94 protein-coding genes and 1 pseudogene (1 of these 95 only partly in view) are annotated in these 95331 nt (G+C 73.5%); 43 read left to right on the top strand and 52 right to left on the bottom strand.

Features of this window, described 5'->3' with window-relative positions; genetic code table 11:
- Nucleotides 1–155 precede the first annotated feature (155 nt).
- A complete protein-coding gene (locus ABFY07_RS22270) occupies nt 156–692 on the bottom strand; it encodes a GNAT family N-acetyltransferase (protein ID WP_346176195.1) in 537 nt (178 codons plus the stop codon).
- A gap of 58 nt (nt 693–750) precedes the next feature.
- Between ABFY07_RS22270 and ABFY07_RS22265 the strand changes: the two genes are divergently transcribed.
- Nucleotides 751–1542 (top strand): SDR family NAD(P)-dependent oxidoreductase, encoded by a 792-nt coding sequence (locus tag ABFY07_RS22265; protein WP_346176194.1) that lies wholly within the window; start codon nt 751–753, stop codon nt 1540–1542.
- A 74-nt stretch (nt 1543–1616) separates the two neighbouring features.
- Nucleotides 1617–2045, top strand: a complete 429-nt coding sequence (locus tag ABFY07_RS22260) for a MerR family transcriptional regulator (RefSeq protein ID WP_346176193.1) — start codon at nt 1617–1619, stop codon at nt 2043–2045.
- A gap of 35 nt (nt 2046–2080) precedes the next feature.
- Here the strand turns inward: ABFY07_RS22260 and ABFY07_RS22255 are convergent, their stop codons facing one another.
- The 3 genes from ABFY07_RS22255 to sigJ form a co-directional block, all read right to left on the bottom strand.
- On the bottom strand, nt 2081–3604 hold the full coding sequence (locus tag ABFY07_RS22255; RefSeq protein ID WP_346176192.1) for a recombinase family protein: 1524 nt from the start codon (nt 3602–3604) through the stop codon (nt 2081–2083).
- Nucleotides 3601–3738, bottom strand: coding sequence for a hypothetical protein (locus tag ABFY07_RS22250; RefSeq protein WP_346176204.1), 138 nt, complete (start codon nt 3736–3738; stop codon nt 3601–3603). The genes ABFY07_RS22255 and ABFY07_RS22250 overlap by 4 nt, the downstream gene beginning before the upstream one ends.
- Before the next feature lie 113 nt (nt 3739–3851).
- Entirely contained in the window at nt 3852–4814 is a 963-nt protein-coding gene (gene sigJ / locus ABFY07_RS22245) for an RNA polymerase sigma factor SigJ (protein ID WP_346176191.1), read from the bottom strand.
- A 219-nt stretch (nt 4815–5033) separates the two neighbouring features.
- Here sigJ and ABFY07_RS22240 point away from each other — a divergent pair, with 219 nt between their 5' ends.
- From ABFY07_RS22240 to ABFY07_RS22220, 5 genes are all read left to right on the top strand, one after another.
- Nucleotides 5034–5477 carry an SRPBCC family protein gene (locus ABFY07_RS22240; RefSeq protein WP_065965757.1) on the top strand — a complete coding sequence of 148 codons (444 nt, stop codon included), beginning with the start codon at nt 5034–5036 and terminating at the stop codon, nt 5475–5477.
- 234 nt (nt 5478–5711) lie between these two features.
- Nucleotides 5712–8369: an MFS transporter gene (locus ABFY07_RS22235; protein ID WP_346176190.1), complete on the top strand. Its 2658-nt coding sequence runs from the start codon at nt 5712–5714 to the stop codon at nt 8367–8369.
- Nucleotides 8370–8466: 97 nt separating this feature from the next.
- Complete coding sequence (locus ABFY07_RS22230) at nt 8467–9420, top strand: hypothetical protein (protein ID WP_346176189.1); 954 nt, start codon at nt 8467–8469, stop codon at nt 9418–9420.
- Between the two features lie 127 nt (nt 9421–9547).
- Entirely contained in the window at nt 9548–12151 is a 2604-nt protein-coding gene (locus ABFY07_RS22225) for a SpoIIE family protein phosphatase (RefSeq protein ID WP_346176188.1), read from the top strand.
- A complete protein-coding gene (locus tag ABFY07_RS22220; RefSeq protein ID WP_346176187.1) occupies nt 12148–12876 on the top strand; it encodes a class I SAM-dependent methyltransferase in 729 nt (242 codons plus the stop codon). Before ABFY07_RS22225 ends, ABFY07_RS22220 begins: the two co-directional genes overlap by 4 nt.
- Nucleotides 12877–12955: 79 nt before the next feature.
- Here the strand turns inward: ABFY07_RS22220 and ABFY07_RS22215 are convergent, their stop codons facing one another.
- Nucleotides 12956–13822: a helix-turn-helix domain-containing protein gene (locus ABFY07_RS22215; RefSeq protein WP_346176186.1), complete on the bottom strand. Its 867-nt coding sequence runs from the start codon at nt 13820–13822 to the stop codon at nt 12956–12958.
- A 137-nt stretch (nt 13823–13959) separates the two neighbouring features.
- On the opposite strand from ABFY07_RS22215, the gene ABFY07_RS22210 reads away from it, so the two are divergent.
- Nucleotides 13960–14685 carry an alpha/beta fold hydrolase gene (locus tag ABFY07_RS22210; RefSeq protein WP_346176185.1) on the top strand — a complete coding sequence of 242 codons (726 nt, stop codon included), beginning with the start codon at nt 13960–13962 and terminating at the stop codon, nt 14683–14685.
- A gap of 9 nt (nt 14686–14694) precedes the next feature.
- Here the strand turns inward: ABFY07_RS22210 and ABFY07_RS22205 are convergent, their stop codons facing one another.
- Nucleotides 14695–16362 carry a glycosyltransferase family 39 protein gene (locus tag ABFY07_RS22205; RefSeq protein ID WP_346176184.1) on the bottom strand — a complete coding sequence of 556 codons (1668 nt, stop codon included), beginning with the start codon at nt 16360–16362 and terminating at the stop codon, nt 14695–14697.
- A gap of 165 nt (nt 16363–16527) precedes the next feature.
- Between ABFY07_RS22205 and ABFY07_RS22200 the strand changes: the two genes are divergently transcribed.
- Together ABFY07_RS22200 and ABFY07_RS22195 are read left to right on the top strand one after the other, a co-directional pair.
- The gene (locus tag ABFY07_RS22200; RefSeq protein WP_346176183.1) at nt 16528–17208 is read left to right on the top strand and encodes a response regulator transcription factor; all 681 of its coding nucleotides are present in this window, start codon (nt 16528–16530) and stop codon (nt 17206–17208) included.
- Nucleotides 17195–18487, top strand: coding sequence for a sensor histidine kinase (locus ABFY07_RS22195; protein ID WP_346176182.1), 1293 nt, complete (start codon nt 17195–17197; stop codon nt 18485–18487). Before ABFY07_RS22200 ends, ABFY07_RS22195 begins: the two co-directional genes overlap by 14 nt.
- Before the next feature lie 73 nt (nt 18488–18560).
- Here the strand turns inward: ABFY07_RS22195 and ABFY07_RS22190 are convergent, their stop codons facing one another.
- On the bottom strand, nt 18561–18986 hold the full coding sequence (locus ABFY07_RS22190; protein ID WP_346176181.1) for a MarR family winged helix-turn-helix transcriptional regulator: 426 nt from the start codon (nt 18984–18986) through the stop codon (nt 18561–18563).
- 80 nt (nt 18987–19066) lie between these two features.
- Between ABFY07_RS22190 and ABFY07_RS22185 the strand changes: the two genes are divergently transcribed.
- Entirely contained in the window at nt 19067–19948 is an 882-nt protein-coding gene (locus tag ABFY07_RS22185; protein ID WP_346176180.1) for an SDR family NAD(P)-dependent oxidoreductase, read from the top strand.
- Between the two features lie 35 nt (nt 19949–19983).
- Here ABFY07_RS22185 and ABFY07_RS22180 read toward each other — a convergent pair whose 3' ends face one another.
- The 3 genes from ABFY07_RS22180 to ABFY07_RS22170 all read right to left on the bottom strand — a co-directional run bounded on the left by ABFY07_RS22180 (nt 19984) and on the right by ABFY07_RS22170 (nt 22916).
- Nucleotides 19984–20340, bottom strand: a complete 357-nt coding sequence (locus ABFY07_RS22180) for a DUF4333 domain-containing protein (RefSeq protein WP_346176179.1) — start codon at nt 20338–20340, stop codon at nt 19984–19986.
- A 94-nt stretch (nt 20341–20434) separates the two neighbouring features.
- Nucleotides 20435–21919, bottom strand: a complete 1485-nt coding sequence (locus ABFY07_RS22175; protein WP_346176178.1) for an AAA family ATPase — start codon at nt 21917–21919, stop codon at nt 20435–20437.
- Nucleotides 21920–22010: 91 nt separating this feature from the next.
- Nucleotides 22011–22916: a LysR family transcriptional regulator gene (locus ABFY07_RS22170; RefSeq protein ID WP_346176177.1), complete on the bottom strand. Its 906-nt coding sequence runs from the start codon at nt 22914–22916 to the stop codon at nt 22011–22013.
- A gap of 67 nt (nt 22917–22983) precedes the next feature.
- On the opposite strand from ABFY07_RS22170, the gene ABFY07_RS22165 reads away from it, so the two are divergent.
- From ABFY07_RS22165 to ABFY07_RS22135, 7 genes are all read left to right on the top strand, one after another.
- Entirely contained in the window at nt 22984–24207 is a 1224-nt protein-coding gene (locus tag ABFY07_RS22165) for an MFS transporter (RefSeq protein ID WP_346176176.1), read from the top strand.
- An 80-nt stretch (nt 24208–24287) separates the two neighbouring features.
- Nucleotides 24288–25121: a M55 family metallopeptidase gene (locus ABFY07_RS22160; protein ID WP_346176175.1), complete on the top strand. Its 834-nt coding sequence runs from the start codon at nt 24288–24290 to the stop codon at nt 25119–25121.
- On the top strand, nt 25114–26490 hold the full coding sequence (locus tag ABFY07_RS22155; RefSeq protein ID WP_346176174.1) for a M20/M25/M40 family metallo-hydrolase: 1377 nt from the start codon (nt 25114–25116) through the stop codon (nt 26488–26490). The genes ABFY07_RS22160 and ABFY07_RS22155 overlap by 8 nt, the downstream gene beginning before the upstream one ends.
- A 14-nt stretch (nt 26491–26504) precedes the next feature.
- A complete protein-coding gene (locus ABFY07_RS22150) occupies nt 26505–28541 on the top strand; it encodes a S9 family peptidase (protein ID WP_346176173.1) in 2037 nt (678 codons plus the stop codon).
- 83 nt (nt 28542–28624) lie between these two features.
- The gene (locus tag ABFY07_RS22145; RefSeq protein ID WP_346176172.1) at nt 28625–29377 is read left to right on the top strand and encodes a 4'-phosphopantetheinyl transferase family protein; all 753 of its coding nucleotides are present in this window, start codon (nt 28625–28627) and stop codon (nt 29375–29377) included.
- Between the two features lie 146 nt (nt 29378–29523).
- Nucleotides 29524–31848: a DUF5107 domain-containing protein gene (locus tag ABFY07_RS22140; protein ID WP_346176171.1), complete on the top strand. Its 2325-nt coding sequence runs from the start codon at nt 29524–29526 to the stop codon at nt 31846–31848.
- Nucleotides 31849–31958: 110 nt separating this feature from the next.
- Nucleotides 31959–32363, top strand: coding sequence for a DUF5709 domain-containing protein (locus ABFY07_RS22135; RefSeq protein ID WP_065965772.1), 405 nt, complete (start codon nt 31959–31961; stop codon nt 32361–32363).
- A 96-nt stretch (nt 32364–32459) separates the two neighbouring features.
- On the opposite strand, the gene ABFY07_RS22130 is transcribed toward ABFY07_RS22135, so the two are convergent.
- From ABFY07_RS22130 to ABFY07_RS22110, 5 genes are all read right to left on the bottom strand, one after another.
- On the bottom strand, nt 32460–32819 hold the full coding sequence (locus tag ABFY07_RS22130; protein ID WP_346176170.1) for a VOC family protein: 360 nt from the start codon (nt 32817–32819) through the stop codon (nt 32460–32462).
- A 90-nt stretch (nt 32820–32909) separates the two neighbouring features.
- Nucleotides 32910–33731, bottom strand: coding sequence for a methyltransferase domain-containing protein (locus tag ABFY07_RS22125; RefSeq protein ID WP_346176169.1), 822 nt, complete (start codon nt 33729–33731; stop codon nt 32910–32912).
- An 89-nt stretch (nt 33732–33820) separates the two neighbouring features.
- Nucleotides 33821–33967: a hypothetical protein gene (locus tag ABFY07_RS22120; RefSeq protein WP_346176168.1), complete on the bottom strand. Its 147-nt coding sequence runs from the start codon at nt 33965–33967 to the stop codon at nt 33821–33823.
- Nucleotides 33968–34079: 112 nt separating this feature from the next.
- Nucleotides 34080–34463, bottom strand: coding sequence for a DUF2795 domain-containing protein (locus ABFY07_RS22115; RefSeq protein WP_346176203.1), 384 nt, complete (start codon nt 34461–34463; stop codon nt 34080–34082).
- A 26-nt stretch (nt 34464–34489) separates the two neighbouring features.
- Nucleotides 34490–35656, bottom strand: a complete 1167-nt coding sequence (locus tag ABFY07_RS22110) for a baeRF2 domain-containing protein (RefSeq protein WP_346176167.1) — start codon at nt 35654–35656, stop codon at nt 34490–34492.
- A 366-nt stretch (nt 35657–36022) separates the two neighbouring features.
- Here ABFY07_RS22110 and ABFY07_RS22105 point away from each other — a divergent pair, with 366 nt between their 5' ends.
- Nucleotides 36023–37054, top strand: a complete 1032-nt coding sequence (locus ABFY07_RS22105) for an SDR family oxidoreductase (protein WP_346176166.1) — start codon at nt 36023–36025, stop codon at nt 37052–37054.
- Nucleotides 37047–37661, top strand: coding sequence for a TIGR03086 family metal-binding protein (locus ABFY07_RS22100; RefSeq protein ID WP_346176165.1), 615 nt, complete (start codon nt 37047–37049; stop codon nt 37659–37661). Before ABFY07_RS22105 ends, ABFY07_RS22100 begins: the two co-directional genes overlap by 8 nt.
- Before the next feature lie 97 nt (nt 37662–37758).
- On the opposite strand, the gene ABFY07_RS22095 is transcribed toward ABFY07_RS22100, so the two are convergent.
- The 10 genes from ABFY07_RS22095 to ABFY07_RS22050 form a co-directional block, all read right to left on the bottom strand.
- Nucleotides 37759–39858, bottom strand: coding sequence for a catalase (locus ABFY07_RS22095; RefSeq protein WP_346176164.1), 2100 nt, complete (start codon nt 39856–39858; stop codon nt 37759–37761).
- Nucleotides 39858–40412: a type 1 glutamine amidotransferase domain-containing protein gene (locus tag ABFY07_RS22090; RefSeq protein WP_346176163.1), complete on the bottom strand. Its 555-nt coding sequence runs from the start codon at nt 40410–40412 to the stop codon at nt 39858–39860. The genes ABFY07_RS22095 and ABFY07_RS22090 overlap by 1 nt, the downstream gene beginning before the upstream one ends.
- A gap of 116 nt (nt 40413–40528) precedes the next feature.
- Nucleotides 40529–41992, bottom strand: a complete 1464-nt coding sequence (locus tag ABFY07_RS22085; RefSeq protein WP_346176162.1) for an aminotransferase class I/II-fold pyridoxal phosphate-dependent enzyme — start codon at nt 41990–41992, stop codon at nt 40529–40531.
- An 81-nt stretch (nt 41993–42073) separates the two neighbouring features.
- Nucleotides 42074–43201, bottom strand: coding sequence for an enolase C-terminal domain-like protein (locus ABFY07_RS22080; RefSeq protein ID WP_346176161.1), 1128 nt, complete (start codon nt 43199–43201; stop codon nt 42074–42076).
- Entirely contained in the window at nt 43198–44241 is a 1044-nt protein-coding gene (locus ABFY07_RS22075) for a GMC oxidoreductase (RefSeq protein ID WP_346176160.1), read from the bottom strand. The genes ABFY07_RS22080 and ABFY07_RS22075 overlap by 4 nt, the downstream gene beginning before the upstream one ends.
- 725 nt (nt 44242–44966) lie before the next feature.
- Complete coding sequence (locus tag ABFY07_RS22070; protein WP_346176159.1) at nt 44967–45596, bottom strand: gluconate 2-dehydrogenase subunit 3 family protein; 630 nt, start codon at nt 45594–45596, stop codon at nt 44967–44969.
- Complete coding sequence (locus ABFY07_RS22065) at nt 45593–46087, bottom strand: hypothetical protein (protein ID WP_346176158.1); 495 nt, start codon at nt 46085–46087, stop codon at nt 45593–45595. Before ABFY07_RS22065 ends, ABFY07_RS22070 begins: the two co-directional genes overlap by 4 nt.
- A 9-nt stretch (nt 46088–46096) precedes the next feature.
- Nucleotides 46097–47905, bottom strand: coding sequence for a thiamine pyrophosphate-requiring protein (locus tag ABFY07_RS22060; protein ID WP_346176157.1), 1809 nt, complete (start codon nt 47903–47905; stop codon nt 46097–46099).
- Nucleotides 47906–47928: 23 nt separating this feature from the next.
- Complete coding sequence (locus ABFY07_RS22055; RefSeq protein WP_346176156.1) at nt 47929–48897, bottom strand: TIGR03557 family F420-dependent LLM class oxidoreductase; 969 nt, start codon at nt 48895–48897, stop codon at nt 47929–47931.
- A gap of 223 nt (nt 48898–49120) precedes the next feature.
- Nucleotides 49121–49486 carry a DoxX family protein gene (locus tag ABFY07_RS22050; RefSeq protein ID WP_346176155.1) on the bottom strand — a complete coding sequence of 122 codons (366 nt, stop codon included), beginning with the start codon at nt 49484–49486 and terminating at the stop codon, nt 49121–49123.
- A 60-nt stretch (nt 49487–49546) separates the two neighbouring features.
- Here ABFY07_RS22050 and ABFY07_RS22045 point away from each other — a divergent pair, with 60 nt between their 5' ends.
- Together ABFY07_RS22045 and ABFY07_RS22040 are read left to right on the top strand one after the other, a co-directional pair.
- On the top strand, nt 49547–50428 hold the full coding sequence (locus ABFY07_RS22045) for a LysR family transcriptional regulator (protein ID WP_346176154.1): 882 nt from the start codon (nt 49547–49549) through the stop codon (nt 50426–50428).
- Between the two features lie 194 nt (nt 50429–50622).
- Nucleotides 50623–51291 (top strand): DUF4232 domain-containing protein, encoded by a 669-nt coding sequence (locus ABFY07_RS22040; RefSeq protein ID WP_346176153.1) that lies wholly within the window; start codon nt 50623–50625, stop codon nt 51289–51291.
- Between the two features lie 99 nt (nt 51292–51390).
- On the opposite strand, the gene ABFY07_RS22035 is transcribed toward ABFY07_RS22040, so the two are convergent.
- From ABFY07_RS22035 to ABFY07_RS22020, 4 genes and pseudogenes are all read right to left on the bottom strand, one after another.
- Nucleotides 51391–52140, bottom strand: coding sequence for a sulfite exporter TauE/SafE family protein (locus tag ABFY07_RS22035; RefSeq protein ID WP_346176152.1), 750 nt, complete (start codon nt 52138–52140; stop codon nt 51391–51393).
- Nucleotides 52141–52285: 145 nt separating this feature from the next.
- Nucleotides 52286–52855 (bottom strand): annotated as a pseudogene (locus ABFY07_RS22030) (rhodanese-like domain-containing protein); the annotation flags it as partial.
- 167 nt (nt 52856–53022) lie between these two features.
- A complete protein-coding gene (locus ABFY07_RS22025) occupies nt 53023–53682 on the bottom strand; it encodes a rhodanese-like domain-containing protein (RefSeq protein WP_346176151.1) in 660 nt (219 codons plus the stop codon).
- 216 nt (nt 53683–53898) lie between these two features.
- Nucleotides 53899–55158, bottom strand: a complete 1260-nt coding sequence (locus tag ABFY07_RS22020) for a PAS domain-containing protein (protein ID WP_346176150.1) — start codon at nt 55156–55158, stop codon at nt 53899–53901.
- A 150-nt stretch (nt 55159–55308) separates the two neighbouring features.
- Between ABFY07_RS22020 and ABFY07_RS22015 the strand changes: the two genes are divergently transcribed.
- Nucleotides 55309–56085: an ANTAR domain-containing response regulator gene (locus ABFY07_RS22015; RefSeq protein WP_346176149.1), complete on the top strand. Its 777-nt coding sequence runs from the start codon at nt 55309–55311 to the stop codon at nt 56083–56085.
- On the opposite strand, the gene ABFY07_RS22010 is transcribed toward ABFY07_RS22015, so the two are convergent.
- Entirely contained in the window at nt 56027–56659 is a 633-nt protein-coding gene (locus ABFY07_RS22010; RefSeq protein ID WP_346176148.1) for a hemerythrin domain-containing protein, read from the bottom strand. The two genes, ABFY07_RS22015 and ABFY07_RS22010, sit on opposite strands and share 59 nt — an antisense overlap.
- Nucleotides 56660–56817: 158 nt before the next feature.
- Between ABFY07_RS22010 and ABFY07_RS22005 the strand changes: the two genes are divergently transcribed.
- The 4 genes from ABFY07_RS22005 (at nt 56818) to ABFY07_RS21990 (ending at nt 61463) form a co-directional block, all read left to right on the top strand.
- A complete protein-coding gene (locus ABFY07_RS22005; protein ID WP_346176147.1) occupies nt 56818–58065 on the top strand; it encodes an aminotransferase class I/II-fold pyridoxal phosphate-dependent enzyme in 1248 nt (415 codons plus the stop codon).
- Nucleotides 58062–59135: an MBL fold metallo-hydrolase gene (locus tag ABFY07_RS22000; RefSeq protein WP_346176146.1), complete on the top strand. Its 1074-nt coding sequence runs from the start codon at nt 58062–58064 to the stop codon at nt 59133–59135. Before ABFY07_RS22005 ends, ABFY07_RS22000 begins: the two co-directional genes overlap by 4 nt.
- Before the next feature lie 64 nt (nt 59136–59199).
- Nucleotides 59200–60393, top strand: coding sequence for a right-handed parallel beta-helix repeat-containing protein (locus ABFY07_RS21995; RefSeq protein WP_346176145.1), 1194 nt, complete (start codon nt 59200–59202; stop codon nt 60391–60393).
- A complete protein-coding gene (locus tag ABFY07_RS21990) occupies nt 60390–61463 on the top strand; it encodes a methyltransferase (RefSeq protein WP_428836984.1) in 1074 nt (357 codons plus the stop codon). The genes ABFY07_RS21995 and ABFY07_RS21990 overlap by 4 nt, the downstream gene beginning before the upstream one ends.
- Nucleotides 61464–61556: 93 nt before the next feature.
- Here ABFY07_RS21990 and ABFY07_RS21985 read toward each other — a convergent pair whose 3' ends face one another.
- The 10 genes from ABFY07_RS21985 to ABFY07_RS21940 form a co-directional block, all read right to left on the bottom strand.
- Complete coding sequence (locus tag ABFY07_RS21985; protein ID WP_346176144.1) at nt 61557–62228, bottom strand: class F sortase; 672 nt, start codon at nt 62226–62228, stop codon at nt 61557–61559.
- 102 nt (nt 62229–62330) lie between these two features.
- On the bottom strand, nt 62331–62876 hold the full coding sequence (locus ABFY07_RS21980) for a hypothetical protein (protein ID WP_076970643.1): 546 nt from the start codon (nt 62874–62876) through the stop codon (nt 62331–62333).
- A 284-nt stretch (nt 62877–63160) separates the two neighbouring features.
- A complete protein-coding gene (locus tag ABFY07_RS21975) occupies nt 63161–64180 on the bottom strand; it encodes a carboxyl transferase domain-containing protein (protein ID WP_346176143.1) in 1020 nt (339 codons plus the stop codon).
- Nucleotides 64181–64201: 21 nt separating this feature from the next.
- Nucleotides 64202–64531 carry a TcmI family type II polyketide cyclase gene (locus ABFY07_RS21970; RefSeq protein WP_065965813.1) on the bottom strand — a complete coding sequence of 110 codons (330 nt, stop codon included), beginning with the start codon at nt 64529–64531 and terminating at the stop codon, nt 64202–64204.
- Between the two features lie 2 nt (nt 64532–64533).
- A complete protein-coding gene (locus tag ABFY07_RS21965; RefSeq protein WP_065965814.1) occupies nt 64534–64998 on the bottom strand; it encodes an SRPBCC family protein in 465 nt (154 codons plus the stop codon).
- Nucleotide 64999: 1 nt separating this feature from the next.
- Nucleotides 65000–65257: an acyl carrier protein gene (locus tag ABFY07_RS21960; protein WP_346176142.1), complete on the bottom strand. Its 258-nt coding sequence runs from the start codon at nt 65255–65257 to the stop codon at nt 65000–65002.
- The gene (locus ABFY07_RS21955; protein WP_346176141.1) at nt 65257–66507 is read right to left on the bottom strand and encodes a beta-ketoacyl synthase N-terminal-like domain-containing protein; all 1251 of its coding nucleotides are present in this window, start codon (nt 66505–66507) and stop codon (nt 65257–65259) included. Before ABFY07_RS21955 ends, ABFY07_RS21960 begins: the two co-directional genes overlap by 1 nt.
- Nucleotides 66504–67769 (bottom strand): beta-ketoacyl-[acyl-carrier-protein] synthase family protein, encoded by a 1266-nt coding sequence (locus ABFY07_RS21950; RefSeq protein ID WP_346176140.1) that lies wholly within the window; start codon nt 67767–67769, stop codon nt 66504–66506. Before ABFY07_RS21950 ends, ABFY07_RS21955 begins: the two co-directional genes overlap by 4 nt.
- On the bottom strand, nt 67766–68173 hold the full coding sequence (locus ABFY07_RS21945; protein ID WP_346176139.1) for a cupin domain-containing protein: 408 nt from the start codon (nt 68171–68173) through the stop codon (nt 67766–67768). Before ABFY07_RS21945 ends, ABFY07_RS21950 begins: the two co-directional genes overlap by 4 nt.
- A 98-nt stretch (nt 68174–68271) precedes the next feature.
- The gene (locus ABFY07_RS21940; RefSeq protein WP_346176138.1) at nt 68272–69474 is read right to left on the bottom strand and encodes a SchA/CurD-like domain-containing protein; all 1203 of its coding nucleotides are present in this window, start codon (nt 69472–69474) and stop codon (nt 68272–68274) included.
- A gap of 159 nt (nt 69475–69633) precedes the next feature.
- On the opposite strand from ABFY07_RS21940, the gene ABFY07_RS21935 reads away from it, so the two are divergent.
- The 5 genes from ABFY07_RS21935 to ABFY07_RS21915 all read left to right on the top strand — a co-directional run bounded on the left by ABFY07_RS21935 (nt 69634) and on the right by ABFY07_RS21915 (nt 74727).
- Entirely contained in the window at nt 69634–71259 is a 1626-nt protein-coding gene (locus ABFY07_RS21935) for an FAD-dependent oxidoreductase (protein WP_346176137.1), read from the top strand.
- 115 nt (nt 71260–71374) lie between these two features.
- Nucleotides 71375–72610 carry a DNA polymerase III subunit beta family protein gene (locus tag ABFY07_RS21930; RefSeq protein WP_346176136.1) on the top strand — a complete coding sequence of 412 codons (1236 nt, stop codon included), beginning with the start codon at nt 71375–71377 and terminating at the stop codon, nt 72608–72610.
- Complete coding sequence (locus tag ABFY07_RS21925; RefSeq protein WP_346176135.1) at nt 72567–73040, top strand: hypothetical protein; 474 nt, start codon at nt 72567–72569, stop codon at nt 73038–73040. The genes ABFY07_RS21930 and ABFY07_RS21925 overlap by 44 nt, the downstream gene beginning before the upstream one ends.
- Before the next feature lie 153 nt (nt 73041–73193).
- Nucleotides 73194–73889, top strand: coding sequence for an alpha/beta fold hydrolase (locus tag ABFY07_RS21920; protein WP_346176134.1), 696 nt, complete (start codon nt 73194–73196; stop codon nt 73887–73889).
- A gap of 100 nt (nt 73890–73989) precedes the next feature.
- Nucleotides 73990–74727: a 2-phosphosulfolactate phosphatase gene (locus tag ABFY07_RS21915; protein WP_346176133.1), complete on the top strand. Its 738-nt coding sequence runs from the start codon at nt 73990–73992 to the stop codon at nt 74725–74727.
- A 38-nt stretch (nt 74728–74765) separates the two neighbouring features.
- On the opposite strand, the gene ABFY07_RS21910 is transcribed toward ABFY07_RS21915, so the two are convergent.
- Genes ABFY07_RS21910 through ABFY07_RS21900 form a run of 3 tightly spaced genes read right to left on the bottom strand, consistent with a single transcriptional unit; the run spans nt 74766 to nt 77059 of the window.
- Complete coding sequence (locus tag ABFY07_RS21910) at nt 74766–75794, bottom strand: S41 family peptidase (RefSeq protein ID WP_346176132.1); 1029 nt, start codon at nt 75792–75794, stop codon at nt 74766–74768.
- 47 nt (nt 75795–75841) lie between these two features.
- Complete coding sequence (locus tag ABFY07_RS21905) at nt 75842–76312, bottom strand: NUDIX domain-containing protein (RefSeq protein ID WP_346176201.1); 471 nt, start codon at nt 76310–76312, stop codon at nt 75842–75844.
- Between the two features lie 3 nt (nt 76313–76315).
- Nucleotides 76316–77059, bottom strand: coding sequence for a helix-turn-helix domain-containing protein (locus ABFY07_RS21900; RefSeq protein ID WP_346176131.1), 744 nt, complete (start codon nt 77057–77059; stop codon nt 76316–76318).
- A gap of 339 nt (nt 77060–77398) precedes the next feature.
- Between ABFY07_RS21900 and ABFY07_RS43195 the strand changes: the two genes are divergently transcribed.
- The 3 genes from ABFY07_RS43195 (at nt 77399) to ABFY07_RS21890 (ending at nt 77957) form a co-directional block, all read left to right on the top strand.
- Nucleotides 77399–77548, top strand: coding sequence for a hypothetical protein (locus tag ABFY07_RS43195; protein WP_428836983.1), 150 nt, complete (start codon nt 77399–77401; stop codon nt 77546–77548).
- A complete protein-coding gene (locus ABFY07_RS43190) occupies nt 77545–77685 on the top strand; it encodes a hypothetical protein (RefSeq protein WP_428836982.1) in 141 nt (46 codons plus the stop codon). The genes ABFY07_RS43195 and ABFY07_RS43190 overlap by 4 nt, the downstream gene beginning before the upstream one ends.
- An 86-nt stretch (nt 77686–77771) precedes the next feature.
- A complete protein-coding gene (locus tag ABFY07_RS21890; protein WP_346176130.1) occupies nt 77772–77957 on the top strand; it encodes a hypothetical protein in 186 nt (61 codons plus the stop codon).
- Nucleotides 77958–77996: 39 nt separating this feature from the next.
- Here the strand turns inward: ABFY07_RS21890 and ABFY07_RS21885 are convergent, their stop codons facing one another.
- Complete coding sequence (locus ABFY07_RS21885; protein WP_428836985.1) at nt 77997–78656, bottom strand: DedA family protein; 660 nt, start codon at nt 78654–78656, stop codon at nt 77997–77999.
- Nucleotides 78656–79438 carry an MBL fold metallo-hydrolase gene (locus ABFY07_RS21880; RefSeq protein WP_065965824.1) on the bottom strand — a complete coding sequence of 261 codons (783 nt, stop codon included), beginning with the start codon at nt 79436–79438 and terminating at the stop codon, nt 78656–78658. Before ABFY07_RS21880 ends, ABFY07_RS21885 begins: the two co-directional genes overlap by 1 nt.
- 112 nt (nt 79439–79550) lie before the next feature.
- On the opposite strand from ABFY07_RS21880, the gene ABFY07_RS21875 reads away from it, so the two are divergent.
- From ABFY07_RS21875 to ABFY07_RS21860, 4 genes are all read left to right on the top strand, one after another.
- The gene (locus ABFY07_RS21875) at nt 79551–80147 is read left to right on the top strand and encodes a MarR family winged helix-turn-helix transcriptional regulator (RefSeq protein WP_346176128.1); all 597 of its coding nucleotides are present in this window, start codon (nt 79551–79553) and stop codon (nt 80145–80147) included.
- Nucleotides 80148–80398: 251 nt separating this feature from the next.
- Nucleotides 80399–81424 (top strand): dipeptidase, encoded by a 1026-nt coding sequence (locus ABFY07_RS21870; RefSeq protein WP_346176127.1) that lies wholly within the window; start codon nt 80399–80401, stop codon nt 81422–81424.
- A gap of 208 nt (nt 81425–81632) precedes the next feature.
- Entirely contained in the window at nt 81633–83828 is a 2196-nt protein-coding gene (locus ABFY07_RS21865) for a phage holin family protein (protein WP_346176200.1), read from the top strand.
- Between the two features lie 36 nt (nt 83829–83864).
- Nucleotides 83865–85319, top strand: a complete 1455-nt coding sequence (locus ABFY07_RS21860) for an amino acid permease (RefSeq protein ID WP_346176126.1) — start codon at nt 83865–83867, stop codon at nt 85317–85319.
- A 28-nt stretch (nt 85320–85347) separates the two neighbouring features.
- Here ABFY07_RS21860 and ABFY07_RS21855 read toward each other — a convergent pair whose 3' ends face one another.
- Both ABFY07_RS21855 and ABFY07_RS21850 read right to left on the bottom strand, forming a co-directional pair.
- Entirely contained in the window at nt 85348–86775 is a 1428-nt protein-coding gene (locus ABFY07_RS21855) for an MFS transporter (protein ID WP_346176125.1), read from the bottom strand.
- A complete protein-coding gene (locus ABFY07_RS21850; RefSeq protein ID WP_346176124.1) occupies nt 86772–87368 on the bottom strand; it encodes a TetR/AcrR family transcriptional regulator in 597 nt (198 codons plus the stop codon). The genes ABFY07_RS21855 and ABFY07_RS21850 overlap by 4 nt, the downstream gene beginning before the upstream one ends.
- A gap of 134 nt (nt 87369–87502) precedes the next feature.
- Here ABFY07_RS21850 and ABFY07_RS21845 point away from each other — a divergent pair, with 134 nt between their 5' ends.
- Both ABFY07_RS21845 and ABFY07_RS21840 read left to right on the top strand, forming a co-directional pair.
- Nucleotides 87503–88252: a hypothetical protein gene (locus ABFY07_RS21845; protein WP_346176123.1), complete on the top strand. Its 750-nt coding sequence runs from the start codon at nt 87503–87505 to the stop codon at nt 88250–88252.
- A gap of 176 nt (nt 88253–88428) precedes the next feature.
- The gene (locus ABFY07_RS21840; RefSeq protein ID WP_346176122.1) at nt 88429–88815 is read left to right on the top strand and encodes a nuclear transport factor 2 family protein; all 387 of its coding nucleotides are present in this window, start codon (nt 88429–88431) and stop codon (nt 88813–88815) included.
- Here the strand turns inward: ABFY07_RS21840 and ABFY07_RS21835 are convergent.
- The gene (locus tag ABFY07_RS21835; RefSeq protein WP_346176121.1) at nt 88805–89608 is read right to left on the bottom strand and encodes a helix-turn-helix domain-containing protein; all 804 of its coding nucleotides are present in this window, start codon (nt 89606–89608) and stop codon (nt 88805–88807) included. The genes ABFY07_RS21840 and ABFY07_RS21835 overlap by 11 nt on opposite strands.
- A 94-nt stretch (nt 89609–89702) precedes the next feature.
- On the opposite strand from ABFY07_RS21835, the gene ABFY07_RS21830 reads away from it, so the two are divergent.
- A complete protein-coding gene (locus tag ABFY07_RS21830; protein ID WP_346176120.1) occupies nt 89703–90008 on the top strand; it encodes a 4a-hydroxytetrahydrobiopterin dehydratase in 306 nt (101 codons plus the stop codon).
- A 129-nt stretch (nt 90009–90137) separates the two neighbouring features.
- A complete protein-coding gene (locus ABFY07_RS21825) occupies nt 90138–91067 on the top strand; it encodes a class I SAM-dependent methyltransferase (RefSeq protein ID WP_346176119.1) in 930 nt (309 codons plus the stop codon).
- An 85-nt stretch (nt 91068–91152) separates the two neighbouring features.
- Here ABFY07_RS21825 and ABFY07_RS21820 read toward each other — a convergent pair whose 3' ends face one another.
- From ABFY07_RS21820 to ABFY07_RS21805, 4 genes are all read right to left on the bottom strand, one after another.
- Nucleotides 91153–92343 (bottom strand): S1 family peptidase, encoded by a 1191-nt coding sequence (locus ABFY07_RS21820; RefSeq protein WP_346176118.1) that lies wholly within the window; start codon nt 92341–92343, stop codon nt 91153–91155.
- A 341-nt stretch (nt 92344–92684) separates the two neighbouring features.
- Complete coding sequence (locus tag ABFY07_RS21815) at nt 92685–93518, bottom strand: aldo/keto reductase (RefSeq protein WP_346176117.1); 834 nt, start codon at nt 93516–93518, stop codon at nt 92685–92687.
- Nucleotides 93519–93673: 155 nt separating this feature from the next.
- Nucleotides 93674–94693 (bottom strand): effector-associated domain EAD1-containing protein, encoded by a 1020-nt coding sequence (locus ABFY07_RS21810; RefSeq protein WP_346176116.1) that lies wholly within the window; start codon nt 94691–94693, stop codon nt 93674–93676.
- Nucleotides 94694–94716: 23 nt separating this feature from the next.
- On the bottom strand, nt 94717–95331 hold the 3' portion of the coding sequence (locus ABFY07_RS21805; protein WP_346176115.1) for a hypothetical protein. The gene runs 99 nt beyond the window's last position; the window shows 615 of its 714 coding nt (coding positions 100–714); the start codon falls outside the window, past its right edge; its stop codon occupies nt 94717–94719.

Raw genomic sequence — 95331 nt, 5'->3', positions numbered from 1 at the left:
GGGCGGGCGGCGCGGGCACGGCCCCGCCCCGGCGGTCGCGACCGGCGCCCGCGCGCACCGGCGGCCCGGGCCGCCGGCGCGATGGGGCGGTTACGGGAGGCGGGGATCCGGTTACGCGGGGGCGGGGGACCGGTTGCGCCGGGGCGGGGATCCGGTTACGCGGGGGCGGGGGCGAGTTCGCGGGCGTACCGGACCTCGGGCACGGACACGCCCTCCACCTCGTACGCCTCCGTCCCGCCGTCCGGGGCGAAGCCCGCGCGCTCGTAGAAGCGGCGGGCGCGGTCGTTGCCCGCCAGGACCCACAGCCGCAGCCGCGGGAAGCCGCGTTCCGACAGGCGGGCGACCGACTCCGTCAGCAGCAGCCGCCCGATGCCGGCGCCGACCAGGTCGGGCCGTACGTAGAGGGCGTACAACTCCGCGTCGCCCGACGGCAGATCGCGGTCGCGGTACGGACCGAAGCACGCCCAGCCGACCACCTCGCCGGCGCCCGTCTCGGCGACCACGTTGACCACGTCGCCCACGCCTCTGGAGAAGAACTCGCGCCGCCGGCACGCGTCCTGCTCGACGCTCATGCCGTCCAGGTGCGCCTGCGGTATCAGCCCCCGGTACGCCACCTGCCACCCGCGCACCCGCACCGCCGCGACCGCGTCGATGTCCGCTTCCGTCATCTCCCTCACGCGCACGCCGTCCATCCGTCCACCGTAGGCGGCTTGACCCTGCCGCAGGCGGCAAGGTCGCAGGATCCCGGCCATGAACCACATCAGCGACACCGACCACGGCTCCAGTCAGGCCGCCCTCCCGTTCGACGGCAGGGTCGCCCTCGTCACCGGCGCGGGCACCGGGATCGGCCGGGCCACCGCCCGGGCCCTCGCCGCGCGGGGGGCGTTCGTGGTGGCGGTGGGGCGGCGCCCCACGCCGCTGGACGAGACGGCGGAGGGCCACCCGCGGATCCGGCCCCTGGCGGCCGACATCACCGCGGAGGGCGCCCCCGAGGACATCGTGCGGCGCGTCATCGAGACCCACGGGCGGCTGGACGTGCTGGTCAACAACGCCGCGATCGTGCGCGGCACGCCACTGGGCGGCCTCACCCCCGAGCTGGCCGCCCCGCTGCTGGCCACCAATCTCCTCGCGCCCGTCCTGCTGACCCAGGCGGCCCTCGCCCCGCTGGAGGAGACCGGCGGGGTGGTGGTGAACGTCAGCACCTCGGTCGGGCAGCGCGCCTGGCCGGGCAACTCCTTCTACGCGGCGACGAAGACGGCCCTCGAAACGCTGACCCGCAGCTGGGCCGTGGAGCTGGCGCCGCGCGGGGTCCGGGTGGCGGCCGTCGCGCCCGGCGCGATCGAGACCCCCATCGGGGAGCACCAGGGGCTGACCCCCGAACAGCGCGCGAAGGTCCGGGCCTGGCAGCTGGCCCACACCCCGCTGGGGCGGATCGGGCGGCCGGAGGAGGTGGCGTGGGCCATCGTCCAACTCGCCTCGCCGGGGGCGTCGTTCGTGACGGGAGTCGTGCTGCCGGTGGACGGCGGGGCGGTGGTCGGATGAGGGGCCCGCCGCCCGGTGGTCGTATCGCCTGGTAACCGCATTGCCTGGTAGAAACGGCACCGGAGGTGGGACCGGTGCGGATCGGGGAGCTGGCGAAGGCGACGGGCGCGACACCGCGCGCGCTGCGCCACTACGAGCAGGCGGGGCTGATCACGTCCGCGCGCGAGCACAACGGCTACCGCGTCTACGACGAGCGCGCCGCCGTCCGGGTCCGCAACATCCGCCACCTGCTCTCCGTGGGCCTCACGCTGGACGATGTCCGCTGCTTCCTGCCCTGCCTGGACGGCGACATGACGAGCGCCAGGCCCGCCGCCGAGGGGCTCAGGATCGCCCGCGAGCGGCTCGCCGTCCTCGACGCGCGCATCGCCGCCCAGGTCGAGGCCCGCGACCGGCTGGCGGCCGCCCTGAGCCGGGCGGGCGTGCCCGTCGCGGCGCCCGCCCCGCCCACAGGAAAGGGCACGGGCGGCGCGGCGGCGGGGGCCGTGCTGCCCGCGACGGCGTGACCCGACCGGATCGCACGCCCGCGACGGGCGCACCCTCACAGCAGCGTCAGCTGATCGGACCCCTCGGCCCCGGCGTCGGCCTCCTGCGCCCATCGCCTCCGCAGCCGCGCGGGGTCGAAACCCTTCGGGCCCTTCTTGCCAGGGAGTACGGTCAGCTCTTCGAATGCCTGTGCGAGTAGTTCCCGGCGGTCATCCACCATGGCGTCCGCCCAGTACTCCGCCATGGTCTGGCCGGTCGGAACCATCTCTGTCCGCCGGTCAGGCTCAGCGGCGGCCAGTTCGTCACGGCGGGCCTGGAGACGCTGGAGGCGCGCGAAGGTGGCCGCGTCCGCGTATGTGGCCAGGTCGGCCAGGGTCTCCCTGATGTCCGCCTCCACGGCGGCCAGCTCCTCCACACTAGACACCACTGTCCGCTCCCGATACATGGGCATGTGGCCAACCGTGGACAGGTAGAGGTCAGTCACGTACTCCTCTATCGGTCCGGCGGTCACGCTGACCGGAGATGGGCAGGTTCCGCCCTGGCTTCGTGTCGTACAGCGATAGCCGATGACCGGATCAGGGTTCGTCGTTCGTGACTTGCGCCGGAAGACCTGGAGAACGGACAGACAACCTGGGCAGGTCAGGAGCGAGGACAGGAGTCTGGCCGGCCGACGACCACCGCTGTACGGAGCGTCTGGGTTCGGGGCCAGGACAGCGCGAAGAGCAGCCACTTGCCCGGGAGTCAGGATCTCTGGCCAGGGGGTAAGGATGTTGCCTTCGTCGTCACGTATCGGACGGCCATTCTCGACAGCTCGGCCCATGATGTGATCGCCGGTCAGAACTTTCGCCAGTGTCTGGCGCGACCACTCCTTCGCGCGCCTGGGCTTGACGCCAGCGTGGTTCAGGCGCCGGACAACCTTGTTGAGCGGGTCTGGTTCCGTTTGCAGGAGGGACTCAGCCGCATCGCGGATGTGCTTCGCCTCCGCTGGCTCTACAGCCAGGACCCATCCCTTCGGCTCCCTGTCTTCGTTCAGTTCTGGGTTCGGTACTGCCTTGTACCCGAAGGGTGGGGTTCCTCCTCCCCAGCGGCCAGCGTGCCGAAGGCGGCGGGCCCTGTCGCGGCTCCGCTGGCGGATGCGTTCCCGCTCCGCGCGTCCGACTTCAGCCTGAATGACGAAGCGGAATCGGAAGGCATCACCGTGGAGAGAGTCCAGACCATTGCAGTCGACAAGGCGGACCGGCATGTGGGTCAGCTTGCCGGTAGCTGGGTCCTTGCCCTCAACGACGTCCAGGATCATCGCGGCGACGTTCAGGCCCTCGCGGGTCAGTCGGTCGGTGACGGGGTTCACCAGGACGTCACACGCACCGGTCCGGGCGTCATTCAACCAAGCCTGGAATTCGTCGCGGTCACGTCGGCCTCCGGACTTACCATCATCGATGTGGAGAGCCACTTCTCCGAGGTTCTCCCGAGCACACAGGGCCCGCATGTCATCGATCATGCCCTCCAGGGAGACATTCTCCGTGTCGGCGGCGACAGACAGCCGGGCGTACAAGCTGGCTCTCTTTCGTGGTCTGGTCACCCGTCAAGAGTACTGCTGTGATGTGTGGTTGGAGCCAGAATCGACATGCCGAAGGTGCGGGTGGTCACCGCGTCGGCCGCGAAGAGGGCGGGCGCGGCGGCCCCGTCCCCGTCGGTCAGGTTGTCCCAGCGCATGGCGTGCACCTCCGGGTCTCGCTCCTCCCAGCATTAGAACACACGTTTGATTGAGGGGAGAGGTGGCGGCGGCCCGCGTCCGCCGCCCCGGGGGAGGGTGACCGTGATCCGTGCTAGCCGCGTTCACCGAGCGCTGTCGGCCCCGCGGTCCACGGCCGGAGCTTGGCGGGGTTGCGCACCGCCCAGATGTGCTTGATCCGGTCGCCCGCGATGTCGAACGCGTACACCGACACCGTGACCCCGTCCTGCTGGAGGATCAGGCCGGGCCGGCCGTTGACCGTGCGTTCCAGGAGCGTCAGGTGGTCCAGCTTGCCGGCGAGGTTGACCAGGAAGCGCACGATCTGCCGGGCGCCCTCGATCGGGCGGAGCAGCGCGCCGGCGGCTCCGCCGCCGTCGGCGATCGCGGTGGCGCCGGGGTCGAGGAGGCCGATGAGGGCGTTGATGTCCTTGGCTTCCCACGCCTGCTTGAAGTTCCTGATGATGTCGGCCTGCCAGGCCACCGGAGTCGCGGGAGCCTGCGCCACGCGGATCCGGCGGCGGGCCGAGGACGCCAGCTGGCGGCAGGCCGCGGGGGTGCGGCCGAGGATCTCGGCCACCTCGGCGAAGGAATACCGGAAGACGTCGTGGAGGATGAACGAGACCCGCTCGGCCGGGGTCATCGATTCCAGCACGACGAGGAAGGCCATGTTGACCGACTCGTCGAGGGTGACCCGGTCGGCCGGGTCGGCGGTGATGCCGTCCGAGGGCCCGGCGTGCCACTCCGTGGGTTCGGGCAGCGGCTCGGGGATCCACTCTCCCACGTAGGTCTCCCGCCGGACCCGTGCCGAGGAGAGCACATTGAGGCAGAGCCGGCTGGTGACCGTGTTCAGCCAGGCCCCGGGGGAGGTGATGTCGTCCCGCTGCCGCGGGGGCAGGGCGTACCAGCGGGCGTAGGTCTCCTGGACGACGTCCTCGGCCTCGGCCAGCGAGCCGAGGAGCCGGTACGCGAGATTGATCAGGTGGCGCCGCTCGTTCATGACCGCGCTCTGGCGCGGGTCCGGCCGGCCGTCTCCTGGCTCGGAGGGGGTGGTCGCCATCGTGTTCACTGACTCCCTTGGTCGTGTCTGCCGTCATCCGTTCGACAGGGCAGCGCGGTGAATTGTCAGGTCGGCGCGCGTCGCCCGACGTTGCGGGGGTCCCTCCGCCGCCCGCGCCGCGGCCCTGCGCCGATTGGGCAAACTCGCAGCCGAGGTGGTTGGCTTGCCGCAGGCGAGGCGCCACGCGCCGGGGCGCCGGGCAATGAGTGGAGGAGAGCAATGGGCCAGGTCGAGGCCACCACCGAGCGGATCGTCACGGGAAGCCCCGAGGACGTGTTCGACGCGCTCGCCGACTACAGCGGGACGCGCGGCAGGCTGCTTCCGGAGCAGTTCAGCGAGTACGAGGTGCGCGAGGGCGGCGACGGCGAGGGCACGCTCGTCCACTGGAAGCTCCAGGCCACCAGCAAGCGGGTGCGGGACTGTCTGCTCGAGGTGTCCGAGCCGACGGACGGGCAGCTCGTCGAGAAGGACCGCAACTCCTCGATGGTCACCACCTGGACCGTCACCCCGGCGGGCGAGGGCAGGGCGCGAGTGCAGGTCACCACGGTCTGGCAGGGCGCGGGCGGCATCGGCGGCTTCTTCGAGCGGACCTTCGCGCCCAAGGGGCTGGCCCGTATCCATGACGCGGTGCTCGCCAAGCTCGCGGCCGAAGTCGAGAAGTAGGCGAGATGGCAGCCGGGACGGCACTCGAGACCTGGTCGAGAAGCAACTCCCGGCATCACCGGATCGGGTGGTTTCCCCCGCGCTGTGATTGCGTGGCCGCACACCGTCCGACCGGGGCGAAAGCCCCTCATGTCCCTCTCCCCACCGGTCAACGGCGATTCGTCGCGCTTGATCCCAGTTGTCGCGTAATGCGAGAAATGGGCGGCGGTGCAGGCGCGACGAGGGGAGAAGGACATGGGCGGGATCACCTGGACCCCCCTGGCCAAGGGGGACGAGCCGGGACGTGCTGCCGCCCCCGCGCCCGCCTGGGCCAGGACGGCGTACGAGGCGGCGCGGGAGACGGCGCACCAGGCAGGGCGCGAGGCGTCGGCGCCCTCGGCGTACCCGGCATCCCCGGCGCCCCCGCCATCCCCGGCGTATCCGGCGGCGAAGGAGCCCGGCTGGGACGTCAGGGAGGCCCAGGACGCCTGGGAGGCCCAGGACGTCAGGGAAGCCCAGGACGTCAGGGAAGCCCGGGGCCCCGGCGCGGCGGACGGCGCTCCGGGCGGGCTCAGCCCGGCCCGGGTGCGGATGGTGTTCTTCGGGCTGGTGCTCACGCTGCTGCTGGCGGCCCTCGACCAGACCATCGTGGCCACCGCCCTGCCCAAGGTGGTCGGTGAACTGCACGGCCTTGACCGGATGCCGTGGACCGTCACCTCTTATCTCCTCGCCTCGACCATCGGGCTGCCGGTCTACGGCAAGCTGGGCGACCTGATGGGGCGCAAGGGCGTCTTCCTCTTCGCCATCGCGGTCTTCGTGCTCGGCTCCGCGCTGGCGGGCTGGTCCCGCACGATGAACGAGCTGATCGCCTTCCGGGCGGTCCAGGGCGTGGGCGCCGGGGGCCTGATGATCGGCGTCCAGGCGATCATGGCGGACATCGTCCCGGCCCGCCAACGCGGCCGCTACATGGGGCTCATCGGCGCCGCCTTCGGCCTCGCGTCGGTCGCCGGGCCCCTGCTCGGCGGGTTCTTCACCGACCACCTGTCCTGGCGCTGGTGCTTCTACGTCAACGTGCCCTTCGGCCTGGTGACGATGGCCGTCGTGACCCTCGCGCTCAAGCTCCCCAGGCCCGTCCGGCGGGGGCGCTTCGACTACCTGGGCGCGCTGCTGCTGGCCGCGTCCTCCACCTGCCTGGTGCTGCTGACGAGTTGGGGCGGCACCGAGTACCCGTGGCGGTCCGGCGTCATCCTCGGGCTCGCGCTCGGGGCGCTGGGCAGCGCGATCCTGTTCGCCGTGGTCGAGGCCGTGGTGCCCGAACCGCTCATCCCGCTGCGGCTGTTCCGCGACTCGGTGTTCTGTGTCACCGGGCTCATCGGCGCGGTCGTCGGCGTGGCGCTGTTCGGGGCCGCCAGCTATCTGCCGACCTTCCTCCAGATGGTCGACGGCGTCAGCGCCACCGAGTCGGGGCTGCTGATGCTGCCCATGATGGGCGGCATGGTCGTGGCGTCCATCGCCTCCGGCCAGCTCATCAGCGGCACCGGCCGGTACCGGATCTTCCCGATCCTCGGCGGGGCGGCGTCCGCGGTCGGCATGTGGCTGCTGTCCCGGCTGTCGGAGGACACCTCCCGCCAGGACTACAGCCTGTGGATGGGGGTCCTCGGGCTCGGCGTCGGGCTGGTCCTGCCGGTGCTGATCCTCGCCGTCCAGAACTCCGTACGCCCCGCCGACCTCGGCACCGCCACCAGCGCCAACAACTACTTCCGGCAGATGGGCGGCAGCGTCGGCGCGGCCGTCTTCGGCACCCTCTTCGCCCACCGCCTCGCCGACCGGCTCGCGGTCGAACTCCCCGCCGGCGGCGCGGACCCGGGGGCGGCCGGCGCCGGAGGGCTGCCCGACCTGCCCGACCCCGAGTCCGTCACGCCGCAGCTGGTGCACTCGCTGCCCGGCCCGCTGCGCGACGGCTACATCGCGGCGTACGCCGACGCCATGCCGCGGATCTTCCTCTATCTCGTGCCGGTGCTCGTCCTGGGCTTCCTGCTCGCCTTCCTGCTGAAGGAGAAACCTCTGGTGTCCCACACCGACTTTGCCGTCCAGCAAGACCCCGTCGTCCCGGCCGCGCGCACCGTGCCCAGGACCGCGCCCGCGCCCACCACCGCCGGTGTGCCGGTCTGCGGCACCGTCCAGCACCACGACGGCACCACGGTCCCGCGCGCCGCGCTCACCCTCATCGATGTGGCGGGGCGCCAGATCGGGCGCGGGGCCACCGGGGAGGACGGGCGGTACGCGCTGAGCACGCCGGGCGCCGGCTCGTACATCCTGATCGCCGCGGCCGGCGGCCACCAGCCGCGGGCGGTCAGCGTCACCGTCGGCGACCGCCCGGTCGACCTGGACGTCGTGCTCGGCGGCGCGGGCCGGCTGGCCGGGACGGTGCGCACCGCCGACGGCGCGCCGGTGCGGGACGCGACCGTCACCCTCACCGATGTGCGCGGCGAGGTCGTCGCCACCACCCGCAGCGGGCGCGACGGCGGCTATGTGATCGCCGAGTTGGTGGCGGGCGAGTACACCCTCGCCTCCAGCGCCCCCGCCTTCCGCCCCGCCGCCCTCCCGGTCACCGTCCAGGCCTCCCGCGAGACCCGGCAGGACATCGAGCTGGCGGGCGGTGCGGTGCTGCGCGGTGTGGTGCGCGCGGGCGGCGGACGGCTCGTCGAGGACGCCCGCGTCACGCTGCTGGACGCGGCCGGCAATGTCGTGGACACCGCGACCACCACGGCGGACGGCGCCTTCCGCTTCGTCGACCTCTCGGCGGGCGAGTACACGGTGATCGCGGCCGGCTACCCGCCGGTCGCCACCGTCCTCCAGGTCGCGGGCGGCGGCCGTACCGAGCGGGACCTCCAACTCGGCCACGAGGACTGAGGGATCCGGGGCACGGGACGGCGGCTTTCCCGTGCCCTAGACTTCCCGGCCACTGGCGAGAACGCGACGCCGAAGGCACGGGCGAGGAGGAGTCGGCATGGCAACGGGGGGATGGGGTCCGCCGAACGGGCCCGGGCAGGGAGGCAACCGCTGGGGACCGCCGCCCCCGGCACCGGATCCGTACGGGCCGCCGCCGCCGGCGCCGCAGCCGTACGGGCCGCCGCCGCCGAACCCGTACGGGCCGCCGCCCCCGCCGCCCGGGCCCTACCGGCCGGCGCCCACGGGCCGCCGCTGGTACCGGCGGGTGCCCTTCCTCGCCTTCCTCTTCCCCCTGCTCCGCCTGGCGCAGCGGCCCGCGCGGAAACTGTTCGACCAGGACGGCGGCGCACGCGTCCACGACCCCGTGGTCGACCGCGTCCAGATCACCCGCACGGTGCTCGGCGTCCTCGCGACGTTCGCGCTCTACTACATGTACGGGTCGGACGGCGACCTGAAGGACCAGGCCAACGACAGCGCCGCCCAGGTCCTCCTGACCCCGGTCCTGCTCCTCGTCGCCGGACCGGTGATCGTCGCCCTCTTCATCCGCTACGCGCCCCAGGAGCGGAGGCGGATGCTGCGCTCCCGGCTCGGCGTCCCGCTCAAGACCGTCGGCTGGTACGTCCTGACCGTGGCCGTCCTCGGGGCCACCCTGTGGGTGGGCTGGGCCAACACCGACGCGATGGAAGGGCTGCACGGGGTGTGGCTGTTCGTGGCCGCCGTCCCGGCGCTCTGGTTCGTACTGTGGCTGCTGCCGTTCTTCTTCATGGCCTCGGCCTACGTCGCCCGCTCCGCCTTCAACACCGCCTATGTGCACGCCGCGCTGCCGGCCGTGATCACCGTGGTGATGGTGTGGATCATCGCCGTCATGAACGCGACCGGGAGCGGTATGCCGGGCGGGCCGCTGTGGGCCCAGTTCTGCTCCCTGTTCGGCGGCCCGCTCTCGGTAACCGCGCTCTCCCTGTGGGAACTGCGCCGACTGCGCACACGCCACGGCGTGACCATACGGGGCTGACCATGCGCGGCTGAGACGGCGGCCGCGGCATCCCCCTATTCGGGTGTTGCGGCGCGCGCCGGGGCACGACGGTCGTACCGTGGGTAGCGGTGGCGCAGATCTTGCCTGGCTAAGGAGTTTTCCGCCGATGGACCGTGGCATGTCGCGCGGCGACGATGAGCTGGGCGGGGCACCCCGGGTGCCGGCGCAGCGCGGTGGTGAGCCCGGGCGGATGCCGCTCGCGGTGGTGATCATCGATGCCGAGGGGCTGGTGACGCACTGGAGTTCGGGGGCGCGCCGGCTCTTCGGCCCGGCCCGTGAGGAGGCCCTGGGCCGCCCGGCGGTGGATCTGTTGCCGGTCTCGGGCGCGCTCGGCGGCGCGGGCTGGCAGGGCGGGGCGCCGCGCCACTCCGCGACCGGGTACGCCACGGCCGGGCGGGCCCGGATGGCGGATCGGGAGCACGGCCAGGTCGAGGTGTTGTGGTGGGCGTATCCGCTGGTCGGACCGGGCCCCGAGCGGCTGCTGGTGCTGGCGGCCGACGCCTCGCGCCTGGCCGCGGCCGAGCGCGGGTCCGGCGGGGAGCGGGAGCGGTTCTCGCCCGGCTTCGCGCTGCACACCGAGTTCCCCGGCGCGGACCGGCTCGCCGGGCGGCTGCCGGACATCCTGCCCAACATGGGCCCGGTCAGGGGCGGCCGGATCGTCTCGCAGATCCTCGAACTCGGCTATCCGGTTCTAGAGATCAGCAAGTACGAGCGGGTGCCGGTGACGCCGGACTGGGGCATGCCCCGGTATCGCGAGCGGCAGGCGCGCCAGGAGGCGGCGCGGCGTGCGGCCTCCGCCGGGGGAGCGCGGGAATTACCGGGCGCCCCCGGCGCCCCGTACGCATCCGACGACGTCGCCCCGCCCCAAAGCCTGGCGCCCCAAAGCCTCCCGTCCGAAGACCTCGCCCCGCCTCAAGACCTCAGGCCCGACGGTGTCGCCCCGCCCGATGAGCGCGACGCGCCCGATGAGCCCGACACGCTCGACGAGGTCGATCTGGAGTACGCCGCCGTCCGCGAGCGCCTGGAGTTCCTCAACGAGGTCAGCGGGCGCATCGGCACCTCCCTCGACCTCGCCCGCACCATCCGCGAGGTCACCAGCGCCGCCGTGCCCCGCTTCGCCGACTTCGCCGGCACCCATCTGCGCGCCCAGGTGCTGGCCGGCGAGGGGTTCCCCGACGGCCCGCCCGACGTCACCACCGTCTGGCACCGGGTGTGGGTCGAGCACAACGACGAACCGGGCCGCTGGGACGACACCGTGCCGGTCGGGGAGTCCATCGCCTTCCCCGAGCACACCCCGTTCTTCCAGTGCATGGTCACCGGCGAGCCCGTGCTGATCCCGTACGTCGACGACGCGTTGGGCGACCGGATCGCCGCGCAGTTCGAGAAGCGGGACCTGAGGCCGCTGATCAACGGGCGGTCGCTGCTGATCGTGCCGCTGAAGGCGCGCGACGTGGTGCTGGGCTTCATGGTGCTGATGCGCCGCCCCGGGCGGGAGCGGTTCCACGACATGGACCGTACGACGGGCGCCGAACTCGCCGCCCGCGCGGGCCTGGTGCTCGACAACTCCCGCATGTACACCTACCAGGAGAACGTCGCCGAGACGCTTCAGGACAGCATGTTGCCGCAGGTCACCCCGCGCATGGCGGGCTGCGACATCGCCACCCGCTATCTGCCGGGCACCCGGCTCGGCCGGATCGGCGGCGACTGGTTCGACTGCGTCAAGCTGCCCGGCTCGCGCACCGCGCTGGTCGTCGGGGATGTGATGGGCCACGGGCTCAACTCGGCCGCGATGATGGGCCAGTTACGTACCGCGGTACAGACCCTGGCGGCCCTCGACCTGCCGCCCGCGCAGCTGCTGCGCCACCTCGACGACCTTGCGCGGCGGCTCGGCGAGCACTACCTCGCCACCTGCCTGTACGCGGTCTACGACCCCATCCGCTCCGAGTTGCTGATCTCCAACGCGGGCCATGTCCCACCGGTGCTGGTGCGCGCCGGGGACGGCCGCAGCGAGCTGCTCGACCTGCCGACCGGGGCGCCCATCGGGGTCGGCGGGGTGCCCTTCGAGACGGCCCTGATACGGGTGGCGCCGGGCGACCGCCTGGTGCTGTGCACGGACGGCCTGGTGGAGGTGCGCGGCCAGGACATAGGCGCCGGGCTCGCCGCGCTGTGCGCGTCCGCCGCACACCCGGCCGCCTCGATGGACGAGGCCTGCGACACCATCATCCGCGCCCTCAACACCCAAGGTGGCCGCAAGGACGACGTGGCGCTGCTGATGGCCCGGCTGAACGGCGTCCCCGCCCACGACGTGGCCCGGTGGCGGCTCGCCCTGGAGCCCGGGGAAGTGGGCCGGGCGCGGCGGCTGGTGCGTGAGCGGCTGCTGCGATGGGGCCTGCCGGAGGCCGTGGAGACTACCCAACTGCTGGTCAGCGAGGTCGTCACCAATGCGATACGGCACTCCCACACCCATCACGTGGTGCTGCGCCTGGTGCGTACGGAGGCGCTGCTGTGCGAGGTGGCCGACGACGACCACGAGCTTCCGGTGCTGCTGAGCGCGGGCCCCGACGACGAGGCAGGGCGCGGACTCCGAGTGGTCAGCGCCCTGGCGCGGGAGTGGGGCAGCACCCGGACGGCCCAGGGCAAGACCGTCTGGTTCGAACAGGCCCTCTCCCACCGCGCCAGGGGGCCTCTCATACCGAGGAGTGGCGGATGACCGTGTCGGAGCGTTACCGGCAAGCGTGGGAAGGCTACTGGCGGAACACCTCGGACGCGCCGGGCGAGGCCATCTGGGACACGGACCCGTCGCTGGCGGCGATTCCGCACCTGCGGCTGCTGACCCCGTACGCCGACACCGGACTGCCGATCGTGGACCTCGGCTGCGGCAACGGCACCCAGACCCGCTGTCTGGCCGCCCACTTCCCGCGCGCCCTCGGCGTGGACCTGTCCCGGGCGGCCATCGACCACGCGCGGCGCGCCGATACCGCGAAGGTGGCCGAGTTCGAGCAGCTCAACCTCACCGACGCCGAGGCCGTACGCGAACTGCACGAGCGCCTCGGCGACGCCAACGTCTACCTGCGCGCGGTCATCCACCAGAGCGACCCGTCGGACCGGCGGCCGGTCGCCGAGGCGGTGGCCACCCTGCTGGGGCGGCGCGGGCGGGCGTTCGTGGCCGAGCTGACCGAGGAGTCCAAGAGCGTGCTGCGGGAGGCCGCCCAGGACCCCGGCGGCCCGCCGCCCAAACTCCGCCGGGTGTTCGACCACGGCCTGCGCCCCGCCGACGCGCAGGACGCGGAGGTGCCGGAGCTGCTGCGCGAGGCGGGGCTGACCGTGCTGGCCCAGGGCCCCACGACCCTGCCGCAGACCGAGTACCGGGCGGACGGGACGCGGATCGACCTGCCGGCGCGGTGGTTCGTGGTGGCTCCGGGCACCGCTCCCTGACGTCCGTGACGTCCCTGACGGCCCTGACGATCCTGACGACCGTGACGACCGCCGCCGTGGGGCAGCGGACGGCATCCGCTCAGGCCCGTTCGGCGGCGCCGGTGGCCTGCGGAGCCGCCGGTGTCCGCGTGGCGGAGGCGAGGAGTGCCAGTTTGTCGGCGCTGTCGCTGCCGGGGTCCGGGTGGTAGATGACGAGCGTCTGGCCCGCCGTGCCGTTGCCGCCTATGCCCAGCCGCTCCCGGTTGAGCCGGAGGAGACCGACCTGGGGGTGGTCGATGTGCTTGAGTTCACCCTCGCACGCCACCACGTCGTGGCGGGCCCAGAGCCGGCTGAAACGGGGGCTGGCCAGGGAGAGTTCGCCGACGAGCTCGATGAAGCGGGGGTCGTCCGTGTCGGTGCCGACGGACGCGCGGAAGCCGGCCACCAGGCACCCGGCGGCCTCCTCCCAGTCGGGGTAGAGGGCCTGTTCGGCCGGGTCGAGGAACGCGTCCCGCAGGCGGTTGGCTCCCGTCGTGAGGCGCGGTGACACGGCGGTCGCCAAGGCGTTGGCGGCGAGGACGTCGAGGTAGCGGCCCTCGATGTAGGCCGGGAAGGGGAGCGCGTCGACGAGCTTGGCCATGCCCGGAGGGACCGTCTCCTTCCGGGCGCGCCGCCGGCGCCGCCGGGGCTTCTCGGCGCCGAGGCTCAGCAGGTACGCCGTCGCGTCGTCGTCGAGTCGGAGCACGCGGGCCAGGGACTCCAGGACCTGTACGGAGGGGTTGCGGTCGCGGCCCTGTTCCAGGCGCAGGTAGTAGTCGGCGCTGATGCCTGCGAGCATCGCGACCTCTTCCCGGCGCAGGCCCGGCACGCGCCGTATCCCCACCACGGGGATACCGACCTGTTCGGGAGTGACGAGCTCACGGCGCGCGCGTATGTAATCGCCCAGCGGGTTTCGTTCGTCGGCCATCCCGCCACCGTAATGCGCGCGACCGGGGGCCTGCCTGGCCCTGTCACCCCCAGGATCGCGGGGGCCCTGGCTGGGGCGGGGCCAGGGCGGCAGCGTGGTCGGCGGTCCACCGAGCCGACTCAGCGAGGAGCGAAACCATGACAACGTATCTGCTGGTACACGGTGCCTGGCACAGTGGCCGGGCCTGGGACCGCGTGGTCCCGTTGCTGACGGCGGCCGGACACCGGCCGATCGCGCCGTCCCTGACCGGCTACGGCGACAAGGCGCATCTCCTCGGCCCCGAGGTGGGGCTCGACACCCACGTCGAGGACGTCGTCCGACTGATCACCGGGGAAGACCTCACCGATGTCGTGCTCGTCGGCCACAGCTACGCCGGGCTGGTCATCTCGTCCGCCGCCAACCAGGTCCCGGACCGGATCTCGCACCTGGTCTACCTCGACGCGATGGTCCCGGAGCACGGCGAGACGGCGGCCGATGTCCTCCCCAAGGCCCAGGAGGTGATCGACCGTGCCCTGGCGTCCGAGAGCGGCTGGCGCGTGCCGCCGATCCCCGAAATGCCGCCCCCCATGGGTCTGTTCGGGGTCACCGACCCGGAGGACGTCGCGTGGCTGCGCACCATGCTGTCGGATCAGCCGGTGCGCTGCCTCCAGCAGCCGGTCCGGCTGGACAACCCGGCCGTGAACGGCATCCCACGGACGCACATCCACTGCACCGCCGGCCAGCCGGAGGGCTTCGCCCGGCGCCCCGTCCCCGCGACCCAGCCGAACGGCTCCCCGTCACAGGTGTGGGAACTGGCGACCGGCCACGACTGCATGATCACCATGCCGGTCGAACTCACCGACCTCCTGCTCAAGCTCGGCTGAAGGCGGGCCTCAGCGCCCTGCGCGCAGCGTGATGACGGTCGCCGTGCCGAGCGAGCCCGCGGTGCGGATCGTACGGGTCGTGGTGGCCCGCCCGCCGATGAGTCGCCGCAGGGAGGCGGGGCCGGGCTGGAGCCGGCCCCGCTCGAAGAGGACGAGGCTCACCTCGACCCCGGAGGGCGGCGGCATGCGCCGGTACTGGCCGTAGGTGACCGCGTCGCAGCCCGAGTACCAGCCGAGGTCGGGCTCGTAGCCGGTGACCAGCAGGCAGGGCCGGTCGTTCGCGAGCTGCCGCGCCACGGCGACGGTGGACAGGTGTTGGGCGTGCGGGCCCGGCGTCGCGGCGTGCGCCACGTACTGGGCGGTCGCCGGCACGGTGACGGCGGCCAGCGCGGCGACGGCGGTGAGCACGGTCGCGGACCAGCGGCCGGCTGCCTCGGCGAGGGTCTGTACGCCCAGCACGGTCAGCAGGGCGACGGACAGGTAGACGAAGCGTGGCTCGCCGTCCGTCGCCACGCCGAGCACCACGAAGGTGAGGACGGCGGTCAGGCCCAGGAACACCCGCCGCCGGTCGTGGGGCCGCTCCTGGTGGCGCCGGCGGCGCCGGAGCGCGGCGCCCAGCCCCCACAGCCCGGCGGCCATGACGACGGCGCCGAGGTCGCCGGCCAGCCGGTACGGGAAGACGGACACGTAGTAGACGAGGCCGTCGCCCACATAGCTCCGCCCGGCCCGCTCGGTCGCGGAGAGGATCAGGCCGAGCGGGCTGCCCGTGACCTCGGTGGCGTACACGAAGTGCGGCACGAGCCCGGCGACGAAGACGCCCGCGCACAGCGCCAGTCGGCGGCCCTGGGCCAGCCACGCCCGGGGGCCGTACGCCAAGACGGCGGCGATGACGACGGCCACGAGGGTGCCCACCACGCCGTACCGCAGATAGAAGGCGGCGAGCGCGGCCAGGGGCAGGACGGCCAGGGCCCGTGAACCGGGCTTCTCCTGGGCGCGGACGAGCAGGTAGACCACGATCAGCAGCAGGCCCGTGGCGCCGATGTCGTTGAGGAACTGCGGCACGCGGCGCAGGAAGCCCAGCCCGCCGAGCAGCAGCAGCGTTGCCACGACGGCCCGCCGTGGTGTGGTCAGCCGGGCGGCGACGAGATACGTCGTGGCGAGGGTGAACAGGACCAGCAGCAGCGCGACCACGCGCAGGGCGCCCACGTCGTCGTGGACGGCCAGGGCGATCCGGCCGAGCGCGGGGAGCCCCACCGGACGGTAGGTGCCCCAGCCCGCGTCCGGGGTGCCGTCGAGCCACGAGCGGGCCTTGTTCGCGTACACCGCCTCCTCATGGCCGATCAGCGGCTCGTGGTCCTGGAGAGCGGCCCACACGGCGGCGGCCATCGCCAGCACCGCGACGAGGCCCGCCCACGCGGGTATGCGCCTCAGCCTGGCCACGGCCCGAGCGACCACGGGCGGCGGACCGGGCGCCCCCCGCAGGCCCGGTCCGGCGAGCAGCCACGCCGGGGCGGCGACGAGCAGCCAGGGCCAGGGCTGCCGGCCCGGAAGCCATCCGCCGCCGCCCACCGCGAGCAACCCCTGCTGCACGACGGCGGCGAGCGTCGTCACGACGGCCACCGTCAGGGCCACCCGGCGGCCCCACGGCGTCCTGGCCTTCCCGGACGCTTCCGGCATGCCACGTAGTGGGGCAGGGCGGATGGGGGCGGTGATGGTCACAGGACACCTCGGGGGCCGGGGGCGGGGAACGGGCCCGATGCTCTCCCGGGGCCGCTGAGACGACGCTGAAGGAACCTGAAGACCTCTTCAGAGAAAAGGAAACCGGCTGTGGATACTTGAGCGGTGCGACTCCTGGTGGTGGAAGACGAGGAAGGGCTCGCGGTCGCCCTGAAAAGGGGCCTGGAAGCGGCCGGATACGCGGTCGACGTGGCCCATGACGGACTGGTCGGTCTGCACATGGCGCGCCAGAACGCGTATCAGGCGATCGTGCTCGACATCATGCTGCCCGGCCTGAATGGATACCGGGTCTGTGCCAGGCTGCGCGCGGAGGACATCGAGACGCCCATCCTGATGCTGACCGCCAAGAACGGCGAGTACGACGAGGCCGAGGCGCTGGACACCGGCGCGGACGACTTCCTGGCCAAGCCCTTTTCGTACGTGGTCCTCGAAGCCCGGCTGCGGGCCCTGCTCCGGCGCGGAGGCTCCCGGATCCGGACCGTGCTGTGCGTCGACGACCTGTGGCTCGACCCGGCGAACCGGGCCACCGGCCGTGGCGATGTCGCCATCCGGCTGACCGCGAAGGAATTCGCGGTGCTCGAATGCCTGATGCGGCGGGCCGGTGAAATCGTGACCAAGACAGACATCGTCGATCAGGTCTGGTCGGCGGATTTCGAGGGCGACCTGAATATCGTCGAGGTGTATGTGAGCGCCTTGCGCCGGAAGATCGACGCGCCTTTCGGCCGCGAATCGATCGAAACCATACGGGGGAGCGGCTACAGAATGAGCGGTCGTGGCGCGGCCTGAAGCGACGGACAGCCGGACAGCACACCCCCCGCGCACGGCGGCGGCCACACCCCACGCACGTGCCGCCGTCCGGGCCGGGCTCACGGCGGGCTGGCTGCTCATCGCGGCCGCCCTGTGCCTCCCGTACGCGGACGCCCTGGCCCTGCTGCGGGAGCCCAAGATCGGTCCCCCGGGCGTCATGCTGATCGTCGGCGCCACGGTGTGGGGGTTCACGCGCTCCGTCCGCCGGACGTGGTCCCTGCGTTTCCGCTTCGCCCTCGTCGTCGGCGGCGGCGCCGCCGTCCTCTTCGCCGGGGAGTTCTGGTGGTCCGTCACCACCGGCAGCTCTGTGCTCGGCTACCTGCCCGGCCTCGGGTGGGGCCTGGCGTTCTGGGCACCCCTCGTCGTCGTGGTCCTCGCCGCCACCGCGTGGATCGCGGCGGACCGGGCGCTGCGTCCCGTCGAGGCAATCCGCCGCGAACTCGAAGACATCACGGCCCGCTCACTGGGCCGCCGAGTGCCGGTCTCGTCCTCGGCCTCGTCCGACGAGATCGCCCGGCTCGCGCGCACCATCAATACGACCCTGGACCGGCTGGAGCGCTCCGCCGAACTCCAGCAGCGGTTCATCGCCGACGCCTCCCACGAGCTGCGCAGCCCCCTCGCCGGGCTGCGGGCCTCCCTCGAAGCGTCACTGACCCACCCGGAGGGCGTCGACTGGGAGAACCGCGTACGCGAGGCCCTCCGGGACATCGTGCGGCTGCAGGACCTCAGCCACGATCTGCTGCTCCTGGCCCGACTGGGCGGCGGCGCGCCCGTCGCCGACACGCGGGTGAACCTCACCGACCTCGCCCACGACCTGGCCGTCGAACACCGGCACCTGCCCCACCCCCGCCCCCTCGACATCCGCTGCGTCGCCGACGACCCACCCGCCTGGGTCCGGGGCAGCGACGTCCAGCTCGAACGGCTGCTGCGCAACCTGCTGGGCAACGCGTGCCGTTACGCCCGTACGACGGTCGAGGTCACGGTCGGTACCGAGCGCGACGAGGGCGGGGCCGCCGTCGTGTTCGAGGTACGCGACGACGGCCCCGGCATCCCCGTGGCCGACCGGGAGCGGGTCTTCAAGCGCTTCAGCCGGCTGGAGGACGCCCGCACCCGGAAGTCCGGCGGGGCCGGGCTCGGCCTGGCCATCGCCCGCGAGATCGCGACCCGCCACGGCGGCACCCTCCACTTCGCGGACGCCCCGCGCGGCGCGCGCGCCGTCGGCCGCCTGCCGTCGGCCACGGCCCCGGGCGGCGGCTAGCGGGTTTCGGCCCGGCGGCGCACGGCCGGGTTCAGGTGGCCGGGTTCAGGTGGCCTGTTTCACGTGGTCTGTTTCACGTGGCCCGGTCGATCAGGCCGAGCAGGCCCGCGAGGGTTTCCCGCTGCTCGGGGCCGAGGGCTCCGAAAATCTCCCTGAGCACCTGTTCACCGGTGCCATGGGCGGCGTCGAGCGCCGCGCTTCCCTCGTCGGTGAGGCTGACGAGTTTGGCCCGGCGGTCGGCCGGGTCCGGAGTGCGTGCGACGAGGCCGTCGCGTTCGAGGCCGTCGACCGTCTCGGTGACCGTGCGGGCGGCGAGGCCGAGTCGCTGGGCCAGCGCGGACTGGCGGAGCCGGCCCTGGTCGGCGAGCACCCGCAGGAGTTTCGTGCGCGCGAGGGACGGCCCTCGCTCGGTCATCCGCTCGTCGACCACCCGCCGCACCCGATGCGACAGGACCAGGAAGCGCATTCCCAGCTCCTCGGGCGTCACCGTGCCGCTCACCCGAACTCCTTCACTAGCCTGATGATGAGGTACCTCACTATATTGCTGAGGTACCTCATTATCTGCCGAGGAGGATTCCCGTGAACCAGCGACCCGTCGCCGTGATCACCGGTGCGACGAGCGGACTGGGCAGGCTCACGGCGCTGGAACTGGCCCGCCGTGGCACCGCGCTGGGCATCGTGGCCCGCAGCCGGGCGCGGGCCGACGAACTGCGCCGCGACATCGAGGCCCTCGCACCGGACGGCGGCCCCGTCGAGGTGTTCCTGGCCGACCTGTCCTCGTTGCACGACGTACGCCGGGCCGGGCAGGAGATCGCCGCCCGCTGCCCGCGCATCGACGTTCTGGTCAACAACGCGGGCGTACACGCCTTCTCCCAGCGGGTCACCGCCGAGGGGCTGAGCGAGATGACGGTGGTGAACTACCTCGCCCCGTGGCTCCTCACCCACACGCTCCGCGACGCGCTGATCGCCTCCGCCCCCGCGCGGATCGTCACCGTCGCCTCCGAGGCCGCCCGGCGCGCGGGCGGCCTCGACCCGGCGCGCGACCTGACCCTCACCGCCCCGTACGGGCGCCGCGCGTCGAGCCGCCTGTACGGGCGCACGAAGCTGATGGACATCATGTTCAGCGCGGAACTCGCCCGACGGCTGACGGGCACCGGAGTCACGGCCAACTCCTGCGACCCGGGGTTCAACACCACCGGTCTCGGGCGCGACCTGCCCGGAGCCGGGGTGCTGGAGAAGGTGCTCACCCGCGCGGGCATCGGCGATCCACGGCGCGGCGCCGGCATCATCGTCCGGCTGGCCACCGACCCCGCGTTCGCCACGGTCACCGGCGGCTACTTCTCGGTGAAGGAGGCCAGGCCGTTGGAGTGTCCATCGCCGGGCCGGAGCGCCGAGACCCGGCGCGAGCTGTGGGAGGAGACGTCCCGCCTGATCGAGAAGATCCTGGGCATCACCTTGTGACGCGCGCTCCGGGTCCGGTTGCGAGGTCCGCGCGGTCAGCTCGGGGCCGGGGTGGGCGTGTCGTCGGCCTTGACGTCGAAGTTGATGGTGCTCCCGTCGACCGAGGTCACCGTGACCGTGACGCCCAAGGTGCTGCCGTCGTCGGCGGTGAGCTTGCACCGGGTGGTGGTGCCGTCCTTGCCGACGAGGTCGTCCGGGCAGGTGATGTCCGGCTTCGCCCGCCCGGTCGAGGCGGCGAGCTTGTCGGCGACGGTGGTGGCCAGTTTGTCCGAGGACAGCTTCGGCGGGGAGGACTTTTCGACCTCGACGGAGGCCGAGCAGCCGACGAGCAGGACGGCGGCGGCCACGGCCGAGAGGACGGGTGTTGCTGCGGGCAACCGGACGGTGAGCATGGGGGGACTCCGGCCTGAGTGATCATGACAAGAAGACCCGGGAAGCCTAGTCGGCGGGGGTGCTCCGGGTGTGTCCGGGGGGCGGCAAGTCGCGTTACGCGCCGTGGTAGAGGCGGTCCAGGTCGATCAGCTCGATCGCGGGGTCGTCGTCGGCGCGGCGGCGCAGTTCGTCGGTGAACCCCCCGCCGCTGTAGCACTGGAGCCGGGTGGCGTCGGTGGCGGTGCCGCGTGCGGTGAGGAGGGCGCGGATGCGCTGGAGGCGTTCCAGGTGCCCCATCCCCATAACGTCGTTCCACTTGGCCTCACCGATCGCGAGCAGCGTTTCTCGGCCGTCACCGTTCTCGCCGTGCGTCGCGACGTCGACTTCGTGGCCGGTCTTCGCCACGGGATCGTTGACGGTGCCGCTGGCGACCCTGGTGACCTGTCCGCCGTGGGTCTCGGGGGCCGCGTGCCAGCGGGCCCATTCCCTGCAGACCTGCTCGAAGCGCGGGCCGACGACCTTGCTGCGGAAAGTGGTCTGGGCGCGCCGCCATACCGCGGTGGCGCGTCCGGGACGCTCGAGGTCGCCCCAGGCGGGGCGCATGACCGCGTGGTAGAAGGTGACGAGGGGTTCGGCGATGCGGTAGGCGGAGCGGTTGCGGCGGAAGGCGTCGGCTTCGTGGGTGATCATGCCGACGTTCTGGAGAACGCTGAGCGGGTGGGCGAGGTCGGTGGATTTCCGTCCGAGGTAGTCGGCGATGCCGCCGCGTGCGGCGTTACCGGCGGCGATGGCGGCCAGGACGGAGTGATAGAGCGCGGTGTCGTGTAGTTCCGGTTCTTCGGCGAGCAGGTAGCGGGGTTCGCGGAAGAGCGGGCGGGCGGGGTTGAGGACGGCTCGGACGACCCAGTCGTCGAAGTCGTCGGGTCCGCCGGGGGTGTCGCCCTGGGTGAACTCGCGGCGGTAGGCGGGGGTGCCGCCGACGATGGCGTTGGTGAGCAGGGCGGTGCGTGGGTCGCTGATCTCCCAGAACTCGGCGGCGAGGCGGAAGTCCAGGGTGGGAACGACGAGTTCGAGGGCGGCACGTCCGCGCAGGGGGGCGTTGCCGGCGAGGAGGCTGCCCATGAAGGACAGAGCGGAGCCGCACAGCAGGAGCCGTACGGGGGTGTTGGCGTGCTGGGCGGTGGGGTCCAGGGCGCGCTGGATGATCGAGGGAAGGGCGGGCGAGGCCTTGGCGAGGAAGGGGAACTCGTCGATGACCGCGGTGGTGGGGCCGCCCCGGTCGGCGATGCGCATGAGTTCGGTGACTGCCTCGTCCCAGTGGGCGAAACGGAACGGGGTGGGCTGGTCGCGGTAGCGTGCGAGGGCTTCGCCGAACTGGCGCAGGGCGTCGGCCTCTGTGGTCTCGGTCGCGGTGAACATGAAGCCGTTGTCGGCTCGGGTGAGGGCGTCGAGGAGGAACGTCTTGCCCTGGCGGCGGCGCCCGGAGACCACGCCGAGCGTGGCGCGCGGCCCGGGCAGGGCGGCGAAGCGGGTCAGTTCGGCCCACTCGAAGTCGCGGTCGAACATCTCGGCGGGTTTGTCCACGGCACACCTCGACATGAATAGGTGCACTTATTATATCTCGAGTTATCCGTTTTCCGGGGCGGTGAGCATGGGGTTACTCCGGGTGTCTCCGGGGGTCGGGCGCAGGTCAGGACTGCCTCACGCAGCCGGCGATGGCCTCACGCAGCCAGCGATGTGCCGGATCGTCCGCCCGGCGAACGTGCCACGCCTGCTGGTAGTCGAACCGGGGGAGGTCCAGCGGCGGAGTGAACTTCCGCAGCGTCCTGTGCCGCCGCATCGGCCCCACCGCCCGGCCGGCCACGGTCAGGACGAGATCGGTGCCCGGGAGCAGATCCACCGCCGCACTCCAGTGGGGCAGGGTCACGGCGAGACGCCGCCGCAGTCCGCGCGCCGCCAGCGCCGTCTCGATCTCGTCCTGCGCATCGGGTCGCATGGCCACCATGATGTGCGGCCGTTCCAGCCATTCCTCCAGCGACAGCCCTCCTTTCGCGGGCAGTGCCGCCTTGTCCGCCAGGCTGACGAACTCTTCCCGGAAGAGCTCCCGGACCTCGATGTCCTCGGGCGGGTGGGGAAAGACTCCCAGCGCGAGGTCGAGTTCGCCGTCCGTGAGCTGCGCCAGCATCGCCTCCCGGCCGGCCTGGCTGATCGCGAGGTCGAGGCCGGGCGCCTCGCGGCGGACGTGCCGCACCAGCGGGGGCAGCACGATGCGCGCCGCGTAGTCCGACAGCGCGAGCCGAAACCGCCCGCGGGTCAGCGACGGGTCGAAGTCGGGCGCGCTCAGCAACTCGTTCAGGCCGCTCAGGGCGTCTTCGAGGGGCCGTACCAAAGCCTGGGCGCGTGCCGTGAGGACCATGCGGCCGCCCTGGCGCACCAGCAGGGGGTCGTCGAACCGCGTCCGCAGTTGCGCGAGTGCGTGGCTGACCGCCGGCTGGCTCTTGTGCAGCCGGAGCGCCGCGCGCGTCACGTGTTTCTCGGCCAGCAGGGCGTGCAGGGTCAGGAGCAGATTGAGATCGGTGCGGCGCAGTTCATCCATGCGGCGAATGCTAGGGATGCGCACAAAGCATTTCCATGAGTGAGCCTGATGGAGCAGGGTCGAGGTCATGTCCACCATCTCCGGGGCGGACGCCACGCGCACCCCCTTCACCACGAGTGAATCCCCGCGCCGCGTCCCCATCCTCTGGCTCGCGTTGCTCGCCACACCGGTCGCCGCCGCCAGCAACGCGGCGGTCCTGATCCTGGGCGCCATGAGCCGGTCGTTCGATGTCACCACGGCCACCGCCTCATGGCTGGTCACCGTCTTCGGGCTGGCACTGGCGGTCGCCACGCCCCTGATGGCGACGCTGCTGCGACGGCGCGGCACACGCGCCGCGCTGTGGCTCAGCGCCGCCTTCGTGGCCGCCGGCACCGTGCTGGTGGCCGTCTCGCCGTGGCTGGCGCTCACCCTCGTCGGGCGGGCCGGCCAGGCGGTGGGCGGCGCGGGCATGATGGCCATCGCCATGAACCTGGCCGACACCGCCCGCCGCATGGGTGTGATCAGCGCCGGGGCCGGGATCCTGGGAGCGGTGGGGCCGCTGCTCGGTGAGCGCCTCACGGACGCGGTCTCCTGGCGGGCGGCGCTGTCCATCCTGGGGGTCACCCTCCTGGCCGTCCCCGCCGTCAGCCGCCACACCGCGCCGGCACCGCCCGCCGAGGGCCGTTTCGACGCCCGGGGCGCGGTGCTGCTGGCGGCCCTGTCCAGCGGACTCGTCCTGCTGCCGTCCAACCCGCTGCCCGCCCTGGGCGTGGTGGCCGTCGCCGCCCTCCTCCTGGCCCCGCACATCCGCCGCCGCCCGGACGGCTACGTTCCCGCCGCCGCGCTGCGCTCCGGCCTCTTCCGCGGCTCGGTCCTGATCGCCCTGGTCCTGTCCGCGTCGTACTTCACCCTGCTGTTCGCGATCCCCCGGCTGATCTCCGATCGGGCCGGCTGGTCGACCGGCGCGGTGGCGGCGGGTCAGATGATCGCCATGATCGCCGGGTCGGCGTCCACCCTCCTCTTCGCGGCCGTCTCCGCCCGCCTGGGCCGGACCTGGGTGCGTGCGGTCCTGCTCACGGCGGGGGCGCTCGCCGTGGCGGGGGCCGTTCTCGGCCACAGCGCCCCCGTGCTGCTGGTGGCGATCGGCCTGGCCGTCTTCGGTGCCACCGGTGCCAACGCCACCCAGTCCATGGCCGCGGCCTCCGCCGTACCGGACCGGCAACGCCCCACCGCCATCGGACTGTTCCAGCTCGGCTACCTCATGGGCGGAGCCCTCGGCCCCGCCCTGGCGACCACGCTGGTGCTTCGTTAGCCCCCGGCCGCAGGCCGCCCCCGGTCAGAACTTCGCGTCCTGTAGCCGGGGTCCGCGCCCGGCGCGTAACGTGACCCGGCATGAAGATCCTCATCAGCGCCGACATGGAAGGCGCCACGGGAGTGACCTGGCCCGCGGACGTGCTGCCCGGCACGCCGCAGTGGGAGCGCTGCCGTCGTCTGTTCACCTCCGACGTGAGCGCGGCGGTCGCCGGGTTCTTCGCGGGGGGCGCGGACGAGGTGCTGATCAACGAGGCGCACTGGACGATGCGCAATCTGCTGCTGGAGGAGCTGGACGAGCGGGCGGTCATGCTGACGGGCAAGCACAAGAGCCTGAGCATGGTCGAGGGGGTGCAGCACGGCGATGTGGACGGGATCGCGTTCGTCGGCTACCACACCGGCGCCGGGACCGAGGGCGTCCTCGCGCACACGTATCTCGCCAACTCCATCACCGGCGTGTGGGTGGACGGCGTGCCCGCCAGCGAGGGGCGGCTCAACTCGCTGGTCGTCGCCGAGTACGGGGTGCCGGTGGTGCTGGTGACGGGGGACGACCGGACCTGCGAGGACGCCAAGGGGTACGCGCCCGAGGCGCGGTCGGTCGCCGTGAAGGACTACGTCTCGCGGTACGCGGCGGTGTGCCGCACCCCGGCCCGTACCGCGGCGGACATCCGGGCGGCGGCTCGGGAAGCGGTCCCACTGGCCGTGCGGCACGAGCCCGCCCAGGCCGGGCCGTTCACCGTCGAGCTGGAATTCGACGCGGAGCACCTGGTGGGGGCGGCGACCGTGGTGCCGGGGGTGGAGCGCAGCGGGGTGCGGCGCGTCGCCTACACCTCGCCGACCATGTACGAGGGCATCCGCTGCTTCAAGGCGGTCACCACGCTCGTGTCGGCCGCGGTGGAGGAGCAGTATGGCTGAGCCGGCGCCGAGCGAGCCGAATGAGCCGGGCGAGCCGGGCGAGCCGGGCGAGGTGATCGACGACCGGGCGCTCGAGGAGGTGGTGCGGTTCACCTCCGAGCTGATCCGCATCGACACCACCAACCGCGGCGGTGGCGACTGCGCGGAGCGCCCCGCCGCCGAATACGTCGCGGAGCGGCTGGGCGAGGCGGACATCGCCGCCACCTTGCTGGAGCGGGACCCGGGGCGTACGAACGTCGTCGCCCGGATCGCGGGCACCGACCCGGACGCCCCCGCGCTGCTGGTCCACGGCCATCTGGACGTGGTGCCCGCCGAGCCCGCCGACTGGAGCGTGCACCCCTTCTCCGGCGAGGTGCGCGACGGCGTGGTGTGGGGCCGGGGCGCGATCGACATGAAGAACATGGACGCGATGGTGCTCGCGGCCGTCCGCGCCTGGGCGCGGGCGGGGGTACGGCCGCGCCGGGACATCGTGCTGGCGTTCACCGCCGACGAGGAGGACAGCGCGGAGCCCGGCTCCGGCTTCCTCGCCGACGAGCACGCCGGGTTCTTCGAGGGCTGCACGGAGGGCATCGGCGAGTCGGGCGCCTTCACCTTCCACGCCGGGTCCGGGATCCGGCTGTATCCCATCGCCGCGGGGGAGCGCGGCACGGCCTGGCTGAAGCTGACCGCGCGGGGCCGGGCCGGACACGGCTCGAAGGTGAACCGCGACAACGCGGTCAGCCGGCTGGCCGCCGCCGTGGCGCGGATCGGCGAACACCGGTGGCCGGTGCGGCTCACGCCGACCGTGAAGGCCGCGCTGACCGGGATCGCCGCGCTGCGGGGGCTCAAGGCCGACGTGGACGCGGCCGACTTCGACGTGGACGCGCTGCTCGCCGAACTCGGGCCCGCCGCGTCCCTCGTGGAGCCCACGGTCCGCAACAGCGCCAACCCGACGGTGCTTGAGGCCGGTTACAAGGTCAACGTCATCCCCGGCAGCGCCACGGCGTATGTGGACGGCCGGATCGTGCCGGGCGGCGAGGAGGAGTTCCGCGCCACCCTGGACCGGCTCACCGGGCCGGACGTCGACTGGGAGTTCCACCACCGCTCGGTGGCCCTGGGCGCCCCGGTCGACAGCCCCACGTACCAGGCCATGCGGGCCGCGGTCGAGCACTTCGACCCGGGCGGCCACGCGGTGCCGTACTGCATGTCCGGCGGCACGGACGCCAAGCAGTTCTCCCGGCTCGGCATCGCCGGGTACGGCTTCTCGCCGCTGCGGCTGCCCGAGGGCCTCGACTACCAGGCGCTCTACCACGGCGTGGACGAGCGCGTGCCCGTGGACGCCCTGCACTTCGGCGTGCGGGTGCTCGACCACTTCCTGCGGAGGGCTTGAGGATGGGTGACGGGATGGGTGACAACACCGCGGTGACCACTCCCTTCGGCGCCTGGCGGTCCCCGATCGACGCCGCGCTCGCCGCGTCCCACGACGGCCACCCGGAGTACGTGGGCACCGTCGGCGACGAGGTGTGGTGGACCGAGCCGCGCCCCGAGGAGGGCGGCCGGCGCACGCTGGTGCGGCGGCGGCCCGACGGCGCGGAGGTCAGCGCGCTGCCCGCCCCGTGGAACGCCCGCAGCAGGGTCATCGAGTACGGCGGCCTGCCGTGGGCCGCCGTGCCCCGCCCCTCCGGGGGCCCGCTCGTCGTCTTCGCCCACTTCGCCGACCAGCGGCTGTACGCGTACGAGCCGGACGACCCGGCGGGCGCCCCGCCGCGCCCGCTCACCCCGGTGTCGGACCTCGGCGGCGGGCTGCGCTGGGCGGACCTGCGGCTGCACGCCGAGCGGGGCGAAGTGTGGGGCGTGCTGGAGGAGTTCACCGGCCCGGGACCGACCGCCGTGCGCCGGGTGATCGCGGTGGTGCCGCTGGACGGGTCGGCCGCCGACGACCGCGCGGCGGTGCGCGAACTGACCGACGACCGCCATCGCTTCGTCACCGGGCCGCGGCTCTCCCCGGACGGGCGGCGGGTGGCCTGGATCGCCTGGGACCACCCGCGGATGCCCTGGGACGGCACGGTCGTGATGGTGGCGGAGGTGGCCGGGGACGGCACGTTCGCGCGGGCCCGCGCGGTGCTGGGCGGGCCGGACGAGTCGGTCGCCCAGGCCGAGTGGGCGCCCGACGGCGCGCTGCTCGCGGCCACCGACCGCACGGGCTGGTGGAATCTGCACCGGATCGACCCGGCGGAGGCGGACACCGACGGCGGAGCCGGGGCGGGGCGGCCGGTCGCGCTGTGCCCCCGCGAGGAGGAGTTCGGCGGGCCGCTGTGGAAGCTCGGCCGGCGCTGGTTCGCCCCGCTGCCCGGCGGGCTGATCGCCGTCGTGCACGGCCGGGGCGCCGCCCGGCTGGGCATCCTCGATCCGCGCACCGGCGAGCTGGCCGACGCGCCGGGACCGTGGACCGAGTGGGACGCGACGCTCGCCGTGGACGGCAGCCGGGTGTTCGGTGTCGCCGCGAGCCCGTACAGCTCGCCCGAGGTGGTGGAGCTGGACACCCGCACCGGCCACGCCCGGGCCATCGGCGCCGCGCACACCGACCCGATCGACCCGGCGTACTACCCGCGGCCGGTGGAGCGCGTCTTCACCGGTCCGGGCGGCCGGGAGGTCCACGCGACGGTGTACCCCCCGCGCAACCCGGACCACACCGCGCCCGACGGCGAGGCGCCGCCGTACGTGGTCTGGGCGCACGGCGGCCCGACCGGCCGCGCCCCGGTCGTCCTCGACCTGGAGATCGCGTACTTCACCTCGCGCGGCATCGGCGTCGCCGAGGTCAACTACGGCGGCTCGACGGGCTACGGCCGCGCCTACCGGAACCGGCTGCGCGAGCGGTGGGGCGTGGTGGACGTCGAGGACTGCGCCGCCGTGGCCGAGGCGCTCGCCGAGGAGGGCAGCGCCGACCGGGCCCGGCTCGCCATCCGCGGCGGCAGCGCGGGCGGCTGGACCGCGGCCGCCTCCCTCACCTCCACCGGGCTGTACGCCTGCGCCACGGTCAAGTACCCGGTCCTGGACCTCACGGACTGGTCCGACGACGGGACCCACGACTTCGAGTCGCGCTACATGGAGACGCTGATCGGGCCGCTCGCCGAGGTCCCCGAGCGCTACCGCGACCGCTCGCCCGCGCACCGCGCCGACCGTGTCACCTCCCCCTTCCTGCTGCTCCAGGGCCTGGACGACCCGGTGTGCCCGCCCGTGCAGTGCGAGCGCTTCCTCGCGGCGGTCGCCGGGCGCGGCGTCCCGCACGCGTACCTCACCTTCGAGGGGGAGAGCCACGGCTTCCGCCGGGCCGAGACGATGATCCGCGCCCTGGAGGCCGAACTGGGCCTGTACGCGCGGGCCTTCGCGATCTCCCCGCCCGGTGTGCCCGCCCTGGAGCTCACCGACGGAAGCGCGTAGCGTCACCCGCGGCACCGTCCCCGCCGCGGACCCCGCACCGACCCTGTCACCGCTCTTGTCGCCGACCCACCTGGAGGGACCAGTTGACACCCCCGAGGGCACCGCGCGTCGTCGGCCGTGATCCGCTGCCCGCCGCCGTGGCCGGCGCGTGGCCGCGCGGGGCCGCGCCCGACACCTGGCTGCTCAGCGTCTCCCGGTACATCTCCGCCATGGACCAGGACCGGCCCGGCAAGGTCCTGGACGCCGACGAGCGGGAGCGGTCCGCGCGGTTCATGCGGACGGAGGACCGGCACCGGTACACGGCGGCGCACCTGGGCCTGCGGGAGCTGCTCGGCGGCTATCTGGACCTGGACCCCGCGACGGTGCCGTTCACCCGGGAGGCCTGCCCCGGCTGCGGCGGCCCCCACGGCCGTCCGGCGGTCGCCGGCACGCCGCTGCACTTCAACCTGTCGCACGCCGGCGACCTGGTGCTGTTCGCCTTCGCGGGCGCGCCGATCGGGGCCGATGTGGAGAGGGTGCAGCCCGCGTCCGTCGTGGCCCAGGTGGCCGGCAGCCTGCACCCGGCCGAGCGCGCCGAGTTGGAGTCGCTCGCGGAAGCCGACCGGCCCGCCGCCTTCGCGCGCTGCTGGACGCGCAAGGAGGCGTATCTCAAGGGCCTCGGCACGGGCCTGTCCCAGGACCCGGCGCTCGACTACGTCGGCACGGGGGAGCGGCCGGTGCCGGTCGGGCCCTGGACGCTGACCGACATCCCCGGCGAGCATCTGGCCGCGGCCGCCGCCGATGCCGCCGACGCCGGTGGGACGGGGTACGCGGCGGCGTACGCGCTGCTGGGCTGAGGCGCTCCGGCCGGCCGGGTCGCCGCGTGGCGCGCGGGTGTTCGGGGCGGGGACGCTCTGGTCAGCCGCGCCGCGCCGTTGTTCCATGGTCATCACACGGTCGCCGAAGCCGGAGGCGACCCAAGGCAGTCGGAGTGAGGCAGCCCGTGGCAACGAGCGTGCGACGTACCACCCTGACCCTTCCCACCGCCCCGCTCGGGCCCGAGAACCCCCTGCCCGCGCTGCGGCTCCCGCGCGAGGTGCACCGCGTCGACGAGACCACGCGGGCCGCGCTGCCCGCCGATATGGCCCGTCAGACCGCGTACGGGCCGCTGCGTTCGGTGCTGCCGGTGCGGCTGCGCGACGGCTACGGGCGCCGGCGGGCCCCGGCCGGTCTGGACGCCCTCGTCATCGAGAACGACCGGCTGCGGGTCACCGTGCTGCCCGGCCTCGGCGGCCGCGTGCACTCCCTCCACCACAAGCCGACCGGCCGCGAACTCCTGTACCGCAACCCCGTGGTGCAGCCCGCCGACTTCGCGCTGAACGGCGCCTGGTTCTCCGGCGGCATCGAGTGGAACATCGGCGCCACCGGCCACACCACCCTGGCCTGCGCCCCGCTGCACGCCGCCCGCGTCCCCGCGCCCGACGGCGGGGAGATGGTGCGGCTGTGGGAGTGGGAGCGGCTGCGCGACCTGCCCTTCCAGGTCGACCTGTGGCTGCCCGGGGACTCCGACTTCCTGTACGTGGGGGTGCGGATCCGCAATCCGCACCACCGGCCCGCGCCCGTCTACTGGTGGTCCAACATCGCCGTCCCCGAGACGGAGGGCACCCGCGTCCTCGCCCCCGCCGACGCCGCCTGGCACTTCGGCTACAGCCGCACCCTGCGCCACGTCCCCGTCCCCGACTGGGACGGCGCCGACCGTACGTACCCGCTGCGCGGCGCCTACCCCGCCGACTACTTCTACGACCTGCCCGAGGGCGCGCGCCCCTGGATCGCCTCGCTCGACGAGGAGGGGCGCGGGCTCGTCCAGACCTCCACCGACCTGCTGCGCGGCCGCAAGCTCTTTCTGTGGGGCGCCGGACCGGGCGGCCGGCGCTGGCAGCGGTGGCTGACCGAGCCCGGCACCGGGGGCTACGCCGAGATCCAGGCCGGGCTCGCCCGCACCCAGCTGGAGCACGTGCCGCTGGAGGCGGGCGAGGAGTTCGCCTGGCTGGAGGCGTACGGACCGCTGGCCGCCGACCCGGCCGCGGTCCACGGCGAGGACTGGGCCGCGGCCCGGCGGGAGGTCGAGTCCCGCCTGGAGTCGGCCGCGCCGCGCGCCGCCGTCGCGGCGGCCTACGCCGCCTGGCGCCCGTACGCCGACGCCGAGCCCGGCGAGCGGCTGGCCACCGGCTCCGGGTGGGGAGCGCTGGAGGTCGAGCGCGGCGGCTACCGGCTGCCCGGCACGCCCTTCGAGCCGGACACCCTCGGCGAGCAGCAGGAGCCGTGGCGCCGGCTGCTGCGCACCGGCGCGTTTCCGGCCTGGGAGGCGGACGAGCCGCTGACCGACCCCGGCTGCTCCCTGGTCTCCCCGCCCTGGCGCGACCTGCTGGAGGCCGCGCCCTCCACGGCCGCCGCCGAGTACCACCTGGGCGTGGCCCAGTGGCACGCGGGCGACCGCGCCCAGGCCGCCCGCAGCTGGGAGCGGTCGCTGCGGTGGGCGGAGACGCCGTGGGCGCTGCGCTGCCTGGCCGTCGCCGACACCGTCGCCGGCCACCCGGCCCGCGCCGCGGACCGCCTGCTGCGCGCGATGGACCTGGTCCTGGCCGCGGCCCCGCCGCCGGCGGAGGTGGGCGTGGGCGCGAGCCCGGGTGCGGGCGTGGACGTGGACGGGGCTCCGGGCCCGCACGGGCGGCCGGCCCGGGTCCCGGCCGCGGCGACCTCCGGGGTGGGCGCCCTGGACGCCGGGGGTGCCGGGGGCGCGCGGGGTGCGGGCACGCCGGCGCACGCCCCCGCGCGGGCGGGCGGCGGCCATGACGCGGGCGCCACGGGCGCCGGGGTGCCCAGTGGAGCCCCGGGGGAGGTGGGCATCGCGCCGGTCGCCCCCGCCCCGCCGGCCGGCTTCGCGTACCCGGCCGCGACGGAGGCCGCCGAGGCCGCGCTCGGCCGTGAGACGGTCACCGCGCTGCTCGCGGCGGGGCGGGCCGGGGAGGCGCTGACCGTGCTCGGGACGCTGCGCCCCGCCGTCCGTGAGCGCGGCCGCTTCCGGCTGCTCACCGCCCAGGCGCTGCTGGCGCGGGGCGACGCCGCGGCCGCGCGGGCGATCTTCGACGAGGGTTTCGAGGTGGCGGATCTGCGCGAGGGCGACGAGGCGCTGAGCGAGACCTGGTACGCGATCGCGGAGCGGCTCGTCGCGGGCGACGGGGGAGCGGTGACCGAGGACGTACGGGAGCGGGCGCGCGCCGAGCACCCGCTCCCGGAGCGCTACGAGTTCCGGATGCGGCCCGCATAACGGCGGCCGTCGCGGGCACCCGCCGGACGTCCGGGACCAGCGGAACCGGACGTCCGGGACCAGCCACGGAACCGGACATCCGGTTCTCACACACGGAAGGAGCCGCGACGGTGAACACGCCGCACGACCCCGGCGCCGACCCCGAGGACGAGGGCATCCCCGACCTCCAGGACGGCACCCCCGAGCAGCAGCGCGCGAGCGATCCGCAGCAGCTGCCGGTGCCCGGTGACGAGCCGACGATCGCCGAGTACCGCGCCACCACCAACGAGGGCGCGCGGGAGCGCGAGTCCCTCGACGAGCGGCTGCGCGACGAGGAGCCGGAGCTGTGGGAGCGGCCCGGCGGGGTGGAGGAGGAGCGGGCGGGGCTGCTCTACGACGAGCCCGACCCCGACCTGCCGCGCGAGCAGGACGTGTACTCCCAGGAGGGCTCGACCAGCGGGCTGTCCGCCGAGGAGGACGCGGTCCGCATCAAGGACGACGAGGACCTCGGCGAGGAGCCCTTCCCGCCCGCCTGACGGCCGAGGCCGGGCCCGGCGGGCGGCGGTTCAGGGGGGAGTTCAGGGGAGGCAGGCGGGGGCCGGGCCCGGCCGGTGGCGGCTCAGGCCGCCAGTTCAGGCCGCCTGCCCCTGCTGCCGGTCGACGTACTCGAAGACCGAGCCGTCGGGGTGACGGGCCACCAGGTTGCGGCCGATGGGCGTGGGCAGCGGACCGGCGATGATGTCCGCGCCCACGGCCTTCAGATCGGCCACGGCGTCGTCCACGTCCTTCACCGCGATCGTCGCGGTGATCTTGCGGAGGATGGACAGCTCCGCCTCCGGGCCGCTCATCAGGAAGAAGCATCCGACGGCCGCCACCGAGACACCGCCGCGCTGGAAGCGGAGCGCCTCGGTGCCGGTCAGTCGTTCGTATACGGCGATCGCGGCGTCCAGATCCTTGACGCACACCCGTAGCGAGGTCCCGAGAATGTCCATGCGGGCGAGCCTAGTTGACACGCGCCGGGCGTCATAAGAGGCCCGGAGGAGGTCACGCGCACGGTCCCGGACACGGTCCCGGGCGCCCGCTCAGACGCGGCAGAGCACCTCGCCGTGCAGCACGGTGAACCAGCCGTCCTCCCGCTCGCCCCACTCCCGCCACGCGTCCGCGATCCGCCGCAGGTCCTCCTGCGTGGCGTGGCCGCCGTCCACGGCCCGCCGGGCGTACGAGGAGGCGACCGTGCGGTCGGCCCACAGGCCGCTCCACCACGCCCGCTCCTCCGGCGTGGCGTAGCACCACGTCCCGGCGGTGGCGGTGATCTCGGTGAAGCCCGCCCGGCGGGCCCAGGACAGCAGCCGGCGCCCGGCGTCCGGCTCGCCGCCGTTGTCCCGGGCCACCCGGTGGTACAGGTCCAGCCAGTCGTCCAGGCCGGGGACGGCCGGGTACCACGTCATGGCGGCGTAGTCGGAGTCGCGCACCGCCACCAGCCCCCCGGGCTTGCACACCCGGCGCATCTCGCGCAGCGCGGCCACCGGGTCGGCGAGGTGCTGGAGCACCTGGTGGGCGTGGACCACGCAGAACGAGTCGTCGGGATGGTCCAGGGCGTGGACGTCGCCGGTCTCGAACCGGACGTTGGACAGCCCGCGCCCGGCGGCCACCGACCGGGCCTGGTCGAGCACGGCGGGCGCGGTGTCCACGCCCACGACCTCGCCCTGGGGGACCAGCTCGGCCAGGTCCGCGGTGATGGTGCCGGGGCCGCAGCCGATGTCCAGGATCCGCATATGGGGCCTCAGATGCCCCGTGAGATACGCGGCGGAGTTGGCCGCGGTGCGCCAGGTGTGCGAGCGCAGCACCGACTCGTGGTGTCCATGCGTGTAGACGGCGGTGGCGGCGGTGGTGTTCCCGGGCATGGCTCGGCTCCCCTTCGAGGCGACATCGAGACGACCTGACGACATCGCCACCGTACGCCGTCATCTCGCATACCGAGAGGGGTGTCTCGCTATATGGTCGATCCCGGGGCCGGCCAGTTGTCGGGGGCCGCACGGCTGATGTCCGCGAGCGCGGAATCGGGGTCGCGGACCACCGAGGCGTCGGGCCGCACCGTCGCGACGGCCGGCGTCATGACGTCCTTCACCTGCTGTGCCATGTCTGCTCGCCTTCTCTTCGCTGGTGTGCTGCCGCAGTACCCCGGGCCGCCCCGGGTATGCACCGCCTACGCACCTCCTGTGCGGCACCTGTGCGTCGGGTGCTGTGCGGCACTAGGCGCGGGGCCGCAGACCGAGGCCGGAGACGACCTCCTGCACATTGCGATAGGTGCGGTCCTCGGGCAGTTGGCCGAGCAGTTCGATCAGCCGGTCCGGCGCGTGCGCCTCGTGCAGGGCGCGCAGCAGCGTTCCGCGCTTGGCCGGGAACGGGGTGCGCCCCAGGTGGCGGGCGAGTTCGAACCGCAGCGCCTCGGCCTCGCCGCCCGCGCCGCGCGGCGGCACCGGCCCGGTGGTGACATCGGGGTCGTCGTCGGCGCCCGGCTCCGGGTCGTGCCATTCCTCGGCCCGGGTGGGGTGGCCCGAGCGGATCAGGCCCTGCAGCTCGTGCTTCATCTCGTCGTCCTTGTGGACGCTCAGCCGATCGCTGCCTCGTTGCATGGCGTGGTCCTCCTCGCTCTCGTGGTTCACGGCCCTGCCGGGCCTCCCTCGTACGGCCAGCGCAGCAGCGCGCCGAGCCCGCCGACCGGCACGGCGTCCGGGTCGTCCGGCGCGGTGCGCACGGCGACCACCTCCGCTCCGGTGGCGGCCGCGGAGCGGATCAGCGCGTCGTCCGCGCGGGCCGCCGCGGGCCGGGTGTCGCCCAGGTACTGGACGTCGGTGCGGCGCAGCGCCAGTTGGTCGGGGTCGGCGCCCACCCACACCTCGCGGTAGACATCGGCGCCGTCGGGCCGCACCAGCAGCGTGTCGATGCGGTGCTCGCGCGCCGCGTCGATGAGCGCGGGCACGCCCTCGGCCGCGTCCAGCCGCCCGTCGACGGGCACCCGCTCCGCCCGGAACCGGTCGACGGCCGCGTCGACGTGGTGGCGCGTGTGCCGGGCGCGCGCCTCCTCCACATCCTGGTCCAGCAGCCGGGCGGCGTGGGTGCCGCGCGGCGCCGAGCCGGGGGCGCGGCCACCGTGTTCGGTCTCGACGGTCGCGGAGCGCAGCTGCTCGGGCAGCCGGTCGTGCACGGCCCGCCGCTCCCGCGCGTCGCCGACCAGGACCAGCAGATCGGCGGCGGTCTGCTCCTGGCGGGCGCGCAGCTCGTCGGCGATCCGGGCGGCGTTGTGCTCCCAGGTGTTCTCGGCCTTGAGCTGGAAGTGGCGCTCGGACCAGTCGGCGGTGGCGGTGCGGTGCACCGGCCACTGACGTCCGCTCAGCCCCCCGGCGGGGGCGGTGCCCCGCGCGCCGCGCAGCTCGAAGTCGGCGCCCGTCCGGTCGATGTACGCCACCAGACAGGACGGGTCCTCACCGCCGAAGTCCAGCAGCGGCCCCACGTGCGGCAGCGCCGACCAGCAGGCCTGCGCTCCGCCCGGGGGGACAGTCAGCGGCGGGTCGAGCACCACCTCGCCGTGGGTGGCGAAGACGGCCCGGCCCACCGGTTCCCTCGCGGGTGGCAGCGCGGACAGCGCGTCGTACACCGCGCGGCAGGTGTCCTGGTCGGCGCCCTGCCGCTCCAGCCGGCGGCAGGCGTCGCGGGCGGCGCGCTCCCGCTCCTCGGCCGAGGACTGGTCGTGGTGCGAGGTGTCGAAATAGACGGTGGCCCAGGGACCTGGGCGTTCGAAGAGCGGATTGAGGAATCCGAGTCGCATGTGTTCCCTCCCGGGAGGTCCCGGTTTCGCGTCCTCCACGCGTACCCGTCGCGCGCCCATCGACACGAGGTTTGACCCGGCGGACGGATGGGGACCCGGAGGTCGGCCGAGCGGCCATTGGGAGTGGGAAGCGGCATCGGGCGCGGGGCTGTCAGGGGACCGCGCCCGATGCCCTGCGCCGGAGCGCCTGTGCCGGAGCCGGAGCTCGGGCGCGGGGCTGTCAGGGGACCGCGCCCGATGCCCTGCGCCGGAGCGCCTGTGCCGGAGCCGGAGCGCCTGTGCCGGAGCGCGGACGCCGTACGGCCGGGTCCGTAGGGCCGGGCCGGCGCCGTGTTAGGCCGTCCAGGTCATGGGTACTTGTCGCATATGACCGATAAGTCGAAGGTCGTGGTGGTGACGGGTGCCAGCGCCGGCGTGGGGCGGGCCACCGCCCGCGCGTTCGCCGATCGCGGTGACCGGGTGGCCCTGCTGGCCCGGGGTGGCACCGGGCTCGCCGCCGCGGCGGAGGATGTGTCGCGGCGCGGTGGAGAGGCGCTGGTGGTGCCCGTGGACGTCGCCGACCACAAGGCGGTGGACGAGGCGGCCGCGCAGGTCGAGGAGGAGCTGGGCCCGATCGACATCTGGGTGAACAACGCCTTCACGACGGTGTTCGCGCCCTTCACCGAGATCGGTCCGGACGAGTTCCGGCGCGTCACCGAGGTCACCTATCTGGGCTTTGTGAACGGCACCCGCGCCGCCCTGCACCATATGCTGCCCCGCGACCGCGGCACCGTCGTCCAGGTCGGCTCCGCGCTCGCCTACCGGGGCATCCCGCTGCAGTCCGCCTACTGCGGCGCCAAACACGCCATCCAGGGCTGGAACGAGTCGGTGCGCTGCGAGCTGCTGCACCGCCACAGCCGGGTGCGGGTGACGATGGTGCAGCTCCCGGCCCTCAACACCCCGCAGTTCGACTGGGTGCTGACCCGGCTGCCGCGCCGCGCCCAGCCCGTGCCGCCCATCTACCAGCCCGAGGTCGCCGCCCGCGCCGTGCGGTACGCGGCCGACCACCCGCGCCGCCGGGAGTACTGGGTCGGCGGCAGCACCGTCGCCACGCTGCTGGCCAACGCCGTCGCCCCGGGCCTGCTGGACCGCTACCTGGGCCGCACCGGCTTCTCCGCCCAGCAGCGCTCCGAGCCCGCCGACACCGACGCCCCGGGCAACCTGTGGCTGCCCGGGGACGGCACCGGCGGCCATGACGTCGGCGCGCACGGCAGCTTCGACGACCAGGTGGCGCGGCGCGTGGTGCAGCCCTGGTTCGGCCGCCACCGCCCCGCGCTCACCGCCGCCGCGCTGGCCGCCGGCGTCGGTGGCGCGGTCGCCGCCGCCTGGCTGCGGAGGGGGTGTGGACGCCATGGCTGACCGGGACCGGGACCGGCGGAACACCCGGCCCAGCCCCCACGATCCGCTGCTCGCCCGCCACCGCGAGGCGCTCGACCTCTTCACCGAGCGGGTGCACGCCATCCGGCCGGACCAGTGGGACGACCCCACGCCGTGCACCGAGTGGACCGTACGCGACCTGGTGAACCACCTGGCGGTCGAGCAGATGTGGGTGCCCCCGCTGGTGCGCGCCGGCCGGACGATCGCCGAGCAGGGCGACGCCCTCGAGGGCGACCTGCTGGGCGAGGACCCCGTCGCCGCCTGGGACGAGGCGGCCGCGGCGGCCCGCGAGGCGTTCACCGCCCCGGGCGCGCTGGAGCGTACGGTCGACCTCTCCTTCGGCGAGACCCCCGCCGAGGAGTACTGCGCGCAGATCACGATCGACGCCACGGTCCACGCCTGGGACCTGTCCCGGGCCATCGGGGTGGACGAGCGGATCCCCAAGCCGCTGGTCGACTTCTCGGTGCGGGCGGTGGCGCCGTACGCGGCGGAGCTGGAGAAGAGCGGGATGTTCGCCGCCGCCGTCGAGCCCCCGTCGGGCGCCGACGCCCAGGCCAAGCTGCTCGCCCTGCTCGGCCGGGAAGTCTGACCGAGCGACGGACGAACACGGCTGAGACGAACGAACACGACCGATGGGCACCGCGCGGGGCGCGGTGCCCATCGGGTTGTTCCATCCCGCGTGGGGCTCAGCAGCGCAGCTGAGGCCGGTCCCAGTGCCGGTGGGCGGCGATGGCTTCGGTGAACGCCCGGGTGAACTCCTCGCTCGCCGTCCCGGTCGTGCAGTCCGTGACCACACCGCGGTCGGCGCACACGTGTCCGTGGCCCGAGGCGATGTGCAGCCCCTCCGGGTCCAGCGCCGTCAGGATGCCCACGCCCGAGCCCAGCGCCCCGATCGCCTTGCCGTGCCGGTAGGCGTCCCGGACGAACCGCATGGCCGCCTCGTCCGACCGCACTCCCGGGGTGCCGACGGGCCCGCCGGGCAGCAGCACCGCGTCGTAGAGCACCGAGGCCACCGTCGGCAGGGCGCGGTCCACCGCGTAGCCGTTGCCGTCGCTGCCGAGCACCTTCCCGTCGTGCGGGGCGAGGGCCTCGACGACGGCGCCCTGCGAGCTGAGCGCCTCCTGGGCCTGGGTGAGCTGGTCGGTGTCCACCCCGTCGGTGACCAGCACCGCGATCTGACGGGTGCGGATGGAGCCGTCGCCCCGCAGGTTCTCCAGGCTGAGCGCGGGGGAGGCCACGGGCTTGTGCTCGTTGTTCGCCGCGGCCGGCGGGGCCACCCCGACGCCCTCGGCGACCGCCGTGGCCAGGCCGTGATCGACATGCGCCAACTGGCCCACCATGCGCTCGCGCACCTGTACCGCGTTGACCTTCCCCAGCTCGAAGCGGAACGCCTCGACGATGTGCCGGCGCTCCCAGTCGCTCATGCTGTTCCAGAACAGCGCGGCCTGGCTGTAGAAGTCCTTGAAGCTCTCGCTGCGCTGACGGATCTTGTGGCCGTCGACCCGCTCGGTGTAGTGCGAGAACGCGTAGCCGTCCGCGCCGGCGATGGCCGGACAGCCGCCGCCCAGCGAGTTCGGGGAGTAGTTGGTCCCCGTGTGGATGGCGGACTGGTGGTAGCCGTCGCGCTGGTTGGTGCGGACGGGGGCCACCGGCCGGTTCACCGGGATCTGCGCGAAGTTCGGCCCGCCCAGCCGGATCAGCTGGGTGTCCAGGTACGAGAAGTTGCGGGCCTGGAGCAGCGGGTCGTTGGTGAAGTCGATACCGGGCACCACATTGGCGGTGTGAAAGGCCACCTGCTCGGTCTCCGCGAAGAAATTGTCCGGGTTGCGGTTGAGCACCATCCGGCCGATGGGCCGCACCGGCACCTGCTCCTCCGGAATGATCTTCGTGGCGTCGAGCAGATCGAAGTCGAAGGTGAACTCGTCCTCCTCGGGGACCAGCTGCACCCCCAGCTCCCACTCGGGGTACTCGCCCGCCTCGATCGCCTCCCACAGGTCGCGCCGGTTGAAGTCAGGGTCGCGGCCCTGGCACTCCTGCGCCTCGTCCCACACCAGCGAGTGCACCCCGAGCTTCGGCTTCCAGTGGAACTTCACGAAGGTCCCCCGGCCCCGCGCGTCCACGAACCGGAAGGTGTGCACCCCGAACCCCTGCATCATGCGGTAGCTGCGCGGGATGGCCCGGTCGGACATCATCCACATCATCATGTGGGTGGTCTCGGGCTGCAGCGACACGAAGTCCCACAGTGTGTCGTGCGCCGACGCGCCGGTGGGGATGTCGTTGTGCGGCTCGGGCTTGACCGCGTGCACGAAGTCGGGGAACTTGATGCCGTCCTGGATGAAGAACACCGGCATGTTGTTGCCGACCAGGTCGTAGTTGCCCTCGGACGTGTAGAACTTGGTGGCGAAGCCGCGCACGTCGCGCACCGTGTCCGAGGAGCCGCGCGGCCCCTGCACGGTCGAGAAGCGCACGAACACCGGAGTGCGCACGGACGGGTCCTGGAGGAAGGCGGCGCGGGTGAACTCCGCGCAGGACTCGTACGGTTCGAAGTAGCCGTACGCGCCCGCGCCCCGCGCGTGCACCACCCGCTCCGGGATCCGCTCGTGGTCGAAGTGCGTCAGCTTCTCGCGGAAGTGGAAGTCCTCCATCAGGGTGGGGCCGCGCTCGCCCACGCTGAGCGAGTCGTCGGTGTGGTCGACCGCCACCCCCTGGTCGGTGGTCAGCGGGCCCTCGGCGGGGTCGGCGGCCCGGTATTCCTCGCGCTGTCGTTGCTTGCGGTCATCGGTCATCAGGGCGCTCCCTTCGAGCCGGACCCGGCGAACACGTCGAGGAACGCCTCGCAGAACGCCTTGAGGTCGTCCGGCTTCCGGCTGGTGATCAGGGTGTTGGGGCCGGCGTCGCAGATCTTCACCTGCTCGTCCACCCAGGTGCCGCCCGCGTTGCGGATGTCGGTGCGCAGACTCGGCCAGGAGGTGAGGGTCCGGCCGCGCACCACGTCGGCCTCCACCAGGGTCCAGGGGGCGTGGCAGATCGCGGCGACCGGCTTGCCCGCCTCGAAGAAGCCCCTGGCGAACGCCACGGCCTTCTCGTCCATGCGCAGGAAGTCGGGGTTGGCGACCCCGCCCGGCAGCACCAGACCGTCGTACTCGTCGACCGTCGCATCCGCGACGACCTGGTCCACGGCGAAGGTGTCCGCCTTGTCGAGGTGGTTGAAGGCCTGGATACGGCCGGACTTGGTGGACACCAGGCGTGGGGTGCCGCCGGCGTCGCGGACCGCCTGCCAGGGGTCGGTGAGCTCTACCTGCTCGACGCCCTCGGGCGCGACGAGGAAGGCGACCTGCATGGTGTTTCACGTCCTTTCGGGTCTGTCTCATCGGTGTTGCTGGTGTTGCTGGTGTTGCTGACTTCTTGTTGTTCTTCCGGCGGTCCTTCTTGCCGCGCTCGCCGCCGAGGGCTTCCTCACCGCGCCACCACCCGCAGGGTGCGCAGCGACGGGTCGGCGGTCTCCGGGACGTACATCCCGGCCTCGACTCCGCTGCGCAGATAGTCCGCCACCTCGCGGCTGATCCGCTCGCCCGGTGCCACCGCGGGCACTCCCGGCGGGTACGGGCTCGCCATCTCCGCCGCGACGCGGCCCACCGCCTCCTCGATGGGGACCTGCTCGGTAGGGCCGAAGAACGCGTCGCGCGGCAGCATCACGGTCTCCAGCTCCAGGCCCGCCGGGCTGGGCAGGCGGACCCCGGCCGGCGGGGGCATCTCGTCGCGCTGCTTGACCAGCTCGGTGAGCGCGTCGATCAGGTCCATGCAGCTCTCCTCGGTGTCGGCGTGGGTGAGCTGGGCGACCACCCGGCGGTGGTCGGACAGGCCGACGTTGATCTGGCGGTTGGAGCGCAGCCAGTCGGCGACGCCGTAGCCGCTGGTGCCCAGCCCCGACACATCGATGGTGACCATCAGGGGGTCGTGGTCGAAGGCCCGCCCGGGCCCGGTCAGCTCCTCCCGGCCCAGGGGCAGCAGACCCGTCAGCGAGGCGATCTCCGCCCGGGTGCGGCGGCTGAGGTCCAGGGCCCGCCCCAGCAGCTCGTGTCCCCGCTCGACCATCTGGCGCCGCCAGCCGTCCAGCGCCGCGTACATCAGCACCGAGGGGCTGGTGGTGCCCAGCAGGTCCTCGCGGGCCTTCAGGGCATCGGGGTCGATCAGGTCGCCGCGCAGATGGAACACCGAGCCCTGCTCCAGGCCCGAGCCCATCTTGTGGACGCTGGTCACGCAGAGGTCCCCCTCCGCGTCCATCGCCCAGCTCGGCAGGTCCTCGTGGAAGGGCAGATGGGCGCCCCACGCCTCGTCCACCACCAGCGGCTTGCCCCGCCGGTGGCACACCTCGGCGACGCCCCGCAGATCGGCGCAGGTGCCGTACGCGGTGGGGGAGATCAGCAGCATCCCCTTGGCGTCCGGCGCGCGGGCGAACGCCTCCTCGACCTCCTCCGGGCCGGGCGGGTAGGCGAAATGGTGGCCGGTGTCCCAGCGGGGGTGGACCCACACCGGCTCGATCCCGGCGATGATCAGGCCCGCCACCACGGATTTGTGGGCGTTGCGCGCCACCAGCAGCTTCTCGTGCGGCCCGGCGACCGCGAGCATCGCGGACTTGACCGACAGCGAGCTGCCGCAGGTGGAGAAGAAGGTGTGGTCGGCGTGGACCGCGTCGGCCATCAGGGCCGCGGCCCGGGCCAGCACCTCGCCGGACAGCCGGCGGTCGTCGAGCCCGTTCATCAGCAGCAGGTCCGAGGCGAAGACCCCGCGGCCCAGTGTCTCGACGACGCGGGGATCGGCCCCGGCACCCTGCTTGTGCCCGGGCGGGCTGAAGGGGCGGCTGTGGCGCCGCCGGTACTCGGCGAGCGCGTCGAGAACGGGGGCGTGCGAATGGTCCATCGCGGGGTCCTCCCGGCTGGTCGTCCGATCCGGTAGTGCGGGTAGCCAGCCGGAACGGGCCGAAACCGGGATGTCACCCGATCAGCGGCGGGCGGCGGGGCCGGACCGGGGGCGATCGGCGGCGGTCGGCGGGCCGGGCGGGGGTGTCACAGCACGGGTCATGCCGTGTCCCGGCTCGCCGCTCGCTCCCGGCCGCACCACGCCGCCCGTGGGGTCCAGCGAGCCCGTGAAGAACTCGGACTCGATGCGCACATGGTCGTGGAACCACTCCAGGTGGCGCAGATTGGGCACGCACGCCGCGGCGTGGGCGTGCGCGTGCGGGGCGCAGTGCCCGGACAGCTCCAGGCCGTGGGCCTCGGCGACGGCCGCCGCGCGCAGCCAGACAGTGAGCCCGCCGCAGCGGGTGATGTCGGCCTGAAGACAGTCGACCGCCGGCGCCATCCGGCCGAAGTACGACAGGTCGTAGCCGTACTCCCCGGCCGCCACGTCGCACACCACCTGGTCGCGGACCACCCGCAGCCCCTCCAGGTCGTCGGAGGACACCGGCTCCTCGAACCACCCCACCCCCTGCTCGGCCAGCGCCCGGCCCACCCGCACCGCCTCCTTGCGGGTGTACGCCCCGTTGGCGTCCACGTACAGCTCGGCGTGCGGGCCGATGGTCTCCCGGGCGTGGCGCACCCGCGCCAGGTCGCGCTCGACGGCCCGCCCCCATGACTCACCGATCTTGATCTTGACGCGCTGGATGCCGTGGCCGTGGACCCAGCCGGTCAGCTGGGTGGCCAGATGGGTGTCGTGGTACGTGGTGAAGCCACCGGAGCCGTACACCGGCACCTCCTCGCGCACCGCGCCGATCAGGTGCACCAGCGGCTGTCCCAGCAGCCGCGCCTTGAGGTCCCACAGCGCCAGGTCCACCGCGGAGATCGCGCAGGCCACCAGGCCCGGGCGGCCCGCGTTGCGCACCGCGCGGCTCATCGCCTCGTTCGCCCCCGCCACGTCCAGCGCGGAGCGCCCCACGACCTGGCCGCTCAGCAGGTCGCGCACCACCGGCCCGGCGGCCGCCGGGGCGTAGGTCCAGCCCAGCCCGCGGGTCCCCGCGCTGTGGGCCTCCACCACCACGACGGTCGTCGCGTCCCAGGCCAGCGTGCCGTCCGCCTCCGGCGAGTCCGTCGGCACCGTGTAGGACGTGACCTCCAGCCGCTCCACCTTCATCGCCGGGCGGCCTTCCGGGCGGGGGCCTCGGGAACCCGGCCGTGGACGAGCCGGTCCGCGGCCCGGTCCGCGAGCGCCATGATGGTGAGGGCCGGGTTGGCGCTGCCCTGCGTCGGCAGCACACTGCCGTCGGTGAGGAACAGATTGGGCACGGCGAAGGTGCGCAGGTCCGAGTCCACCACGCCCTCCTCGGGGTTCCGGCCCATCGGGCAGCCGCCCACCAGGTGCGCGTACCGCCCGATGGTCATCAGCTCGCCCGCCCCGGCCGCGCGCAGGATGTCCTCCATGACCTTCTGGGCCGCCTCCATCAGCATGTCGTCATTGGCGCACTGGCTGTGGTCGAAGCGGGCCACGGGCAGGCCCAGCCGGTCGGTCTCGTCGGCGAGCGTGACCCGGTTGTCGGGCTGGGGCAGGAACTCGCACAGCGCGCCCAGGGTCGCCCAGTGCACGTAGTCCCGCATCCGGGAGCGCAGATCCGCCCCCCAGTGGCCCTGGGCGGCGACGTGCTCGGCCCAGGTGATCGGCAGCGGGGACACCGTCTGGATCGAGAAGCCGCGCCGGTACGGCTTGGCGGGGTCGGTCTCGTAGAAATCCTCGCTGGACACCTCCGGGGGCGGCGCCTTGTACATCCGGATCTCGTCGGGGAAGCGGCCCGCGGTCTGCGGGGCGCCCTGCACCATCACATACCGGCCCACCAGGTCGTGGCCGTTGGCCAGGCCGTGCGGGTGGCCGGGCCCGGCGGAGTTCAGCAGCAGCCGCGGTGTCTCGATGGAGTAGCCCGCCACCGCCACCGCCCTGGCCCGCTGGACGCGCTCCCGGCCCTCGCGCACATACGCCACGCCTGTCGCCCGCCGCCCGGCGGCGTCCATCACCACCCTGGTGGCCATCGCGCCGTCGCGGATCTCGGCGCCGTGTGTGATCGCGTCGGGGACATGGGTGATCAGCGGGGACGCCTTGGCGTCCACCTTGCAGCCCTGCAGACAGAAGCCCCGGTAGATGCAGTGCGGGCGGTTGCCGAAGCGGCCGTTGGCGATGGCCAACCGGCCCCACACGGGCCCGGATGCCCAGCCGTGCGCAGCCCTCCAGCATCACCTCGCCGTTGCCGCCGACCGGGTGCGGGGCGTGCGGGTGGGGGTGCGGGTCGCCCCACGGCCAGTACTGGCCCGCCACCGGCAGCTCCCGCTCCAGCCGCTCGTAGTACGGGCGCAGCTGCTCGTACCGGATCGGCCAGTCGGCGCCCACGCCGTCCTGGCTGCGGGTCCGGAAGTCGGAGGGGTGGAAGCGCGGGGTGTAGCCGGCGAAGTGCACCATCGACCCGCCGACGCCCCGCCCGGAGTTGTTCGCCCCCAGCGGCACGGGGTGGCTGCCGCCGATGACCCGCGGCTCGTTCCAGTACAGGTGGCGGGAGCCCGCCTCGTCGCTCACCCAGTCGTGCTCCGGGTCCCAGAACGGCCCCGACTCCAGGCACACCACCCGCCACCCGGCGTGCGCCAGCCGCTGGGTGAAGGTCGCGCCGCCCGCGCCGCAGCCCACCACCACCATGTCGACCTCGTCGTCGTCCTCGAACCGCCGCATGTCCGAGCGCAGCCGGGTCACATGCGGCAGCCAGGCGGAGGCGTTGCGGGCCCGTACGTCGCCCTGGGGGCGCAGCGTCTCGCGCAGCGTGCCGGTGGCCGGGCGCCACCACCGCTTTCCGCTCATCGGTCCTCCCGACCCATCGCTCCTCCCGGCTCATCTGCCGCCCGCGCTCCTCGACCGCCCGCGCTCAGCGGTCCGTCTCGGTCGCCGGGTCCTCCGCGGGCGGGCTCTCCCACGGCTCGCGCGTGCCGCGCCCCAGCCGCAGATAGCCGCGCGGATAGGCCGGGCCGCCGAAGCCGATCTCCTCCCAGGCGTACGGATGGGCGTAGTACGCGGTGCACGCGTAGCGGGACCACAGCGTCCACACGTGCCCGGCGGGCATGCCGTACCAGTCGTGCGACCCGAGGTCCTGGATGTGGCGCAGCAGCCGGTGCCGGTCGCCGTGGGTCACCTGGCCGAACGTGCGGCCGTCGTGCCGCACCCTCGTCTCCTCGTCCAGCGCGGCCAGCGAGCGGCGCCACGCCTCGTCGTCCTCCGGCATGTCGGCGAACCGCCAGCCCTCGAACTCGCGAGCGGCCAGCCGGGCGTCGATCACCGGCAGCACCGGGACCGGCGGATCGTCGTGCCGGCGCGCCAGCAGCAGGTCCAGCAGCGGCCCGGCGGCCGCCTCCTCGGCCGGGGTGAAGAAGCTCAGTGGCGGCCGCGGCCCGAGCCTGGCCAGCACCACCCCGGCCGTCGCCGCGTCCCACGTCGGTATCTGGCTCAGAGGGCCCTTCTTCGCCGATGAAGGCCCGGCTCTCCCACGCCGCGCCGTCACCGCTCCCTCCGCAGCACGCTCGCGAGCAGGCCCATCCCGCCCACCATGCACATCAGCAGCGGCGCGAACAGCGGCGGGCCCAGCTCGATGTGGTAGCGGGCCATCCGCCAGCCGCCGGGCTTGGCGGCGATCCCGCGCACATGGAGATACGTGCCCTGCAGCCCGTTGGCCACGATGGCGGCCGAGGCCACCGGGAGCGCGGTGTGCGCGGCCCGCCGGTCGGCGAACCCCGCCACGCCCGCGGCGACCCCGACCGGGCCGAGCGCCACCGGCCACCACATCACGCGGTTGCCGAACCCGGCACGGTCGTGTTCCAGGTAGATCTCGGCGGCCGTGATCGCCGAGCCCAGGGCGGTCGCCAGTGAGAGCGACCGCTCCAGCCGCCCGTACCGCACATCACGGGCCAGCCGCGCGGCACGGCGGGCGGCCGGGCGGCGCGCCAGGCGGCCGACCCGGGCGAGGGTCCGCGCGTCCCGCGTGAGCCGTGCCATCACGGCCGCTCACTCCTCGCTCTTCTTGCGGTGCGTCCGGTGCGGCAGGAACTCCTGCACCTTCGCCTTCAGGCCCTGGCGCACCATGCCCGCCCGGTCCGTGTCGCCCTTGACGATCGACCCCAAGGTGGCCTCCATCTGCTCCCAGGTGGCGTGCGGCGGGATCGGCGGCACGGCGGGGTCGGTCAGGAACTCCACCACCGCCGGGCCGTCCGCGTTCAGCGCGTCACGCCACGCCTGCTCCACCTGCTCGGGCTTCTCCACCCGGATGCCGGTCAGCCCCAGCGACTCGGCGAACCGCGCGTACCGCACATCCGGAATCTGCTGCGACGGAAGGAACTGGGGCGCGCCGCTCATCGCCCGCATCTCCCAGGTCACCTGGTTCAGGTCGTGGTTGTTCCACACCGCGACCACCAGCCGCGGATCGTCCCAGGCGTGCCGGTACTTGGCCGCGGTGATCAGCTCGGCCATGCCGTTCATCTGCATCGCCCCGTCCCCGACCAGCGCCACCACCGGCCGGTTGGGCTGGGCGAACTTGGCGCCGATGGCGTACGGCACCCCGCTGCCCATGGTGGCCAGCGTGCCCGACAGCGAGCCGCGCATCTGGCCGCGCATCCGCAGGTGGCGGGCGTACCAGTTGGCCACCGAGCCGGAGTCGCAGGTGAGGATGGCGTCGCCGGGCAGCAGCGGGTCCAGGCAGTGGGCGACGTACTCGGGGTTGATCGGGTCGGCGCTCACCTCGGCGCGCTGCCGCATCACCTCCCGCCACCGCCGGACCCCCGCGATGACCTCCTCCTGCCAGCCGCGGTCCTCCCTGCGCCGCAGCAGCGGCATCAGCCGCAGCAGGGTCTCGCGCGCGTCGCCGACCAGGTTGACCTCGTACGGGTAGCGCATGCCGATCATGTGCGGGTCCAGGTCGATCTGCACGGCCCGGGCCTTGCCGAACTCCGGCAGGAACTGGGTGTACGGGAAGCTGGAGCCGATGGTCAGCAGCGTGTCGCAGTCCCGCATCAGCTCGTACGAGGGCCGGGTGCCCAGCAGCCCGATCGAGCCGGTCACATACGGCAGCTCGTCGCTGAGCACATCGAGGCCCAGCAGCGCCTTGGCCACCCCCGCGCCCAGCAGGTCGGCGATCCGCTCGACCTCCGCGCGCGCCCCCGCGGCGCCCTGCCCGACCAGGATCGCCACCTTCTCGCCGGCGTTCAGCACCTCGGCCGCACGCTCCACCGCGCTCGCCGAGGGCACCGCCGACCAGCCGCTGCGGTCCAGGCTGGAGGGCACCATCTTGAACTCGTGGGTGGGCGGGGAGTAGTCCAGCTCCTGGACATCGGCCGGGATGATCACGGCGGTGGGGGAGCGCCGGGCGTACGCGGTGCGGATCGCCCGGTCCAGCACGTTCGGCAGCTGCTCGGGGACGGTCACCGTCTCCAGGAAGTCGGACGCGACGTCCTTGAAGAGGCTGTGCAGGTCCACCTCCTGCTGGTAGGAGCCGCCCATCGCGCTGCGGTGCGTCTGGCCGACCAGCGCCACCACCGGCACATGGTCCAGCTTCGCGTCGTACAGGCCGTTCAGCAGGTGGATCGCGCCCGGTCCGGAGGTCGCCGCGCAGACCCCGAGCCGCCCGCTGAACTTGGCGTACCCGGTCGCCTCGAACGCGGCCATCTCCTCGTGCCGGGCCTGCACGAACCGCGGTTCGTTGTCGGCCCGCCCCCACGCGGCGAGCAGGCCGTTGATTCCGTCGCCCGGGTATCCGAAGACCTGCTCCACACCCCACTCGCGCAGTCGGGTGAGGACGTAGTCGGCGACTTTCATGCTCATGGTGGTCACTCCTGTCGACCGGCTCAGCCGGTCAGCTGCGGCAGCACCTTGGTGCGGTAGAAGTCGAAGAAGCCGCGCTGGTCGGGGCCGATCTGGTTGACGTATACGGTGTCGAATCCGGCGTCGGCGTACGCGCTGAGCGCGGCCACATGCGCCTCCGGGTCGTCCCCGCAGGCCACGCTGGGGGCCAGATGCTCGGGCCGGACGAGTTCACTGGCCTGCTCGAAGTGGGCCGGGGTGGGCAGGACCTGCGAGAGCTCGCCGGGCAGCGCCATGTTGGGCCACAGCCGGTGGACGGTGCGCAGCGCCTCGTCGGCGTCCGGGCCGTAGCAGACCTTCAGGCCCCCGCTGACCGGCTTGGAGTTGCCGCCCGCGCCACTGCCGCGCCGGAAGCGCGCCACCAGCTCCGCGTCGGGGACCATGGTGATGAAGCCGTCGCCGACCCGCCCGGCCAGCGCGGCGGCGGCCGAGCCGAACGCCGCGATGTCGATGGGCACCGGCTCCTCGGGCACCGTGTAGAGCCGCGCGTTCTCGACCGTGTAGTGCTTGCCGTGGTGGCTGATCTCGTGGCCCTCGAAGAGCTGGCGCATCACCGTCACGGCCTCCTCCAGCATTTCCAGCCGGACGGACGCCTGCGGCCAGCGGCCGCCCAGCACATGCTCGTTGAGCGCCTCTCCGCTGCCCACTCCCAGGCGGAAGCGGTCCTCTCCCAGCAGCACCGCGCTGGTCGCGGCCGCCTGGGCCACGACGGCCGGATGGATACGCATGGTGGGGCAGGTCACCGCGGTCTGCACGGGCAGCGAGGTGGCCTGGGCGAGCGCGCCGATCACCGACCACACGAAGGAGGACTGGCCCTGCGCGTCGTTCCAGGGGTGGTAGTGGTCGGAGATCCACAGGGCGGAGAAGCCCGCCTGCTCCGCCATCCGAGCCTGCTCGACGAGCTCGGTGGGGCCGTGTTCCTCGGCGGCCAGGAAATAGCCGTACTGGGTCATGGAAAGGCCCTCCTCGCAACGCTGGTGCCGGTCAAGGCGCTGGTGCCACGAGGCGACGGGTAACCGGGGTGCGGGGAAGAAAACCTCATCCCGGCAGGCGAGCGGCGCCGGCCCCGGGGCCGAGGGGTCCTGGAAGGGCGGGGCGCGCGGGTCCAGGGTGCCCGGGCGGCGCGGGGACCGCCGGCGCGGGCGCGGCGGAGCTGAATGCTGCGCGGTGCCGCCATCAGGAGGACACGGCCAAGGCCAACGAGGCGACGGCGGTGGCGCAGTAGAAAGCGGGAAACGCGAGGTTGTCGAGCACGCGGGCGCGCAGATGGAAGGCGAGCGCGCCCAGGTAGAGCAGGACGAGACTGCAGGCCGCGGCGGCGCCGAGGGGGCGCAGCGCCGCGTCGAGGAGGCCGAGGAGGAGACCCGCCGCACCAGCCAGCTTGAGGGCGGCCAGCCAGGGCAGCCAGGATCGGGGCACACCCACCCGCGCCGAGTTGGCCAGCACGAAGCGCGCCCCGGCGAGGTCTGCTGCGGCGATTCCGACGTTGGCAGCGGCGGTGAACAAGGTGACGACGGGGAATGCGAGCTGGGTACCGGTCATGCCTTCAGGGTCCGCAGGCGCTTCGGCACCGTCCAATACCTGCTTCTATAACCTGGGGGCATGGATGTGGACACGCGCCTGCTCCGGTACTTCGCCGCAGTGGCGGAGGAGGGCACCCTGACCGGGGCGGCGCAAAAATTGTTCGTCTCGCAGCCCGCGCTGACCAAGCAGATCCGGCGCTTGGAGGACGATCTCGGGGTACCGCTCTTCGTGCGTTCGCGGTCCGGGATGGCGCTGACCGAGGCCGGTCGCGAGCTCGCCGCGCGGGTGCCCGCACTGCTGGACGGCTGGGACGAGGCGGTACAGGCAACCGGCCGGGCGGCGCGGCTGCTGCGCCTGGGCTTCCTGGACGCGGGCGCCGTGGGCGCCGTCCACGAGGTCATCGCCGAGTTCCGTCGGGCGCGGCCGGAGTGGCGTGTGGAGCTGCGTCAGTTCGACTGGTCGGACCCGAGTGCCGGCCTGGCCCGAGGCGAGGTGGATGCGGCGGTGGTGCGTTTGCCGTTTCCGGGGCAGGAGGGGCTGAACGTGCGGGAGTTGTTCGTCGAGGAGCGTGGGGTGCTGCTGCCGGCCCGGCATCCACTGGCGAACAGCGGGACGGTGGAGTTCCGGGAGCTGTGGGACGAGCCCTTCGTCGCGGCCGGAGCCGAGACCGGAGCCTGGAGGGAGCACTGGCTCGCGGCGGAGGAGCGGGAAGGGCGCCCGGTCCGGGTCGGCGCCGTCACCAGCCGGCCCGACGAGTGGCTCGGAGCGGTGGCTGCCGGCTGCGTAGCGCTGGCCCCGGCGTCGACGGCCCGTTTCTACTCCCGCCCGGACGTGGTGTTCCGTCCGGTCCGCGGGGTCTCACCGAGCCGGGTGGGGCTTGCCCGGCCAAAGGGCCGGACACGCGAGGCGACGCTGGACGAGCTGCTGGAGGCCATCGCGCGCCGGTTGAGCCGCAGCTGACGACGGGGCCGACAGTCCGCCGGCACGCTGCCCGGCCGGATGGAGCAGTTCTGGGCTCAGCCGTTCGCGAGCGGTGCGTTTGCGGGACGTGAGTGAGACGTTTCCAGAACGTCAGTTGCCTCGGGAAAAGTGGTGTTCACACCGCGGGAGCCGCCACAGAGGCATCCCGCACGGAACGCAGGGGGATCCTGATCATGCGTACTTCCCGGATTCGCACCGCCGCCCTGGCCACCGTCACCGCCGCGCTGGCGCTGGGCCTGACCGCCTGCGGTGGCGGCGACGGCGACTCGAAGGCATCGGGCGGCGAGAAGACCGCCGCCACCGCGCAGAGCCGGACCGCGTCCGGCGGGGACGGCAAGGGCGGCACGGAGCAGACAAACAGCGCCCCTGACAAGGCCGCGGCCGGTTCGGAGGAGGTCGCGACCAAGGGCGCGAGGGCCGGTGCCCAGCAGTGCGTGGGCGACGAGATGCTGGTCACCGCGGTCCACCGGTTCGCCGGACAGCAGGGCGACCACCTGCTGGTCACCGCGTCCAACCAGGGCTCCAAGCCGTGCTGGGTCACCTCGTACCCGGCCGTGAGGCTCGGCGACGACCGCCTCGAACTGCCGCACTCGAAGAAGGACAACCCGGGCGGCGACAAGCGCATCACCCTCCAGCCCGGCGGCAAGGTCTACAGCGCCGTGAACCTCTTCGACTACGGCTCCCACCACCAGACGGCGCAGTCGCTCGCCATCGCGCTGCGCGGCGCGGACGGCCACGAAAGCCCCTACTACTCCGTCGTCATGAAGGGCCAGAAGCAGCAGTTCAGCTGGAACGAGGCCGACGTGCTGAACTGGAACACCGAGAAGCCCTACGACTTCTAGGACCTTCTAGGACTGCTCCTTCGGGCCGGGCCACTGACGACGCTTCGGCATACCCGGCACTCGGCTTGGACGCGGGCCTGTCGTCGGCCTGAACTGCCATCAGGTCACGGCGTCGGCCAGCATGAAGGCGGCCACGGCCAGCAGGACCACCGCGAAGATGCGCTGCAAGCGGGGCCCGGAGACCTTCGCGGCCATGCGCTTGCCGTCCCAGGCACCCAGCATCGCGGTTCCGGCGAACGGGCCGATCGACGCCCAGTCGAGCGAGGTGGCGGCGCCGGAACGAGTGGCCAGGGAGGCCAGCGAGTTGGCCGTGGTGACCAGCAGGCTGGTGCCGACTGCGGCCTCCATCTCGAAGGCCAGGACGGTGACCAGGGCGGGGACGGCGAGAAAGCCGCCGCCCACACCGAGTAGTCCGGTCAGCGTGCCCAGGCCGGCACCGGCCCCGGCTGCCTTGCCCGGCTGCACGCCGCCGCTCCCGGGGCGGGTGGTGCCGGCAGGCCGGAGCATGCTGATGGCGGAGAGGACGGCTGTAGCGGCGAAGGCGATGGTGAGGACGGCTTGGGGCAGGTGGGTGGCGGCGGCTCCGGCGGCGGCCGCGGGAAGAATCCCGGCGGCCGCGAACGCTGCCCCGGCCTTCCACCGCACCTGCCCGGCCCGGGCGTGCGCGTACAGGGCGGTCAGCGAGGTGAAGACGACGATGATCAGGCCGGCGGTGGTGGCCGCGGCGGGGGTGAAGCCGAGCAGGTAGATCAGGGCGGGCACCGCCAGGACGCTGCCGCCGCCACCGAGGGCGCCGAGCGTCAGGCCGACGACGGCTCCGGCGATCACGGCCAGGATCAGGGCGGTCACGCCGTCCGCCCGCTGTGTCTGCCGTCGTCGGCCGCCGGCAGCCCGGTCCCGGTGAGGCGGGGGCGGGCCCGTTCGGGGACGAGGCGGCCAGGACCCTGGCGGGAGAGGAGCATCGCATGCCTTCTGTGCAGGTGGAGCGGGGGATTCATGGCCGGATAACGCTGAGGCCCGCCTCGGCGGCGGCCTCGAAGCCGTCGTCGATGGCGATCACCTTGCGTCCGGTCGCGTCCAGGAGGGAAGCGGCGATCGCCGCGCGCATCCCGCCGGCGCAGTGCACCCACACCGTGCCGTCCGGCACCTCGCCGACCCGGGCGTGCAGCTGGTGGAGTGGCATGTGCACAGAGCCCTCGATGAAGCCGTTCGCGCGTTCGGAATCCCGGCGCACATCCAGTACCACCACGTCCCCGTCCCGCTCGTGTGCCTCGGCGAGGTCGGCGAAACCGGCGCGGGGGAAGGAGGCGAGCTGTTCCCCTTCACGGACCCAGGTGGCCGGGTCTCCCGTGGCGGCGGCAGCCGGGCGGTCGATACCGACCCGGGTCAGCTCCCGCTGCGCGTCGGCGCTCTGCGCCGGAGTGTCGCCGAGCAGGGTGACCGGCTTGCCCCACGGGATCAGCCAGGCCACATAGGTGGCCGGGTTCCCCGTGCTCTCGAAGTTGAACGATCCGGCCACATGGCCGTCGGCGAAGGCGACCCGGCTGCGCAGGTCCACCACCCAGCCCCTCGAACTCCAGGGTTTCGACAAAAAACACGGTAAGACTCCTTTCCGGGATGGCGTACCCAGGAAATTCCCGTCTCGGAAAACCGCCGCCATGTGCACAGACGATCAGCGCCCGAAATGAAGAATTCCCGAGGGTGCGCGGCGGGTGGCGTGTCCATCCGGCCTCACGCCGGCGGACGTGTCCGGTCGGGGAAGGTGACCGGCAGCCCTGCCGATTCCCATGCCTCAAGGCCCCCTGTCACGCTGTAAACGGAGGACCGGCCTGCGCGGATCGCCTGCGCGCCGCCCCGCACGCTGCGTGTGCCCGTGCGGCATACGAAGGCCAGCGGGCCGTCAGGCAGATCCGGCAGCGAGGCCGGCAACGTACTGAGCGCTGCATGGACCGCGCCGGTCGGGTGACGGGCTGCCCATTCATCGTCTTCGCGGACATCGACCAGAGTGAGTTCCCCGTCCGCGACGCGGCGCCACGCCTCGGCGGGAGGCAGGTCGGCGGGTGTGTGACCGTCGCCGGGGCCCAGGCCCTGCCGCGTGGCGGGCAGGACCGTCCGGATCGCCTCGTAGTTCGAGGCATGGGCGACGGCTATCTGCTGTCCCAGCATCGGGCAGACGTTCATCGCCTCTTCCCAGTGAGCGGTGGACTCCCATTCCGCCACGTTGACGAGACGGAATGTGCTCCCCGGGACGATCGTGCGGAACATGTACGTCCGAATGAAACCGGGTTGCGCTGCCATCACGTCCGCGGCGCCCTGCCAGGCGTCGAGATAAGCACTTTCCTTGTCCTCGTCGATCTCAATCGGGATGATCACGACATGGCGATTTTCCATCTGCTGCCCCTCTGTCCTGTAAGGCAATGACGACTTCTGGAGGGAACACGGCCGAGTCCGAGAAGTACCGGCTTTGGCTTGTGAGCCGGCCCTTTCCGGATACAGCCTGCACACGCATGCCCAGGACTGGCAAAGAGCTTTGCCGCACCGGCAAACCGGTCGGTGCGGGCGAGGCCGCGGGGGCGGGGGCAGAGGAAGGGACTGTCCGAACGCGCCCTAGGAGCCGGGCGCCACCGCCCGTTCGGGCCGCTGCTGCCCGTCTTCCGACGGGGGCGGCTGGTGGGAGATCCGGCCCAGCGCGAGGGCGATGTGGCGGGAGAGCCGGTCCGCCACGCCCGCCTCCGCCATCTCGAACGCCCCGCGCCCACCCGTACGGAAGAGGGTGAGCGCGCCCAGCACCGGCTCCCCGGGCGAGACCCGCAGCGGGACGCACAGCAGCGAGGTGACGTCCTCGCGGATCAGGACGGGCGCGCCCGAGGCGTCCCGGCCGAACGCGTCCGCGTCATGGGGCCGCACCTGCAGCGCGGAGACCCCGTCCCGTATCGCCTCCGCCACCAGCGGGCAGCCGGCCGGGTCCTGCTCGGCCACCGAGGTCACGCGGTCCGCCGTGGCGTCGGGCGGGCCCAGCGCGACCACCCGGCGGGCGGTCTCGGGCCGCGCCGGGTCGGCGGCCACATCGGCGATCACCCAGTCCGCGAAGCGGCCGTGCAGCACGGCGGCCGCCCGGTCCAGCACGGTCTTCGGCCCGCTGCCGGCGAGCGCCACCGTGCCGAGCAGCGTGGTCGCCATGTCGTCGATCAGATCCAGCCGCTCGGCGTGGCGCGTCACCTCGTCCAGGTCCGGCCGCCGGGCGCCCGGCTGCCGGACCCCGCCGGCCTGGCCCGGGACGGTGGGGGCCGCGACGGCCACCGCGCCCTCGCCGGTGGGCTGGAAGGTGGCCAGCACGGCGGAGTGCGGCTCGCCCGGCGGGCGCAGCCCGGCGAGCGTCACCCGCAGCGCCCCGTCGCTCCCCGGCCCCGGCAGGTGCACCACCAGGCTGCGCCCGCCCTCGTCGCGCGCGACCGCGGCGACCTGGGAGCGCAGCACCGCCCGCCCGTCGCGCCGCAGCGACTCGGTCAGTGGGCGCCCGGTGGCGTAGCCGGCGCGGGTCTGGAACAGCTGGGTGGCCGAGAAGTTCATCCGCCGCACCACACAGTCGCGGTCCAGCAGGACGACGGGGATCGGCAGCCGCTGGAACAGGGCGCGCAGCAGCTGCTGCTCGCGCGGGTCGGCGCGCCCCCCGCCGGGGGCCCGGGCGGCCGAGGCCAGTTGCTCGTACCGCGGCCACAGCACGTCGGCCACGTGCTGGAGCTCGATGAGGGCGGCGTCCAGTGCGGAGAGCCGCTGGTGCGCGGGCAGGGCACGCGCGGTCTGCAGTTCGGCGACGCGTCTGCGGAAGTCGGTCAGCTCGGCGCCGTACTCGTTTGCCCCGGACATGCGCACACGGTAACCCGCCCGGAGAGGGGCCCTCGCACCGTGGCCCGTTTTCCCCGGGGCGGAGCGGGCAGCCGAGGAGACGGGACGCTCGGAGACCCCCCCACCACCACCAGCGGAGTGACCAGCGGAGTGAAAGGAGTGGACCCGACCATGCCGGATCGTGCCCTCACGCGCGTCTGGGCCTGGCAGACCGACGCGCCGTCCCTGGACCGCGGCCTCGCCGAGCTGGCCGAACAGGCCGCCTCCTGCACTCCGGACAGCTGCGGGGCCACCGCCACCGCCCTCCTCGACCCGGACCCCGGCGGGAGCGCCCTGGAGGAACAGCAGACCGCCGCCACCCACCCCGACCTGTCCCCGCTGGTCTCGGTGCAGCTCGCCTCGGGCGAGGGCCCGATCCCGGCCGCCCGGGCCACCGGCCGTCCGGCGGGCGCGGACGACCTGCTGCACGACCGCAGGTGGCCGGGGTACCGGGCCAGGGCCCTGGAGGCGGGGGTGCGCTCCAGCGCCACCCTGCCGTTCGTGAGCGAGGGCCTGACCGTGACCATCTCCGTCTACGGACTGCGGCCCGGCCCCCTGGAGGAGGCCGCCCAGGGAGCCACCCGGCTGCTCGGCGACCTCGCCACCGAGAGCCTGGCGCGCGACCGGCGCTACCGCGCCGCCCTCACCGAGATCGACCAGCTGGACACCGCGCTGCGCTCGCGCCCGGTGGTCGACCAGGCGTGCGGGATCGTGATGTACGTGCTGGGCTGCGACGCGGACGCCGCCTTCGACCTGCTGCGGCGCACCTCCCAGCGGACCAACCGCAAGCTGGCCGAACTCGCCGAGACCGTGGTGCGCACCCGGGGCCGCGGCATCGAGCCGGAGCTGATCAGGATGGGCCGGCAAGCCAGTCCCGCACCTGCTCGGCCAGCGGACGACCCGTGCTGACCCCCTCGCCGGACGCGGCCTCGCCCGACGGGGCGCCGGTCTCGCCGCCCCGCTCCTCGCCGCCCGCCCCGGTGCCGCTCTGCCCGCCGCCGCCCTGCCCGCGGCCGGGATACGGGCGGGTCGGCGTGGCGGTCTTGGCCTCGCCGACCCGCAGCCCGAGCGCCAGCCGCTCCTCCGCGGTGAGCCGCTCGCGCAGCTCCGGAAAGATCACGTCCTCCTCCCCCCGGATGTGCATGGACACCACGTCGAACAGATCGCGCACCAGCGAGTCGAACCGCCGGTCCGCCGGGTCCAGGCGGTCCAGATCGCCCAGGATCCGCTCGGCCTCCAGAAGCTCCTCGATCTCCCGCTCGGCGACCTCGTCGCCATTGGGCAGGGCCTTGCGGACCGTCGGGTACAGATACTGCTCCTCGGCGACCGAGTGTCGCACCAGCTCCACCGTGATCCGGTCCACCAGCAGCCGCCGCTGCCCGGGGTCGGCGCTCGCCCGGTACCCCTCGAACAGGTCCTGCACCTCGCGGTGGTCCGCGGTGAGCAGGTCCACGACGTCGTGTTGCTGAGGCATCGCTGTCATGCGCGCCGGGTGCCCGTCGCCGCCCAGGGCAAACGGCCGTCGCCGCCCCGGGCGAACGGCACCGGCCCACGTGTCGGCTCCGCCGCCGCATCCGCCGATCTGCGAAGGTGGACAGGGCGGGGAGACAGTCAGTCTGTCGATCCGGAGGTGTGTTTCGAATGCAGCGGGAGCTGACCGCCCCGGCTCCGGCGGCCCCGGACGACGGCGGCCTGCCGGTCCTCCCCGAGCTGGCCGCCCGCTTCGCCGAAGCGGCCGGCCGCACCGCGCCCGAGCCGGTCGGCGGCGCCCCGGCGCTGCGCGCCGCCGCCCGCGGCTACTGGGAGCGGCGCGGCCTGTGGACCGACCCGGAGCACGTCGTGGCCGCCCCCGGCGGGCAGCCGCTGCTGCTCGCCCTGCTCGCCGCGGTCGGGGGCGACGTCCTGCTGACCCGGCCCAGCGCCGCCTGGTACGCGCCGCTGGCCCGGCTCGTCGGCCGCCCCGCCTACCATGTGCCGGTGCCCGCCGAGTGCGGCGGCGTCCCCGACCCGTTCGCGCTGCTGGAGACCGTCCGCCGGGTCCGCGCCGAGGACGGCGAGCCGCGGGCCCTGCTGCTGTCCGTCGCCGACGATCCCACCGGCACCACCGCCCCGCCCGAGCTGCTGCACGAGGTGTGCGAGGCCGCCGTGGCCGAGGGGCTGCTGATCCTCAGCGACGAGACCTGGCGGGACACCGTGCACCACCCCCACGGCACCGTGCTGCTCAGCCCCGCCGAGATGTGCCCCGAGGACGTGGTGGTGCTCACCGACCTGGCGGGCGCCTTCACCCCGCCCGGCTGGCCCGCCGCGGTGGCCCGGTTCCCCGCCACCGAGCGCGGCGTCGAGCTGCGCGAGCGGGTGCTGTCCACCCTCAACGCGGCGCGGGCCGTGCCGCTGCCGCCGGTCGCCGCGGCCGCCGCCCACGCCCTCGACGAGCCCGAGCCGGTCCGCGAGCGGACCGCGGCCGCGGCCCGCGCCCACGGGGCGGTGGCCGCCGCGGCCTACCGCGCGCTCACCGCGGTCGGCGCGCTCTGCCGCCCCCCGCAGGCCGGCCGCCAGCTGTACGCCGACCTCGACGAGCTGCGCGGCGGCCTCGCCGCCCGCGGCATCACCGACTCGGTGGAGCTGGAGCGCGAACTGACCCGGCGGCTCGGCCGGCCCGTACCGGGCGGCCACCGCTTCGGCGACGCCCCGCACACCCTGCGGGTGCGGCTGTCCACCCTGCCGCTGCTCGGCACCGGGGACCAGGAGCGACTGGCCGCCCTGGCCGCCGCGGACCCGCTGCGCCTGCCGCACGTGGCCGAGACGCTCACCGCCTTCGAGACCGCCTTCCGCGAGCTGACCCGGACCGGACCGAGGCCGACCGGCACCGAAGGGAGCCCACTTCCATGACCGACCAGGCCGACCAGGCCCAACCGACCGAGCGACGCTCCGCCGGGGCGCGCACCCGCCCGGGCCAGGCGGCGCCCCCCTCGCTCGCCGCCCCGCGCCCCCGCGGCGAGCTCCGCACCTGGCCGCGGTCGTTCGCCCACCGCCTCACCTCCCCGCTGCCCGGCGTCCGGGCGCTCGCCAGACTCGCCCGGGAGGGCCGGCTGCGCCCGCCCGTGGACGCGCTGCGGCAGATCCCCGAGCTGCCCTTCGAACCGGGCCCGCCGCCGGTCGTCGGGCCCGGCGAGGCGGCGGTCACCTGGGCGGGGCACGCCAGTTGCGTGCTGCGGGTCGGCGGGCTGACCGTGCTGACCGACCCCGTCTGGTCCCGCCGGATCCTCGGCACCCCGGCCCGGGTCACCCCCGTCGGGGTGCGCTGGGAGGACCTGCCGCCCATCGACGCGGTGGTCATCAGCCACAACCACTACGACCACCTCGACGCCCCCACGCTCAAGCGGCTCCCGCGCCACACCCCCCTGTTCGTACCGGCCGGGCTCGCCGCCTGGTGCCGCGCGCGCCGCTTCACCGACGTCACCGAGCTCGACTGGTGGGAGGCTGCCGAAGTGCCGGGCCCGGACGGCCCGGTGCGCTTCGACTTCGTGCCCGCCCACCACTGGAGCAAGCGCACCCTGACCGACACCTGCCGCTCCCTGTGGGGCGGCTGGGTCATCACCGCCCCGGCCGGCCGGCGGATCTACTTCGCGGGTGACACCGGCTACGGCCACTGGTTCCGCGAGATCGGCCACCGCTACCCGGGCATCGACCTGGCGCTGCTGCCCATCGGCGCGTACGACCCGCGCTGGATGCTCCGGCCGGTGCACACCGATCCGGAGGAGGCGGTCCGGGCGTTCGGGGATCTCGGGGCGCGCGCCATGATGCCCATGCACTGGTCCACCTTCCTGCTCTCCGCCGAGCCCCCGCTGGAGCCGCTGCAGCGGGTCCGCGCCGCGTGGGAGGCGGCGCGGCTGCCGCGCGAGGCGCTGTGGGACCTGCCGGTCGGGGCCTCGCGCGTCCTCATTAGGCCTGACGAGTAGCGGTAGTTAGTGCATCAGTGGACATAAGTGGCAGGTGGTGCGTACCCCACCTAGCTTCCTTTTCATGCGCACTCGACAGCTTCGCTACCTGGCGGCCTTCTCGGTCGCCCTCGTCATCGAACTCGGTCCGCTGCCCGCCGCCCACGCCAAGACCCAGCACGTCGTCCACCCGGGCGAGTCGATCCAGGCCGCCGTGGAGGCCGCCAAGCCCGGCGACACCATCGTGATCCAGCCCGGCACCTACCGGGAGAACGTGCTGATCACCACCTCTCGACTGACCCTGCGCGGGTCGGGCGACAAGACCGTCGTCAAGCCACCCGCGAAGGCCGCCAAGAACCCCGCCAAGGACACGTCCAGGAAAACACCCAACACGACACCCAGGAAAACACCCAACACGACAGACAAGAAGACGGCCCGGAAGACACCCGGGAAGACGGCCAAGAAGGCGGCCGGGAACTCCTGCGCCACCGCCGAGAGCGGCATCTGCGTCACCGGCACGGCCCAGCGGCCGGTCAGCGGTGTCCGGATCCGCTCGCTGAAGGTCACCGGCTTCGCCAAGAACGGCATCTGGGGGAAGTACACCGACCGGATGGACGTACGCGGCGTGACCTCCGTGAAGAACGGTCAGCAGGGCATCGGCCAGGAGAAGTCCACCCGCGGCACCTTCCGCGCCAACACCGCGAAGGACAACGGCCAGGGGGGCGTCTTCCTCGCCAACACCGTCGACGAGGAGGGCGCGGCCCTCGACACCAAGGGCACCGTCGTCCGCGACAACCACCTGACCGGCAACCGGGTCGGGGTCGGCATCCGGCGCCTGAGGGTGCTCACCGTTCAGGGCAACACCCTCACCGGCAACTGCGGTGGGGTGTTCGTCGTGGGCGACGAGGGGACGCCCCGCGCCGGCGACCTGTCCGTCCTCAACAACAAGGTCTACGAGAACAACAAGTACTGCCCGCCCAACCCCCGCCTGGACTTCATCCAGGGCACCGGCATCCTCCTCACCGGTGTGGAGGACGCGCGGGTGACGGGCAACACGGTCCGGGACAACGTGGGCGCGTCGCCGATGTCCGGCGGGATCGTGCTCTTCCCCAGCGTGGTGGGCACCAAGAACGCCCGTAACACCATCAAGGACAACGTGCTGACCCACAACAAGCCCGCCGACCTCGCCGACCGGGACGCCGGGCCCGGCAACACCTTCGAGGGCAACACCTGCACCGTCTCCGAGCCCGTCGGCCGGTGCGCCAAGGAGACGTCATGACCTCGATAAGGACCGCCCCACCCACCATGGCGGACGGCCCCGCGCCCGCCGACGGCACCCCGCCGAAGGCCGCGCCGCAGCTGCGGGAGCTGGTCTTCGGCGCCGCCCGCGCGGCGGCGGTCCGCGCGGCGGCCGCCCTGGGCGTCGCCGACGCCCTGGGCGAACGGCCCGCCACCGTCGCGGAGCTGGCCACCGCGGTGGGCGCCGACCCCGACCGGCTGGGCCGGCTGCTGCGCGCCCTGTCCTCCTGCGGGGTCTTCGCCGAGACCGAGGACGGCCGCATCGCGCACACCGAGATGTCCCGGCTGCTGCGCGAGGACGCCCCCGGCAGCCTGAAGTACATCTGCCTGTGGTGCACCGAGCCGTGGACCTGGGAGACCTGGCCGCGCCTGGACCAGGCCGTGCGCTCGGACACCTGTGCCTTCAACGACATCCACGGCAAGGACTTCTTCACCTATCTGCACGAGGACGCGCCGGACTCGGCCCGCGTGTTCGACAAGGCGATGACCACCTCCAGCCGGCAGTCCGCCGTGGAGCTCGCCGCCTTCCTCGATCTCGGTGGGGCGGCGGACGTGGCGGACATCGGTGGCGGGCAGGGACACGTCCTGGCGTCGCTGCTGGAGAAGCACCCGACGCTGCGCGGCACGCTGCTCGACCTCCCCCAGGTGGTGGCGAACGCGGACCCGCGGCTGCGCGACGGCGGGCCGCTGGCCGCGCGCGCCCGGCTGGTGCCCGGCGACTGCCGGCGCGAGATCCCGGTCCAGGCCGACCTCTACATCATCAAGAACATCCTCGAGTGGGACGACGAGTCCACCCGCCGGACCCTGGCCAACGTGGTGGCCGCGGCCCGGCCGGGGGCCCGGGTCCTGGTGATCGAGAACCTGCTCGACAACAGCCCCTCCATGCGGTTCACCACCGCCATGGACCTGTTCCTGCTCCTCAACGTGGGGGGCCGGAAACATTCCTCCGAGGGCCTGGTGGCGCGCATGACGGAGGCCGGGCTCACCGTCACCGGCATCAGCCCCGTCAACCCCTATCTGCACGCGTTCGACAGCCGCGTCCCGGCGTGAGCGGCACTCCGGCCGGGTGGCCGCGTGACAGTGGTCACGCGGCCACCCGGCCGGCATCTCGTGTGGTCTCTCGTCGGTGGTCTCTCGTCCGGGCTACGCCCACCGGAAGGAGTCGAGGTGGGCGAAGACGACGACATTGGCGGTGTAGTCGCGGACGGTGCGGTCGTACGAACCACCGCAGGTGATCAGGCGGAGCTGCGCGTCGGGAGTCGGCCCGTACACCCGGTCGTCGGGGAAGTCGGCCTTGCTGAAGGTCTCCACCGAGTCCACCACGAACGTCGCGACGATCCCGTCGGCGCGGGTGATGGTGACCCGGCCGCCCTTCTTCAGCGTGCTCAGCAGATAGAACACCGCGGGGCCCGTCTTGGTGTCCACGTGCCCGGCCACGATCGCGTTGCCCCGCTCACCGGGTGACGGCCCGCCGTTGAACCAGCCGACCAGGTTGTTGTTGTCGGAGGGGGGCGGGATCAGCACCCCCGACCGGTCCAGCGTCAGCTCGGTGAACGGCGCGCTCACCCCGATGGCGGGGATGTCCAGGTGCCGGGCGGGCGAGCGCGGCAGCGCCGGCCCGAGCCGGACCTCCTGGGGCGCGGTCGGCTCCGGGCGGGGGGTGAGCGTCGGCCCGGTGACCGCGGACTTCTTCGGCGGCGTCTGGGTGGAGGCCGCGTCGACCGAGTTGTAGATCAGGAAGACGCCGATGAGGGCCGACGCGGCGGCCCAGCGGAGAACGCGGGTGTTGCTGTCGGCACCGCCCTGCTTGCCCATGGGGAAACTGCCTTTCTCGCCGGCGGAGAGCGTGGCGCTGCCGTGGCCAACCGCCACAAGCGGGGTTGGCCACGGCAGCGGGGCTACGAAAAGCGGTCAGCCTCAGATCGCGTTGCCGACGGGCTTGCGGCGGCGCAGGGCGTAGGCGCCGGCGCCGAGGCCACCGAGGAGCAGGACCGAGCCGGCGGCCATGCCGCTACCGGTGGTGGCCATGCCACCGCCACCGGTGTGGACACCACCGTGCGGCTTGCCGTGCTCGCGCTCCTTCCACGAGCTGCCGCTGCCCCAGCTGCCGTACCCCTCCTTGCCCTTGCCGAAGTCTTCCTTGCCCTCTTCCTTGCCCTTGCCGAAGTCTTCCTTGCCGAAGCCCGACTCTTCCTTGCCCTTGCCGAAGTCTTCCTTGCCGAAGTCTTCCTTGCCGAAGCCGGACTCTTCCTTGCCCTTACCGAAGTCCCCCTCCTCCTTGCCCTTGCTCTCCTTCTCCTTCCAGGAGCCGCCGGAGCCGTAGTCCTCGGACTCCTGACCGTTGGAGTAGCCCCCGTGGCCGCCCGGGTCGGAGACGTCAGCGGCGAACGCGGCGGCAGGTGCGCCCAGAGTCAGGGAGGCGGCGAGCGCCGCCCCGGCGATGAGTGCGCGAGTAGATCGCATGAGTCATTCCTTCCGGCACCTGCACGATTACTGACATTTGCCAGATAAAGGGATCGTGTAGGTGTCTCATCAACCGTCAGCGACACGGGGCCCAGCTGCCACTTGACGCGGCCAGCCTTCCGGCCGGTTGTAAGCCCTCCGGGTGGAGATATCGGCGGTCTTCACTCGTTCGCCGCGCGAATGGGCTGACGTCGGATCATCTTTTCGGCCCATCGTTCCGGTCGGTCCCGTGGTGTGCGTCGCCGACCGGAACTCCGGGCGCGCCGGCACCCGCCGCGGGGAAGTCACGGCGCGTCTCTCCCGGTGTGTGGCCGCGCGTCGGCGTACCCGTCGTGGGTCCCCGTATCGAGCCCCGTATCGAGCCCCGTATCGAGCCCGAAGCGGCGGAACCGCTCCGCCCGCGCCCGCAGCAACCGGTCCGGGTCCCACGGCACCAGCTCGCTCAGGGCCTCGGCGAGCGCGTCGCCGACCAGGGCGGCGGCCTCGGCGGGGTCCCGGTGGGCGCCGCCCGGCGGCTCCGGCACCACCCCGTCGACCACCCCGAGCCGCAGCAGGTCCCGCGGAGTCGGCCGCAGCGCCGCCGCGGCCGCCTGGGCCCAGTCCGGATGGCGCGCCCCCCGCACCGCATCCCACGCGTCCCGCTCCGCCACGTCCTCCACCCGCCGCACCACCGCCCCCCGCGCGCCCCCGGCCCCCTGCGCGCCTCCGGTCCCCTCCGCGCCCCGCCCTCGCGGCGGGCTCGCGTCCGGGTGGCCGTCGGGGGAGGGGCGCGGCTCGGCGTACGGCGTGTCGGGGGCCCGCGGGGTGTCGGTGGCGTGCGGCCGTACGGGCGGGGCGCCGAGGGCCGGTGTGCCCTCCTGCATCCGGGCCCCGCCGGAGGCGGTGACCAGCAGCAGCGGGAGGCGCCGCGCGAGGCCGGCGCGTGCCGCCTCGCAGACCAGCGCGCCCACCCCGCAGCCCAGGCTGCCGCCGAGAAACCGGAAGTCCATCGCCGCCACGACCACCGGCCGGTCCTCGACGCGGCCCTGGACACAGATCACCGCCTCCGTGAGGCCCGTCCTGGCCCGCGCGTCCGCCAGCCGCTCGGGGTAGGGCCGGGTGTCGGTGAACTCCAGCGGATCGTGCAGCGGCCGGACCTCGCCGAGCGGCGCCGCGGAGCCGGCGTCGAGCAGTTGGTCCAGCCGCTGCCGTGCCGTCAAGGGGCTGTGCCAGCCGCAGTCCGGGCATACGCGCAGCGTGCGCGCGAACCTCTTGCCGTAGATCAGGTCGGCGCAGCGCTCGCAGCGCACCCAGTCCGCGACCACGGTCCAGCTCCCTTCCGGCCGTCAGGCGCGGTCGCGCTCCCAGCGGTAGAACTCGTGCGCCATGGCGTCCTTCGGTTCGCGCCAGGTCTCAGGGTCGTACGCCTGGACGTACGGCTGGAGCCGCTCGCTGACGTCCCGGAACTCCGGGTGCCTGACGTACTTGGCGACCTGCTCGGCCGGCGGCCGTTCGGCCTCGATCAGATGCAGATACACGTCGCCGAACTGGAACAGGCTGCGGCCGGTGACGCCGATCAGCTTCGGCAGCTCGCCCCGGTCGGAGTCGGCGAAGACCTTGGCGATGTCGGGCCCCGCGTCCCGGTTCATCTTGGCGACGATCATGGTGCGGTACATCGTCAGGCCTCCACCGTCGCGCGGGCGCGCTGCTCGATCTTGTCCCGGATGAGCTCCATCTGGACCTTGCTGTTGCGGTTGATGAGGTCCGTCATCCCGGCGTCGTCGATCGGCGCGTCGGGTCTCATCTCGAAGTCCTGGGTCCAGCGCATCCGGGTGCCCTGCGGCGTCTCGTCGTACTCCCAGCGGATGTTCATGAAGGCGAATGGGCCGGTCTCGACCCGGCGCGCCCACACGGTGTGCACATCGCGGGCCGTCTCGCGCTCGGACACCCAGCTCCAGACCTTGCCGTTCTCGTCGGGGTGCATGGTCAGCCGGAAGGTGGTGGTGTCGCCCTCCCGCCGCAGCACCTCCACGGAGGCGTACTCGCTGAACAGGTCCGGCCAGCTCTCGATGTCGTTGGTCATGTCCCACACGAGGTCCAGCGGCGCCGCGATCGTGATCTCGTTGTCGGTGTGGCCGGGCATCTCAGGCTCCTGCGGTGATTGAGGCGTTGATGACGTCGATGAAGTCACTGGGGGTCTTGCAGCTCTCGGCGCCCGGCTCGATCGGGGTGCCGTAGTGGTTCTCCAACTCGCCCACGATGGCGAGCAGGCCGAGCGAGTCGAGGCCGAACTCGGTGAAGGTCATGGTGGGGGACCCCTCGAGCTGGGTCGGGTCGACGGTCAGGCCGGCGCACTTCTTCATGAGCGCGGCCAGCTCCTGGTAGGTGAACTGACTGGACATCACATATCTCCTTCCGGGCCGCGGAGCACGAGCGCCGCGTTGTAACCCATGAGCCCGCGGCTGAGCACCAGCGCGCACCGCAGCTCGGCGGGGCGCGGGCTGCGGGTGACAAGGTCGAGCTCATGGCAGACGTCGGTGACATAGGGCGTGGGCGGCACCATGCGGTGCTCCATGGCGAGCACCGCGGCCGCCACGTCCAGCGCGGGAGCCGCGCAGTGGGCCCGGCCGAAGCCGGTCTTCGGCGCGGTCACCGGGACGCGGGTGCCGTGCCGGCCCAGGGCGTCGGCGATCGCCAGCGCCTCGGCCCGGTCCGCCTCCGGCACGCCGAGCGCGTCCGCGAACACCACGTCGATCTCCTCGGGCGCGCACCCCGCGTCGTCCAGCGCCACGCGGATCGCGCGGGCGAGCCCCTCCCGGGACCGCTCCCACCGGGACGCCCCGGTGAAGGTCGCCCCATGGCCGCTGATGAACCCGCGGATCGGCACCCCGCGGCGCCGGGCCGCCCCCTCCTCCTCCACCACGAACATCGCCCCGCCCTCGCCGGGCGCGAAGCCGCACGCGTCGGTGGTGAACGGCAGATAGGCCCGGCCCGCGTCGCGGGCCCGGCTCAGCTCCCGCCACCCCATCTGGCACACCATCGAGTACGGGGCGAGCCCCGCCTCGGTGGCGCCCACGACGATCGCGTCCGCCCCGTGCCGGATCGACCGCCGTGCGTGTGCCAGCGCGTCCAGCCCGCCGGCCTCGTCGTCCGCGACCACCCCGCAGGGGCCCTTGAAGCCGCCGCGGATGGACACCTGGCCGGTGCTGGCCGCGTAGAACCAGGCGATGGACTGGAACGGGCCCACATGGCGCGGGCCCTTTCCGTACAGCTGCTGCAGCTCCCGCTGGCCGAACTCGCCGCCCCCGGAGCCGGCCGCGGTCACCACCCCCACCGCGAACGGCGAGAGGTCGCCGACCGGCAGCCGCGAGTCCTCCAGCGCGAGGTCGGCCGCGGCCAGCGCCACATGGGTGAAGCGGTCGGTCTGGACCAGCAGCCGCTCCTCGATCATGGTGGCCGGGTCGAAGCCGCGGATCTGCCCGGCGATCCGCACCGGGAAGTTCTCGCTGCCCCGGCGGGTGAGCCGGTCCAGGAAGCTGATCCCTTCCCGGGTCGCCTTCCAGAACGCGTCACTCCCCACGCCGTTCGGCGCGATGACCCCGAGCCCGGTCACCACCGCCCCACGAGTGTGCACCGGCGACTTGGCACTCATGTGACACCTCCCGCCCGGCCCAGCACCACCGCGGACTGGAAGCCGCCGAACCCGCTGCCGACCGACAGCACATTGCGCAGCGGCAGGGCGCGCGCGGTGCGCGGGACGTAGTCCAGGTCGCACTCGGGATCCGGGGTCTCGTAGTTCGCGGTCGGCGGGACCACCTGGTGGGCCAGCGCCAGGGCGCAGGCGGCCAGTTCGATCGCCCCGATCGCCCCCAGCGAATGCCCCACCATCGACTTGATCGAGCTCATCGGCGTCTTGTACGCGTGGTCGCCCAGCGAGCGCTTCACGGCGGCCGTCTCGTGCCGGTCGTTCTGCTTGGTGCCGGAGCCGTGGGCGTTGACGTAGTCGACCTCCGTGCTGTCGACGCGGGCGTGACCGAGCGCATGGTTGATCGCCTCGGACATCTCCAGGCCCTCCCGGGTCAGACCGGTCATGTGGTAGGCGTTGCCATAGGTGGCGAACCCCTTGAACTCGCAGTACGCCTTCGCTCCCCGGGCGCGGGCGTGCTCCAGCTCCTCCAGGATCAGGACGGCGGCGCCCTCGCCGAGGACGAAGCCGTCACGATCGGCGTCGAACGGCCGGGACGCGTGCTCCGCGTCGTCGTTGTTCGTCGAGGTCGCCTTGATCGAGTCGAAGCAGGCCACGGTGAGCGGGGTGATCGGGGTGTCCGCCGCCCCGGCCACGCACACGTCGGCCCGGTTCTCCTCGATCGTCTGGAAGGCGTAGCCGATCGCGTCGAGACCGGACGTACACCCCGTCGAGACGGTCTGCACCGGCCCGTGCGCGCCGGCCAGCTCCGCCACGCCGGAGGCCAGCGCGCTCGGCGAGAAGGCGTGGTGCAGATAGGGACCCGCCCGCCGGTGGTCCACGTCCCAGCGCGCACCGGACTCGCTGACCTTGACGTAGTCCTGCTCCAGACGGGTGGAGGCGGCCACCGCGGAACCCATCGAAACGCCTATCCGCCACGGGTCCCCGCCGCCCGGCGCGATTCCCGCGTCCCGCATCGCCTCGGTGGCCGCCACCAGCGCGAACTGCACATAGCGGTCCGAGCGTTCGATCTGCTCGGCGGACAGCCCGCACGCCTCGGCGTCGAAGTCGCACTCGGCGGCGATCCGCGAACGGAACCGCGCGGCGTCGAACAGCGTGATACCGCGGGTCGCCGTGCGGCCCGCGGTGAGCATGTCCCAGAAGGCCGGGACGCCCACGCCCCCGGGGGCGACGACACCGAGCCCGGTGACCACCACCCTTCGGGTCACGACGCCGCCTCGGCGGGCTCGGCGGTCTCGGTGTCCACGTGGCCCAGCTCCGGGCGCGGGGCCAGCGGACCGAGGTGGAAGACCATCCGGGCCTCGGTGTCACCCACGTTGCGGAACCGGTGGCGCATGTGGGTGGGGATCAGAATCGCCTGGTCGGCACGGAGCGGGTGCGCCGTACCGTCCAGGTCCACCTCCAGCTCGCCGCACACCACGTACACGAACTCCTCGGAGTACGGGTGGTAGTGCTCCCCGACACGCTCGCCGGGCTGCACGACGGCCATGCCCATGAAGCCGCTCGTGGCGCCCACCGTGGTGGGGGTGAGCATGGCGCGCACATCGCCGCCGCGGCGACGGTTGGCAGCGACCGCGGACAGGTCGACGATGAGGTGGGACTGCGTGGTCATAATGGCCTCCAGAAGGCGGCGCGGCCGCCGTGCACGACGTAACGGGGGACGGAACGGGCGAGGGTGGGGGGCGCAAGCGGGACGGGGGAGAGGGAGCGTCAGTAGTCCGCCGCGCGGCGGTCGGTGACCGGGTCCATGTCGCAGTCGGCGAGGAAGCGCCGCAGCCCGGCCTCGCCGGACAGGTCGATCTTCCCGCCGCCCGCACCCGGGCCCAGGAGCCGGCCGAGCACCGCGGCCGCGCGCGGCCCGCTGACCCCGGCCGCCACCGCGGGGTCCCGCTCCAGCGGCACACCCATGTCCACCATCCGCACGACGATGTCGTCCCGCTGGAAGACGGTGCTGCTCACGATGGTGTGCTGCCCCCCGCCGGACGCCATCGACGCCTTGGCCTTGCTGACCGCGAGGTCGTCCTGACGGGCCAGCAGGCTGGCCACCGCCGGCCCGCAGCCGGTCTTCACCGGGTACAGCAGCATGTGGCGCCGCAGGTTCGGCGGGCGGCTGGGGTCCGCCGTCAGGTGGTGCACCACGGGCAGCGCCGCCCGCATGAAGAAGTCCCGCGCGGCCTCCGGGTCGTCCAGGTCGCGGTCCTCCTCCAGATGCGGGTTGATGGCCTCCTCCACCGCCCGGACCTCGGGCTGCCGGGCCACATGGCGCAGCGCCGCCACCAGGTCGCCCTTCACCTCCACCGCCCGCACCACCCGGTTGCCGCTCATGAACAGCGATGTGCGGCACAGCCGCGTGTTGTCGTCCACCCGGGCTTCGGGCGCCGCGTAGTCGGACAGGATCTTGGCGACGGTCTGCTCGCTGCCCGGCTTGACGGTGAAGGTCAGGGCGTGCCGCACCAGGCCGTCGCCGACCCGCGGCACCACCCGGCCGGAGGCCGCGGCCCGCCGGGCCGAGCCGCCCTTGGCCGGCTTGGCCGCGGAGGTCTCCCGCAACACGCTGAACCGCAGCGACCGGGTGTCCTCCACACACCCGTGGAGGGGCTTGACCATCTCGCGGTGCGCCGGGCTCTCCACCCAGCTCAGGAACGGCGGGGCGCTCTCCCACTCGCTGGTGATCAGCCACTGCGAGGGGTTCTCGATCGACTGGCACAGCTGGTCACTGATGTGGCCCGGGACCGCGGCCACCTGTCGCGACAACTGGTCGTAGGCATCCAGGAAGCGCTCTTCGGCGCCGGCGTGCACCGACACCAGCAGCACCACGCGGAGCCGGGCGTCGGTGAGCATGGATGGCCGAGGCGGGGGCTCGGCCGTCGTCGTGGACTTCGCGGGCCGCGAAGTCCTGGGCAGGGTGCTCATAGGTTTCCACTCCTCCTCCGGGCACGTCCATCGCCGGACATGACGCCCGTGGATACGATCGTGGAGCGCTCCCACGGATGCCGCGAGATATGTGAGCCATCCGGACGAAGGGCCACTCCGGGCGCCTGACCAGGCCAAAACCCCGGGAATAGCAGCAAGATGAATTCCCATGTCGATGAGCGTGTGCCAGTACTCGTCGTGGGCGGCTCCCTGGTGGGCCTGTCCGCCTCACTCTTCCTGGGCCGGCTGGGCGTCGGACACCTGCTCGTGGAGAAACACGCGAGCACCTCCACGCACCCGCGCGGGCGCGGCAACAACCTCCGCACCATGGAGCTGTTCCGCACCGCGGGGGTGGAGTCCGCGGTCCGCGAAGCCGCGTCCGTCCTGGCCGGCAACCACGGCATCCTGCAGGCCGAATCCCTCACCGGGATGGACCACCACTGGCTCTTCCGGGAGATCGACCCGGGCGGCGCCATGAGCAGGTTCAGCCCCACCGGATGGTGTCTGTGCAGCCAGAACGACCTCGAACCCGTCCTGCTGCGGACCGCGCAGGAGCTGGGCGGCGAGCTGCGCTTCTCCACCGAACTGATCTCCTTCGAGCAGGACGCCGAAGGGGTCACCGCCGTCGTCGAGCACCGCGAGTCCGGCCGCACCAGCGTGGTGCGCGCCGACTACCTCATCGCCGCCGACGGCCCCCGCAGCTCGGTACGCCGGCGCCTGGGCATCGGCCAGACCGGCCGCGGCGAGCTGTTCCACAACGTCAGCATCACCTTCCGCGCCAAGCGCCTCGCCGACGTGGTCGGCGACCGCCGCTTCATCGCCTGCTACCTCACCAACCCGGCCGCCGACGGGGCCCTGCTCCCGGTGGACAACGTCGAACAGTGGGTCTTCCATGCCCCCTGGCACCCCGAGACCGGGGAGACCCTGGAGGACTTCACCGACGAGCGGTGCGCCGAACACATCCGCATGGCCACCGGCGTCCGCGACATGGAGGTCGAGATCACCGGCAAGGCCCCCTGGCACGCGGCCGAACGAGTGGCCGAGCGCTACCGCGACGGCCGGATCTTCCTCGCCGGGGACTCCGCCCACGAGATGTCCCCCACCGGCGCCTTCGGCTCCAACACCGGCATCCAGGACGCGCACAACCTGGTCTGGAAACTCGCCGCCGTCCTCGCCGGCTGGGCCGGCCCCGGCCTGCTGGACACCTACGGCGCCGAACGCCAGCCGGTGGCCGTGGCCACCAGCGCCCGCGCCGCCGCGCGCTCCGCGGAACACAGCCACCCCGGTTACAGCGCGCCACCGACCACCGGCCGGCAGAGCGATGTCCTCGCCGTGGCCATGGGCTACCGCTACGCCTCCGACGCGATCCACGGCGCCGACCCCGCCACCCCCGTCGTCCCCGACCGCTTCACCGCCACCGGCGAACCCGGCAGCCGCGCCCCGCACCTGTGGGTCGACCGGGACGGCACCCGGATGTCCACCCTGGACCTCTACGAGCGCACCTGCGTGCTGCTCACCGGCCCCGAAGGCGCCGCCTGGCACGGCGCCGCCCTGCGCGTCGCCGACCGCCTCGACATCCCCCTCGCCGCCTACCGCCTCGGCCCCGACCCCACCCACGACCTGACCCCCGACCCCGGCACCGACTGGACCGAACTCCACGGCACCACCCCCCAGGGCGCGGTCCTCGTCCGCCCCGACGGCTTCGTCGCCTGGCGCGCCCGGGGGGCCGAACGCGAGCCGGAGCGGGTCCTGACCGACGTCCTCCAATCGGTCCTCTGCCGCTGACCCGGCCCCGTGCGGCGGGCCCGGCCGACCCCGCGTCGGCCGGGCCCGGGCCGCCGCCCGTGTCCCCGTCCCTGCCCGTTGACCTTCGAGTTGGTTGAAGCCCGATGATGGCCGCGTGCCACCATCCGAGCTGATGCCCATCGGGGTCTTCGCCCGACGCAGCGGTCTGACCTCGAGCGCGCTGCGGTTCTACGCCAACTCGGGGCTGCTGCGCCCCGCCGAGACCGGCCCCGTCTCGGGCTACCGCTACTACCGCCCCGACCAGGTGGCGCGGGCGGTCGCGCTCCGTCGGCTCCGCGCGATCGGGATGCCTCTCACCGCCGTCGAGGCCGTCCTCGACGCCGGCCCCGAGGACGCGTCCCGGCTGATCGACGAGCACCTCGCGAAGGTGCTCGGGGACGCGGCGGCGGCGCGCCGGAAGGCCGCCCTCCTCAAGTCCTCGCTCGCCGAGGGCGTGCCGAGCCGGCCGATCGCCGCCCTCAAGGGCCCCGTGCTGGCCGACGCCGTCGAGCAGGTCCTCACCGCGACCGTACGAGAGCCGGGCCTGCCGGTACTCGGCGGGCTGCGCCTCGAGGTGACCCCCGAAGCGGTCACCCTCACCGCGACCGACCGCTACCGGCTCTCGACCCGCACGCTCGTGCCCGCCGAGCCGTCGACCGCCACCTGGGCCGGCACGGTGGGCGGCGAGGAACTGCGGGCCGCGGCCGCCGAGATCCGCCGCAGCCCGCTGGTCCGCATCGAGGCCACACCGCACGCGATCCGGCTGCGCCGTACAGCCCGGACAGCCCGGACAGCCCGGACAGCCCGTACAGCCCGGACAGCCCGGACAGCTCGTACAGCCCGGGAAGACCGGGAAGACCTGCACTGCGGGCTGCTGGCGGAGGACTTCCCCGACTACCGGCTGATGCTCGCGTCACTGGGCGAGGCCACCACGCGTGTGACGGTGTCCAAGGACGTCTTCCTGCGCGCCCTGGAAGACCACCCCGGCGAGCGGATCACGCTGCGTCTGACCGCCCACGGAGCGCACGTCCTGCCGCCCGGTGACGACCACTCCGAGACCCCGGTCCCCGCCACCGTGACGGGGCGGGCCCAGTCGGTCTCCTTCGAGCTGACGACGCTTTATCCGGCCGTCAGCACCGCCCTCGGCCCCGACGTGATGCTCGACCTGAGGGGCCCTGACCGACCCGCCACCATCCGCTCCGCCGACCGCGGCGACCTCACCACCGTGGCCATGCCCGTCAAGCAGGAGGACCCTCCCCGTGACCGCCACTCCCACGACCGCCACTCCCACAACCCCCGACCCGGCCATGGAGGCCATCGGCCACGCCGTCACGGAGGGCCGGGCGGGTGACGCCGCCTCCGCCCGCCGGAAACTCCTGGACCTCTGGTCCGCGATCGGCGTCACCGGCGACCCGCTGCACCGCTGCACCCTCGCGCACTACCTCGCCGATCTCCATGAGGACCCCGCCCAGGCCCTGGCCTGGGACATCCGCGCCCTGGACGCCGCCGACGCCGTCACCGAGCAGCGTGTCCAGCAGCACCACGCCGGGCTCCACATCGCCGGCTTTTACCCCTCCCTGCACCTCAACCTCGCCGACAACTACCGTCGGCTCGGATCCTTCGAAGCCGCCACCGACCACATCGACGCGGCGGCGAAGCACGCCCCCGACCTCCCCCAGAACCCCTACGGCGACCTGCTCCGCACCGCCATCCGAGAAGTCGCCGAGGCGATCACCCGGCGCGACACCGCCCGGCGGCCCTCCGCACCCGGCCCCGCGTGACCCGACCCGCGGGACGGCAGGTCCCGGGACGGGACCTGCCGTCCCGTCCTCGCGCGGCCGGAAGGGCGCGGTCACGCAGTCGCGCAGTCGATCACGTTCTGCTGTTGGCCAACACCGTCGCGGTTCCGATGGCATGGGCGACAGGATCGCCCCATGCAGCCGATCTTCGTCCTCGTGCACAGTCCGTCCGTAGGCCCCTCGACCTGGCGCCCCGTGGCCGAACACCTGACGGCGGCGGGATACCACGTACAGGTGCCTTCCCTGCTGCACATCGGCGCCGGTTCTCCGCCGTTCTGGCCCCGCGTCGTCAGTGCCGTCCGCGACGACCTCCGGCAGGTCCCGGCCGACAGCCCCGTCACCCTGGTGGCACACAGCAACGCGGGCTTGTTCCTGCCGGCGATCCGCTCGGGCCTCGGCCATCCGGTCACCGGCTCGGTCTTCGTCGATGCCGCGCTGCCCGCCCTGAACGGACCGACCCCTGTCGCCTCACCCGAGTTGCTGGAGTTCCTCGGTCCGATGGTCGTGAACGGCAGGCTGCCACGCTGGACCGACTGGTGGGACGAGGCAGACGTCGCACCCATGTTCTCCGATCCGACGATGCGACAGACCGTCATCGAGGAGCAGCCCACCCTCCCGCTGTCCTACTACGAGCAGCGCGTCCCGGTCCCTGACGGCTGGGATGACCATCCCTGCTCCTACTTGCTGTTCGGCCCTCCGTATGACGACCTCGCCGCCGAAGCGCGCGCACGCGGCTGGCGCGTGGCACACCTGCCCGGAGCACATCTCCACCAGATCATCGATCCCGCCGGCACGGCCCGGCACCTCGTCGAACTCGCCACCACGACGTGACCCTGACGGTGGTGGACACTTCCCTGACGGCTTGCTCTCGCTGAGACTTGATCACCATGAGCGACTGGGTTCTGCAGCGGGGCCATGGTGTCCGCTTCGAGTGGGGCCCATCGGAGCCCGGCGACTCGCGCCGGAGGTGGCCTGCCTCGTGGTGGTCGACGTGCTGTCGTTCACGACCTCGGTGACGGTCGCCGTCGAGGCGGGCACGCGGGTGTTCCCGTACGCCTGGCGCGACGAGACGGCGGCCGCGTTCGCCCGGGAGAAGGCGGCGGAGCTGGCCGTGGGGCGCCGCGCCGCCACCGCGGCCTCGCCGTGGTCGCTGTCCCCGGCGGCGCTGCGGCGGGCCCCGGCGGTCCCCCGGCTGGTGCTGCCCTCGCCCAGCGGCTCCGCCATCTCCGCGGCGGCGGGCGGCTCCACGGTGGTGGCCGGCTGTCTGCGGAACGCCAAGGCCGTCGGCCGATGGCTGGCGGGGCACGGCTACGGGACCCCGGAGCGGCCGCTCGCGGTGATCGCCGCGGGGGAGGGCTGGCCGGACGGATCCCTGCGGCCCGCGCTGGAGGACCTGCTGGGGGCCGGGGCGATCATCGCCGAGCTGCAGTCCCACGGCGCCGGCCCGCTGTCGCCCGAGGCGGCCGCCGCACGCTCCGCGTTCGTGGGCACCGCCGACGTGGCCGGCGCCGTCGCCGCCTGTTCCTCGGGGATCGAGCTGGCCGAGGGCGGGTTCGCCGAGGACGTGGCCATCGCGGTCGAGTTGAACGCGAGCGGGGTCGTGCCCGTGCTCACCGAGGGAACCTTCGACGCCTCGCCGGAAAAGTGGCGCGGCGGCGGGGGAAGGTGAGGTCAGCACCTCGCCTCGCAATGGCGAGCATCGATCGTTCACTGGCAGTCGGGTTGTTTCCCGAGCCAGCGGGTGGCTGCCTCCAGGGCGCGGTCACGGTTGGTGCCGATGTCCTTGGGCTCGACGAGGAACTCCTCGTCCGGCGGGATTGGTCCGTCGTACGTGCGTCCGGTTCGGTCCGCTTCCATCATTTCGGTGAGCACGAGCGCCGCACCGTCGGAAAGGCGGTGGCGGCGGTTGCCGGTGGGAACCCCTGAGGTCCTCATGCCGAAGCTGCGGGTCGCGGGGCGGCCCCGGAAGGCCACGGTGACCGCTTCTCCGGCACTCGCGGTTTGGCTGTCGGTCAGGACGGCCACGGCCGGTTGCGTACGCGACAGCGGCCTGGCCGCCGGCAACGGGGACGGGTTGGTGCCGACCTTCAGGTTCCTGTCTTTCACCGTCCACACGGTGCGCTTGCCGTCGGCCCCCACGAAGGCGCCCACATTCCCGTCGCCCAGGATCGCCGCTATGACGGCGAACATGGGATACATGTTTCCGCCTCTGTTCCCGCGCAGGTCCACCACCCAGCCGCAGGTGCCCTTCCGGTCGGCTGCCGCGACCGCGCCCTGGCCCTGACGCACGTACGTGTCATACGTGTGCGTCGAGCCCTGCACACCCGGGAGAGCCACGTACCCCGGACCGCTCCGCAACCGTTTGGCGACCAGGCCGGGAATCGTGTCCAAGGATGTCCCCGATGACTGCTTGGCTGCCGCCGGAGTCAAGAAGCGGCTGTGGCCGTCCCCGAGGGCACTGAGAACCCCCTCGATCGCTGGGTACGTGCCGCTCGGTTTCCGGGCGTCCGCCGCCTGGGTGAACGCTGTGCGGCGCACCTCGGGCCAGTCGACTTCGTCCCGTTTCAGCGCCCGCTTCTGGATGAGGTCCAGTGCCGCCGTGAGATACGTCCGTGCTTTCGGTGACATCCGGTGGCCGGGTGCTGTGTCTTCATGCTGCGAGCACGCGGTCGCAAGCGCGAGGAGGAGCGTCAAGGCCAGGACGCCCCACCGTGATAACCCACTGATGTGGTCCATGGGTTCTCATCGTAGGAGGTCGACTGACGCGCCCCCGGCTCACGGACTCAGCCGAGATACGGCTGCTCGCGACGTTCCAGGAAGTGACGCAGCCGGAGCCGCTGGGTGTGGTGCATGGGTAGATCGGCGAGTTCCTCCGGCGGCACGAATCGAAGCTCTGTGGACTCCTCGGAGATCGCAAGCTGCCCCCCGACAACGCGGGCGGTGAAGCACACGTTGAACTGTCGGCGGACCTCGCCGTCCGTGTAGGCGATGACATGGCGCGGGTCGGTGTACGTGCCGACGAGTCCGGTGATCTCTACCTCGAGTCCCGTCTCCTCCTTGACCTCGCGGACTGCCGTTCCTGGCAAGGATTCGGACATATCCATGCCGCCGCCGGGCAGAGCCCAGAGGCCGTTGTCCCGGCGACGCTGGAGCAGGATTCGCCCGGTGTCGTCGGTGACCACGGCGGACGCGGCGACAACCAAGCTGTTCGGCTCAGGGGCGTCGGGATCGTCGTAGTATTCGGTCCGCACCAGCGGTCACCTTTCCTCTACCGGCGTCGCCGTCGCCCACACGGCGTTGAAGCTCTGGACGTAGGTGTCGAACATGCCACCCTCGCTGTGTCGACGGAGGTGCCAGACGGGTGCGCCGTACGCGTTCACCCCCCAGACATGTGCGTTGGCCATGAGTTGATCATCTGCGCGGTAGAGCGAGTTGTAGAGGGTCGTTCCGTGGGTCCGGACCTCGATGCCCGGAGTGTCGAGGAGGGGCCGGTAGTGCATGAGCGCGAGTCGGCAGCGTGACTCGATGCCGTGGCCGAACTTCTCTTCCTGGCCACGTTGCTGGACGTTGGGACTGTTGGCGTCGCCAACGGCGATCCGCACGGCACAGCCGCTGGCGGCTCGCTCCCGTAGAAGATCATTCAGGCGGGGGTACGCCTCGTGCAGGAAGACGGCGGCGTACACGAGCACGTCAACCCGTTCCCGGGCCTGCGTCAGCATCTCCACGAATGCGGATACCGGGAGGTCCGCGCGCTGCTCGTAGAGCGCCACGAGCTCGGGGCTGACCGCCCGGGCGGCGCGCGCCTGGCGGAGTGCCGGCCATAGGGCGTGCACGTCTTCTCCTAACGTTTCCGCTGCCACCATTGCCGTAGTGCGTCGCGGAGTACGGTTCAGGTTGACCCACCTCTCGACAGATTTGGGGTCCACCTCGACCTTCGCCGCGAGTGCGGCATACGTCCAGCCTCCGGCTGCCATGGCGGCGCGTAGCCTCTCGTTCGGCATCAGAGTCTCTCCCCAGGTGTCGGGACGGCACTAGGGACGTTCTACCTGGCGCAGGACGTCCCGAAGTGGGCTTTAGGAGAGGTTCCTGCGTCCTGATGACAGCGCGATGATCGCAAAAAGCTCCCGCGACCGTTGCAGGCGGCCCGGGAGCGCGGTCAACGCTGTGAGGAGCGTCAACATGAGGAAGACTATCGCTCGATCCGTGGAATGGCTGTTAGAGCTGGTGCTGCCCGCTCCAGGTCGGCACCGGGCCGCCGAAGGCGTAAAGGCGGTGGGGACATGAGGCCACGAGCGCGTTTGCTGCCGTGGCCTGGCGACGCCGGGAAGCGCTGCTATCTCGTGACGGACGATGACGGCAACAGCCGTCTGTCGAGACTCGCCGACGAAATAGAGGCAGTACAGCTCAAGGCGGGGGCCGAACTCCTCGGCCATACGAGCGAGATGCTCAGCGATCACAAGGTCAGCGCGCGGGACTGCGGTTCCTCGTGAAGTGCCTGAGTGGGGCGCTGCGCGACGCGTTGCGGGTCGCCGAGAGCCGGGGCGGGCGGCTGCCCAGGCGCGCCGACAGTGAACCGCTCGACGGCCCGGACGATGATCTGAAGCTTGAGAAGGGGATGTACGAATGAGCCGACCTCGGACGGGTGGGTCAGAGGAATGGGATGTCGGCCCTGTGCCGGGACGGGGTCTGCGCCGTGAACGGGAGGGCCACCTCGTGCTGCCGCTTCAGATCGTCCGCTCCGGGCAGCACATCGCACTCGCGTCGCTGGTGTTGACGACGGTGGAGGCGGAGCAACTGCACGCGGCTCTGTGTTACGCGCTCGGCAATCAGCCCGCTCCCGCCGGCGTGCCGGAATGCCGTGAGTCGGTCCACTACCCCGGTGGCCGGCTGCGGTACTGAGGTCCGACCGAACACGGTAGGGCTTGTCGCACCACAGTCTCAGCCCGTCGCCTCGCTCTGCGCGCGGCGGCGGGCGCGGGTGCGGCGCCACAGGGCGGGGACGGCGCCGAGCAGGACGGTCAGGGCGATCGCGGCCGCCACGCCCTCCCAGGGGCGGTCGAAGAGCGAGCCGCCCAGGATGCCGATGAGCGCGTAGGTGCCCGACCAGGCCAGCACCGCCGGGACGTCGCCGTGCGCGAAGCGGCGCAGCGGCATCCGGGCGAGCAGACAGGCGAGCATCACCGGGATCCTCCCGGCCGGGACGAGCCGGGACAGCACCAGCACGGCCACCTCGTGCTCGTCGAGGCGGCCCTGGGCCTGGGCCAGGCGCTCGGGCGCGGCGCGGCCGCGGAGTTGGGCGAGCCAGCGGGAGCCGTTCTTGGAGCGGAGCCCGCGCCGGCCGAGCCAGTACAGGGAGATGTCCCCGAGGAAGGCGGCGAAGGAGGCGAGGGAGAAGACGATGAGCAGCGACAGGGGCGGCACGCTCTGGTGGATGGCCACCACCGCCGCTGAGCTGACCACCGCGCCCGTCGGCACCACCGGCACCAGGGAGCCGAGCACCACCAGCAGGAACAGCGAGGGGTAGCCCACCGCCTGCTGGGTGGACTCGGTCGGCACGCTCCGCGCGAGGTCGCCGAGTTCGTCGAGTAGGCGGTCGATCACCTGGCGGTCTCCAGACGTACGCACTCGCCGTGCCCCAGGGCGTGCACCGCCGCGTCGGGGGCCAGCCGCGCGGCGTGGCGGACGAAGTCCTCGCCCGGCGCGTGGAATTCGTGCGGCCGCACCCCGTCCAGGCCGATCGGCCAGTACGTGCCGTAGTGCACGGGCACCGCGCTGCGCGCGCCCAGCCGGGACAGCGCCTCGGCGGCGCGGTGGGCGTCGAGGTGGCCGTGGCCGAGGTAGGGGCCCCAGCCGCCGACCGGCAGCAGCGCCACGTCGCAGTCGCCCACCGCCCGCGCCATGCCGTCGAACAGCCCGGTGTCGCCCGCGAAGTACGTCGTCGCCTCGCCGCGCAGGACGTAGCCGAGCGCGGGCACCCGGCTCGGCCCGTACGGCAGCCGCCTGCCGTCGTGCGCGGCCGGCACGGCCCGTATCCGCACCTCGCCCACCGCGATCTCCTCGCCCGGCCGCACCTCCGTGACCCGCAGGTCCCGCGCGACGGCCACCCGCCGCAGCCCCGGCACGGCCCGCCCGGCACCGCGCGGCACCACCAGCCGGGTGCCGGGGCGCAGCCGCATCAGCGAGGCGAGGTGGAGGTGGTCGGCGTGCAGATGGGAGACCAGCGCCACATCGGCGACCGCGGCGGCGGGCGGCGGCACGGCGCCCCGGCGGCGCCGCAGATGCGCCAGCCGCCGTACGAACAGCGGGTCGGTCAGCACCCGCACGCCGGAGTCCCGCACGGTGGTCGTGGCATGCCCCCACCAGGTGACCTCCACCGACACCCGGAGCCTCCCTCCTTCGTCGTGCCGCCCGCGCCGGCGGGCGCGTGCCCGCCGATCCTCTCACCGATCACGGTCGGCGGTTGAAGGGCCTCCCCCGGGGTATGCATGACTCATGCATGTACGCGCGAACGACACCGAACGCGTCGCCAACCTGCTCGGGGCCGCGGCGCTGGCCATCACCGACGACCTGCTCACCGCCCCCGTGGCGGCCTCCAGCCTCAGCATGAGCGCGGCCGCCGCGCTGGTGGTGCTGCACGCCGACCCGGGCGTGAGCGTGACCGAACTCGGCCGCAGGGTCGGCCTCACCCAGTCCGCGGCAGTGCGGATGGTCGACGGCCTGGAGCGCGGCGGGCTCGTCGAGCGGCGGCGCTCCATCGGCAACTGGACCGGTGTCCACCCCACCGCCAAGGGCCGCCGGACCGCCGAACACCTGCTGACCGCCCGCACCTCCCGCCTCGCCACCGCGCTCGACGCCCTCGACCGGGCCGAGGTCCGCGCCCTCGGCGGACTGCTGGAGAAGCTGCTCGACGGGCTGTACCGCGGGTGTGGCGACGCCGACCGGATGTGCCGCCTGTGCGACCGGGCCGCGTGTACGCCCGACGGCGTCGCGTGCCCCGTCGGAGCCGCCGACCGGGCGGCGCGGGGCCACGGGCCCGAGACCCCCGACAGCCCCAACACCCCCGGGGTCGCTGGCGGGCCCGGGAGCTGAGCGGGCCCCGGGCGAACCGCTGCCGTGGTCCCGGCACGATATTCCGTGGCCCGGACACCCACCCGTACGGCACGATGGCCGCCACCGACCCCATGAGGAGGACGACCGCCGTTGCCGCCCGAAATACCCGAAGCGACCGACGACCCGGCCCAGCTGTCCGAGCGCTTCGCCCAGCCCGGGCCCGCCTCTTGACGCGCCGATCCGGACCCCTTCCCCCATCCGCTCGCACGACCCCGAAGGATGGCCCGTACGTGTCCTCGGAACTGCACCGTCGCGCGGTGGTCGCCGACGCCCACAACGACCTGCTGATCGCGGTCACCGCCCGCCCGCCGCGCCGCTGGGCCTCCTTCTTCCGCGACCAGTGGCTGCCCCAGCTGCGCGCGGGCGGGGTGGACCTCCAGGTGCTGCCGGTCTTCATCGAGGACCGGTTCCGTCCCGAGGGCGCCCTGCGCGAGACGCTGCGGATGATCGAGTGCGCGCACACCCTAGCCGAGGGCAACGCGGACGAGGTACGGCTGTGCCTGGACGGGGCCGACATCGACCGCGCCCTGGAGGAGGGCAGGATCGCGCTGGTCCTGGCGCTGGAGAGCGCCCCGGGCCTGGACGCGAACGTGGAGCTGCTGCCGACCCTGCACCGGCTCGGCGTGCGCGTGGCGTCCATCGCCCACTGGGGCCGTACCGCCCTGGCCGACGGCAGCGGCGAGGACGCCACCGGCAGCCGGCTCACCGAGGCGGGGGTGGCGGCGCTGGCGGAGATGGAGCGCCTGGGCATCCTCTTCGACGTCTCCCACCTGAGCGCGTCGGGCGTCGCCCATGTGCTGGAGCTGGCGACCCGGCCCGTGCTGGCCACCCACTCCTCCGCCCGCGCCCTGCTGGACCACCACCGCAACCTGACCGACGAGCAGATCCGGGGCATCGTCGGCACCGGCGGCATGGTGTGCGTGAACTTCCTCGGCGAGTTCCTGGCCACCGACCCCGCCGAGCGCACGGTGGACCGGCTGGCCGACCACATCCTGCACATCGCCGAGGTCGCGGGCGTGGACCGGGTGGGCCTGGGGCCGGACTTCATCAAGGAGGTCAGCGCGGACACCAGCCCGCCGTGCTGCGAGGACCTGGAGTACGCCGAGTTGGTGGTGCCGGGCCTCGAGGGCCCCCGCGGCCTGCCGCTGGTGACGGAGGCGCTGGTCCGCAGGGGCCTTCCCGAGGCCGACATCGCCAAGGTGCTCGGCGGGAACCTCCTGGACCTGTTCCGCAAGGAGCTGGGCCGCCCCGCGTAGGCCGTCCCGCGCAGGCCGCTCCGCGTAGGCCGTCCCGCGCAGGCCGCCCCGCGTAGGCCGTCCCGCGCAGGCCGTCCCGAGCGGGCCGCCCCGTGGTCGGGCTTGTCGGGGAAACCGGGCGCGCCGGGCCGCGGATCGGCTGTGACACGCTGGGGGCGCCCGCGTGTGCCGAGCGGGCGTGGATACGCGAGGTGAGTGCGGCGTGCAGATGGCCCGTTGGAAATCCGTGGGCGCGGCCCTGCTGCGGGTGATCGCGGTGTGGGCCGTGTCCACGCTCACCATGCTGGCCCTCGCCGGCATCCTGCCCGACTTCCGGCTGCAGTCCCCCGACGGGGACAGCGCGACCCGGGTCGCCGTCACCGCCGCGAGCGGGGCGGGGGCCTTCGGCCTGCTCAGCGCGCTGGTGTGGCCCCTGCTGGTGCGCGCCCTGCTGCTGGTGCCCGCCTTCGTGCTCGGGCTGCTGGTCTTCGCGCTCAACGGCTCGCTGCTGCTGCTCGCGCTGAACCTGATCCCCGACGGGCGCGGGGCCGCCGAGCCGGAGACCGCCGTGGTGGTGGCGGCCGTGATGTCCGCCGCGTCCTCGGCGACCAGCACCTTCCTGACCGTACGGGACGACGAGGCCTACCACCGGCGGCTGGTGCGGCTCGCGGACCGAAGACGCCGCCGGCTGGGTGGCGGCGACGGCCGGCCCCAGCCGCCCGGCACGGTGTTCCTCCAGCTCGACGGGGTGGGACACGAGGTGCTGCGGGACGCGGTGCGGCCCCGCGGAAACCGGCCGCCGCTCATGCCGACCCTCGCCGGCTGGGTGGACACCACCCATACGCTCAGCCCCTGGCGCACCGACTGGTCCAGCCAGACCGGCGCCAGCCAGCTCGGCATCCTGCACGGCTCCAACGAGGACGTGCCCGCCTTCCGCTGGTACGAGAAGGACACCGGCCGGGTGATGGTCAGCAACCGGCCCACCAGCGCCGCCGAACTGCAGCGCCGGGCCGCCGCCCGGACCGGCCACGAGGGGCTGCTCACCGTCGACGGGGCCAGCCGCGGCAACCTGTTCACCGGCGGCGCCGAGGAACTGGCCCTGGTGCTCTCCGTGGCCGCCCGGCGCGGCAGACACAACCGCTCCAGGAGCGGCTACTTCGCGTACTTCAGGGACCCGGCGAACGCCACCCGCACCGCCGGCTCCTTCCTCGCCGAGGTCCTCCGCGAACTCGGCCAGTCCACGCGCGCCCGGCTGCGCCGCGAGACGCCGCGCGTGGGGCGGGGCGGGCTGTACCCCTTCATCCGCGCCTTCGCCACCGTCGTGGAGCGGGACGTGGTGGTCGCCGCGGTGATGGGGGACGTCCTCTCCGGGCGCACCGCGATCTACGCCGACCTGGTGGCGTACGACGAGGTCGCCCACCACTCCGGACCGCGCAGCCGCGACACCCACCAGGTGCTGCGCCGCCTGGACCGCTGTGTCGCCCTGATCGCCAGGGCCGTCGAGCACGCGCCGCGCGACTACCGGATCGTGCTGCTCTCCGACCACGGGCAGAGCCCCGGCGCGACCTTCGCCGACGCCTACGGCCTCACGCTGGAGGACCTGGTCAGGGCCGGATGCGGACTGCCCGTGCCGCGCCGCGCCGAGCGCACCCCCACCGGAGCGGAGGCCCGCGAGACGGCGCGCGCCGCCCTGCGCCGCCCCGAGCGGGCCGGCGACGGCCACGGCCCGTCGGATCCCGTGGTGCTGGCCTCCGGAAACCTCGGGCTGGTGTCCTTCCCCGACGTGCCGGGGCGGATGAGCCGCGAGGAGATCGACCGCCGCCACCCGGGGCTGCTGCGCGCCCTCGCCGATCACCCCGGCGTGGGCTTCCTGCTCGTACGCTCCGAGCGACACGGCGCGGTGGTGCTGGGCGCGGACGGGGCCGAGCACCACCTCGACACCGGCCGGGTCGTGGGGCGCAGCCCGCTGGAGGTGTTCGGCGAGGGGGCCGTGGCCGCCGTGCGGCGCACCGCGCGCTTCCCGAACGCCGCCGACATCATGGTCAACTCCGCGTACGACCCGGTGACCGGCCAGGTGCACGCCTTCGAGGGGCAGATCGGCTCGCACGGCGGGCTCGGCGGGGCGCAGAGCCACCCGTTTCTGCTGTGGCCCGTCCAGCTCAGCCCGCCCACCCGGCCGGGCGAGGAACTGGTGGGGGCCGAGCGGGTGCACGCGGTGCTGCGGCGCTGGCTGCGGGAGGCGGACGGCCCGCAGATCCCACGGCAGACGGCCGCCGCGGGTGCGGGCGCGGGCACGGCTGCCGCGGGCACGGGCACGAGCACGGCCGCCGCGGGCGCGGGGACGGGCGAGGAATCACGGCGGCCCGGCCCCCTCGCCGCAGCATCTCCGGTGGTCCCGCCGCCCCTGCCGGACAAAACCCGGTGATTTTGTGTACCGTGCACCTTCCCTGACCATGGCAGAATGCACGACCCGCACCCCGCCCGCCGCTTCGGCCTGCCCACGGCGACCGCGCTCGTCATGGGGAACATCATCGGCGGCGGCATCTTCCTGCTGCCCGCCTCCGTCGCCCCGTACGGCACCGTCAGCCTGCTCGCCTTCGCCGTCCTGACCGTGGGCGCCGTCGCGCTCGCGCTCGTCTTCGGGCGGCTGGCGGAGCGCGACCCGCGCACCGGCGGGCCGTACGTCTACGCGCGCGCGGCGTTCGGCGATTTCGCGGGGTTCCTGTCCGCCTGGTCGTACTGGACCATGACCTGGGTGAGCAACGCGGCGCTGGCGGTCGCGGCCGTCGGCTACGTCCACGTGCTCGCCCCCGGGCACGGGTCCAAGGGTGTGGACCTGGCCGTGGCGCTGCTCGCGCTGTGGCTGCCGGCCCTCGCGAACCTGGCGGGCACGCGCTGGGTGGGCGCGGTGCAGATCGTCTCCACGGTGCTGAAGTTCGTGCCGCTGCTGTTCGTCGCCGTCGCCGGGCTCTTCTTCTTCGACCCGCACAACCTCGGCCCGTTCAACACCGGCGGCGGCAGCGGGATCGGCGGCCTCTCGGCGGCGGCCGCGATCCTGCTCTACAGCTACGTGGGTGTCGAGTCCGCGTCGATGAGCGCGGGCGAGGTGCGCGACCCGGAGCGCAACGTGGGGCGGGCCAGCGTGCTGGGCACCGTCGGCGCCGCCGTGGTCTACCTCATCGGCACGCTGTCGGTCTTCGGCACCGTCGCCCACCGGGACCTGGTGCACTCCACCGCGCCGTTCTCCGACGCCGTCGACGCCATGTTCGGCGGCTCCTGGGGCGGCACCCTCATCGCCCTGGCCGCCGTGGTGTCCATCGTCGGCGCGCTCAACGGCTGGATCCTGATGAGCGCCCAGGCGCCCTACGCGGCGGCCCGCGACGGGCTCTTCCCCGCCGCGTTCGCCACCAAGCGGCGCGGGGTGCCGACCTTCGGCGTGCTGGTCGGCACGGCCCTCGCCTCGCTGCTGACCGTGATCAACTACACCTCGGGCTCGGCGGGGGTGTTCGAGACGCTGGTCCTCATCACCACCTTCTCGGCGACCGTCCCGTATCTGCTGGCCACCGGCGCGCAGGTGCACTTCCTGCTGTCGGGGCGCCGGGACGAGGTGCGCCCCCGCCGCTTCGCCCGGGACCTGGTGCTCGCGCTGGTCGGCTTCGGCTTCTCCTTCTGGCTGGTCGCGGGCGCCGGATACGCCGCCGTGTACCAGGGCACGCTCTTCCTCTTCGCCGGTGTGCTGGTGTACGTCCTGATGGCCGCCCGCCGCGCCGCCACCCGGCCGGGCCCCGACCCGCGGGCCGCCTCGCAGGCCGACCCGCGGGCCGCCTCGCAGGCCGACCCGCGGGCCGTCCCGCAGGCGGCCCCGCAGGCGGCCCCGGCGGACGGCGCGTCCCCGGCGGCCGAGACCGTCGGCTGAGGGCCGACGCGCGCCTTACGCGCCCGCGTCAGGCCTTGCGCGCCCGGACGGCCGCGCGCCCGGGCAACCCCGCCGCCAGCGGCACACCGGCCGCGGCCACGGCCGCGAGCACCGGCAGTGTGACGCCCATGGCGGGCAGGAACTCGCCGCCCGCCCACAGCGGCCCGCCGCCGCCCGCACCGCCGCCGCCCGCGCGGGGCGCGGCGAGGGCCATCAGCGTGGTCGCCCCGGCGACCCCCAGCGTCGGGCCCACGTTCAGCGCGGTCTGCTGGAGCCCCCCGGCCACCCCCGCGTGGTCCACCGGCGCGTGGCGCACGATCACGGACGTCGTGGTGACCATCACCGCGCCGAAGCCGGCGCCCATCAGGAGGAAACAGCCGCCGATCGCCAGGGCCGTCGAGCCCGCGTCGAGCCGGGAGAACAGCAGCAGGCCGAGCGCCAGCAGCGCCATCCCCGCCATCGCCGTCCGGCGCGCCCCGTACCGGCGCAGCGGACGGACGCAGACCGGCGCGCCCAGCACCATCATCGCGGGCAGCGGCAGCGCTCTCAGCCCGCTCTCCAGCGGGTCGAGCGCGAGCACGTCCTGGAGGAAGTACGTGCCGACGAACAGGGCCCCGAAGACCGACGCCGACGCGGCCACCAGGACGCTCAGGCCCGAGGCGACCGGCGCGGACCGCAGCAGGCCGGGCGGCACCAGGGGGTGCGCGGTGCGCCGCGCGTGCCGGACGAGGGCGCCGCCGGCGGCCGCGACGGCGGCGAGGCCGAGCGCGGTGGCCGCCGTCCAGCCGGTCTCCGGTATCGCGACGAGCGTGTGCACCAGACACACCAGCGCCACCGCGAGCAGAAAGGCGCCGGGCAGGTCGAGCCGGACGTCGGGCGCCGGCTTCGGCGCCGGGAGGCGGACGACGAGCGCCCCGACGCCGATCGCCAGCGCCGGTACGACGCTCAGGAAGAAGACGGCGCGCCAGCCCAGCTGGGCGGTCAGCGCCCCGCCGACCACCGGCCCGGCCGCGGCCGCCACCCCGATGGCGCTGGTGCGCCAGGCGATGGGCACGCCGATCCGGTCCGGCGGATACGCGGCCCGCAGCATCCCCAGGGTGGCCGGTTGCAGCAGCGCGCCGAAGACCCCCTGGGCGACGCGCAGCCCGATCACCCAGCCGATCCCGGGCGCCAGGCCGATGCCCGCCGAGGTGGCGGCGAAGCCCAGGGTGCCGACGGCGAAGAGCCGCTGGTGGCCGTAGCGGTCGCCGAGGCGGCCGGCGAAGACCAGCAGGCCCGCCACGGCGATGAGATAGCCGGTGCTGGTCCACTGGACGGCGGTGAACGAGGCATGCAGGTCCCGCCGCATGGCGGGCTGCGCGATGGTCAGCACCGTGCCGTCCAGGGCGACGATCACGGCCCCGGTGACGCTTCCGACGAGCGTCAGCAGTTGGTGGCGGTGGCGCGGTGGGGTCATCCCTCCTCCGGCCCGCGGGTCGGCCCCAGGTGCGCCTCCAGCGTGGCGCGCAGCAGCGGCTCGACGTCGTCGGTGGCCACCGCGAGCTGGAGGCTGCCCCACCCCCACAGCTGGGCGACGCCGTGCAGATTGGCCCACAGCGCGCCCGCGACGACCCGCGCCTCCGCGTCCGCCGCCGGCCGTGCCCGGGCCACCAGGTCCACCAGCACCTCGAACAGCGGCAGGCTGGTGTCGCGCAGGCCGAGGCGGTCGCTCTCCAGCAGGTCATGACGGAACATCAGCTCGAACATGCCGCGGTTGCCCAAGGCGAACTCCAGATAGACCCGGCCCAGCGCCATCAGCTGGTCGCGCGGCCCCGCCCGGCCGTCGCCGACCGCCTCGGCGACCTCGGCGGCCAGCGCGCCGAAGCCCTGGCGCGCGATCGCGGACAACAGGTCCAGGTGGGTGGGGAAGTAGCGGCGCGGGGCCCCGTGGGAGACCCCGGCCCGGCGGGCGATCTCCCGCAGCGACAGGGACTGCATCCCCTCGCTGGTCACCAGGTCGACGCCGACCTCGATCAGACGGGACCGCAGCCCCGTTTCCTGCTCACTCATAGACACTGTCTACCAAAGTACGTAGACACTGTCTACTCGGCTTCCCCGTCGGCCTACTCCACCTCTCCGCCGACGCGTTGGGACAGAATGAGGCGCCAAGGCAAGCCGACGCCCTGGAAGAACGTGAGGCCCAGATGACCGAGCAGTATCCGCCGACGCCCCCTCAGCCCGCCGGTGTCCCCTCCCAGCCCGGACCGCCCCCCGCCTTCCCCGCCGCCCCGGCCGGCCCGGCCGGGCCGTCGCGGCCGGGCCGGTTCTCGCCGCGCCGTCCCCTGGTCAGCGGGGTGATCGGGCTCGTCGTCGGGCTCGCCCTGGCCGGCATACCGGTCCTGCTCTCGGACGACGACGGCGGCGGGGGCTTCGGCGGCGGGGGCGGCGGCGCCGAACTCACCGCCCCCGCGAAACTCGGCGAGCTCAGACCCTTCGCGGACGTCCAGCGCAAAGAGGGCGCCCCCAAGGCGGGGAAGATGGCGGACGGCCTCGTCGAGGAGGACCGCAAGAGCGGCGAGCGGCTGTCCGAGGCGTACGGCGGCGCCGCCGCCGTGGTGAAGCGGTACGCCGACGACGACGTCCAGACGACCGTCACCCTGGTGGCGGTCCGCAGCCGCTCGCCGAAGCCGTACGTCCCCTACGAGGACCGCGAGAGGCTCGCCCTGGCCGTGCCGCCGGACGAGCTCAAGGTGATCGGTGAGGTCTCCTGCGTGCTCTACAACCAGCCCACACCGGCCGGTTCCAAGCCCACCGCGGAGTCCGTGCATGTCACCTACTGCCAGCGCACGGGCGACGGGCTCACCGTCCAGATCCGGCCGAGCGGCAGCGGCCTGGCCAACCGGCCCTCCAAGGTCGCGGACCTCGTGGAGAAGGCCTGGTCGGAGCTGTCCTGAGCGGCTGCTTTGAGCGGCTGTCAGGGTCCGGGCGCAGCCCATTACCTGGCGGGTAATCGACCCGGAAGCCGGGCGACGGCAAGGTTGGGGCATCGGGTTCCGGGCCGGCGCACTCCGGCTCGGAACCCGGCCCCACCAGCGCGTTTCATGACGCCATGACCGAGGAGAGCCTTGCCATGACCGCACAGTCGCAGTACGAGACCGCCGTCGCCCGCTACTTCGAGGCGTGGAACGCGACCGACCCCGAGGCCCGCGCCAAGGCCGTGGCCGCCGCCTGGACCGAGGACGGCGGCTACACCGACCCGCTCGCCGACGTCAGCGGCCACGACCAGCTCGCCGCGGTCATCGCCGGGGCCCAGGAGCAGTTCCCCGGCTTCGTCTTCCGGCACACCGGGACCGTGGACGGACACCACCACACCGCCCGCTTCACCTGGGAGCTGGTCTCCACGGCCGACGGCTCCGCGCCGGTCGCCGGCTTCGATGTGATCACCCTGGCCGAGGACGGCCGGATCCGCTCCGTCCTCGGCTTCCTGGACCGGGTCCCGGCGGCGCCTACGGCATGAGCCGCCGCAGGGTCCGCGCCGTCTCCGGGTCGGCCGGCAGCAGGGTCTCGATGGCCAGCTCGGAGACGGTGACGTCCATGGGGGTGTTGAAGGTCGCGATCGTGGAGACGAAGGACAGCACATGGCCGGCGTGCTCGATCACCATGGGTAGCGCGAACGGCGCGTGGTCCCCGCCCACGGTCGCCTCCTCCCGGCCCCCCACGCCCAGCGGATAGGCGCTGACCTCCTCGTACAGCTTCCGCAGCGGCGAGGACCGCATCAGCGCGAGCTGCCGCTCCATCTGCTCCAGCAGATGGCCGCGCCACTCCCGCAGATTGCGGATGCGCGGGGCCAGGCCGTCGGGGTGCAAGGTGATGCGCATCGCGTTCATCGGCGGCCGGAGGAGGTGCTCGGCGACCCCCTCCAGCAACATCCCCATGCCCCGGTTGGCCGCCACCACCTGGTACATGCCGTCGACCACGATCGCCGGGTACGGGTCGTAGCCCGTCAGCAGCCGCTCCATCCCCTCGCGCAGGGGCCCCATCGACGGATCGTCCACCGAGGTCTCCGGGTAGTGCGGCGCGTAACCCGCCGCGATCAGCAGGGCGTTGCGCTCGCGCACGGGCACGTCGAGGTGCTCGGCGAGCCGCAGCACCATCTCCTGGCTGGGCCTGGCCCGCCCGGTCTCGATGAAGCTGATGTGGCGGGCGGAGGAGTCGGCGCGCAGCGCGAGCTCGAGCTGGCTGATCCGCCGCCGGTCCCGCCATTCGCGCAGCAGCGCCCCCACCCCCGGGGCAATCACGGCAGTCGTCATGCCCCGACGGTAACCGAACGCGCGTCCCCGCCCCGCGCGTGGCCCGCGCGGCGCGTGGGAAGGTGGGAGGAGTCGCGACGAAAGGGATACCCCCATGGCAGTCGAGCCGCTGACGGACGAGGAGATCGAGCGGGGTCTGGCGGACCTCCCCGGCTGGTCGCTGCGGGACGACCGGCTGGTGCGCACGTACTCCTTTCCCGGACACCCGGCCGCCGCCCGGCTGGTCGCCGAGGTCGCCGAGGCGCAGGAGGAGCTGGGACACCACTCCGACCTGACCCTCGGCTACAACAAGGTCGGCGTCTCGGTGAACACCCACAGCGCCGGCGGCAAGGTGACCGAGCTGGACCTCCGGCTGGCGCGCCGCGTCGAGGAGATCGCCCGCGTGCAGGGCGTGGCCTAGAAGGCTCCTCCCGGCCGGGGCCCGCGCCCTCGGAGCCCGCGCCCGGCGGGTCTCCGGTATCAGACCCTCCGCTTGCGGGACCGGCAACAAAGTTTGCCGTCGCCCCGGCGACCGGAGCACCCTCCTGACATGACCGGACACCAGCACACCCACACCCACCACACCCACACCCACAGCCACAGCCACGGGCACGGGCACGGGCACGGCGACGCCGAGGACTTCGACTGGGCCTCCTTCGGACCGGTCCTCGAACAGAGCGCGGATCTCCACACCCCCGTCGTCGAGCAGGCCGCCGAGTGGCTGCGCGGGCTGCTCAGCGGGCCCGTGCGCCGCGCGCTCGACGTGGGCAGCGGGCCCGGCGGCGCCGCCTGCCTGTTCGCGCGCGCCTTCCCCGACGCCGAGGTGGTGGCCGTGGACGGCACCCCGGAGCTGCTGGCCCGGGCCCGCGACCGCGCGGCCCGGCTCGGCGTCGCCGACCGCGTACGGACCCACCTGGCCGACCTGCCCGACGGGCTGGCCGGGGCGGGGGAGGCCGAGCTGATCTGGGCCAGCAAGTCGGTGCACCACCTGGGGGACCAGCAGGGGGCCCTCAACCGGCTCGCCGCCGCGCTGCGCCCCGGCGGGGTGCTGGCCGTGGCCGAGGGCGGGCTGCAGCCGCGCGTGCTGCCCCGCGACATCGGCATCGGCCGCCCCGGCCTGCTGACCCGCCTCGACGCCGCGCAGGAGGAGGGGTACGCCGACATGCGGGCCGGACTGCCCGGCGCCGAGGAGACGGTCGAGGACTGGCCGGCCATGCTCACGGCCGCCGGGCTGACCGGCGCCCGCAGCAAGTCCTTCCTGCTCGACCTGCCCGCCCCGCTCGACCCCCCGGCCCGCCGCTTCCTGCACGCCGAGCTCGCCCGGCTGGCCGAACGGCTGGCCGACCGCCTCGACGCGACCGACCGCGCCACGCTCGACCGGCTGCTCGACCCCGACGACGAGGCGGGCGTGCTGCGCCGGCCGGACGTGTTCTGGCTGAGCGCCACCACCGTCCACGCGGCGGTCCGGCCCGCCGACTGAGCCCGGCGCCCTGCCCGGCGCCCGGCGTCCGGCCCGCGCGACCGGGCCCCGGCGGCGGCCGGGGCCCGGTCGCGCTGCCCTGCTGTCAGCCGGTCTTGAGGGCGAGGCCGTACGCCTCGAGGATCGGGTTGACCGGCTGGAAGTACGTGGTGCCGCCGGCCGTGCAGTTGCCGGAGCCGCCCGAGGTGATGCCCTGGGCCTGGCTGCCGGAGATGTACGAGCCGCCGGAGTCGCCGGGCTCGGCGCACACGGTCGTCCGGGACAGGCCGCTGACCAGGCCCTCGGTGTACCGCACACTGGTGTCGAGCTGCTCGATCGTGCCGCAGTGCCAGCCGGTCGTCGAGCCGGAGCGGCAGACGGAGGAGCCCACCGGCGCCTGCTGGGAGCCGGCGACCGTGACGGCGGCGCCGCCCGGGCCGAGCACCACGGGGCCGGGCGCCCATTCGTCGCTGACCGCCACCCACGCGTAGTCGTTGCCCGGGAAGCGCGAGCCCTGGAAGGTGCCCTGGGCGACGCGGTTGACCCCGGTGGTGGTGGCGCCCGCCTGGCCGCAGTGGCCGGCGGTGACGAAGCCGCCCTGGGCGTCCTTCGTCACCGAGAACCCGATCGAGCAGCGGGCGGTGCCGTTGATGTAGTACGCCTCGCCGCCGCGCACGTCGTACAGCGGGTGCGGCTCCTCGGCGGACTCCACGATCCGTACGACATCCCGCTCCACACCGCTGGCGGCCACGAAGTCGGACGCCTTGGCGGGGTCGGCGGACTGGACCACGACGCTGTTGCTCTTCACATCGACGTACCAGACGGAGGCCGCCACGGCCGCCGGCGCCCGGCGCTCGGCCGTGCGGTCCAGAGCGGCCTTCGCGGTGGTGAGGTCGTCCAGGCTGTGGCTGACCGTCACGGCCTTGGCGCCGGCGGCGGTGATCGTGCCGTGCCGGGCCTGGTCGGTGGTGGCGACGGTGAGCTCGGCCGTCTTCCCCGTCACCCACGCGCCCCCGAAGGCGGTCCCCAGACTCCTGCGCAGCGCCGGCGCGGCCGTGCCGGCCCGGTATTCGTTGGTGATCCTGGCCTTCGCCTCCTCGGCCGTCAGCCCCAGGTCGCGCCGCATCGAGTCGAGCATCTCGGCGGGGACCTCGGTGGGCACCCCGGTGCGGGCGCCGGCCGTGGGGCCGGGGCCGGCGGCGGGTATCGCGGCCAGGGCGGGTATCCCGGTCAGGGTGAGGGCGGCGATGGCGATGGCACAACCGGCGGTCAGGGCAGGTCTGTGGCTGCGGAGCATCGGGGTGTCTCCTCGTGTCGGGGGGCTGGGGTCGTGGGGGCTGGCGTCAACGTAAGCCGGTACGACACGGGCCGCTCGCCTGCCCGCACCCCCCGGTTGCGCTCCGCCGGACAAGCCGGTTGCGCCCCGCCGGACACCCCGCCCGACCGCCCCGGACTCGCCGCCGGAGGCCGCCCGGCGCCCGGCCGGCCCTCCTGCCCGCCCGGCCCCGGGGCGCGGCGACGCCACCCGAACAGCCGCCGCCAACTCAGCGGTTGCGCGACCGCGCCCCCGCCCTCCCCGGGAGTCCGCTGTGGGCTCTCCGGGAGGACGGGGGCGCGATGCGGCCGGGGCGGCCCGGCTCAGACCACGTTGAAGGTCTCCGGGTCCGGGCCGAGGCGGTTGCCGGAGTCCAGCCCGTCGATCGTGGCGAGGTCGTTCGCGTCCAGCTCGAAGTCGAACACGTCGATGTTCTCCTTGATACGGGAGGGCGTGACCGACTTGGGGATCACCACATTGCCCAGGTCCAGGTGCCAGCGGAGCACCACCTGCGCCGGGGACTTGCCGTGCTTGTCGGCGATGGCCGCGAGCCGGGCGTCCTCCAGCAGGCCCTTGCCCTGGCCGAGCGGGGACCAGGCCTCGGTGGCGATGTTGTGGCGGGAGTTGAAGGCGCGCAGCTCCGCCTGCTGGAGCTGCGGGTGCAGCTCGATCTGGTCGATCACCGGGGTGATCTCGGTCTCCGAGAGCAGCCGCTGGATATGGGCCGGGTGGAAGTTGGAGAGTCCGATGGCCTTGGCGCGGCCCTCGGCGTAGATCTTCTCGAACGCCTTCCACGTGTCCACGTACTTGTCGACCTCCGGCAGCGGCCAGTGGATCAGGTACAGGTCCACGTACTCCAGGCCGAGCTTGGACAGCGAGGCGTCGAAGGCGCGCAGCGTGGAGTCGTAGCCGTGGTCGGAGTTCCACAGCTTGGTGGTCACGAACAGCTCGTCGCGCGGGAGACCCGACGCGGCGATGGCCCTTCCCGTGCCCTCCTCGTTGCCGTAGATCGCCGCGGTGTCGATGCTGCGGTAACCGGACTCCAGGGCCGTGCTGACGGCGTCGGCGGCCTCGTCGTCCGGGACCTGCCAGACGCCGAAGCCGAGCTGCGGCATGCGGACGCCGTTGTTGAGGGTGATGAAGGGGACCTTGCTCACGAGCGGTCGATCCTTACGTCGAATGCGAGTGCGTACGTCTTCAGGGTGAACGGTCGGTAGCGGGGTCGCATTTCCGCCCGGACCCACTGTCCCTCAGTGCCCAGTGGACCCCCGGGTCACACCCCGCGCGAGCCACCGCCCGGGTGCCGCCCGGCTCAGCCGCGCAGCACCACCAGGTTCCTCCGCAGGTCAGGGCGGTTTCTGGCGGTCGCGGTCCGTTCGGCGGCGAGGTGCGCGGCCTCGTCAAGCGCGGGGGCGGTGTCCAGCAGGCCGTACAGCTCGGCCGCGAAGGCCACCGCCGAGGCGTCGTCGAGCGGACCGCCGTGGGCGACGACCACCGCGGCGGCGTCGGTGAAGAGGCGGGCGGCCCGCTCGCCGTGGCGGGAGGAGAGCACCAGCCCGCGCAGCCGCGCTCCGGCCAGCCGCCGGTAGGCGCCCAGGCGCGCGGCGAGGTGGGCGGCGGACACCGGGTGGGCCCCGCGGCGGGTGTCCTTGAACACCAGTTCGCCGTCGCCGCCGTCGCCGTTGCCACCGTCGTCGCCGCTGTGGCCGTCGTCGTGGCCGTGGCACACCAGGTGCAGCACATCGGGGCGCAGCGTCAGGAGCCCGCGGACGTCGGTGACCGCCCGGGCCGGACACCAGTCCACCGTCAGCGCGCCGCGCGCGGCGCGCTGGACGGCGCGTAACTCCCGCTGCGCCCGCAGCCGCGCCGGGCCGGCCGGGTGGGCGCCGCTCACCAGCACCCGCCGGACGGCGCCCCGGCCCGGCTCGCGGACGGCCGCGCGGAACACCTCGTTGTGCGGGTAGGTGCGGCAGGCCGCGGCCAGCAGGCGCAGCCGGCCGTCGGCCACCCGGCCCGCGGCGACCGCGTCGGCCACCGCGGACCAGTACGCGTGGGCGGCGGTACCGGGCAGGCCGGAGGGACCGGGCAGGCCGGAGGGACCGGGCGGACCGGGCGGACCGGGGGGACCGGGCGGACCGGGGGGACCGGGCGGACCGGGTGGACAGGGTGGACAGGGTGGACAGGGCGGGCCGGACGGACCGGGCGGGCCGGGGGGCCGGTGCGGGGCCGGGACACCCGCCCTGTGCAGCAGGGCCTCGGCGCTGGGGCCGGGCGGGAAGACCCGCGCCAGCTCCCGGATCTCCTCGGCCGTCAACTCCCCGTCCGCGCCCACTGTTCACCGTTCCCGGATCGCCGTCACACCGCGGCCAGCAGCAGCGGTTCGGGCAGCTCCGCCCGGAACCGCCGCAGCACATGCCCTTCGCGTACCGTCGCGCCCACCTCGACCGCGGCCCGGCTGACCGTGGCGCGCGGCGCCCGCACCACCATGGCCAGCCGGTAGGTGCCGCGGATGCGCGCCGTGGGGGTGCGGCGGATCTCCCAGCCCGGGTCGGACCTCAGCTCGCGCCGCGCCTCCAGGCAGATCCGCGTGCCGGGCGCGGGCCGGTGCCGCCCCACGAACCCCAGCCGGGGGCCGAGGTGGGCCGGGCCGGTGTCCGGGAGTTCCCCGCTGAGCTGGAGCGGCGTCATGGACCAGGCCACCGGCTGGAAGGCGGCCCGGCGGTTTCCGGCCGCGTCGGCCGAAAGAGTGAGATCGAGATTGACCGTTTGCAGTTGAGGATTGCCCGTTTCTTCTGTGCAGTTGACCGAAAAGTGCACCAAATGGTAGGCAGCGCTGTCTGCCCGGTCGGCCTTGTTGGCTTCCGATTCCACATACGCTTTCAGCTCCGGGACCCGCCCGACGAGTTCCGCCGTGACCGGCACGGCCAGCGGCCCGCCCAGCGCGACCCGCCCGGTCAGCGCGGGCGCCGC

This window comes from Streptomyces sparsogenes subsp. cuspidosporus, assembly GCF_039532705.1.
Lineage (GTDB): Bacteria > Actinomycetota > Actinomycetes > Streptomycetales > Streptomycetaceae > Streptomyces > Streptomyces sparsogenes.
Note: the sequence above shows the minus strand (reverse complement) of the source record. Positions and strands in the feature narration are given on the sequence as shown.

Bases quoted from the DNA above. Each gene is read 5' to 3' on its own strand.
- ABFY07_RS22020 (WP_346176150.1), bottom strand. From the start codon at position 55,158: ATGTCCGGGGCAAACGAGTACGGCGCCGAGCTGACCGACTTCCGCAGA.
- ABFY07_RS22215 (WP_346176186.1), bottom strand. From the start codon at position 13,822: ATGGCCGACGAACGAAACCCGCTGGGCGATTACATACGCGCGCGCCGT.
- ABFY07_RS22010 (WP_346176148.1), bottom strand. From the start codon at position 56,659: ATGACAGCGATGCCTCAGCAACACGACGTCGTGGACCTGCTCACCGCG.
- ABFY07_RS22220 (WP_346176187.1), top strand. From the start codon at position 12,148: ATGACCGTGTCGGAGCGTTACCGGCAAGCGTGGGAAGGCTACTGGCGG.
- ABFY07_RS21820 (WP_346176118.1), bottom strand. From the start codon at position 92,343: ATGCTCCGCAGCCACAGACCTGCCCTGACCGCCGGTTGTGCCATCGCC.
- ABFY07_RS22085 (WP_346176162.1), bottom strand. From the start codon at position 41,992: ATGGACCATTCGCACGCCCCCGTTCTCGACGCGCTCGCCGAGTACCGG.
- ABFY07_RS21990 (WP_428836984.1), top strand. From the start codon at position 60,390: ATGACCTCGATAAGGACCGCCCCACCCACCATGGCGGACGGCCCCGCG.
- ABFY07_RS21980 (WP_076970643.1), bottom strand. From the start codon at position 62,876: ATGCGATCTACTCGCGCACTCATCGCCGGGGCGGCGCTCGCCGCCTCC.
- ABFY07_RS21945 (WP_346176139.1), bottom strand. From the start codon at position 68,173: ATGACCACGCAGTCCCACCTCATCGTCGACCTGTCCGCGGTCGCTGCC.
- ABFY07_RS22170 (WP_346176177.1), bottom strand. From the start codon at position 22,916: ATGGATGAACTGCGCCGCACCGATCTCAATCTGCTCCTGACCCTGCAC.
- ABFY07_RS21840 (WP_346176122.1), top strand. From the start codon at position 88,429: ATGACCGCACAGTCGCAGTACGAGACCGCCGTCGCCCGCTACTTCGAG.
- ABFY07_RS22080 (WP_346176161.1), bottom strand. From the start codon at position 43,201: ATGAAGGTGGAGCGGCTGGAGGTCACGTCCTACACGGTGCCGACGGAC.
- ABFY07_RS21970 (WP_065965813.1), bottom strand. From the start codon at position 64,531: ATGTACCGCACCATGATCGTCGCCAAGATGAACCGGGACGCGGGGCCC.
- ABFY07_RS22045 (WP_346176154.1), top strand. From the start codon at position 49,547: ATGGATGTGGACACGCGCCTGCTCCGGTACTTCGCCGCAGTGGCGGAG.
- ABFY07_RS22040 (WP_346176153.1), top strand. From the start codon at position 50,623: ATGCGTACTTCCCGGATTCGCACCGCCGCCCTGGCCACCGTCACCGCC.
- ABFY07_RS21825 (WP_346176119.1), top strand. From the start codon at position 90,138: ATGACCGGACACCAGCACACCCACACCCACCACACCCACACCCACAGC.
- ABFY07_RS22165 (WP_346176176.1), top strand. From the start codon at position 22,984: ATGTCCACCATCTCCGGGGCGGACGCCACGCGCACCCCCTTCACCACG.
- sigJ (WP_346176191.1), bottom strand. From the start codon at position 4,814: ATGGCGACCACCCCCTCCGAGCCAGGAGACGGCCGGCCGGACCCGCGC.
- ABFY07_RS21940 (WP_346176138.1), bottom strand. From the start codon at position 69,474: ATGAGCACCCTGCCCAGGACTTCGCGGCCCGCGAAGTCCACGACGACG.
- ABFY07_RS21955 (WP_346176141.1), bottom strand. From the start codon at position 66,507: ATGAGTGCCAAGTCGCCGGTGCACACTCGTGGGGCGGTGGTGACCGGG.
- ABFY07_RS22100 (WP_346176165.1), top strand. From the start codon at position 37,047: ATGGCTGACCGGGACCGGGACCGGCGGAACACCCGGCCCAGCCCCCAC.
- ABFY07_RS22115 (WP_346176203.1), bottom strand. From the start codon at position 34,463: ATGCAACGAGGCAGCGATCGGCTGAGCGTCCACAAGGACGACGAGATG.
- ABFY07_RS21850 (WP_346176124.1), bottom strand. From the start codon at position 87,368: ATGAGTGAGCAGGAAACGGGGCTGCGGTCCCGTCTGATCGAGGTCGGC.
- ABFY07_RS22150 (WP_346176173.1), top strand. From the start codon at position 26,505: ATGGGTGACAACACCGCGGTGACCACTCCCTTCGGCGCCTGGCGGTCC.
- ABFY07_RS22060 (WP_346176157.1), bottom strand. From the start codon at position 47,905: ATGAGCATGAAAGTCGCCGACTACGTCCTCACCCGACTGCGCGAGTGG.
- ABFY07_RS21865 (WP_346176200.1), top strand. From the start codon at position 81,633: ATGGCCCGTTGGAAATCCGTGGGCGCGGCCCTGCTGCGGGTGATCGCG.
- ABFY07_RS21925 (WP_346176135.1), top strand. From the start codon at position 72,567: ATGGAGGCCATCGGCCACGCCGTCACGGAGGGCCGGGCGGGTGACGCC.
- ABFY07_RS21855 (WP_346176125.1), bottom strand. From the start codon at position 86,775: ATGACCCCACCGCGCCACCGCCACCAACTGCTGACGCTCGTCGGAAGC.
- ABFY07_RS22225 (WP_346176188.1), top strand. From the start codon at position 9,548: ATGGACCGTGGCATGTCGCGCGGCGACGATGAGCTGGGCGGGGCACCC.
- ABFY07_RS21845 (WP_346176123.1), top strand. From the start codon at position 87,503: ATGACCGAGCAGTATCCGCCGACGCCCCCTCAGCCCGCCGGTGTCCCC.
- ABFY07_RS22210 (WP_346176185.1), top strand. From the start codon at position 13,960: ATGACAACGTATCTGCTGGTACACGGTGCCTGGCACAGTGGCCGGGCC.
- ABFY07_RS22105 (WP_346176166.1), top strand. From the start codon at position 36,023: ATGACCGATAAGTCGAAGGTCGTGGTGGTGACGGGTGCCAGCGCCGGC.
- ABFY07_RS21910 (WP_346176132.1), bottom strand. From the start codon at position 75,794: ATGGACCACATCAGTGGGTTATCACGGTGGGGCGTCCTGGCCTTGACG.
- ABFY07_RS22095 (WP_346176164.1), bottom strand. From the start codon at position 39,858: ATGACCGATGACCGCAAGCAACGACAGCGCGAGGAATACCGGGCCGCC.
- ABFY07_RS21935 (WP_346176137.1), top strand. From the start codon at position 69,634: ATGAATTCCCATGTCGATGAGCGTGTGCCAGTACTCGTCGTGGGCGGC.
- ABFY07_RS22270 (WP_346176195.1), bottom strand. From the start codon at position 692: ATGGACGGCGTGCGCGTGAGGGAGATGACGGAAGCGGACATCGACGCG.
- ABFY07_RS22180 (WP_346176179.1), bottom strand. From the start codon at position 20,340: ATGCTCACCGTCCGGTTGCCCGCAGCAACACCCGTCCTCTCGGCCGTG.
- ABFY07_RS22055 (WP_346176156.1), bottom strand. From the start codon at position 48,897: ATGACCCAGTACGGCTATTTCCTGGCCGCCGAGGAACACGGCCCCACC.
- ABFY07_RS21875 (WP_346176128.1), top strand. From the start codon at position 79,551: ATGCATGTACGCGCGAACGACACCGAACGCGTCGCCAACCTGCTCGGG.
- ABFY07_RS22230 (WP_346176189.1), top strand. From the start codon at position 8,467: ATGGCAACGGGGGGATGGGGTCCGCCGAACGGGCCCGGGCAGGGAGGC.
- ABFY07_RS21900 (WP_346176131.1), bottom strand. From the start codon at position 77,059: ATGCCGAACGAGAGGCTACGCGCCGCCATGGCAGCCGGAGGCTGGACG.
- ABFY07_RS22250 (WP_346176204.1), bottom strand. From the start codon at position 3,738: ATGCGCTGGGACAACCTGACCGACGGGGACGGGGCCGCCGCGCCCGCC.
- ABFY07_RS21960 (WP_346176142.1), bottom strand. From the start codon at position 65,257: ATGTCCAGTCAGTTCACCTACCAGGAGCTGGCCGCGCTCATGAAGAAG.
- ABFY07_RS22090 (WP_346176163.1), bottom strand. From the start codon at position 40,412: ATGCAGGTCGCCTTCCTCGTCGCGCCCGAGGGCGTCGAGCAGGTAGAG.
- ABFY07_RS22125 (WP_346176169.1), bottom strand. From the start codon at position 33,731: ATGCCCGGGAACACCACCGCCGCCACCGCCGTCTACACGCATGGACAC.
- ABFY07_RS22015 (WP_346176149.1), top strand. From the start codon at position 55,309: ATGCCGGATCGTGCCCTCACGCGCGTCTGGGCCTGGCAGACCGACGCG.
- ABFY07_RS22005 (WP_346176147.1), top strand. From the start codon at position 56,818: ATGCAGCGGGAGCTGACCGCCCCGGCTCCGGCGGCCCCGGACGACGGC.
- ABFY07_RS22265 (WP_346176194.1), top strand. From the start codon at position 751: ATGAACCACATCAGCGACACCGACCACGGCTCCAGTCAGGCCGCCCTC.
- ABFY07_RS22120 (WP_346176168.1), bottom strand. From the start codon at position 33,967: ATGGCACAGCAGGTGAAGGACGTCATGACGCCGGCCGTCGCGACGGTG.
- ABFY07_RS21830 (WP_346176120.1), top strand. From the start codon at position 89,703: ATGGCAGTCGAGCCGCTGACGGACGAGGAGATCGAGCGGGGTCTGGCG.
- ABFY07_RS22130 (WP_346176170.1), bottom strand. From the start codon at position 32,819: ATGGACATTCTCGGGACCTCGCTACGGGTGTGCGTCAAGGATCTGGAC.
- ABFY07_RS21860 (WP_346176126.1), top strand. From the start codon at position 83,865: ATGCACGACCCGCACCCCGCCCGCCGCTTCGGCCTGCCCACGGCGACC.
- ABFY07_RS22235 (WP_346176190.1), top strand. From the start codon at position 5,712: ATGGGCGGGATCACCTGGACCCCCCTGGCCAAGGGGGACGAGCCGGGA.
- ABFY07_RS22240 (WP_065965757.1), top strand. From the start codon at position 5,034: ATGGGCCAGGTCGAGGCCACCACCGAGCGGATCGTCACGGGAAGCCCC.
- ABFY07_RS21920 (WP_346176134.1), top strand. From the start codon at position 73,194: ATGCAGCCGATCTTCGTCCTCGTGCACAGTCCGTCCGTAGGCCCCTCG.
- ABFY07_RS21985 (WP_346176144.1), bottom strand. From the start codon at position 62,228: ATGGGCAAGCAGGGCGGTGCCGACAGCAACACCCGCGTTCTCCGCTGG.
- ABFY07_RS21995 (WP_346176145.1), top strand. From the start codon at position 59,200: ATGCGCACTCGACAGCTTCGCTACCTGGCGGCCTTCTCGGTCGCCCTC.
- ABFY07_RS22175 (WP_346176178.1), bottom strand. From the start codon at position 21,919: ATGTCGAGGTGTGCCGTGGACAAACCCGCCGAGATGTTCGACCGCGAC.
- ABFY07_RS21835 (WP_346176121.1), bottom strand. From the start codon at position 89,608: ATGACGACTGCCGTGATTGCCCCGGGGGTGGGGGCGCTGCTGCGCGAA.
- ABFY07_RS22050 (WP_346176155.1), bottom strand. From the start codon at position 49,486: ATGACCGGTACCCAGCTCGCATTCCCCGTCGTCACCTTGTTCACCGCC.
- ABFY07_RS22065 (WP_346176158.1), bottom strand. From the start codon at position 46,087: ATGGCACGGCTCACGCGGGACGCGCGGACCCTCGCCCGGGTCGGCCGC.
- ABFY07_RS21965 (WP_065965814.1), bottom strand. From the start codon at position 64,998: ATGCCCGGCCACACCGACAACGAGATCACGATCGCGGCGCCGCTGGAC.
- ABFY07_RS22160 (WP_346176175.1), top strand. From the start codon at position 24,288: ATGAAGATCCTCATCAGCGCCGACATGGAAGGCGCCACGGGAGTGACC.
- ABFY07_RS22000 (WP_346176146.1), top strand. From the start codon at position 58,062: ATGACCGACCAGGCCGACCAGGCCCAACCGACCGAGCGACGCTCCGCC.
- ABFY07_RS22155 (WP_346176174.1), top strand. From the start codon at position 25,114: ATGGCTGAGCCGGCGCCGAGCGAGCCGAATGAGCCGGGCGAGCCGGGC.
- ABFY07_RS22110 (WP_346176167.1), bottom strand. From the start codon at position 35,656: ATGCGACTCGGATTCCTCAATCCGCTCTTCGAACGCCCAGGTCCCTGG.
- ABFY07_RS22025 (WP_346176151.1), bottom strand. From the start codon at position 53,682: ATGGAAAATCGCCATGTCGTGATCATCCCGATTGAGATCGACGAGGAC.
- ABFY07_RS22205 (WP_346176184.1), bottom strand. From the start codon at position 16,362: ATGCCGGAAGCGTCCGGGAAGGCCAGGACGCCGTGGGGCCGCCGGGTG.